This window comes from Neobacillus sp. 114 (assembly GCF_030127045.1).
In the GTDB taxonomy this organism is placed as follows: Bacteria; Bacillota; Bacilli; order Bacillales; family Cytobacillaceae; genus Neobacillus; species Neobacillus rhizophilus.
Genome location: NZ_CP126144.1, coordinates 4484801 through 4599109 on the forward strand (window position 1 = coordinate 4484801; position 114309 = coordinate 4599109).

Sequence of the window (114309 nt, forward strand, 5' to 3'; positions counted from 1 at the left end):
GCAGCAGTAAGAATTTTCGATTGGATTAATTTATGAACGTTTGGTTCGCCTTCAGCAGGGCTTGACCGGCGCCTGCGGCCAATAAATTCAACCCTGATTCCAGCAGGTATTAGTTCATTAATCCGTGGTTCTACGAACGTCCAGGCACCCATATTTTTAGGCTCTTCCTGAACCCAAAGCACTTCATTTATATTCGGATATTTTGCAAAAATATTTTTCAAGTCTTTTGTCGGAAACGGATAGATTTCCTCCAGCCTAATCACCTGAAGCCAGTCAAATCCGCTTGGATCCTTGGTTTGCTCGGCGATGTCAATGGCTATTTTTCCCGAACACATAACAATCCGCTCGACCTTTTGATGATCTCTGGAGTGTGTAAAGTGCTCGATGACCGGTCTAAATTCCCCTTCACTTAATTCATAGCCGGACGACGATACAACCGGATTCCTTAATAAGCTTTTTGGAGACATGACCACAAGGGGCCTTACTTCCTCCTTACCGAGCATAGCAGCCTGACGGCGTAAAAGATGGAAATACTGTGCTGCTGTGGTAAGATTGACAACTGCCCAGTTTTTTTCGGAAGCAGACTGTAAATATCGCTCCAGCCTCGCACTAGAATGCTCCGGTCCTTGTCCTTCATATCCATGTGGAAGAAGGAGAACCAATCCAGATTTCTGTCCCCATTTTGCCCTCCCTGCCGCGATAAACTGATCAAACATAACCTGGGCCGCATTTGCAAAATCCCCATATTGGGCCTCCCAGATCACTAAAGTCTCCGGTGAAAAGACGTTATAGCCGTACTCAAAGCCAACCACCGCTGCTTCAGTTAAGGGACTGTTATATACGGCGAAGGAAGCTTTTGCCATTGATAATTGATGAAGAGGAAGAAACATCTTACCTGATTGATAATCGTGCAGGACTAGATTTCTTTGAGCAAAAGTTCCGCGTTCAGTGTCTTGTCCTGATATGCGGATAGGGACCCCATCTGCCAAAATAGAGGCAAAAGCAAGTGACTCTGCTAAAGCCCAATCGACTTTCCCTGTTTCATCAAATGCTTCTATTCTTCTTTTTAATATCTTTTCAAGTTTATTAAACACTTTAAATTCCTGCGGCCACTGCAGCAGCTCTTCGTTCATTTTTTTCAAAGTTTCAAGCGGCACTTTTGTTTCATATGTTGCTCTCTGTATATTGAATAATGGCGGTTCCGGTATCGTTATTTCTTCATCATGCTTAATTCTAGACACCTTATCATTTGCTTTAACAAGCCGTTCTTGAACATCCTTTTGAATTTTTGCGATAACCTCATCCGTTACAAGCCCTTCATTGCCAAGTTTCTTCCCGTAAAGTTCCTTCACAGTAGGATGCTTTTGAACAATGGTATACATTTGCGGGCTGGTTGTCATCGGCTCATCCATCTCGTTATGACCAAAACGACGATAACCAATTAAATCAATCAAGAAATCCTTTTTAAACACCGATCTGTATTCGGCAGCTAAAACAGCGGCGGCGATGCAGGCATCCGGGTCATCGGCGTTAACATGGATGATTGGAATTTCAAATCCCTTTGCCAAATCACTTGCATACCTAGTTGAACGTGAATCATGGGATTCAGTTGTGAATCCAATCATATTGTTGGAGATAATATGAATCGTTCCGCCGGTACGATAACCTCTTAAACTGCTTAAGTTTAAGGTTTCAGCCACAATCCCTTCACCAGGAAAAGCAGCATCGCCATGAATAAGAATGGCCAAGGCAGTCTTATAATCTTCAGTTGGATATCCCGATGCGCTTCTATCATCCTGTGCTGCTCTCGTGAACCCTTCTACCACTGCACCAACATATTCCAAGTGACTAGGATTATTAGCCAATGTAATTTTTGCCCTTACTGCATTTTCACCTGCAAGCTGCCGATTTAACCCGAGGTGGTATTTAACGTCACCGGTCCAGCCGAAGTTAATCCCAACGGACCCTTCAGAAGGAACAAGCTCCTTATTTGGCGCATGCTGAAATTCGGCGAAAATCATCTCATATGGTTTGCCTAGAACATGGGCAAGTACATTTAATCTGCCGCGGTGAGCCATTCCAATATTGATAAATTCCGCTCCATCCCGAACGGTCTCGGCAATTATTTCATCAATTATGGGAACCATAACGTCCAGCCCTTCAATGGAAAATCGCTTCTGCCCTACAAATGTTTTATGAAGGAATTTTTCAAATTCTTCTACTTCTGTAAGCCTTTTTAATATTTCTATTCGTTTCTCTTTTGGAAGCGGGGACTGGAGCCTTCCATTTTCAATCCTTTCAATTAGCCAGTTTCTTTCCGCGACATCATGGACATGATCAAATTCATATGCAATCGATTTTGTATACACTTCTTTTAGTTTCATATATGCATGAAATGCAGTTTGGCCCGATACCGGTCCATTTTCAGAAATAATCTGCCCGGGAAGACTCCTTAAATCATCTTCTGTCAGGCCATAGCTATTGAGGTCGAGATGAGAAATATCAGGTGTATAATTTCCCAATGGATAAATATTGGCAGCTAAATGGCCAAATGTTCGAATATTTTCAGCAAGTTTTATGGAAGCAAATATTTTTTCGGTTTGTAACGGTTCACCCTCTTGAATATTAGGCTTAATAGATACGAAGGAGGAAAATTCCTCATCATTCATTTCTTCAAAAAACATTCTCATTTCCGGTTCAATTGCAGTTGGGTCCTCTTTATACCTTTCAAATTGGTCAATGACATAACCTAAATTTGGACCAAGGAATTCATCCAAAATAGCCTTTCTATTTTCATTTGGCCCCTTCATCCATCAATCCCCCTTAAAACATATGTAAATTTCACTTTCACAATATACAGCATGAACCAAAATCACTATATCTTTATGTAATGTTTACATTTTAGTGTGTGTCATTCACGAACAAAAAATTTCGTAATTAAAGAAAAAAGCACACGTTCGAAAACGTGTGCTAAGTTAAGGCAAAATACTTATGAATTAACTGAAATAACAGGAAAAAAAGAAAGCTCTTCCAGCTTTATGGCAATTTTTTCAGCAGCATCCGAAGGATCTTCTGCAAAAATATCATAAAAATCCCCTATATAGTCCTGTCTGGCATGAGTGTAGCGGGGATCATAATAATGCTCGAGCAAAATGGTAATCATATCGTGATAATTCCGGTCTTTTAAGAATTTGCAAAGCATGTTTTTAATTTCCTGATCTTTAACACGCCTGATGACTTTTTCAATTCCTAAAGAGATTTTTTCATGAAACCAGGACTCTTGCTTGTATGGTAAAACATATTCAGATACCAAGTGCTTTACCCGCTGCTCAAGAGGGGAATGGATATAAATGTTTAGTCCTTTAAATTTAATATCCATCAATTCTTCAGGCTGTACGGCCTTACCAATTCGCTTACTTTCGGCTTCAACCAGGAAATAATCCGCGCCCTGAATTTCCCGAAGCCCAGCAAATAATAGGGAATCGAATGTTTTTTGATTATTGCCTTCTCCAAGACCAATTGTTCCAAATATAGAACCCCGATGGGCAGCCATTTCTTCCAAATCCAAAATAGGATAACCTTGTTTTTTCAATTGCTTTAAAACCTCTGTTTTACCAACCCCGGTCATTCCGTGAATGACAACAGCCTGATTCGGAACCATTGCTGGAATTTTCTCAAGGATATAATGACGATGGGCTTTATAACCGCCAATTAATCTCCATGCATATATTCCGGCAAATTCCAAAAAGGTTGCGACGGCTTTACTGCGCATACCGCCGCGCCAACAGTAAACAACAAGTTCTCCTTTTTCGGAATAGGATTTAATTTCACTCAACATCCTGGGGAGCTTTGGCGAAACCAATTCCATTGCTCGCCATTTTGCGGCTGCCTGGCCCTCGTGCTTATAGATCGTTCCTATTTCCTGCCGCTCCTCATTCGAAAACAAAGGCACATTAATGGCTCCTGCAATAGCGCCATCGTTAAATTCAATTGGTGAACGTACGTCAATAATGATTGGATTAGATAAATTCAATAAATCTTCTACTGTAATTTCCTTCATGTTTACATTAAACTCCTAGCTACTGTTTTGCTATATTTTGATGAAAAACAAACAAAACTTCCTCAATCCGGGAAGTTTTTTGAAGTCAAGTTCATTAAAGTAATTATATACAAATTATATAGGAGTTAAGCAAGCCTATCAAGAAATTAAGATTTCCATCCAACATTTTACATTATACTAATTTACCAAACGGTACTCCAACCAACATCTCCAATGCCTTTAGAAACCTTCCCCAATTAGCCGGGAAGCTCTCCATTCCGCCAAATTCGTAGGTTTTTTCCTGTGTTTTCAGGGTTACTGTCCAAAAGTTACCGTCAAGTACAATTCCATTTTCCTTTAGATAGGTTGGTTCCCATTCCCAAATTCTCATTGAGTAAATTTTTCTTTTAAATTGCTCTAGGCTCCCTGGCTTAAACACGGGAAGGGGTGAAAACGGATGCTGCTCTGGTTGATTTCTCCATTCGGTATAAACAAACCTTTCTTTAAGAAAGTTTATGCTGACATGATGAGAAATCCCTTCAAAACATTCCAAAGAAACGCTTAAAGAATATAATTGTTTGGTTGTTTCAGACACTCTCATACTTTTCTCATCCTCAAGAATATTAATTTCTTATACCCATTTGAGCAAATTATAATCAATATAAAAAAAAACGGATGTAACAATTGACACATTTTTACTTAAATGAAAACTCGCCGATTGGCGAGTCCGGTAGGACGAAGACAGAGGCGTAGTTGAAATTATGCCTTTCCTATTAGCGAAAAAAAAGGAGGCATCATCACTAGACGCCTCCTTCAATTTATGCGAATGTTTGTTTATAAATTGTCATGAATTCTTCCATTTCTTCTAGCTGGTTATTGGCAAAGTACTCGACAATTTTACTGCCAACTACTACTCCATCGCAATACTTCGTTATTTCCTTTATCTGCTCTTGACTTGAGATGCCAAAGCCCGCTAATACAGGAATTGGACTAACTTCCTTAACAGCTTGTAAAAATGAATGCAGTTCATTACCAAATTCGTTTCTTGTTCCTGTAATCCCTTTGACAGTAACGGTATATAAGAATCCCTTACCTTTATTAGAAATCTCTCTGATTCGTTCGATTGGTGTAGTCAGTGTTACGAGTCGAATCAATTCCACTTCCGCTTGTTCTAGCAGCGGGGCAATGATTGCCTCTTCATCCACAGGCAGGTCCGGAATAATGCAGCCTGCGACACCTGCCGTTTGAACATCACGGACAAATGTCTCAATTCCGTATGAATAAACAGGATTTAAATAGGTCATGAGAATAATAGGAATAGTGACCGATTCACGTGCTTTTGTGATTTCCTTGATTATCCCTTTTAATGATGTTCCATTTTGTAATGCTCTTATACCAGCGCGCTGAATAGTAGGACCATCAGCAACCGGGTCAGAGAAAGGAACACCCACTTCAATCGCCGTTGCCCCGAATTTTTCTAACAGTGCCAGCCTTTCAGGCAGGTTCTCCAAGCCGCCATCTCCGGCCATTATATAAGGCACAAAAGCTTTTTTGTTTTCCTTATTCAATTGTTGAAAAGCTTGTTCAATTCGATTCATTTTCCGCTGCCCCCTTTAAGTCTTGATTTGACTGCATCCACATCTTTATCTCCACGCCCTGATAAGCAGACTACAATATTTTGGCCGGCTCCAAGCTGACCAGCCAATTTTACAGCGAACGCAACCGCATGGGAGCTTTCAAGTGCCGGTATAATTCCTTCAAGCTTCGATAATAGCTGAAAGGCATCAAGGGCTTCTTTATCAGTTATCGAGTGATAGCTAGCCCGCCCGCTGTCCTTTAGATAGCTGTGCTCCGGCCCCACGCCCGGATAATCGAGCCCGGCAGAAATGGAATGTGCTTCTTGAATTTGGCCATCTTCGTTTTGCAAAACGTACATTAAGGCTCCATGCAAGACTCCCGGTCTCCCTTTTGTCAGCGACGCAGCATGAAATGGTGTATCAACGCCATGACCGGCGGCTTCCACACCAAAGAGTTTTACCTCTTCATCATCGATAAAAGGATAGAACATTCCCATCGCATTACTTCCGCCCCCAATACAGGCTACGACCGCATGAGGAAGGCTCCCGTTCCTAGCTAAGAATTGTTGTTTTGTTTCCATGCCGATGACACTTTGAAAATCCCTGACAATGACCGGAAATGGGTGTGGACCGGACACGGACCCCAATAAATAGTGGGTATCATCGACATTGGCGACCCAATACCTGAGGGCCTCATTTACGGCATCCTTTAAGGTCGCGCTGCCTGATGTTACACTGACAACCTTCGCCCCTAAAAGCTCCATCCGATACACGTTCAAGGCCTGCCGCCTGATGTCTTCCTCCCCCATAAAAATGATGCAATCAAGGTTTAACAGTGCACAAACGGTAGCTGTGGCAACTCCATGCTGGCCGGCGCCAGTTTCCGCTACAATTTTTCTTTTTCCCATACGGACAGCTAGCAGCGCCTGACCGATCGCGTTATTGATTTTATGGGCACCAGTATGGTTTAAATCTTCTCTTTTTAAATAAATATTGGCCCCCCCGGCATGCTTTGTCAGGTTTTCCGCAAAATAAAGCGGGGTTTCCCTGCCAACATATTCCTTTAGTAATCTATCAATCTCAGCTTGAAATTCCGGGTCATTTTTTGCCTCGTTGTAGGCTTCATTCAGTTCTGTTACAGCCTTCATTAGTGTTTCAGGAACAAATTTCCCGCCATATATGCCAAAATGTCCTTTTTCATTCGGTAATGTATAAGTACTCATCTAATATCCTCCTAGCGTTCGCTTTTTGCTTTTTCTAAAAATGCTTTTATTTTCGTCAGATCTTTTACCCCATCGGTTTCTACCCCGGAACTCACATCGACCATATATGGTTGAATGGTGTTTATGGCTGCTTCTACATTTTCTTGGTGCAGCCCTCCGGCCAGGATGACCTTTTTCCCCTCAAGGAGTCCGGCATTCACCTCACTCCATGTGAATGCTGTCCCGTTTCCCCCGTGGTATTTCCCTTTGGGGCCATCAAGAAGAATATACTCCGCAGGAAAATCCCTAAGTTCCGCTAATTTCTCATTTCCTTCAAAACTGGCAGCCTTGATCACCGGGAGCGAAAGGGACTCACTAAAGTTTTCCGATTCCTCTCCGTGCAGTTGAATATGAGTCAGGCCCGCAATTGCTGCAATCCGTTCAATTTCAGCTTGTGATTCATTGACAAAAACACCTACCTTAAATACTTCCTTAGGTAAAACGGAAATGATTTCTTGTGCCTTCTCAGCGGTTATTCTCCGCTTGCTTTTTGCAAACACGAAACCAAGTGCATCAGCACCATACTCCACTGCCGCAAGTCCAGTGTTCACATCCATAATCCCGCAGATTTTTACTTTCATGGCCGTGCACCTTCTATTAGCGGCAATTGGAAATCCGAAAAGGTTTTCTTTAGGTTTGCACTTTTCATAAAGGCTTCCCCGACAAGGATGCCATTTGCTCCAGCATTTCTAACCCGGTTAACATCTTCCTGGCTATGAAGCCCACTTTCACTTATTAAGAAAGCACCTGATTGTTTCACCGCCGCTGCTAATTTTTCAGTAACTTCAAGTGAAACTTGAAAGGTTTTTAAGTCACGGTTATTCACGCCAATCAGCTTTGCCCCGGTCTTTAGGGCCGTTTCCAATTCCGCCTGATTGTGAACCTCCACCAAAACCTCTAGACCTAAGTTTGTGGCATATTGATATAATTCGGTTAATTTTTTTTCTTCAAGCGCAGCGACAATCAATAGGATGATGTCAGCCCCATGTGCGCAGGCGTTATTGATTTGCAGCGGATCGATAATAAAGTCTTTGCAAAGGATCGGCAGCTGCACTGTTTCCCTTACCGCTATTAAATCTTCAAAAGACCCTTTAAAGAAAGTTTGGTCAGTTAAAACGGAGATGGCGCTGGCACCGGATTGTTCGTAAATGGAAGCCTGTACAGCCGGTTCCACACCATTATTAATCATTCCTTTCGAAGGTGAAGCCCGCTTGAATTCCGCAATAATAGATATTTGCTGTGACTTTTGAAGCTTATCAAGCAACGATCTTTTTTCACGATCTATTGCCGGATAAAAAACACTCTGATTCTGCAAGAGAGCCAGTTCCTGTTTCTTTTGTTCAATAATTCGGTCTAATATCGTTGTCACTTATATCGCCTCTCTTTGCATTGCTCGTGATTTTTCAATTAATACTTCTAATTTGTGATAGGCTGCTCCGGAATCAATGACTTCTGCGGCTAGTTTTATACCCTCTTTAATGGTGTCTGCCTTTCCGGCTGTTAAAATACCAAGGCCAGCATTTAGGAGTACGGTATCTCGATAAGGCCCCTTTGTACCTCTTAGCACATTCCGTAAGATTTCTCCGTTTTCCGTCGAATCGCCGCCTTTAATGAAGCTATTATCATAGGTTGGCAGACCAACATCTTCAGGATAAAAGGATTGGCTTGTGATGACCCCATCTTCTAAAATAGTTAAATGGTTTTCTCCCTGCAGGGATGCCTCATCCATAAAGCCGGCTCCATTTAGGACAATCGCCCGCTTGCGTCCAAGCAGATTTAACACCTCCGCAAAAACTGGCAAAAGATCACGGCGATACACGCCTAGAAGTTGATAGTCCAATTCGATCGGATTTGTCAAAGGCCCGATAAAGTTAAAAATAGTCGGGATTTTCAACTGTCTCCTAACGGTCGTCACTTTTTTCAACTTTGGATGCACATGTGGTGCAAATAAAAAGGCAATCCCGATTTCGCTTAGGATCTCTTCCGTACTTTCGGCTGGTAAATTAAGATTAACGCCTAAGTATTCCAGAACGTCAGCACTTCCTGTCTTACTGGAAACACTTCGATTTCCATGTTTAGCAACTGGTATTCCAGCCGCAGCGAGGACAAAAGCAGAAGTAGTACTTACATTAAAGCTTGAAGAACCGTCACCGCCAGTTCCGCAATTATCCAAAGCATTCGGAAACTTCTTTCTAAATGACAATGTCTTTCCTTTTAACGCTTTTACAATGCCAACAATTTCATCAACTGTTTCACCTTTGGATTTAAGTCCCATTAAAAAAGCGGCAATTTCTGATTCCGATACCTCTTCACCTAATATAAAATCAACTGCTTCCTTCATCTCGTTTTCAGAGAATGACCGTTTTTCAGCTAACTGTAGTAAATATTCCTTCATTTGTATCCATCCTTCCTATTTCAAGTAAGAAATTTTTAAGCATTTGTTTTCCTAATGGAGTCCCAATAGATTCTGGATGAAACTGGAGCCCGTAAACCGGGTAATCCTGGTGTTTAATAGCCATAACCTCGTTATCATCCATGGAATGAGCAATACACTCAAGTTCTGGCGGCATCGTAACTTTTTCAATTTTTAATGAATGGTAACGCATCACTTCCAATGGTGAGGATAAATAATTGAAAATGCCGCTGCCATTATGATTGATGAACGAAGTTTTGCCATGTTTAATTTGTTTTGCTCTGTTAATTTCACTTCCGAAGGCTGCTCCAATTGCCTGATGCCCAAGACAAATTCCTAAAATAGGAATTTTATTATAGAAGTTGTTAATTATTTCGATACAAACACCTGCATCCTCCGGTTTACCAGGACCTGGTGAGAGGATTATTGCTTTTGGATTCAAAGCCTTGATTTCCTCTAGACTAATCTGGTTATTTCGATAAACTGCAGCTTCTTCCCCTAATTCTCCCAAATACTGATAAAGGTTGAAGGTAAATGAGTCAAAGTTATCAATGAGTAATATCATCCCAGGGTTCCCTCCAAAAATGCTTTTAATTTATTTAAGGTTTCCTCATATTCCGATTCAGGATCGGAATCATGGACAATGCCGGCACCAGCTTGAATAAATGCCTTTCCGTCTTTTAATATCATCGTCCGAATCGCAAGGGCAAAGTCCATGTTTCCATTCACTGAAAAGTAACCAATCGCTCCCGAATAGAGACCTCGTTTTGATTTTTCAAGTGTGTTAATGATTTCCATCGCCCTAACCTTTGGTGCTCCTGATACTGTTCCGGCCGGGAGGCAGGCAGCAAGTGCGTCAAGCGCGTTTTTATCTGACAGGAGGGTTCCGCTGATTTCTGAAACGATGTGCATAACATGGCGGAACTTTTCAATGGCCATGTACCGGTCAACCTGAACGGAACCAAATTCGCAAACCTTTCCCAAATCATTTCTGCCAAGATCGACGAGCATCTTATGTTCAGCCAATTCTTTTTCATCAGTCAATAATTCCTTTTGTATGGCTTCATCTTCAACAGTAGTTTGTCCTCGTCTTTTTGTTCCGGCTATCGGATTGGCTATGACTGATTTACCTCTCGTCTTAATTAAGCTCTCAGGCGATGAACCAATCACGGTATAGTCTTCAAAGTCGATATAGAACATATATGGCGTCGGGTTATTAGCCCTGTGTTTACGATAAAGCGATAATGGAGAGCCTTCAAAGACTGCTTTCATCCTTCTCGATAGGACAACCTGGAAAATATCTCCTTCTAAAATATGCTCTTTAGCAATTTCAACATTCTTGATAAAGGCTTCCTTAGAAATTTCCGATTCAAATCCTGACAAGCTAAAACTATTCTCTTCATCATAAACATTTGGTGTTTTTAATTCCTGAAGCCTTTTGTCGATTCTCATTTCAATACTTGCACTGTCTGAATCATCCTGAAGAGGAATACCGACGATAAAAACCCTCTCCTCAAGATGATCAAAGACGATCACTTCCTCATACACCATTAGGTGGACATCCGGCATATTCAAACTGTTCGGGTATTCCTTACCAATCACTTCATACTGTCGGATAATATCGTAGCCGACATAGCCAATTGCCCCGCCGATAAACGGAAATGGCAGCTCATCAAGTTTTACCGCAGGCAGAAGATTATCTATAACGTCTAATGGATTTCCGCTTATTTGCTGCGTTTGCCCATTTCTTTTAATCACGCGGTTTTCCTTTCCTATGGAAACAAGCTCAATGGCTGGGTCTGCGCCAATAAAGGAATAGCGGCCGGAATCATTGTATTTATGGGAACTTTCCAGTAAGAATTTCTTCTTTCCGCTGATTTTTTGCAAAATGGAAATGGGTGTTAGAGTATCACCGCTTATTTCTTTCATAAAAATAGCCATTTTAATGTTCATCGTTTTGACTCCCTTCAGAAAATAAAAAAGTCCCCTATATCCATAACATGGTTATGAATATAGAGGACGAATCTCTCGGATCGTGGTGCCACCTCATTTTGAAGCAATTAGTTTGCTTCCTCGTTTCAGATACAGAGCGAATAACTCGATATCCTATCCTTTTAACGGTGGAACTCCGTACATCCCTACTCTAGTTCAAGATGTCTCTCGCAAGTCCATTCGGCAAATCCTTTCTTATCGGGCTCACACCATTCCCCGACTCTCTGGAAAGAAATAAATATGCGTACTCCTCTTGCTCATCGATTTCATTATTTTTTTGACAATAAAAAAGGGCCTCTCGTCCATAAAAAGGACGGGAGACCCGTGGTGCCACCTTCATTAGCTAACTAATTAGCTCACTTTACCGATATCAAAGATAAATACTTTAATATCTGTCTCATGTAACGATGAGATTTCGCCAAAGCCTACTGGTCCCCTTATGGAAGGTTCGGTTTGGAGGCTCAGAAGTCCATTCACTTAAACGTCATCACTGATTTTCACCAACCATCAGCTCTCTTTTGAATCCGTAAAAGCTACTACTCTTCATCACTGCCGCAAGTTCATTTTGTTGTTTTTTATGTTATTACAATAACCAGTATATTGTCAAGGGATTAATTTTAGAATTATCGAATTTTTCATAAAAACTTTTAATTTCCCTTACCATTAAAAGGATTACTTCCTTAAGTTTTTTTAAATCAAAATAGTGAATATTAACAGTACAAAGAAAAAAGGCGGGATAGAGGATAAATGGAACACATTGAACAATTGTGGAATAATCCACGGACCGCTAAAAAGAAGCAATCAAAGGCTGGCCAAAATCGCTCAAGTGAGATATCTAGCAAGAAGTGGGCAATTCTATCTATATCTTCCATTCCATTAGTCATGACTTTAGGAAATTCCATGTTAATTCCGGTATTACCGGCATTGGAGAAAGAATTATCCATTTCTTCCTTTCAGTCGAGTTTAATTATAACTGTTTATTCGATCGTTGCCATTATCTTAATACCAGTTGCCGGCTATTTATCTGATCATATCGGCAGGAAAAAAGTAATTATCCCGAGTTTAATTATCGCCGCGCTCGGGGGGTTGCTTTCGGGATGGGCTTCCTGGAAATTGGACGCTTACTGGCTGGTTTTAGTCGGCCGTGCACTTCAAGGGGTTGGTGCAGCTGGGGCATTTCCGATTGTCCTGCCGCTAGTCGGTGATATGTTTAAAAATGAGGATGATGTGAGCACCTGCTTAGGAATCATCGAAACCTCCAATACGTTTGGCAAGGTTCTAAGTCCCATTTTCGGAGCAATTTTAGCTGGGTTTATCTGGTTTTTGCCGTTTTTCTCGATCCCTGTGTTCTGTCTTATTTCAGTACTTATGATGGTATTTCTTGTTAAATCACCGCAAAAAAAGCAAAAAACAATCCCATTTAGGGATTTCTTTATGAATGTTAAAAATACTTTTGCTGAAAGCGGTCGTTGGCTATATGCCATCTTTTTTATTGGCGGCATTCTTATGCTTGTTCTGTTTGGCATCTTATTTTACCTATCAGAAGTGTTTGAAAAAGAATATGGCATTAAAGATCTTAAGAAAGGGTTCTTTTTGGCATTACCTCTTGGAGCACTTTGCTTATCCTCCTTTATCGGCGGAAAGGTGATTAAAAAAAATAAAGTGTTAATGAAGTGGTTAACATTTGGCGGAATTCTTGCTGCAGGGCTTTCTATTGCAGCCTTATGGATTTCCATTAAGCTTTGGTTTATGATTTGCATGTTTCTGATTGCGGGGATTGGCATTGGTCTAGGCCTCCCCTCTCTTGATGCGCTTATTACCGAGGGGGTCGAAAAGAAAGAGCGGGGTACCATTACCTCTCTTTACAGTTCCATGAGGTTTATTGGCGTTGCAGCCGGACCTCCGATTATCGCTTTATTGATGAAGTTTCCGAACCACTGGATTTTTATTTTAATGAGCAGTTTAAGCATCTTGGCAGCAATTGTGGCTCTTTTCGCAATTAAGCCACCTCCTGAAAAAAAATGAAAACTCGCCGATTGGCGAGTCCGATAGGACAGTTCATGAGGCGTAGTTGAATTTATGCTTACCTATTAGCAAATTAAAAGCCGGCAAGATGCCGGCTTTTCCTTATTTAACAGGTTTTTTCAAGAATCCAATCAATAATGCTGAGACCACAGCTCCGATAAGAATGGCCAAAGCATACATAAGGGCACTGTTTTCAACTAGCGGCACTACGAAGATTCCGCCGTGTGGTGCTCTTAAACCGATATGAAAAGCCATCGAAAGGGCTCCAGCAACAGCAGAACCGGCCATAACGGATGGGATCACCCGGAATGGGTCTGCTGCCGCAAATGGAATCGCACCTTCTGTAATAAATGATAATCCCATTACATAGCAAGCCTTACCCGCATCTCGTTCCTCAGTCGTAAACTTATTCTTAAATAGTGTAGTGGCAATCGCAATTCCTAATGGCGGCACCATGCCTGCCGCCATTACCGCAGCCATTGGTTCGTAAACGCCACTCGCCAGCAAGCCTGTACCGAATACATAGGCCGCTTTATTAATAGGGCCGCCCATATCAAACGACATCATTAAACCTAATACAATCCCTAAAAGAACAGCGTTTCCAGTCCCAAGACCTGTCAGCCAATGCGTAATCTCTGTATTTAACCACGCTACCGGTTTGTTAACAACATAATGCATAATAAATCCAGTAATGGCGATCCCTAAAAGTGGATAAATTAAGATTGCTTTGATTCCTTCCAGCGACTTTGGAAGTCCGGCAAACACTTTCTTTAGAAGTAGAACAATATAACCAGCCAAGAATCCGGCAATTAACCCGCCTAGGAAGCCCGCGCCGCCGTTTGCCGCCATCATACCGCCAACCATACCGGCTGCAAAACCAGGGCGGTCTGCAATGCTGAGGGCAATAAATCCAGCTAGAACAGGTACAATCAGTTTAAATGCGTTGTCGCCGCCAATGGTCATTAATGCAGCAGCAATCGGATTATAGGATGGATCGTCCGGCTTAAAGGAGTTATAGCCAAACATAAAGCAGATTGCAATTAGGATTCCACCCCCAACAACAAATGGAAGCATGTTTGACACACCGTTCATTAAGTGCTTGTAAAAGTCCATTTTTGAATCTTTTTGCGCTGATTTTTGAGTACCTTCAGTGCCGCTGCCATTGTAGACTGGAGCGTCCTTTTTTAAAGCTCGTTCGATTAATTGCTCCGGACGCCGGATGCCATCAGCAACCGCCGTCTGTATGACATGTTTTCCTTTAAACCGTTCCATTTCGACATTGATATCGGCAGCTATAATAATTGCTGTTGCATTTTCAATTTCCTCTTTGGTCAACACATTTTTGGCGCCGCCAGAACCGTTGGTTTCAACCTTGATATTGACACCCAATTCAGCAGCTTTGGCCTTTAAGGAATCTGCCGCCATATAAGTATGGGCGATACCGGTTGGGCATCCAGTCACTGCTACAATTGAATTCTTTTTCGTTTCAGGTACTGTTGCCTCCGCTTTCTCCTCTTTATCAAAACGGTTGATGATATCTATTATTTCATCCGCAGATGCGGCCTTTAATAACTCATATCGGACTTCAGCTTTCATTAACAATCCGGACAGACGTGCCAGGGCTTCCAGATGAGTGTTATTAGCCCCTTCTGGTGCAGCAATCATGAAGAATAAATGGGCAGGCTTTCCGTCCAACGATTCATAGTCAACACCGGCAACGGATTTACCAAAGGCAATAGCTGCTTCTTTAACTGCCGCCGTTTTTGCGTGTGGAATCGCAATTCCGTCGCCGATTCCTGTTGTACTTTGGCCTTCTCTTTTTAAAATGGCGGATTTGAAATCATTGTGGTTTGTTATTTTTCCCGCCTTCAGCAATACATCGACAAGCTGATCAATCGCTTCATCTTTCTGTTTACCGTCAATATTTAAGAGGATCGTATCTTTTGTAAGCAATTCAGTAATTTTCATTTTGGTTGTCTCCTCTACCTGATTTCCTTTATCTGAACTTGTGGAAGAAGCTCAGCTACTTGATCCTTAGTACAAAGTCCTAACGAGAAAGCGGTGGCGCTTCCTGAGGCAACGCTATATCGGAATGCTTCAATTAAATCTCCTGTTCTTTCGTAAGCAGCCAAAAACCCTGCCACCATGGAATCCCCGGCCCCGACCGAGTTTTTAACCTTACCTTTTGGAACATTGGCGAGCAGCGTACTATCCTTATTAATAAAAACTGCTCCTTGGTCGGCCAATGAAACAATGACATTTTCAGCTCCCATCGAGACAAGCTTTTTCCCAAACTGGATGACTTCCTCAGGGCTTGATATTAAAGTATCAAACAGTTCTCCTAGCTCGTGATGGTTTGGTTTAATTAAAAACGGCTTATATTTTAGGACTTTTTTCAATAAGTCCCCTTCCGCATCAACAACAAATTGTGCTCCGGTTTCTTTACAGATTTTAACCAGCTCTTCATATGTTGTTTTTGGAAGTGAGCCTGGTATGCTTCCTGCCAAAACCAATAAATCGTCAGCGTTTAATTGGCGAATTTTATCCTTCAGCAAGCTGAAAGCAGCCTCTGATATATCCGGTCCTTTTGCATTAATTTCTGATTCCTGGCCTGTTTTAAGCTTAATATTGATTCTAGAGTCCTCTACGACCTTCACAAAATCTGTTTCTATATTTTCTGTTTCAAGAAATTGCTCAATATATGCTCCGGTAAAGCCGCCGATAAACCCGAGCGCCTTACTGTTCGTTTCCATTTGCTTTAAAACTCTTGAAACATTAATTCCCTTTCCTCCGGGAAATTTTGCTTCATTCTCAGTCCGATGTAATGCTCCCAACTGAAAGCTGTCAAGTTTCACAATATAGTCAACCGAAGGGTTTAACGTTAATGTGTAAATCATGCTGTCACGACCTTTATTGTGGTTCTATTTAAATATTGATGTCCAATTTCATCTTCTAAATCATTTGTAATAATCGAGGCTTCATGAATATCGGCAATTTTGGCAAATGATATTTCCGAAAACTTAGTACTGTCTGCCAGTACAAAAGCCTCCCTTGATAAGAAAAGCGCTTTTTGCTTTACCATTGCTTCTTCTTGGTCTGGGGTAGTAAAACCGAATTGTGGATGAATGCCATTTACACCCATAAAGCATTTGTCAAAACGGTAAAATTCAAGGCTTTCTAAGGCCCCCCGGCCAATTAAGGCATTTGTTTTTTGTTTTGCCAACCCGCCAATTAAGAAAGTAGAAATACCTTTATTTAATAAGCCCGGCAAATGCATAAAACCATTAGTTACCACGACAATATCGTTTGGCAGGCTATCAATCATTTCAAAAATGGTTGACCCTGCATCTAAATAAATACAATCCCCTTCTTCCACTAAACCAGCCGCATATTTTGCAATCAGCTGTTTTTCATGAAGGTTTTTGAAGGATTTCTCTATCATGCTCGGCTCCTGGAGTTTACCCTGCAGCCTTGATGCACCACCATGGATTCTTTTTAAAAACTTTTGCTCCTCAAGCTGGGATAAATCCCTACGGATCGTTGATTCGGAGGAACACGTCAGCTCCATGATTTCCTGGATTTTAACAATACCCTTTTCCTTTAATAATTGTAGAATAAGCCGATGACGTTCAGGAGTTAACAAGTCATCACCACCTATTTTTTATTGTTATGTTTAATAATACTGAAACCGATTGCAAAAATCAATCATTTTCTATCAAAAACATTCATGTTTTGACTGATTGTTAGTAGGAGAATAAAAAACTCTTCCAAAATCATTCATATTTTAGATTTCATTAAATTTTTTTCTACCACTTTTATTAGTATTATGCTATAATTATTTTGTCTTTAATTATGCGGGTGTGGTTTAATGGTAGAATTTCAGCTTCCCAAGCTGACGGCGGGGGTTCGATTCCCCTCACCCGCTCCAAATGATTTGGAGGAGTACCCAAGTGGTTATAAGGGGGCGCACTCGAAATGCGTTAGGACGGGCAACCGTTGCGTGAGTTCGAATCTCACCTTCTCCGCCATACATAGGACTTAAAAAACGCCAGAGGTTTCTGGCGTTTTCTTATTGATTCAAAATATGTCATAATAATAAAGTCAATAATTTATGCAAAGGATGATATAGTTGAATATTACGGATCATACAGTAGAAAAATTGGAAGATCCATTTGGTTTATTATCGGGGGACCGTTACGAAATTTTTCTTGACCTTGATATAGATGAAGAGGATGAACTCTTTTCTGATAAAGGGGTTGGACTCCGGGTCCTTTTTGTAGTGGACGAGAGCGGAACAAAAATCTCCAATTATCATTTTTTTGAAAAAGGGAGCGAGAAAGTATTTGATTTTGCTCTTGAAGAGGATGAAGAGCAATTAGTTTTTGACTACTGCCAGAGTATAATTAGAGAAGAATAAAGCAGGGGACTCCCCTGCTTTTCCTTGTTGTTATGCTTCTTTTTTGACTTTTGTCGCTGCCTTCTTTCTTGGAGGAGCTGCAGCAGCCTTATTCGGCTTGGTACGATCAATTGAGGCCTGAAGGGCCGCCATTAAATCGGTCACATTCGTCGCAACTTCCTTCGTTGCGGCGGTTACTGTGTCTTTTCCTTGGCGTTTTGATTCGATTAATTCCAGCAAGGCAGTTCGATATTCATCCGTGTATTTTTCCGGCTCAAATTCGGATGTTAATTGGTCAATTAGCAAAATAGCTGTATCCAATTCCTTTTTCGTTACCTTATCTTCTGAAGGCACATTCGGAACATCCGCAGCCTTACGAACTTCATCGGGAAAATGAATGGTTTCCATGACTAATGTGTTCTCGTAGACGCGAATAACCGCAAGCTGTTCCTTCGATCTTATCACAATTTTAGCTATCCCTACCTTCTGGGATTCCTCTAATGCCTTTCGCAAAAGAGAATAGGCCTTACCTCCTCCCTCATTTGGAGACATATAATAACTTCTCTCAAAGTAAATTGGGTCAATTTCTTCAATTTTGACAAAGTCAATAATTTCAACAGCCTTTTCTTCATTTTCTTTCCGCAGTTTTTCTAGATCTTCCTCATCAAGAACAACAAATTTTCCTTTCGTATATTCATACGCCCTTACAATCTCTTCTGGTTTAACCTCTTCTTCACAAACAGTACATACTTTTTCATATTTAATCGGGGCGTGACATTTCTTATGCAGTGTACGCAGCTTGATATCCTTATCTTCAGTTGCCGTATGAAGCTTGATAGGAATGTTAACAAGCCCGAAGCTGATACTGCCTTTCCACATTGTATGCATAACGTGTCTCCAATCTTTTTGTTATTATTTTTTGATTTCTCTGAGCTAACATTCCTAAAAACAAATGGAAATGGATGAAAGGTTTATTTTTCAGCCAATATAATAATGAAAACTCGCCGATTGGCGAGTCCGCCAGGACGAAGACAGAGGCGTAGTTGAATTGATGCGTTAAGAAAGTATAAAGCTTTCGATAAAAAGTTTATACTTTCTAATTAGCTGAAAAAAGAAAGGGCATTTTCCATGAAACCAATGCTCCCCACGCTGACTTTTGCTCAGCCTGTTCAGAAAGACTGGCTCTTCGAAGTAAAATATGATGGATTTCGAGCCATTCTTGATTGGGATTCAAACGGGATCGAATTGACAAGCCGCAATGGGAAATCCTTATTACCACAATTTCCGGAAATAGAGGATTTTTTATTACAGCATGAAAATGAATTTAAACCATTTCTGCCGCTACGACTCGATGGTGAACTTGTTTCCCTTGAAAATCCCTATAAAGCCAATTTTTCAGCTATTCAAATTCGCGGCCGTTTAAAGGCAGCGAAAAAAATAGAAGAGCAAGCAAAAAATTCCCCCTGCCGCTTGATGATTTTCGATTTATTAGTCCAAAATGGGAAGCCGATGTATAGCCTTGAATTTTTAAAAAGAAAAGAAGAACTGAGCAAATTATTTAAAAAAACAGGGCTGGAATTGAATGCTGACCCATATAATAAGCAGCTGCTGCAGCCTGTTATGGCCTATGAGGATTTTAATGAGATATGGGAAAAAGTGGTACTATACGACGGTGAAGGGATCGTAGCTAAACAGGCCTCAAGTATTTGGGAGGAAGGAAAGCGGTCTTTACAATGGCTAAAGTATAAAAATTGGAAATATGTCAGCTGCTTTGTCACCTCCTATGATAAAACAAATGGCTATTTTTATTTGGGGGTCTATAAGGATGACTCCATTTACGGGGTAGGACAAGTTTTGTTTGGCTTTAAACCGGATGAAAAACAGGCCCTTGGGCAAATCCTAAAACAAAATATGGTCAAAGAGGATACCCAATTTATTTATGTAGAGCCTGCCATCTGCCTGGAAGTGAAATATTTGGAGCTTTATGAAAACCAGCTTCGCGAGCCCCATTTTGACCATTTCAGATTTGATTTGGCACCTGAGGACTGCACCTATGACAAATTTATTTTTCAGCAAAAAAATCTGCCTGAAGACCTTGAAATCACTCATCCTGATAAGCCGCTGTGGGACAAGTTCAATATCAGGAAAGCTGATTATATTTTGTATTTAAGGGAAATTTCCCCGTATATGCTGCCATTTTTAAAAAATCGCTTACTTACCGTCATTCGCTTTCCGCACGGGATGTTTGGGGAAGCATTTTATCAAAAGAATTGTCCGGATTATGCTCCGGATTTTGTCCATACCCATACAGCTGATGACATTGATTATATTCTCTGCAATAACTTAAAAACCTTGATATGGCTTGGAAACCAGCTTGCCATTGAGTTTCATGTGCCATTTCAAACTACCGTCAGCAAGGGGCCAAGTGAAATTGTGTTTGACTTAGATCCTCCATCACAGGATGAATTTCATTTGGCAATAAAGGCCGCTTTATTAATAAAAGAGGTTCTTGATCAGTTAAACTTGATCGGGTTTATCAAAACCTCTGGTAATAAGGGGCTGCAAATTTATCTTCCATTGCCCGAAGATGAATTCAGCTATGATGACACAAGATTGTTTACGAGCTTTATCGCCGATTATTTGATTTCAAAAGACCCCGATTCCTTTACGATCGAAAGAATGAAAAAGAAACGAGGAAACAGGTTATATGTGGATTATGTCCAGCATGGGGAAGGGAAAACGATAGTTGCTCCGTATTCGATGCGTGGGAACGAGCATGGCGGGGTTGCTACACCGCTTTTTTGGGAGGAAGTAGACGAAAAGCTTGACCCTAGGATGTTTACATTGGACTATGCTTTAGAAAGGATTAGGCAGTTTGGAGACCCCTTTAAAAGTTATTTCCAAACAAAATCCATTCAGCCCTACGCACCTGTACTGGAAGTGTTAAAACAAAATTCACAAAAAAAAGGATAAGGTGTAATCCTTATCCTTTAATCGCTGTATTTAAAAACCCCTGCACCTCTGCTTGCAGCTTTTCGTATGTGTGCTGCTCTGTTAGTTCCTCTTGGTGCGAAACCGTGAAGGTTCCACCGCTTAGATCAACATTTACTGCTGCATTATAAAGATATGTGGCATTGCCGATTAGGTCAATCTGGTACTTGTCTTCCTGCCGATGGACAATGCACTGAACTTTTCCACCATTGTTATAAACTTGAATACTTGTTTCAAATTCATTTAAACCCTGCAGGCAGGTAACTAAGGAAGAAGCGGACATCGCAGTTCCGCAAGCATTCGTAAAGCCAACCCCACGCTCAAATGTCCGAACATAAATGTTGCCTGATCCAAGCTGCTTTACAAAACTCACATTCACTCCGTCAGGGAATAATACATTTGGTCCGTTGACTTTTTCACTTAATTCTTTTTGAAGGTTCCCTTCAAGCTGTCCACCTGTAACAATAGCCACTAAATGAGGATTAGGTACAGCAAGGGCAGTAAACCTTAAATCATCTGAAAGCTCCTCAATTTTTTCATTCAAAAGTGTTGGCTGATCTAAATTGAGCGGCAAAGCACTTAATTCAAATAATACAGGTGAAATTTCTACCTGATAGGTGGGGACACCGTCATAAATTTCCGGTTTCCGGCTTACTTTGAGATTCGCCTTCATGGTTTCGATTACGGCCTCATCCAGCCCTTTTAGCTCGCAGACATAGCGGGCAACCAAGCGAAGCCCGTTTCCGCACATCGAAGCCTCGGAGCCGTCCGCATTAAACACCCGCATTCTGCCATCGGCATGGTCACTATTCATCACATATAGGATTCCATCTGCTCCAAGTTCGCCTTGCCGATAGCACAACAGCTTGGCAAGTGCCGACCTGTCATTTTCTGAAAAAGAATAGCCGTTTGTTATTTCATCAATGATTAGAAAATCATTACCGGAACCATGTCCTTTAGTTAATATTATATTCACAAAAAACCCCCCGTCTTGCTGTTTGGTAAATTTATTATATATCATACCAAACAATAAGAAGGAGGGGAACCAAGTTGATTTTTATCTTTCAATAAAGTATTCATTTATTAAAAATGACATTCTTAACAGCTTGTCCTCCTTAGTTAAGCTTTCAGCGAACGTGAGAACCGGGGTATTGGGATTGGGAAACAGCCTGCTCCATTCCAAGGGCATCCAGCCCTTTCTAAGCCTCACCTCCAATCTGTCCCCTTTGTTTAGGACCAACTCATCCATATACAAAGCGGAGCCCTCAACAGCCCCAATATATTTACCATCAACATCCAGCAATTCCTTTTTAGAATTGTTCCAGGAAATCTTCCTTTTCTCCATACACCCCAAGTAATTCCAGTTCCTATCAAACACTTCGATTTTAAGAAATTTGCTGTCTTTAACCTTAAAAAAACCAACTGCCTCTTCATGTGAGTTGTAGAGAGTAAAGGTTTTGATGCGGTTAAAAAAGGATAAACCTCCCCCAGACTTTTTCTCGATGGAGGCCGCTAAATTTCCGTTTGGAAGAAAAAGCTGCAATCTTGGGGAAAAGGTTTGGACATGCAGTAGTAACAGATGACGGGCCTCAAACAAAGAGTGGGCAGGATTTTCTTTTTTAACCAAGAGCAAATTCCGGTGAATCGACTGTGATTGCTTCATTCTAAAAAGATAGAGTTGAAACGCAAAAAAACTATAGAGAATAAACGGAATGGATAAAAGCATTATTTCATTTGTTTTAGAAAAGGAAAAATTCCCTGTAATAATCAGCGTGGCCGGCAATATGGCAGCAATGCTGCCGTTTAAACTAAGATTGGCGGATGCCCGGTAATGTTGGTCTATTCTCATTAAGAAAACTCCTTATCATTTCCTCTCTATATTAATTTATTTTCGCTTCCGCTAAAAAATGATAGAAGTTTTTCTATCAATCAAAAAATAGAAAAAGAAGAGTCAATTGTGACCTCTTCTCAGGCTGTCGAGGAACTTTAAATAGTCTCTTTTATTTCACTTCAATCCACTTTATTATTCACAGTGTTAAGTTGTTTGAAACTATTAACAAAAAGGCTTTGCAACAGGTCTGTTGATTTGCGCTACAGGTGTATTCAATAAAGAACTTAAACTCACAATAAATAATAAGCTCTGTTATTATTCATTGTTGATTTTCGTGTAGGTATGATAATTCATAGGCGGAGAAATTCCGGCTATTATATATAGTGAAAGCATATGAAGCAGATATAAGCGGATAAATTCCGATTAACTGCTCTAAATAAGACAAAATTTATAGATTTGGATAATATAAACGGAAAATCTTCCTTTATTTTCAAGGAAATAGGGGTATTTCCCAATTTAAACGGAATTTTTCCGTTTATTTTCAAACACAGTGAAATCAACATTCAGTTTTAACAGAGCAAATAATAAAAATAAGTGGGAAATTTAATAGTTATGCCAAAAAGAATTGAATTTTCCCTCCAATAGCCGGTTATGCTTGAAGAATTTACCGGCCACGGAGGTTATAACTTCTATATGCGATTGAACCCTTCAAGGAATTGCTAGTTTGGATGGATATAGCCTTTATATGCGACCGAATGCTTCATGAGTTTGCTGGTTCGTGAGGATATAGCCTCTATATGCGACTGTACGCTTCAAGGGTTTGCTGGTTTGGGAGGATATAGCCTCTATATGCGACCGAATGCTTCATGAGTTTGCTGGTTTGGGAGGATATAGCCTCTATATGCGACCGAATGCTTCATGAGTTTGCTGGCTCGGGAGGATATAACCTCTATATGCGACCGAACGCTTCAAGAGGCTGCTAGTTCGGGAGGATATAGCCTCTCTAAACGACCGAACGCTTAAAGGGATGCCAGTTTGGGAGGACATAATCTCCATAGCGATCGAATGATTGTATTGCAATTCATTAAGTTGATTTGCCTCCCTGTTGATTGGAGCGGAGGGCACTCGACTCCTGCGGGATATAGAGGTCACTGGAGACCCCGCAGGTGCCATAGCGCCGAGGAGGCTTCAGGACCTCCCCGCGGAAAGCGAGTGCCCGGAGCGGAAATCAACAGGCCCGTTAGCAGAGACAATCATTTAATAAAAAAATTGTCGAGAAAAGTAACCTTTCTCGACAATCTGCGAAGAGTCAAAATTGAACTCTCCTTTTACTCGTTTATATATTTAGTGATGGAATCTTTTAATGCTTTTGCATCCTCATATCCTTGATTATAAAGTACCTCTAGTTTACGCGGATTACGTTCAATTCTTCCTACTTGAAGCGGAACTGTAGGGCGGATGACAAAGAGGCTCCCATTTTTCTCTTCTTCATCCAAGTAATTGAGCGTATCATTATATAGTTGATAGCGATTCCGAAGTGCTGTTAACAAACCACTATATTCAGGGTACCTTCTGCCAGCCAGAAAATGAAATTTAGATGGCTTTTTTTGATACCCGGCATTACGGGTTAAGATGACAATATTTTTTTCATAGCCATCCTGTTTTGCCTTTTTGATCGGAATGGGGTCGCTGATTCCGCCATCGAGCAGAATTTTTTCCTTAAAACGGATTTCAGGTGCAATAAACGGCAATGAACTGGAGGCCCTTAATACAGTCAGAAGATCTTTCCCATAATCCTTTTTACTATAATAGACGGGTTCACCAGTCATGCAATCAGTCGTCCCGATGACAAATTCTGAAGGATTTTGATAAAACCTGTCAAAGTCGTAAGGAATATGTTTGTTGGGAAGTTCATCAAAAATAAAATCCATTCCAAAAATTTGCCGATTCTTAAAATAGTTTTTCCACGAAATATATCGCGGGTCAGAAGCATATTCAATCGTGACGGTTTTATTTCTGCCTCTTTGTTTCGATAAATAGGAGGCTGCATTGCATGCCCCAGCAGATACGCCAATAACATAGGGGAAGAACATTTCCTGCTCTAAAAAGTATTCGAGGACACCCGCAGTATAAACACCGCGCATCCCTCCGCCTTCCAAAACCAAACCGACTCGATGATTCATGCAGATCCGTCCCTTCTTTGCCAATTAAACAATAGAAATTATAGATTATCTCTGCCCATTTGCAAAATGAAAAGACCTTTTTTAGCTCATAAAAAAAGACTGTCAAAGACAGTCTATCATCCCTCACTTATTTTATTAACCTGAAAATCCATGGGAAACGGTATTCCTTTCCTTCGTACGCTTTCACCGCGGCAATAATATTAAATACTGCGGCCGCGATACCGACCACCCAAATTAGGAACAGCCCGACGAGCAGAACAATTAGGATACTACTAATGACAAAGTAAACAATATAAGAAATTGTGAAATTAAAATATTCCTTCCCATGATAATCAATAAATGCTGATTCTTCCTTCTTTAACAGCCAAATAATCAGCGGTCCAATTACAGGCACAAAGAAATTCAACACATACATGACAGCAGCCATTGTTCTTTCCTCATTACTAACCAAACGCGCTCCCCCCTAATAAATACTCCTATATACTATTACGCAAAGCATATTTAAATGTGTCATTAGTACCAAAAAACACCGGAAAAATAATGAAAAAGCCTTTAATAACCACTTCTCCCTTGTTAAAATGGATAAAATACTATAAACACATTCAGAAAGGTTTTATTTATGAAAAAATTACTTTTAAAAAACGCGGCCATTTACCCGGTTACATCTGCACCGATCCGCTGCGGTGATGTATTAATTGAAAATGGAAAAATAATAAAAGTAGACGAAAACATCACCTATGACGAAGACATCCAAATAATTGATTGCGAAGGGCACTGCCTCTTTCCTGGATTTATTGACGTTCACACCCATTTGGGTTTGTATGACGAAGGTACAGGCTGGGCCGGCAACGATGCCAACGAAACACATGAGCCAATGACGCCGCACATTAGGGCCATTGATGGGGTTCATCCACTAGATCCTGCTTTTACAGATGCGGTAAAAAGTGGCATCACCACAGTCCATATTATGCCGGGAAGTGCCAATGTGATTGGCGGAACCACCGCCATCATCAAAACTACCGGAAAGAATATCAAAAAAATGATTGTCGAAGAGACGGCAGGGCTAAAGATTGCCCTAGGGGAAAACCCGAAGCGAATTCACAGTCATGGAAACAGTAATTCCATAACAAGAATGGGAATCATGGGGATGCTTAGAGAAGCTTTCTATCAAGCCATTAACACGGATAATCCTGATGATTTTCGGATTAACCCCCTCGTTATGGCACTGAAAAGAGAAATACCTGTGAGAATCCATGCACATCGTGCAGATGATATAATTACTGCATTACGGCTCGCTGAAGAGTTTAATCTTGATTTGCGAATTGAACACTGTACGGAAGGGCATCTAATAGCGAATGAGCTTTCCGGTCTTGGCTTACAGGTATCGGTTGGCCCGACTTTAACGCGGAGATCGAAAATCGAACTAAAAAACAAAACATGGAAAACTTATCAGGAGCTTACCAAGCATGGTATTGATGTATCGATTACAACTGACCATCCATATGTACCCATTCAATATTTAAATATTTGCGCAAGTCTTGCCATCAGGGAAGGCTTACCGGAACAGAAGGCGCTTGAAGGTATCACAATCCTGCCGGCCAAAAATCTGAAAATCGATCACAGAGTAGGAAGTATTGAAGCAGGAAAAGAGGCGGATGTGGTCCTATGGAGCCAACACCCTTTTCATTATTTGGCGAAACCATTATGGACAATGATTGGCGGTGAATTCATCTATCAGGATTCGTAGAAATTTGTTGAAAAATGGTAAAAAATTTCACCAAAAATCCTACAAATAACTATTTATTTTTTGAAATTTTTCTTGTATGATTTTCTAGGTGAAACTGATTTCATTAGCGTAATTCCATTGGGGGTTTACAATCAAAATCTGCTTTACACAAACAATTGAAAATTGGGAAGGCAAATGGTGCGCCACCAGTTATGACTGGTTCTAGTGGGTTCGATTCCCACCCCGAAATTTTTTTTAAACTTAAAAAAATTTCGAGGGTGGACCGCTTCTTTTGACATGGGATCGGAATGCCCTAAATGGAGGGATAATCATGTTAAAAAAACGCGATGTACATGACAGCCACGAATTATACGATCTAATTACGCATCCAGATGTCTTCCCTTTTGTGCGCCAAAAAGCCGCTTCCTATGAGGAATTTTTATTTATGACAAAACAAACCATTGAAGCCGAAGAGCGCGGGGAGATCATATCCCGGACGATCCTTGATGAATGGGGAACACCAATTGGGACCATCAGCTTATTTGATGTTGAGGGCAACGCCGGATTTCTGGGAACATGGCTCGGAAAACCATATCATGGTAAAGGCTACAATAGTTTAGCTAAAGACGCATTTTTTCAAGAGTTATTTTATGAATTAGGCATCGAAACAGTTTTTATGAGAATCCGTAAAGTTAATATTCGCTCCATAAAAGCTGCGGAAAAACTCCCCTATGTTATGAAAGCAAATGAAGCTAGAAAATCGTTGTATGAACAATTAAATGCAAATGGTGACATTTTTGATCTATATGAAATTCCTAAAGATCTTTATACCTTAAATTTACTGCGAAACGGCTCAAATTTAGGAGAATCTCAGCGTCTGGAAGCATAAAGCTGATTGTGCAAGAAAAGGCAGTCGTGGTTATTAAAACCCCGATTGCCTTTTTTTAGTAATATGACAAATTATTCCGTTACGTTTTGTTCCATTGATTCATTTATATCACTAAGACCCATATGGAGCAAAAATTCTTCTAGTTCCTCGTTTGTCAGCGTTTCAAAGCGGCCATCATGAAAAAACACTTGGGTTTGATTAGGATTAATTCGATTGAGGTTAAAACTCATACTCTTTGCTCCTTTCATCGATGATTACTTACTATTATTAACAAAAGGAGCTGCTATCATACTTGACTATCAAATAGTTCAAAAAATTATAAATCATTTTCCAGTGTCTAAATCAACTTTTAAAAACTTTTCCTAAAACATCACTACCCCCGGTAACGGGAATAATGCTACCCGTAATAAAATCAGACTTTTCCTCTACGATAAAACCGATCACACGAGCAATATCTTCGCCAGTTCCCTGTCTTTCGAATGCTGCTGCACTGATTTTCGCTTCTGTGGCTTCCATAATATTCTTTTCTTTCCATTTATTTGTGATATCCCCTGGACAGACCATATTTGCTGTAATGCCGTATTCTCTTTCCTCTAACGCAATGGTCCGGGTTAAGGAGGCTAGGCCAGTTTTTGCAGATGCAAAGGCTGACCGGTAAATCCAGCCAGGAGCAGTTTCTGCCCTGTCAAAGCCCAATGTAATAATTCTTCCCCATTTTTGTTTTCGCATTAAAGGGATAATCTCTTTAGATAAATAAAAAAAAGAACTTAAATTTCCGTGAAGGATATAATTCCATTCGTCAAAGGTATATTCCGCAAGTCTTTTTCTCTCATGTACATATGGACCTGCATTATGTATAAACACGTCGATGGACCCAAATGCTGATACGGCTTCCTTTACAATGCGGTGACAATCCCCTTCATTGGCGACATCACCTTGAACGGCAAGGCTTTTTGTTCCGAATTGACTGTCTAATTGCTTTGCTAAAGAATTTGCTTCTGCATCACTATTACGATAGTTGATTACAAGCTGATACCCTTTTTCTGCAAGGTGGAAGGCTGTTGCCTTTCCTATTCCAGATACCCCTCCTGTAATCAAAGCTGTTCGTTTTTCCACAAACAATTACCTCTCTAAATATATTTTCACCCTATACTATATGTTAAAAAGAATCCTCTATTTATGCAAATATTTACTTTGGACTGGACAAAATCCTTGGATGGTAATCCCAAGATTTAATAACCTATGGGCATTCATCTGCATACTATACCGTAACAATGTGTAAAGGATGTGACAGCATGCAGACTGTTATCAACATTTTCAGCTTTAAAATCAACAGTGTTTCAAACAATGGGTCTGTCAACATCGGTGACGCACTTCATAATGCTCATACGGCCAATACTAAATCCCAGGGACAAAATGCTTCCTATGGAGATTTCGCACCGCCGACTGCTGCTATGGAGAATGTCTTTATTGATCCGGACATCAATGATATGGGAGATATCGCGAATCCATCTAACGTCTTTTCAAATCCCATATAAAGGACTGAAAAATTATCATGCCTTTTCAAATTAATATATTTAACATTAAAACAAATGCCATGAATAATAATGCCAACATTGATTTTGGCCCGATTGTCCAAAACAGCCATACCTCCAACCAAAAATTAATCGGTACGAATATGGCTTTTGGTGATTTATCCCCTTCATCCTCCGGTCATGTCAATGTTTATACCGATATTGATATTACCGATCAGGACCAAATTGCAAACCCTTCAGCCCCGATTTTGAATCAAATATAAATTTTAGCAATCGAAAGGATGTAATGTTATGTTCCCATGGAATATGTTCCCTTTTAACAAAGACGTGAGGGAATCTCTTCAAAAAATGAAACCAGATGAGATTGACAAATACGTTCAGGATATCATTGGCAAGGTTTTACCCGGAAATATGAAAGGAATGATGAACCCGCAGGAAATGTTCAGTGGCTTTGGGCCGCAATCCTCCACTTCTCAGCCTGGAACCGGGGCATTAAACTCCTCAGCCTTTGAGACACACGATTACGTATTTGTAAGGATCCCCATTAAAGATGAAGAATGGATCAAAAAACTTCGCCTGTATCATACGTCAAATCAGCTTATTCTCGAACACATCCCCGAGCCCGGAGATAAACACACCATCACCCTCCCAGCCATTGTCAAAAAGAAAGGTGCAGCAGCAAACTATAAAGATGGCACCCTTGAAGTAAAAATCCCGAAAAATATTGATATGCAGTTTTCACAGATTGATGTAACGGAAATTTTGTAATACTAATTTCTTGCATGTTTTTTTTATCAAATTAATAAGATGAAATAACTGGCCATTTTCAAGGGGTGATATGATGGAGATTGATAAATTAAAAAAATGGATGGATGCAGCGCATAGCTTCCAATCTGAGGATTTTTGGAACAATATTTTCGATTCCAAGCAAACTTCTGCAGCCCCTTTCAATCCACAAACCATCAGCGATTTTTTTCCAAAATGTGATTTATTTGAGGAGGATAATATGCTGATCCTTGAGGCCGAGGTCCCCGGATTGGAACGGGATCATCTCAATATATCCATCCAGCAGCAGGTGCTTACCATCAAAGGGGAATTTAAATCACTGCAGACTAATCGCAAGTATCATATTAAAGAACGGGCTAATCGGAAATTTAAGAAGGAATTAATACTTCCGTATCCAACGGTCTGCCAACAAATAAAGACAGATATTAAAAACGGGATTTTAATGATTTTTATGCCCATTAATCTAGAAGAAGTTGAAGACATTCCTATTACCTTTAATTCTACCGATCCTGAATAAAGTACAATGATGCAAATTTTCCCTGGAAAATTCACCAAGATGCAAGGGCATAAAAAAATTTCCGAGTTAGAGAAAAGAATTGCTGCTCTTAAGGCAGCCATACAGGAATTTAAACAAGAAACAGAGTCAAAGAAACAGAATGTAAAAAACGATAATTTAAATTGGCATAATCTAAATAAACCTTTGATTGAAAAATTGACAGTGGGGAAGCAGGATAGCATCATTAATTTTGGTCAGTTAGATATTAATGAACTCTCAGGACATTTAACAGTTGGAACATCGTATGAAGGAGATTTTTCCGAAGAAATAAAGGCTAAGATAAAAGAAAAGCTTGAAAAGAAAGGCATAAAAGATGCTGAGGTTTAAAAAAGACAGCCAAGGGCTGTCTTTTTTAATGTCCATTAGTAGAATTGTCGTGACCTTTCATATCCATATTTGAGTGGCTGGCATTTGGGTCTTCTGGTTCACTTGGTGTTCCGACAACGAAATCCTTTTTGGGCATGCTGTGCATGTCTCTTGCAGTCACATGGGAAATTACATAGTAGGTACCTTCTGTTGGAAAGGATTTTTCTAATCGGTAAATTCCATTTTCCGCATGTTTAACATTGATTTTTTCATGTTTTTCGTCTTTTGACCGCCAAATCTCAAACGTCACTTCATCTGCGTCCTCAACTGCTTCTTTTCCTTGAGTTACCTTTGCCTCAAATATAACCGGCTTATTTGGTTCTGCTTTTTCCGGTTTAATAGTGAGGGCTACCTCTATTATTTGCGGAGGCTTATTGGCTGCGTTATGATTTTCCTGTTTACCGCAAGAGGCTGCCAAAATTAAAAAAAGAATAGACAGCACACACCAAAGATATTTTTTCAATTATATCCCTCCAGTCTCTTCACTTGAATTGTACATACTTACCAATATTATTGCAAAAAATAGATTTTAACAAGTCAATGAAAGGAGAAACCTATGACAACACCATACAGATGTCCAAATTGTAAAACCAATCGAAGCCGTTTTAATATTATTCAACAAGTATCTCATTCCGTAAAAATGGATCCTCAGTCGGGCTCCGTCGTTCGAGAATACGCCAGTAATGAGTTAGAACCGTTTCATCTTCCATACAACGGACCTGATTATCGAGTTCAATGCGGAGCCTGCGGATTAATTGAAGATGAACGAACATTTATCAAACATGGCGAACAGCCAATCTAGTATTTCACTAAAAAACACCTTATGGAGGAATCTCCTCTCATTAAGGTGTTTTTTGTTTATAAGTTATTTTCTTTAATAAATTGCTTTGAATCAACCTTCCAAGCATCTGCAGGAGAAAATCGCACCAAATGGATAGCTCCTTTATAGATTTGTCGGCCGCGATTTTTTATCACCCAATCAATTTCAACGGGAACTTCCAAGCTAATCTCTTCTGATAAATCCTCTGGCGGCAATAATTCCATGCGTGAAATTCTAACATTTTCAATATTCTTTAGAATTGGCTTCAAACGGATATTTTGCACCGAAGCCTCTGAAATAATGCTTGCATCCTGTTGTTTAAAGCCGGTTATGTAAGCATTGATTACCTCGTAAGGATTGGCTTCTCCTAGATAATCGTCCAATTTTCCGGCTGATTTGAGAATCATCAGCTTATGGGATAAATCCATGGAATTTGTCCGATGCGTTGTGCTCCCATAAAAATGAATGCAAAAATGACCCGGAAAATTATTTTTTAAAGCACCGGCTCCATGGGGCATCCCATGCATGGAAGCTGCAATCCAATTGTCTTTTTGATCCATGACGATTATCGCCCTGCGTTTCCAACTCCATTTTCCGCCATAAATTTTTTTCATGATTTTCGTATCTTTTACTGTTAATGGCTGGACATCAGCATGATTACTGCCAGCACGCCGCTGCACCTTAAACCGTTTCCCCGTTTCCAGATCGATGACGGTAAATTTAGAATACCTCGGCAATATTTCATCGACCTGTTTCCAATCAAGCATTTCGATTTTATAACTGATATCACTATCGGCCTGAACCCTTTGCCCAACGAGGAGGATGCCGATCAATAGCCAAATGATGGATATCTTCTTCATTAAATCCTCCTTAATACAAAAAATATACTATTTAAAGAGTTACCTGAAGAAGTCATATTCATTCATTAAATTTAATAGGCCTGCCCCCGCTGCTTAACTTAAGCAGAGTGGTGGCAGGCCATTATTTATTGCATTTTTTCTTTTAGGACTTCGACTGCTTTCTGAACCTGGGTATCGTCAGATTTGATTTTTTCCCTTAATAGTTCCATCAGCTTCATGGTAGAGTCGCCTTTTAAGATTCCATCAGCCGGCAGGTTATTGGCGGTTTGGAATGCGGTAACGGCCTCTTTTGTCTTCTCATCAAAGAATCCGTCTTCACGGCCTGGGTCAAAACCAATGGCTTTTAACATTTTTTGAGCGGTTTGCACTTCAGCTGAAGATGTAGATAATGACAGCTCTTTGTCAGGATTAATGATTGACAAGGATGCATAATCCGGTAATGCCACTTCCACATCAGGCTTAATCCCTTTTTTATGAATCCAATTTCCGTTAGGTGTCAGCCACTTGGCAATCGTAAATTTCAGGTTGGACCCGTCTGTGAAATTGGAAGCAGTCTGCACAGTTCCTTTCCCAAACGATTTTTCGCCAACCAAAGTAACACCAGCCGATTCTTTAACGGCTGCAGCAAGGATTTCAGATGCACTGGCGCTGCCTTTGTCAATCAGGACAACTAAAGGAAGATTTGGATTGCCCGCATTTTGCGAGGCAATTTCTTTAATTTTCCCATTGCGATCTTCTTCCTTTACAATCACTTTTCCTTTCGGGACAAACATACTCGATATACTTACAGCTTGGTCCAAAAGACCGCCTGGGTTCTGTCTAAGGTCTAATACAAGACCTTTCATCCCTTTCTTTTGCAAATCATTTAAAGTACTTGTCAATTCTTTTGCGGTATTAGTTGAAAAGCTTGTAATTTGCACTTTCGCGATTTTGTCATCAACCATTTCCCCATAGACAGTTTCAATCGGGATTTGATCGCGAATAATCGGTACAGAAATCGGGGTATCTTGTCCTGCTCTCTTAATGGACAATTCGACCTTCGATCCCTTCTTCCCCCTAATAATGGTTACAGCCTGAGTAGATGTCATGCCCTGAATGGTTTTTCCATCAACAGATAGAATAATGTCATTCGGCTGTAAACCGGCTTTTTCCGCTGGGGACCCTTTAATCGGCGAGACAATCATAATATGACCGTCTTTTTCTTGAATCTCGGCGCCAATACCTTCAAATGATGAAGAAATGCTGTTATTAAAATTCTTGGCCTCATCTTTGCTCATATAATCAGAATAAGGGTCGTCCAAGGATTCCACCATTCCGTTAATGGCTCCATTAATCAACTTTTGATCATTTACTTTTTTGTAATAATCCTTATTCAAGGTGTCAAATGCTTCATACAGTTTTGCAAATTCTTTTCGGTCGTTGTTAACTGTCACTACTTTTTCATCACCAAATGAAAGGGCAACTGTAGTGATTCCTGCTGATAAAAAAACAATCAAAAAAAGCAGCATAATAAAGTGAAATCTTTTTAAACGAATATATCCCGGCTTATTGTTATCCGTCATTTGCTCCTGCTCAACTTTTTCCTGATCCATTTTCTCTTCTTCCAAAGCCTTCACCACTTTCATTAACCATCAAAATAAGAAGCGGACTTGCTTTCTTAACTAGCAAAGTCAAGACTCGCTATTATTTTAAAGCACTTTATAAAATCTAAAAAATTTACCCTTAGTGTTTAGAATAACATCTTTTTAATAAATTTAACAAAGAAAAGTTAATGAAAAAATTATTAAATATTAATTAAAAATAGTAACCCCCTTCACGTCGGGAAGGGGGTTATGTCGATTATTCCTTAATAGATGCTTCCAATGCGACTTCAATCATATCATTAAAGGTCAATTGTCTTTCTTCGGCCGTTGTCTCTTCACCGGTTAAAATATGGTCACTGACAGTTAAAATAGACAGTGCTCGCCGGCCAAACTTAGCTGCAAGAGTATAAAGGGCTGTTGTTTCCATTTCAATAGCAAGAATTTGATATTTCGCCCACTTTTCAAGCTCGGCATTATCGTTATAAAAGGAATCCGCAGTAAAAACATTGCCAACTTTTAAGTTAAGCCCCTTCTGCACCCCTGCATCATAGGCATTTTTCAATAAATCAAAATTTGCCGCAGGCGCATAGTCAACATGCCCAAAAGTCAACCGATTGATGTTAGAATCAGTTGAGCTGGTCATGGCCAAGATGACATCACGAACCTTTACATCCTTTTGGATGGCACCGCATGTACCGACCCGAATTAAGTTTTTCACATTATAACTTTGGATTAATTCATTCACATATATAGAAATGGACGGAACTCCCATTCCTGTTCCTTGAACAGATATTTTTTTCCCTTTATATGTACCAGTAAATCCGAACATATTCCGAACTTCGTTATAACACACTGCTTCCTCTAAAAACGTCTCAGCAATGTATTTGGCACGAAGCGGATCTCCCGGAAGAAGTACTGTTTCAGCAATTTCATGCTCTTTTGCGCCGATATGTACACTCATCAATGGAACCCTCCTTATTATGTATGTGCAATAACATGTTGCACCATAGTCACTATAACATACAGCTTTTTTTAATAAAAACCAAAATGAGAAAAAACATGATTTTTTATTTTTTGTGGGGAATTATATTTGTAGGTCCAAAATTATATTTTGAAAATTATCTATTGGAGGTTTGAAAATGGGAAAAAAACATCGAAACCGAATTCGCGGGCAGAAAAAAAATAATCACGTGCCGCCGGAAGCCATCATTGCTGAACATGAGGCACATGCAAAAGAGGATAGTGCTACTGGAGGCAGAAAGCACTAATGCATTAAAAGAGGCTGACAAAACGGGTCAGCCTTCCTTATCTGTTAAAAGAACAATTCTATTTATCGGGTACCAGCCGCCAGGCTGAAGTTGAAAGTAATATTGACCGCCGCGTCCCTCATCAATTAAAACAATATCCCATGTGGATAGAAATCTTCCTTTATACTTGGGAGGGATTCGATCTGTAACATTAAATTGGCTAAAGGTTTCCTGAAGACACTGTTCTCTGCTGCCCGCTTGAATGGTTGTCCGGTAAACCTGTTTATGCCCTTTCCTTTCGCGATGTTTTGGAGTTTGAAAGAGCGTCACATCATATTGAATACAGGTCCTTCTTGTCAGCATTTTGATCATAATACCCCTCCAATTATTTGAATAATTTGTCTATTTTAATAATTAAAGACGGGTATTGTCGATTCCTTCAAAGAAACAACACTAATTTTGTCGAAAGAAGTTTTTTATAAAAAAACAATGGTACCTTGTACTATAGTCGGATTTTCTAGAATTTTTTTCGGCAATTTTTGAATTTTGTCCAAACCTAAATTACCAAATTTTTATAGATTATCCCTGCCAACGGGCCTGTTGATTTCCGCTCCGGGCACTCGCTTTCCGCGGGGAGGTCCTGGAGCCTCCTCGGCGCTTAGGCGCCTGCGGGGTCTCCAGTGACCTCTATATCCCGCAGGAGTCGAGTGCCCTCCGCTCCAATCAACAGGGAGGCAAATCAACCTGCGTTTTAGCCACACGCTTTTTCGAACCTGGCAAGTGTGTAGCTTTTATGCGAGACATTTTCTATTCGATTCCTTTGAATTTGTCCTTCATCGGCCTCATGAGGGACATTTCTCTCGAATATTCCTTTAATTTTGTCCTTCATCAACTCTGATTAGAAGATACTTGTTTCATCTTGTAATGTTGAAGTTTTAATTAAATACACCTGTTGTTTGGCGCGGAAGGCACGAAGACTCCTGCGGGAGTACGGGGCAGGGGAGACCCCGCAGGAGCGAAGCGACAAGGAGGCTCCCCGTCTCGCCCGCGGAAAGCGTAGTGCCTGGAGCGCCAATCAACAGTCTTGTTGAAAGGCCTTTTATTTACGCGGTGAATCATTATAAAAGGCGGATAAAATAAAAGGCTATCGATGTTTCACGACAGCCTGACAATGGTACCATTGTTTAACACTTATTAATTATTAAGAATATCTGCCAATCACATTTTGGATTTGCTGACTTAGAGATGGGAGATCAGAATTGGTAACGGTCATTCTTACGTTTGTTTCATCCGTTCCGAGTGCTTCTGAGAATAATCCGGAAAGTCCTCTTGCCTTGCGGTCGACCTGGAACATTAGGTCAAGTCCGCCATTTCCCGCAGGGAAGAACACAACTTCAAGCTCATCTAAGCGTCCACGGAATGGTCCGGATACCGGAACAAACTCAAATTCTTGAACAAAAGGCAGGCGCCCGCGCAATCTTCTCGGCGCTTCCTCGCAATCGGCCTCACGAATTCTAAATCCAAGACTGTCGACAGCATCAAAGACCGCAGACATTAACGGGTTGGGGACAACCTTGAGATAGTCTTTGTCCCCCGGATCCACAGCCCCTTTAATATCTAATCCAGTGGAAACCCATACTTTAGACCTTCCAATAGATAGCGGAGTATCAAATGGCAACTGAAACGTAAACGGGATTTCCTTTTTCTCATTCACAATAATTGTAAACGGTGTGGTGATCCGGAAACGGTCGATGGTGGCAGTAACCGTATACTTACGGTCATCAGACTCTTTTAAGTAGGTAGTATTTAAAGCAAGGTAAATTTCATCAATCTGTTGATCCGCTTTACCCCCTTTTATTTCTACAACACCTTTCACTGTTTCTCCCGGCATGTAAGTGTCCTTTTCAAGCTTCGTGTCCACTGTCGCCGCGCCAATTCCAACACTGACAAACATTTTGTTAAAGAATGACATTGTTCATTCCTCCTAAATCAGTCATAAGATTTTGTATATCTTTTTTTACTTGTACGCAATTGTCATAAGGTGTCTCAAGCATGAGCAATTTTCGTAAAATGTGTTTAGCATTATCTGTTATGTCTAACTCCTCTTCCCAGCTCTTTTCCTTCCCATTTTCGGGAAATGAGAAGTTTGAATATATCAAAAACAGCAGAAAGTGACCCAGACCATAAAAATCAGCCTGGAAATTCAGCTCTTTCCGGGGGTTCGATTCCTTGGATTTTTTACCTCCGACTTCATCCAAAGATCTGGCCAAACCCAGATCAATTAACTTAATCGCTGCCCCGTCAAAAATTACATTTGGAATCCGGATATCCCTATGAACAATATTCCGCTCATGAAGATAGCCGATCATCTCAAGCAGCTCATAGGCAATGGAAAAAGCTTCTCTTTCAGATAACTTCCATCCCTCAGAGAAAATAAGCTGCTCGTAATTCTTACCCTTGAGATATTCCATTGTAAAATACGGTATATGTTTATATGTACCCCCCTCAAAGTAATGTGGGAAACCCGGATGGTGAATGGAGTTCAGCAATTCCTTTTCAAATTCAAACCCTCTCAGGCCAATTTTGGTGATTCTTTTATGAAGCCTTAATGCTTTTAAAACTTTATAATCTTGGGAGGAAAGATCAAGTACTAAATAGCTATGGCCGTAACTTCCCATCCCAAGATGCTCCATCACCTTATAGCGGCCAGAAATTATTTCTTCACTGGAAAACGGCTTTTCAATAAAACTTGATAAACCTAAAATTAACCTTTTATACATTTCGGCCATTTTTTTCACAGTTAACTGCTAAAGAAACTAGAGAGGAAGCTGCCGCTTTTATGTTTCTTTTTATAATGATAATGCCCCATCTGGCTGTGCTTATAATGGTTCTTTTTTTTCCAATAATCACTTGAAGACCCATACTTTTGATGATGCAGCTGGTTTTTAAAAATTGATTTAAGGATTTTTTTGAACATCCATATCCCCCCATTCTTTCGTATTCATATATACGAGAGGGACAAAAAAAGGTTTCGCGATTTTTTAAATTAATAGGACGTTTTACCCTTATAAAACAAAAAGCGAGCAGGGACTGCTCGTCTTTCGTTTTCATCTATATAATAGTCATTTTTTTAGGAAAGCGGTTATAACTTAATCATCCTGTACTTCTTCATCAATAATGCTTTTTTCAATTAGATATTCAAACGTAATATCTGCGATTTCCTCTAATTCCTCTTCGCTAGGAACGTATCCTCTTTTGACAAGTTCGTGAAAGAAAAATTCAGCAATTTCTTCTGTATCAATAAATACTTCAATTTCTCTCAAGTCATCGCCCCCTTTTTACAGAATGTATGACCGTTAAAGCTTTTTCATGCTAGTTACTTTGGGATGTCTAATTGGTTCGAGGTGGAATTTTATTGAAGATTAAAATTTTTCAGTTCTGAAATTGCTGGACAAGCATAGGATGTATAACAAGATAACCACGAGGTGATTGTATGACGAATTTACTTTGGAAGTTTGAGGCATGGATAGAAGATGTAAATCGTGAGGATGGCATCACCCTCCAATATTTCGAAAAAATCTTAGATTACTTGTTTTCTCTTATTAAATGGGCTGGTATTCCATTTATTCTTTATCTATTGTTTGAAATATTCACCTGACAGCTAGACATGGCTTTTGCCATCGTTATTAACAAGACTTTCCAACTTCTTCAGGATAACCCGCATAACTTGATAATATTCTTGATCTTGAAATAATTCATAAAGAATTCGGTAGTCATTAAATATGTCTAACAGATTATCAATTAATTCTTTTTTCTCCTTTTTGCGAGAAATTTCTTCAAATTCTGCTTTTCTAACCATGTTCTGTATATTTGGACTTTTTGTTGTTTTATCTTGTTTGTTCACTAAGTATAAAAGACCAAGCTTTTGAATAAATGTATCTGCACTTTCAGCATCAGCGACAAGTGTCAGTTCTTCTTCCCCGACTTCCAGCCATTCCCCGTCACTTACCCTTGACAATTCGTAAATGACATCTTCCCAGGCGTCTTCTTTATAGCGCCAAATTTCTGTCCGAAAGCCAATCACTTTAAAAAGATCGGCACCATAGCCGCTAACTTGAACCAAATCGCCGATAAAAAACTTGTATTCTATATCAATTTGTTCCTGTTCTAAGACCTTGCCATCATATTCCGAGAGCAATTCCAATGCTGATTCATTAAATAAACCGTGGCTTTTATTGACTTCATACACATAAGCTCCGTCCAGCCATTTCACATCCGTCACTCTGCCTACAGTCCCGTAAATTGTAATCACAACCGTATCACCTATTTTATACTTTGGTTTTTTCCTTTTTGTCATTTCCTCTCCTCCCCTTTAAAAAATAGCCGTGAATTTTGATTACAATAGTATATGCGAACATCTTTTTAAAAGCGCTAGACATTTTTAAAATGAAAAAATCGCCTCATCATGAAGGCGATTTATCAGTCTTTATGCTCTGACAAAGTATATAGCTGCCAGGCCTCATCAAAGGTTGACATAGAATCCAAATAATGGCCGTTAAGTTCAAGATAGGCCGTTAGTTCATAATAATCCAGTGAATATTTAGGAAAGTCATGGTCCAAATAGGCGTGATTGGCAAACCGGCTGACTACGTCTTTTGGGGCCGGATGCCGGTATTTCATTAAAAAGTGGTAAAATGATTTATTCATTGATAAAACGCCTTTCTAAAAAGACTTCTTTTTATCAATAAATAATAATCCAACCACTCCCATGTGTCCAGTACTTATGAAAAATCAAAATAGTTTCTTTTTAATAAGCGTGGGATGCTCATAAGCTCCTTAAAAGTAATGATCTTCCCAACCTTCTTGCTGTCAATTAAAAATAATTGATCTTCTATTTCTTTAATGGTCGCCTCGCTTTGATATACCATGGAACAATCAGGACAGTCGAAAGCAGGTGTCTCCGTGATTTCGATTGCCCTCGAGCCATCAGGCAATTCCCAATAAACTGTACCGGAAACACTTTTTACGTTTTCACTGCTGCACCACTCACAAACCAAGACCATCAACTCCTTTCCCTACTCTGTTGGCGAGTCTGTATTTACTTCGGTATTTTGCTCCGTTTCATTTTCCTTTTGGATTAACGCTTGATACTTTTTCTCCTTTAATTCATCCCGCTTGCTACGCTTATCCTTTAGTGTGGAGTGGGCAGGATCTTCGGTGTATCCCTTACGGCGATTTAATCTCGACAAACCTTCCGGAACAAGATTAAAATGCTGGTCATTCATAATTCCAGCGATGCCATTGAGCGATTTTTTCTCATCTATATCTGGATAAACCTCTTTAAAATAGGCATCTGCTCTGCCAGGCAGATAATTTTCCGGCTCCGGATAAGAGGTAATCACTCCTTCAAAATTGCGGAGGACAACTTTCTCCGGGCTTTGGGAAATTAGATAATTTGGCTGCAGAGCAATTTTTCCGCCGCCGCCGGGAGCATCTACCACAAAGGTAGGTACGGCATACCCAGAAGTATGGCCGCGAAGTCCCTCAATGATTTCAAGCCCCTTGGAAATTGGGGCACGGAAATGGCCAATACCTTCTGACAAATCACATTGGTAAATATAATATGGCCGTACCCGAATTTTCACAAGGTCATGCATTAATTTTTTCATAATCGGAACACTGTCGTTGATTCCGGAAAGGATAACGGACTGATTGCCAACAGGAACACCGGCATTTGCTAGCATTTCACAAGCATGTTTCGAATCTTCCGTTATTTCAATTGAAGTATTGAAATGTGTATTTAGCCAAACAGGGTGGTATTTTTTTAAAATGTTGCAAAGGTTTTCTGTAATTCTTTGTGGAAAAACAACAGGTGCTCTTGTCCCGATGCGAATAATTTCGACATGGTCGATTTCGCGCAAATTCTTCAAAATATATTCCAAAATATTATCATTAATCAACAGCCCGTCTCCGCCGGAAATGAGAACATCCCTTACCTGCGGGGTCTGCCGTATATAGGAAATGGCCGCATCAAGCTGCTTTTTCGGGACACCCATGCCAATCTGCCCGGAGAACCGCCGTCTTGTACAATAGCGGCAATACATCGAGCACTGATTCGTGACAAGAAATAAAACCCTATCGGGATAACGATGTGTTAATCCGGAAACCGGTGAATCCTCGTCTTCATATAAGGGATCTTCTAGATCGTATTTTGTCTTATAAATTTCCTTTCCGACTGGGACAGATTGCATTCTGATTGGACAGCGCGGATCATCAGGATTCATCAGGGATGCGTAATAAGGTGTAATGTTTAAGGGGATGGTTTTAGTTGAGATTCTTACACCCTCTTCTTCATCGGGGGTAAGGTTAATTACCTTTTTTAAATCGTCAAGGGTACGAATTGTATTGGTTAACTGCCAGAGCCAATCGTTCCACTGTTCTTCCGTTACATCTTTCCAAAGCTCTATGTCTTTCCAATGCCGGTCAGGCTTATATAAAAATTGTTTCATTCATTATTCCTCCTACTCCTTGCTTACTTTAATATTATGCAAGTATCGTGCCAAAGCGAAAAACTAAGGTGCCCGTTTGTGTTCTGCCGGTCGGAAGGAAGAATTGAATACTTATTTCATTTTTAGAAAATGAAAAGGTGCCGAAAAATCGGCACCAATTAACCTTACCTCAATTTTTTTAATTTATATTGTAAAGTCTGTCTTGGGATTTCCAAAAGCTCTGCAGCCTGTTTTACATTGCCGCCGGATTGCTCCATCGCTTCGATGATCAGTTTTCTTTCAAGGTCATCAATATGTTGACGCAGTGACATATTTACACATTCCCTGACAGTCCTTCTTATATGGGATGAATACTGCTTTAACATGATTGGCAGATCTTCAGTGGTTAATAAACTGCCATTACAGACATTCATCATATATTCCAATGTATGTTTTAATTCACGGACATTACCAGGCCATTGATAATCCATGAAGAAGAATTCCAGTTTTTCTTCCATTCCTTGGATATTTTTTTTGAGTTTATTATTAAATTCTTGTATAAAGAATTTGCATAAATAGACGATATCTTCCTTTCTTTCCCGAAGCGGCAACAAAGAAAAGGTAAATACATTTAAGCGAAAATAAAGGTCAGAGCGCAGTTTTTCTTCTTGAAGAGCTTTATTTGGATGAACGTTTACCGCAGCGATGACACGGACATCCACGGTACTAGTTTCAGAACTGCCCACCCTTCTGACCATCCCCTCCTCCAAAACTCTAAGAAGCTTCGCCTGCAATTCAATTGGCATAGCGTGAAGTTCATCAAGAAACAGGGTGCCCCCATCAGCAAGCTCAAATAACCCTTTTCTGTCAACGGCTCCCGTGTAGCTTCCTTTGGCCGTTCCAAACAGCATGCTTTCAAGCAGAGTTTCCGGGATGGCAGCGCAATTTTGGGCAATAAAGGGTCCGTTTGACCGTCTTGATTCATGATGAATTCCTTGTATAAATAATTCTTTACCGGTACCAGATTCGCCGTATACAAGGATAGGAGAATCCGATTTTGCCAGTTTCCTGGCTTCCTCCTTCATTCTATTAAAGCTTGGGTTTACCGTTTTTAAATCATTTAATGTATAGCGGACCTGTGGAGGGATCTTTTTTCCTTTGCTTTTGTTCAGTCCTTTTTGCAAGTCTAGCAGCCTTTCTGCAAGCAGTTTCATCCGCGAATAATCTTTTGCAATTTCAACTGCACCGATAATTTCATCATTCAGCAGAATTGGCAAGGTAGTATTCATGGTGTCAATTCTGGCGCCATGTAGATTAACGTATTCTTGGGTCTGGTTATAGATTGGCTTAGTTGTCTTGATGACCTTTAACAAGGTGCTTGAATCTACTGTTAGGGAAGGGAAAGCCTCTAGCAGGTGCTTCCCCAGAACCTCTGTCACCTCCATTCCATCATGCCTTGCCGCTACTTCATTATAAAAAATGGTTTTCCCTTCGATATTAACCACATGGATTCCTTCATCAATGCTTTTTAAAATGGCACTTAGGACTTCCTGTGTTAAAGCAGTTAATTGGCCCATTATTTCACCTGCCCCTCCGCCAGTATACCTGGTGCCGAAAAACGGGCACCATCTGCCAAAAAGCTAGCAGCCTGCCAAATTCTTTACCCACATATTCATATCCTCCAGCTTGTCATAAATATAGACATTATTCATGAGCCTTCCGCGGTAAGAATAGCCGAGCTGATATAGGGCTGCATTCATCCCAAATGACAATGACCTGGCGATTGAATAGCTGCAAAAAATCCCTTTTTTAATTAATTCTCCCTCAAGCTCATTCAGGAGAAGCTTCATCAGTCCATATTTCCGGTGCTCCGGAAGCGTCGCACAATCTGTTAATTCCGCATTTTTATAAAAATCGTTTATTTCCGCAGAAGCTGCACTGACGATGTCCCCCTGATGTAAAAAGACATAATAGATTGTCCCACTCTGCATTGTCTTTTTTATATATTCCGGGTCATTTAATGGAGTTGGATAAATTTGAAACACCTGCCTGTAAAGAGCAGATAGCTTGGTTGCCTGGCTTTCATCAGCTTTTTTAATCTCGTAATCTTTTGGCGGGGTTAAATTTTGCTGGACATGATCCAATTGATAAATACTGTGAATGATTGCGTCTTCGGTCATCCAATGGTCGTTTTTCTTCCGATCAGAAATATAATATTTTGTATAAAAATATGCATCCGAACCCCGGAAATAATGGTCTACGATCGCTTCAGGCTGAAGACCAAATTCAAAAAGGGAAATCGTATCTTCCATTCGCGCTTTGATGATTAACTTTTCCACTTGATGCTGTTTGACGAGTTCCTCTGCTCTTACCAGAATTTGCTTTATATTCCCGCGATAGTCGTCGACTCGGATTCGTTTATTAAATGGGTCAATACAGACTTCCATATAGAAGGTGGAATGATTTTCAAAAATTGTCGTTAGTAAATGATTCATCATCATCACCCCTTTTTTTAAAAATTTCTATGTTTTTCAGAAAAATGTCTGGCTTTTCCAAGCCAGACATTTCGCCTGCAGTATTTTGATTTTAGAATACAACACTATTCCTGTACTCCGCACCATTTCAAGATTGTTAGAGCAATAATCTCGCTTGCGGCAAACATTTCATCGAGAATGATATATTCATTGGCATCATGGGCAATTTCCGTAGTCCCCGGGCCGAACACAACAACTGGTGTATTCCCCACGGCTGAAAGAATTCCTCCATCGGTTCCCCATGGGCTTGCTTCCACCACTGGTTCCTCCCCATTGACCTCTCTGAAACTCGCAGAAAGCTCCTTCATTAATGGATGGCTGCTTTCCATATTACCGGGCAGCCATCTGCCGCCAAACCATTCGATGGTTAAAGGATGATTCTTAAACCAAGAATCCTGCTCATTAAGCTCGTTAAGACAAGCTTCCATTTCAGACTGAGCAGATTGCATTGTTTCATTCGGGGCAACCCCCATCCTGCCTTCAATCACAGCAGTGTCAGGCACCGATGATGGCCATTCGCCGCTAGTGATTTTTCCAATATTAATAGGAATTGGGATTGGTATTTTTTGATAAAGCGGGTCTGAAATTTTAGCATTCCGGTCTTTTTCTAATTGCTGCAATCTTTGAATGGCTATTACCGATTTCTCGATTGCACTAACGCCTTCGTAGCGAGTTCCTCCGTGTGCTGCCTTGCCTTTTACGGTAATTCTAAACCACATAGAGCCCTGCTGCTTCGGGAAAATTTTCATATTCGTCGGTTCTGGAATTATCGCTCCGTCGGCACAGTATCCTCTTAGTACAGCTGCAAGCGTTCCCGCGCCGCCGCTTTCCTCTTCTATAACACTCTGAAAAATGACGTCCCCTTTAAGCTTTATTTCAGAGGCAATAATGGACTCAAGCGCCATTAAAAGGGCGGCGGTTCCCCCTTTCATATCGGTGGCCCCCCTGCCGTACAGTTTTCCGCATTCGATATGCCCGCTAAAGGGATCCCGTTCCCAGCTTGACTCATTGCCAACCGGAACCACATCAATATGACCATTGAGGATGAGAGATTTTCCTCCGCCAGTGCCCTTTAACACAGCAACTAGGTTGGGGTTTCCCTCAAAGTTTTGTCGATCACAGCAGTAGGCTGGATGATTTTTTAATTCCTCACTGCCAATTTCCCAAATATCAAGTGTTAATCCAAGCTGGCGGCATTTTTCAATGAGAATCGCCTGAGCACTGCTTTCGTTGCCTCTTGTGGAGTTTTCCCTGACAAGGATTTGCAGGAGCCTTGCCCCTCTTGCACGGTTCTCCTTCAACCAAGTGTTGATTTGAGCTTCATGATTTTGCATCTGCACCACTCCCTTTATTAACTATGCTGCATTTAATAGGGGATTTCTTTCAAATTTTCACTAATAGCAAATTCACATTGGGTTTTATTGACTACATCTTCAAGATTACCTTGGGCAAATATTTCTGTTAATAGCAGTCCTTCTTCTGTCACTTGAAAAACTGCTAATTCCGTAATAATCAAATCCACACATTCCCTGGAAGTAAGGGGCATCGTACACTCCTTGACGATTTTTGAGCGGCCATGTTTATCACAGTGGTTCATCAGGACAATAACTTTCTTTGCCTTTTGGGCAAGCTCCATTGCCCCGCCCATCCCCGGGACCTTCTTTCCAGGTACAATCCAGTTCGCTAAATCTCCCTTCTGGCTTACCTGAAGGGAGCCTAAAATCGTGATATCTATTTTGCCGCTGCGGATCATGCCAAACGAAACCGCACTATCACAATAGGAACCGCCGATGTTTAACGTGACAGGAAATCCCCCTGCATTGCAAAGGTTTTTGTCCTCCTCACCTTTTATCGGACTTTGACCCATTCCAGTAATGCCATTTTCCGCATGAAAAATAACGTTTACCCCTTTCTTGAGGTGATTAGGAACGAGGGAAGGGATGCCGATACCAAGATTCACTACCATCCCATTTTGAATTTCTTCGGCGGCACGTTTCGCTAGTTTATTACGTATATCTACTCCCATGCCCATTTCCAGTTCACCCCTTTAGTTGGAATGATGTAATCCACGAATACTCCGGGTGTAATAATTTCTTCCGCATCAAGAGTGCCGAGGGGAACAATTTCTTCTACTTCGGCAATCGTGATTGTACCTGCCATGGCCACAAGCGGATTGGTATTGCGGGCACTCTTGTCATAAATTAAATTTCCATATTCATCAGCCTTTTTCGCAAATACGATGGAAACCTCCGCTGTTAATGCTTCCTCAACTAAATATTCTTTACCGTTCAGCACGACCCTCTGTTTATCTCCCGCTACCAGCTCAATGTCCTTGCCGATATCGGATAAAATTCCAGGGAGTCCCACACCACCCGCACGAATTCTCTCAGCTAGAATGCCTTGTGGGGAAAACTCCACCTCGAGCTTTCCCTCATGCATGAACTGACCGGCAAATGGATTTGACCCTATATGAGAGGCAATCACTTTTTTCGCCCTTTCCTGGCTGACCAATTTTCCGATTCCAATATGGGGAAAACCAGTGTCATTTCCGATTAGTGTCAAATTGCGAATTCCTTTTTCGAGAATCCCATCGATTAAACCCGGCGGAGTCCCTACACCGCCAAAGCCGCCAAACATTAACGTCATTCCGTCATGAAAAAACTCCATGGCCTTCTCCAAGGTTGCGATTTTCCCAAATGGGTTTTCCATCCTTTTACACCACCCAGTCATTCCGATAAATTGATTTCCTTTGAAAAGACTGAAAATGCTTCCTTTAATAAGTAAATTAATTCATTCATTTCTACTTCGGTAATAGTTAATGGAGGTGAGATTATAATCGAGTCACCATTTACCCCATCTATTCCCGCACCTGCTGGATATACGATAAGCCCTTTTTCCTTGGCAAGCTCCACCATTCTTTGCGTAACTTGCGCATTTCTAGGAAACGGTCTTCTTGATGTTTGGTCCTTGACAAATTCAATTCCGAGTAGAAGGCCTATCCCTCTGACATCCCCTATAAACCAAAATTGGCTCTTTAGTTTTTCAAGTTCCTTTCGTAAAAACTCACCCTTACCTTCAACTGTTTTCATAATCTGATTTTTTTCCAAATATTCAAGGACTGCTAAAGCGGCAGCACAGCTTTGTGGATTGGCACTTAATGTATGACCACTCATGACCACTTTGGAGCCGGCCAGAATTGGCTCGATGACTTTATCGGTGGCAATAGCAGCGGCAATCGGTGCATATCCCGCTCCAAGTCCCTTTCCTAAGGCGACAATATCTGGAATGACACCCCATAGCTCAGATGCGAGCATCGCTCCAGTCCGGCCAGCTCCTGTCATTACTTCGTCTGCAATTAACAGAATGTCATGGTCATCACAAATTTTCTTTATCGTTTTTAAATAATCCTTTGGCGGGGAAATGGCTCCGCCTGCAGCACCAATGACTGGCTCTACGATAAAGGCGGCAACATTATCTGCCCCGATTCTGTTGATAGCAGTTTCTAGCTCACGGGCGCAAAGATATTGGCAGGCAGGTGCTTCAAGATGGTATGGACAGCGGTAACAATAAGGGGGATGGATGACTGGAAACTCCTCTAAAAGTGGAACAAATCTTGCCCTTCTTCCTGGATGACCTGACATCGAAAGCGCTCCCAAAGTAATCCCATGGTAACTGACCCATCTGGATAAAATCTTGTGTTTCGTGGTTATTCCTTTTTCCTGCCAATATTGAATTGCCATTTTCATGGCAGTTTCTGTGGCTTCGGAACCGCTGTTAACGAAAAAGCTCCAATTTAAATCTCCCGGCAGCAGCTTAGCGATCTTTTCAGCCAGTTTTTCAGCTGCTTCACTGGTAAACTGCGAGCGGTACACGAACGAGACCTTTTGGGCCTGCTCTTCCATCGCCTTAATAATCTCTTTTTCTCCATGACCGATATTGGCTGTGACAGCCCCAGAAGCGGCATCTAAGTACTTCTTTCCGTTCTTGTCATATAAATAGACGCCTTTTCCATAATCGATGACGGGGTATGACCCATCAAGCATGGGCTTAATTAAATACGACTGTTCCACCCTATAAACCACTTCCCTCTGCATAATGCAAAATTAAGAAGCTAATAGATTCATTTCCTTATTGAAATTGTATGATTCACCATTTTGTTTCTTTCCGGCCTTTTACAATTTGCAAAGCTTATTATAGAATAACAGGGAGATTATATAAGGAATGAATTTAAATGGACTCTATAAAGAAGCTACAGTCGAAGACGAGGGAACTTTCGACATTTCAATTAATTTTTATCTTTTATTTATCTGCACTAATTATTTCGACGCTTTTATTAAAATTACCTTTCGCGCACCTTCCAAATGTAAAAATTAGCTTTATCGATGCCATGTTTACGGCCGTTAGCGCCGTCAGCGTAACCGGGTTAAGCGTTATTTCCTTAAAGGATACGTTCAATAATTTCGGGATTGTTCTCCTTTGCATCATTCTCCAACTAGGAGGGCTCGGAATCATGTCTCTAAGTACATTTCTTTGGGTGATGCTGGGAAAAAAAGTGGGGTTAAAGGAAAGGCAATTGATTATGATTGACAACAATCAATCAAACCTTTCTGGCTTGGTCCATCTGGCAAAGCGGATTTTTATCTTTATCATTTCCATCGAATTTATCGGCGGAATTGTTTTGGGAATTCATTTACTCAAATACTATGATGAGGTATTATCTGCTTTTAAACATGGATTTTTTATCTCAATCAGCGCAACGACCAATGCTGGCTTTGATATTACGGGAGCTTCTCTTATTCCTTATTATCAAGACTATTTTGTCCAATTCATGGTCGCGCTTTTAATTGTACTTGGAGCAATTGGATTTCCTGTAATAGTAGAGATGCTTGATTTCTTTTTATCCTTAAAGAGTAAAAAAAGATTCCACTTTACCCTATTTACGAAATTGACAACTGTAACCTTTATCATCCTTACTTTGCTCGGAGGAATCTTTATTTTTCTTTTGGACATTCATCATTTTTTTGCTGATAAAAATTGGCACCAAATCCTTTTTTATTCCTTTTTCCACTCCGTTACTACCAAAAGTGCAGGGCTTGCAACCTTAGATTTCAGTGAATTAACTCAGAGTAATCAGCTATTTATGTCCCTGTTAATGTTTATCGGCGGTTCGCCGAGCAGTGCCAGTGGAGGAGTCAGGACAACTACCTTTGCCATTGTTGTTTTAACGATTATCTTTTATGCTCAAGGAAAAGGGTCTGTAAAAATATTTAAAAGGGAATTAAATCACGACGATGTCATTAAATCGTTTATTGTGATGACAACAGCAGCTTGCTTGTGTTTACTTTCGATTATCCTCCTATCCATTACTGAGAAAAGCACCTTGATACCGATTATTGTTGAGGTCACTTCTGCCTTCGGGACAAACGGTTTATCGCTGGGATTAACTTCAAATTTGACAACCTTCGGTAAAATACTGATCATGATATTAATGTTTATCGGAAGGATTGGAATTGTTACCTGCTTGTTGATGTTAAGAGGCAAGGGAAGGAAAGAAACGTTCCATTATCCGAAGGAAAAGGTTATCATCGGGTAAATGAAAACTCGCCTATTGGCGAGTCTAATAGGACGGTTCATGAGGCGTAGTTGAATTTATACTTTCCCATTTAGAAAGAAAGCGGCTGACACCAATTCAGGGGTCAGCCGCACTTTTTTAGTAGGCCCAGCTTGCACCAATAATAATCAAGAGAATAAACAACACGACAATTAGCGCAAAGCCGCCATATCCAAATCCGAATCCTCCGCCATAGCCACCATAGCCGAATCCTCCGCCATAGCCGCCGCAGCAGCCGTCAAAACCACCATATCCGCCATACATTCGCATTCACTCCTCTAAAATTGTATCTTTTCAAGATTACTTTATGTAATAGGTGCTTGACCTGTATGTGCATTCGCCTATATTATGAAAGACGATATTAGTTTGGCAGGTGAAATGAAATGAAAGCAATTTTAAAGAGTTTTATTAACGGGATTTTGACGATTGTTCCGATTATTTTGGTAATTTATGTAATATACAAAACGTTCTTATTTTTGGATGGGCTGCTTGGTGACCGGTTACGACCGTACTTAAAGGAAGATTATATACCAGGCATCGGCTTGCTGTCGACCATTATCCTGATTACCCTGTTGGGCTGGCTATCGACAAAGTACATTTCAGGAAAAATCATCCGGCTAATTGATCGGCTGCTGGAAAAAATCCCTGTAGTAAAAACGATTTATTCAGTCATAAAGGACACTATACAATCCTTTTTGGGGGATAAGAAATCTTTTTCCAAGGTGGCTTTGGTTGTCATTCCTGGAACCGGGATGAAAAGCATGGGGTTCATTACATCCGAGCAGTTAGAGGATTTTTATAGTCCATTAAAGGGCCATGTGGCTGTATATATTCCACAGACCTTTCAGGTGGCGGGCTTTACCTTTCTCATTCCGAAGGAGCAGATTGAAATTATTGATGTGAAACCGGAGGATGCCATGAAATTTATCCTGTCAGGTGGGATGACGTCTAGTTCAAAGCATAAGGAAAAAAGCTCAATTTAAAAAGCCGCTCAAAATTCTAAGGGGTTCCGTTTCCTATCACAAAACTCGAAATTGCAATTGAAAATGTAACCCAATTTGTACTGCTTCTTGTATCTGTTTTTGCAATTAAAAATAAAAAGGCTCTGTTCACTGAGCCTTTTTGGTTGTAAAAGATGCTGATTCCCTTATCTGGGTTAGTAAGGGTCCGCTCTTCTCAGTTAGGGGGAGGGTTAAGCCCCAATTTGAAAAATAGAGGGAGAAATTCCTCTTAATTTGTAAATAAGCTTAAAAATAGCCTAAATAAGAGGAAAAATTCCCCCTATTGACTCAAGTAACATAAAAATTGGGGATTTTTCTGTGCTTAAGCGGAAAACCTCCCCTTATTTCCCCCTAAACGAGCTCCATTCTGCATATAACGGGAAAATCTCCGCTTATTTTAAATATCACTGGTTATTCAATTAAGGATAGGATTTCTTATGTTTCTAAGCGCTTTTTGTAAGATAAAATGTATATCAAATTGAGGGCAAAATTGTCGGGGTACAACAGCCATTGTACTCCGACAAATTAGGGTGCATTTCCCTATACAAATTTTTATGTGATTTCCACCCAAATGGCTTTATACCAATAAAAAATGAGTGTCAATTTCAATGCAAATTGGCACTCATTTTGGCTTACATTTTTAATGTTTGCGATAGGTAACGGAACCTGTTATCAAAATTCGCGGCTTTTTTTAATCGAAAAGCTTTTTAAACTTTCCATACCCCTCTTCTTCCAGCTTCTCCTTTGGAACAAACCTTAATGAGGCGGAGTTGATGCAGTATCTTAGTCCGGTTGGTTCCGGGCCGTCGGGAAAGACATGGCCGAGGTGTGAATCTGCTGATTTACTCCGTACCTCTGTGCGAATCATAAAGTGACTGAAATCTTCCTTTTCAACGATTTCCTCTTCTTCAATCGGCTTCGTGAAGCTCGGCCAGCCGCAGCCTGCATCGAATTTATCACGCGAACTAAACAACGGCTTTCCGGAGACAATATCGACATAAATTCCTTCACTCGTTTCATTCCAGTATTCATTTCTGAACGGCGGTTCAGTGCCGTTATTTTGTGTGACTTCAAATTGCATCGGCGTCAGTTTCTTCTTTAATTCTTCCTTGTTTTGATTTGTCATTTTTTATCTCCCCAGTGCTGTTGAATAAATCCGGCCCGGCCTGATCCGATATGATACCGTTCATAATGTGCAGGATTTTTCTTGTAGTAATGCTGATGATATTCTTCGGCACGATAGAAAGCCTTTGCCGGCAATATTGGTGTGACAATCGGTTTATTGAACTGGCCGCTTTTTTCCAAGGCATGCTTTGACTCCTCAGCAAGTCTTTTTTGTACTTCATCATGGTAAAAAATAGCGGTTTGATAGGATTGACCGCGGTCATAAAACTGGCCTCCGGTGTCCGTTGGGTCTATTTGCTGCCAAAATAATTCAAGCAATTTTTCATATGGAAAAGTTTCCGGGTCAAAGGTAATTTGTACCGCTTCATAATGTCCAGTTGTATCAGAGCAAACCTGCTGATAGGTTGGATTTTCTACCGTACCGCCAGTATAACCCGAAATGACACTCTTAATGCCAGGAAGCTCATCAAACGGTTTCACCATACACCAAAAACAACCACCGGCAAATGTCGCCAATTGTTCTTTACTGTCCATGCTCTCAACCCCGTTCTTCTTAGATTCTTTGCTAGTTATGAGTATACAAAATGTTGCTTCAAAAAGGAAATTTGCTGATTAAAAAAAACGGGCCAGTTCAACTGGCCCGGCAAAATAACACACTATTCTCTTTTGCTCACGTACAAGTCTAATCAACTGGCACTAAGATCGTAAAGGCAATTTTGTCCTTTTTTAAATCAAATTGGTCCACTTTAATTTTCAAATCACTTTTCAGCCTTAATTGCTGCATATGGACATTAATCAATTTGTCATTCGGTCTGATTTCGACACCTTCTGGAAGCTTATAATTATCTCCAATAAACTTTAGAACATAGGAAATGGGCAGAGGAAGACTCCCAACAGACATGGATTTCTGCTTTAGAACTAAATCCCCGTTCTTTTGCGCTTCAGGTTCAAATGTCAATTTCATTTTAACCTGTTCACTAAAAACCGGAATACTTCCATACAACTCCACCTCGTCTCCCAATAAAACACGATAAGCAATTGGGGATTCGGAAGACTCCTCATTTAAATAATGATTAATTAGCTTATTCAAATCGTATTTGTTGGAGTTCACATGAAAGGAAACGTGGTCACCTTTTATTTCCTTCATTTGAGTGCTTTTTTGATCCGCATCCGAGCCCGTACCCAGCACAAGCGATAGCAGGACAATCGCGAATAAAAGGTTGATTCCCGCCAAGACTAGGAATCCAACTTTCCATTTGTTTTTCATATAATCTAATTCTCCTCTGTACTAACCATATACGGCTTCCTGTCCAAATCCGGCAAGACCCGTTCTTCCATTGTTTCATTGAGCCGCTGGGCAATCAATTCATAGCCCTTATCATTTGGATGAAAATTATCAGTGAATAGGAGGTTTTCACTGCTGTTTAAAAATATATCTTCAATCGAAACGAAGTAAGCATTGGGATATTGTGATATAACCGTTTGACCTGCTTGGTTCCACTCGGAAACAATCTGATCAAATTCCTCAATATCTGAAAACCACTTAGAAAAAGGATTATAAAGACCCACCAACACAATAGATGCATTTGGATTTTCCTTGACTATTGTTTCTATTATCTGAATCAAATGTTTACGATAGTTCTCCTTTTCATCCATAAAAATGGAATATTCAAGATTTGAGAGATTGTCCCTGACCACCTTCATGATATCGTTGCCGCCAATAGTCAGAATAACCAAATCGGCCTTCTTTAAGACAGGCTTGATTTCAGGTGCCTTCAGCCTTTTCAGCAATTGAGTGGTCCGATTTCCCTTCACCCCGAAGTTATAGAAATCTACATCCTTAATGCCTTTTTCATTTTCCAGCAATGTTTCTAAATAAGGCAAATAGCCGCCCTTACCTGTACTGTCGCCAACACCTTGTGTTAAGGAATCGCCTGCGGAGAGAACTGTTAAGGTGCGCGGAATAAAATCAGCAGGTACAGGCTCATAGACCAGTACAGCCGTTTGCTTTGCATGATGTAATTCCCATTCCCCAGTTCCGCTGCAAGAGCCCAGGAACAATACCGAGAGAATTAGAAGGGGGAAAAATTTATACATACCTATTCACCTGCCTTCTAAACTAATTTTATTATAACATGACCAAACTCATTCAAAACAAATCTATAATACCATCCTATTCCCAGAAAAAAATAGACCTGTATAACGGTCTATTGCAGAATTTTTATATCCTGAATCATTTCATCAAACGGAACATCTTTATATAAATTATATGATTTTTTTATTTTTCCATCTGGACCTACCAAATAGACATAGGTTTGATGGATGACCTGATTTTCATTCTGAGGTTTTTTCACAAGCGTCTTGAATGTTTTCATTGCATAACCTTCAATAAACTGCTGAGAGTATCCGGTTAAAAAGGTCCAATTTGAAAAATCTGCCCCAAATTGGTTCGCATATCGAGTCAGTACTTCAGGAGTGTCCACAGTGGGATCAACACTGAAAGAGACAAATTCAACATTCTTCAACCCTTCATCCTTAACCATTTTTTGAAGTTTTGTCATATTCGCAGTCATCGGTGGGCAAACATCTGCACAGCTTGTAAAAATAAAATCAGCAATCCAAATCTTTCCCTTTAAATCCTTTAGTCCAACTGCTTTATTATCCTGGTTCACCGCAGAAAAGTCGGCTACCTCCCAGTTTAGCGCATCCTTAATTTCCTTTTGTCCGCAAGCTGCAAGCAGCATACTAGAAATGACTAATAATATCATGACCAGTCGAAATTTCATTTAAACACACTACCTTCCTCTATTCCATCCGTGAATAGTTTAACAAAGTTTTAAAAAAGAGGAAAGGAAAAGCGTAGTTTAATCTATTACTCCCGTTTTTACAATAGTATTTTTCACACGAACTTCAAATTTGGCATTTTTATAAATACTTCTCCATTCCTTTGGGGTAATTTTTTTCCCGCGAATATGAGCGATATATTCATTGCCAATCCCGACCGGGTCCACCCCCTTCTTTTGAAAAAAAATGAGCAAATCATGTATTTCCTTTTCCATTTTCTTTTCGATCTGCCTCTCAATGAATTTAACATTTTTGGCACTGCCCAATTCAAGAGGCTCTGTTGTTTCCAAAAGCCTTGATGCAAATTTAATTTCGACCCTAAATCGAACGTTTTTCTTATCCACTAATTTTATTTTGGTATGGCTGCGGATATTGTCGATTTCCAGAAATAATTTATTATAAACAGTTCGAAAACTCCGTCCCTCATTTCCCTTTAAGATGCTCTTGAAGTCTTCTCGATTAAATCCAAATTCTTCAGTACCAGATTTATATTTTTCTGCCAAAATTTTTAAGAAAAACAGCTTATTTGTAGGCAATATTCCTACAAGCCTGTCATCCTTAAACAGGGCTGTGCCTGCAACCGAAACATCGCCATTCTCTAATTTAAGAAGTGGTAATACCGGATCTTTTCCATTATCATGGTAACTATGATTAAAATCCTGCAGTGTAGGTGAGAGCATCTGCTCACTTTCTACATTTTGCCTAATTAGATTATATAAATAAGTTCCAAGATTCAGTTTCACATTCTTCTTGCCCACATTGATGATTGACGAAGCATCATGCTCCGAAATCATCAAATATACCATATTGCCGATATTAGGGTCACGATTAAGCGTATCAACAAGCTGAATAATCCCTTTCTTTGCAAGGGCCTTGCTGTAGACGACACATCGCAGCTGCCCTGAAACAAGCCTTTGGTCGGAACGAAGATTTTGTTTCTGTCGTAAAGATTTACTCGTATGGGCTTCTACTGAAATAACTTTAGTCACATTCTTCGCCAGTGCATCAAATTTATGAACAACCACTGTCCCCTTAATCGTATTCTTCCCATCCAAATCATAGCCAACAGCCGTAATCAGTCCTAATTTCTCTAATTGCCTCGCCTCCACGCATCCAGATAAACAAAGCGTGCTAGCAATCATCAATATAGCGGTTTTCCATTTAGGACCCTTTGGCATGATTGTTCTTCCCCCTAAAATACTTGTTTTTGGCAGAAACAATGAAATATAAAAGAATCGGGTAACAAACCGCAGCATAAAAACCGAACTTTCCGATTATATCTGAAATCAGATTCATTTGATATCTTGCTTTGACAAAAAATGAAGATACAAAGATTAAGCTGACAAGAATCCAAAGCCCCCATTTTTGCTTTCCAGCAAATATACGTGAGAAACCTTTCGAGGCTGCCCACAAATAAATACACAAATTAGGCACGATAATAAGCATCCAAAAAGAAACAGCGATAATTTCGAACCTTTCCAAATTGGGAAGGCGGACTATTTTGAACAACGATATAACAGGCCAAATGGTTTGTTCCAAACTTCCACCAGCATAATAAATTATCGAGACAAACGTAACAAGTGTAAAAATAAAGGCTGTATATGCATTGCCTATTTGGGAGAAAATTTGAGTTTTTTGTTTTTCTTTTATATATGGGTAAACAAATAGGACTAATTCCATCCCCATCATTGATAAGGAGGAATTGTGAGCTCCTTTAAGAATTTGTTCAATATCGGCATCTAATATCGGAAATATATGATTAATTTCCGAATGTTTTAAAGGAACAAATAGGACGAAAACCATCCAAAGCGTCCCCATCACTGACAAGAAGGCGGTTCCTACAACAACCCTTATTCCTCCATAAACAGCGTAGGCAGAAAGCAGAATCAACACTAACCCAAGCTGCCAGGTTGGAAGGTTTGGAAAGATCCACACCTGCACGATTTCTATGTAATTAATATAGATTACAAAAAAGGCGGCAGCTAAATAACCCATATACATCAGACTGAGAAAATTTCCTATCCATTTTCCAAATACATCGGCATGTATGCCATATAAATCTGCGCTGTCATATTGACCAAGCATTTTTACCATGAACCACAAGGACACGCCTCCCAGCACCCCTGCTAAAAAAACAGAAATCCAGCCGTCATGGCCAGCATCTAAATATACAATTCTTGGCAAGCCTACAAGTCCTACACCAATTTGGGTGGAGTGAACAATAAATATGAGCAGAAATGCATGAAGCTGCAATCCATCTCTGGGTTTAACATTCACCTCCATTTACATCGCCCTCTATTCATCTATATCTTTTTTTAGCTTAGCTTTTTTTTCTGAAAAACGCTCTTTGTCTACTGGTTTATTGGTCTGAGGACGTTTGGCAAGATATTGATAAGGCACAAGGAAAAAACTATAACCCAGATCTCGCCATTGTAAAGGATAAACCGGCGAAAGATATGGTTTACCCAGTGTTTCCAGTCTTAGCAGATGAATGATAAAAAAACAAAATGCAACCATAATCCCAATTCCGCCCCAAATACCAGCAATAATGATAATTGGAAAACGAATCATTCTGATTGCCGTACCCATTAAATAACTTGGGGTTGTAAAGGACCCGAGCGCACTTAATGCAATCATAATAATTAAGATGTTACTGGTAAAACCGGCCTGAACGGCTGCCTGTCCGATGACAATACCACCTACGATACCGATGGTCTGGCCTACTTTTGTTGGCAGCCTGGCACCGGCCTCGCGAAGCAGCTCTATGACAAACTCTAGCAGCAATGTTTCAAAGACCGGTGGAAAGGGTACCTTTGACCTTGACTCACCCAAGGTAACCAGCATGGGCGACGGTATAACTTCATAATGATAGGTCAGAACCGCAACATAGGCGGGCGTCAATAGGACGGATAAAAAAAGCGCCGTCAATCGCAGGACCCGTAAGAACAGCCCCATATTCCACCGCATATAAACATCTTCGGTAGACTCAAAATAGGAGAAAAAGGTTGTGGGACCATAAAGGCAATCTGGACTCCGGTCCATTAGAACAGCCACTTTGCCCCTGTATAGTGCAATGGATATCCGGTCCGGGAGCTCGGTCGTCATCAACTGGGGAAACACGCTCCAGCTGTTGTTTTCAATCAAATGTCCAAGAACGGTGTTCCCGGGGACATAATCTATTTCAAGCTCACTTATCCTTTGTTTAAAGGTGGTGACAAGTTCCTCATCGGCAATTCCCTGTATGTAGACGAGTTTCGCTTTTGTTTTCACCCTTTTCCCCACTACAAGGTCCTGCATACAAAGGTTTGGGTCCTTTAAATTGTTTCTTAAGATATTCATATTGCTGACGAGGGATTCCGTAAACGAAATCTTCGGGCCATAAACGTTTGATTCCGTTTCTGGCTTCTCCACTCCACGTTCAACCGTCTTGCTGAGATTCGTTAATAGACCATACGGGTCCCCTTCCACATATATATAGACATTACCTTCAATCAGCCCGCTGATAATTTCACTCAGTTGATTGGTTACTGTTAAGACCGATAATGGCAGAACCTGCGTGAATCCTTGGACGGACCATTCAATCTTCTCATTATTTTGAATCGGAGCCAGAATAAATTCATCCAAGCTACTCTTGTCAATCAAGCTTTCTAAAAAACAAAAGACGATTCTATTCCCGTTTTTCTTGAGATGACGAAAGGTAATATCTGAATAAAGCAGTTCGTTTTTTAATTGCTCTTTCAATTCATCGATATATAAGCTATGGGCTTTAAATACTTCCTGTGACTTACTCTCTTTTTTCCATTTGAACATATTTCAGCACCTATTGTTGTCAGTTTAGCTTATTTTTTCCAAATAATTATTTTTTACCCAAATTCTAAAGCAGTCTGAATGATAAAAAATTTTTTGAGAAGAACAAAATAATGTGGTATTATGAATGAGTGTTCATTCATCGATGAAAATTATGAATTTTCAAATAGAGAGAAAAGGAGAGTGAACTCATTGAATCGAATTGGCCCTATTATCATCATGGAAGGTCCAAATAGCAGCAAAGTCCCTTTCTCTCGGAGCTTGTATATCGACTGCGAGGAAAAGGTGCTAATTGACAGTGGAGCAGAGGCAAAAGCCCTTCTTGAACTGGACCACGAAAAGGGAATTGATCTCATCATTAATACCCATTACCATCCTGACCATACCCTACATAATCACCTGTTCCGAGATGCGACCAAACTTATCAATAAGATAGAATTTGAAACATCTAGGTCAGTGGAAGGAATTGCCCATGCCAATGGAGTCTATCAAGAGTGGGGTTATAAAGGTGTGGAAGCATGGAAAAAAACTCTTCCAAAGGAATGGGTTCAAAATCTTGGAGGAATTTCAGGAACATATGAATACGAGTCAGAATATGTATTTGATGATGTAAAAGTAGTGTTTTTGCATACTCCTGGACATACAAGCGGCCTTGCCTGCCCATACTTTCCGGAGCTCGGGGTCGTGTTTGCTGGCGATTATGATATGACTACCTTTGGTCCATGGTATAACGGGACTGATGGTAATATCGAAGATTTCATCCATTCAGGCAAACGGCTTCTGTCTCTCGATGCCGATACTTACATTACAGGCCATCAAAAAGGGACTTTTACGAAAGCGGAATTTACAGAAGCTATGGATAAATTTCTCGACATTATCTATCGGCGGGATGAAACCATTGAAGGATATGTCAAGCAAGGATTAAGCTTTGAAGAATTGACGGAAATCGGGATATTTTATCCAAAAACCACACTTACAACTCCTATTTTCAAGACATGGGAACGAAGTGGGATCCGGAAGCATCTACGGAGGTTGGGGTATACTGTTGCGGAAACTGCAGCGGAAATAGTAAAAGTGAAATAGGATGGTCATGGCGGCCATTCTTTTTTCTATTTTTTATTAGATATATGTAGAATACTATATCTTCAGGTTTAATTGTTTTGGGTTGTAAATTTACTAAAGTTATAATGAAGGTTAAAAAACAAAAGACCCTGATTCTATATTCCCAAAATCAAGGTCTTTTAGATTGTTTTTTCCTGCTTTCGGCGGTGCTTAATAAATTGAAGAGTTCCTCCAGTTAAGACTAGTAATATTCCAGCAACTAAAAAATTAAACATATTTGTACTTGTTTCAGGAAGCTTCGGGCCATTTACGGGTAAAACACCACCTAAGGTACCTTCAACATAAAACTTAAACTCAAATTCACAGCTTAATTTTTGGTAATCATTTCCAAGTTCGTATGGAAAGTAAATACTTATTGTGAGTGCTTCTTCAGAATTACTTTTTAAATTTCTAGATCCTAGTTTTTCATAGTCTTTTAATTTACCACTGTATAGTTTACCTGAACTATCAGAAATTGTTAGAATTAATTGATTATATATTTTTTCTGATCCTGTTATAAAATGATTAGTAAAAAGATAACTAAAATCTTTTGTCCCATCATTTCGGATTGTTAACACTTTTGTAAATGTATCTCCAGGTTTACTATTACTTATATCAAAAAAGACTTTATGCGGGCTGGTAGATATATCAATTTCCTTTATATTTTCTTCAGCAAACACATTGTTGATGGGAAATGAAATAATTAATACAAACAAAATTACAAACTGCCAGTATAACCTTTTCATTAGTATAGTTGATCCTCGATTCACTATTAGTTTTTTAACAAAAAGGTGGGCATAAACCCACCTTCTTGTTACATTGTATATAGTATTTCAACCTTAATGGTTTTCAACATCAGGATTTACAAGATTACCATTATTTGGTCCATTCTGATCTTGGTGTTGACCATTTGTTTGTCTAGCATCGAAGTGGAAGTCAACTTTTGCTGTCAAGCCTTGTAATGCATTTTGTGGGGCACCTGTTTCAGGGAACACAATTTGAATACGGAATCTATTATCAGCTGTTGGAGCTAAACCAAGTGGAGTTAAATTTAGCTTTCCATCTGGTGTAATATATTGTGGTTTAATTTTCCCTGCCCAATCACCATTCAAAGCTTCTCTTAATGTAACGTCTTGAGAGTTAATTAGTAGATATCCAGCATCAGGTGCACCTGGATCAACAACTGGTGGTGTCGCATCTACAAAATAATTTACTTTTAATGTGTCTAATAATGCACTATCAGGTCCTGCATTAGTAACAGTCATGAAAGTATTTCCAATATCCAAGCTACCATCATTCTTTAAAACAAACTGTCTTTCCCAACTTTGACCTGGTTTAACATCTTTCAAATCAAAATTAAGAGGGAAATTCCATGCCTTCGTTACATTTAATACTAATGTACCTGATTGAAAACCATTGTGAATTGTTGATGTGTCATTAAAGTAAGCAAATGTTCCTCCACCAATTAGTGATAAACCTAGTGCTGCTGTTGCTGCTCCCAACCCTAACTTCTTTTTCAAACTCATCTTTCTTCCTCCTCTTTTTCCACCCTCTGTATGGGGTATGTAAAATTGATTTATTGGACCCTTATTTTTAATAAGGAGTGCAACCATTAAGCAGGTTTTTCAACGTCTTTTCCTTTATCAAGTTCTTTTAAAGCTCTAAAAATAGTGATTCCAGAATATGCAAGTAATAGTAATCCAGGTAAGATTAATAGCAGCGCAGTTCCATTTTTTGATTTAGCAAAATCTATTAAGTATCCAGCATATGGAATTGTGAATCCGGTATATTTTGCAACAACATTTTGGGATACGACTGCATTGGCGTCTTTATCCTCGTTGTTATCACCTTTTGTTACATACATAACTTGATTTTCCTTTTTGATAACGTCGACAATTCTATGTGTGATTAACATTCCTTCTGATTCTTTGAAGGTAATGATGTCACCTTTTTTCAAATTTGTAGCATTTTCAACTGGCTTTACGGCGATTATAGACCCCGTTTTAAAAGTTGGCTCCATGGAACCAGAAAGGACTGTTTTCAGTTGGTAACCTAAGAAATTAGGTTCCCCGCCTGAGGCTTTTGATGAAACTACTACAAAAATCATGAAGATAAATAGAAGGAATAAAATTCCTGTTATCAAATTACTAGTAATCTTCCAAATCTTGCTTGCCACTTTGATCACCCCATTTGCTTTTTTAATTGATTACAACCTTATCTAGTGATACCGTTATCGTAATCCCCATTGATCCATGACCATTCTTATCTACTGTAACGATTTTAAATGAATTAGGCTCAGTTGTTATATTTTCTAATTCAATCCTTAGTAACTTCATTTAATGTTGGACTATCTTCTTTCTGTGTAGGGGTCGATTCCTCTGAATTCTCTGATTGCCCCTCATTTCCCGTAGGGGTTGTGCTTTCTGGATGATGCACAGACTTTTCCTCGCTAACATTTGGCTCGGTTTTGGTACAGCTTACGACATTAATTAAATTTTCACTCCAAATATAGGAATAGCCATTTTCATCAGGGCTATTTTTCCCAGGATGACCAAGAGGTCTTCTTACCGCAAATCGATATATTCCGTTTTCTTTTACAGTTGCTGAAATTTGTCCTACTTCTCCACTCTTTAGTTTAGGGACTACCCCAGTGGCAACATGACCGCTTGTTGGCTTTTCACCACCCGTTACCTTATATAAATAAAATCTCCATGTGGATATCGTATTCGCGCTATTCCCTGTGTTTTTAATAGTAGTAAAAACATTACATTCCCCTGCCCAAGCCTTGGTCCCATCGAAACTTAATGAACTTTTATCCCATTCATCGTTATCAGGTGGAACTGTATCATCCCATTTTCCAGCCTGGAAAGAATTATTTATTACTTTCACATCATTAAAGTAAGCTCCAGTATCATTTGTCATATACGAACCGGTTAAAATCAAGATGTACCAGATAGCTACAATCTTAGTTGCGGTTAGTAGTCCTTTGCCCCTCTTTTTAAATTTCCTAATTCTTAAAGATCGAATAATTCTCCCTCCCTCGTTCGTTCTATATAATGAATTTTGCTTCTTTTGTAGTATTTTCAGAACGAAGTTGGTGACTTTATTTCTCATTTTCATCAACTTCCCTTTTTAATTTGTTCTCATTAACGAATTTCTAAATTTAGTATACCCCAAAATAACGAACGTGAAAATTGCTAAAAAAAGCTGTTTTTTCTTAATAACGAACACTTTCAGCTAATTTTCTCGCGCTTTCTCCCGTTTTCGTACTTTTTTACTATTTTCTAAAAAACATTATGTTCTTTATAATGAATATATCAGGAATTGTTTACGCAATTAATTAGGAGTTGAGGATGATGATTGGGGAAAAAATTAAACAGTTACGGGAGGAGAAAGGGTATTCGCTAACTGAGCTGGCTAGACTTGCTGATGTATCAAAATCATATTTAAGCTTGTTGGAACGCGGTATGCAAACTAATCCCTCTCTCCAGTTAATACAAAAGATAGCGCTTCCACTAGAAACAAGCATAGAATATTTATTAGGTTATCAACATGAGTTAGAATACATAGAATTTAAATTAGATAAAGAATGGAAATCATTGATTCAGCAAGCAATTGAGAATGGCCTTGAAAAGCAGGATTTCAAGGAGTATTTAAATTTCTTGAAGTTTCAAGAATGGATGAGAGAACAAAATAAGTAAAAAAATGCCTGTACTCCTTATCTCAGGAGTACAGGCATTTTTTCTTGATTAATTCACTTCCACCAATTCTTCTTGCTGTTCTTTCTTTAGCTTTTTGCGATATACAAATTTTGATAAATTAATGCTGACTTCATACAGAAGTAACAGCGGCAATGTCACGACGAAATCAGACATAAAATCCGGTGGTGTGATGACAACCGCAATAATGATTAATACAAAATAAGCATATTTGCGGACCTTTGCCAGCACAAAAGGATTAATAATACCAAGCGAGGTTAAAAACATGACCACGACCGGCAGTTCAAAAAGCACTCCGAACGGCAAAGTCATATTCAAAATAAAGCTGAAATAACGATCAGCAGTAAAATTGGTAACAAACATTTCCTGACCGATATTGACTAAAAACTGAAGAACCATAGGAAAGATAGCAAAGTATCCAAAAGCAAGACCGGCAACAAATAAAATAAACAAAGCCGGAACATATGACAACGTAATTTTTCTTTCAATCGGTTTCAACGCAGGCTTGACAAACAGCCATATTTGCAGCGCCAAAACCGGAATGGTCCCTGCAATCGCTACTACTCCGGCGAGCATAAAATAAATCCACATAATATCACTTGGTCCGAGTACCAGGAGCTTTGTGCTGCCAACAAACCATTTATAAATATCTTCCACGTAAATAAAGCCGATAATAAAAAAGACCACAAAAGCTAGTGCTGAAATGATAATCCGTTTTCGTAATTCTTCTAAATGATCGACTAACTGTAGTTCTTTATCTTCCATGTGTTTCCCCTGCCAATTTTCAATGGTAGTTCTTAATTAACCAGTTTTCTCTCGTTAAAATAGTTTTAAAACTGAGAAGAAAAAGGTGCAAGACACAAAATCTTACACCTTATTTGCTCAATTTTTCCTTTTCTTCCTTAATGTCTTCCATTACATCTTCAGTAAGCTCTCGTGTGGATTTCTTAAATTCTTTTAATGTTTGCCCAAATGCACGACCAATTTCAGGTAGCTTTTTCGGTCCAAAAATAATGAGTGCAAGAACTAAAATTAGAATTAAGCCAGGTACTCCAATATTTGAAAACATATTTAACAGCCCCTTTGATTTAAAGTAACTTCTTAAGATGATTATAGTATTGTTTAATCATTTTGAGATAATTATTTACAATAATTCATAGTAAATTCACAATATCCAATAAAAATTACATTTCTGTGATTCTTAGCATTATATTTTCTAGGCATATCAACTCTATAAAAAATTTAACAATAACCACAGTTGAAGTCAATGTTCTTTTTTTAGATTTAATTTTTAAAATATTTTGACAATTTATTGTTTTTTGCATATAATTGGAACATTAGAATAAATATTTTAGAAAATTTATCTTCTCAAAAAGGATGTGAGTGGGATGGAATTTTCTCTTTTCAGTTTTGACGGAGCCCTTCCTGTCGAGGTAACTATTGACGATGACAATGGAAGGTATACCATTCGGAAAAGTGATCGGAGCGGTGAATATTTTAACAGTCCAAAAGAATTAATTGCTTGGATTAAGGCACATTTCCATGAGGAAGAATTCTGCCATCCACACGAATTCCGGGGAATGTTAGCAAAACTTTCAGAGTATGAATTAAACGGATATTAAAAGCATCAGCCGCAGCTGATGCTTTTTTGTTTTTTAAACCACTCTTCGGTCATAAATTCTAAATTCATAATCGTAGGGATTTTTTTCGTCCTTTATACCTTTTTCGGAGGAAACAAGTACCCAGTCATTGTGGTTAAATTCCGGAAAAAACGTGTCCCCGGCAAATTCTTCGTTAATAAAGGTAATGTAGAGACGATTGGCAAAAGGAAACGTCTCTTTAAAAATTTCTGCCCCGCCGATGACAAAAATTTCGTCGTTTTGCTCCCTGCTGTAGCCTACGAATTCATCAACGGAGGTAAAGACGGTACATTCCTCAGATCGATATTCCTTTTGCCTGGTTATAATGATGTTCTCCCTTCCTGGAAGGACGCGGCCGATTGATTCATGTGTCTTACGCCCCATTGCAATCGGATGCCCCATAGTTACCCGTTTGAAGAATTTTAAATCCTCCGGCAGGTGCCAGGGCAGCTGATTATTTTTGCCGATGACCCGGTTTTTGTCCATTGCGACGATAAAGGAAATCATACGCTGACAACTCCTTTGATATGCGGATGCGGGTCATAGTTCTCTAACGTAAAGTCCTCATATTGAAAGGAAAAAATATCCTTAACCTCAGGATTGATTATTAATTGCGGCAATGGTCTCGGGTCTCTTTCCAACTGCAGTTTTACTTGCTCCAGATGGTTTTGGTAGATATGAACATCCCCAAAGGTATGGACAAACTCACCTGGCTTTAAGCCGCAAACCTGGGCAATCATCAGTGTCAGCATGGCATAGGAAGCAATATTAAATGGCACTCCTAGGAACACGTCTGCTGAGCGCTGGTAAAGCTGGCAGGACAATTTTCCATCGGCCACATAAAATTGAAACATGCAATGGCACGGCGGCAAAGCCATTTTGTTAATTTCTGCCACGTTCCAGGCATTGACAAGCAATCTTCGGGAATTAGGATTTGTTTTGATTTGCTCGATTAACTCGCTAATTTGGTCAACCGTTTGGCCGTCAGCACCTGTCCAGGAACGCCACTGATGCCCGTAAACTGGACCAAGCTCGCCGTCCTCATCGGCCCATTCATTCCAGATTCTCACTCCGTTATCCTGAAGGTATTTAACATTTGTATCACCGTTTAAAAACCATAAAAGCTCATAAATAATCGATTTTAGATGAAGCTTTTTGGTTGTCATAAGAGGAAAGCCTTCCTCTAAATTAAATCTCATTTGATATCCGAATGTGCTGATGGTTCCGGTGCCTGTGCGGTCGCCTTTAACTGTTCCATGCTCAAGCACATGCTTGCATAGTTCTAGATATTGTTTCAAATTGGACACTCCCCTAATCGCTGTTCATATTTTTTCATTTTACCATAAAATGAGCAGGCGGTTAAAAAAGGTTTTTGAAGAAATAGTATGTTTCCGGAGCTTTTAATTTTAACTTTTCTTTAGATTCAGAATTTAAAAAATACATTGAAAATGCTTCAGCAAAATATTCCTCAGGGTATTCAAAGTAGCTTTTGCCCGGGAACAATTTCTCGTGCTCGTTTTCCATTAGTGTTTTAAATTCCTTTGTTTGGCTTACATTATTTAGAACGATATGGTCAATGGAGTGTGCCATTTCGTGTAATTCCAGGTTGATGGAGCCATGTCCTATGCCTTTATCGCTGGCACCTATTTTGACTAAAACGACCTTCCCGCCGCCGCTGCCAGGTACATCATCCCAAGTGGTATTCGCCGGATAGCCCCGTGGGATTTTCCCTTTCAACTGTCTTGCAGTTGGATTATCGGTAAGCTTTCCGGTAAAAAGTTTTAAGGTAATATCATTTTGATATATTTTATTTAATAAGGGTTTAGGTAATAAGCTCACCCGGTTTATTATTTTAGCAGCCTCTTTTTCGTCAAAAGGCTGCGGCGGTAAAATAATAATTTGGTTAACATTATTAGGAGATATTTTAATAGATTCATAGAGCTGAGAGTTTTTTGGGAAATCACTGATCCGCATGCCATTAATCGATGCTTTTGATGTCGTTACAGAAACTAGGGACAAGGTGACAATCAAAATAAACATAACCCATTTACGCATGTTCATCCCTCATCTAGCAAGTATTTTAATAAGATTATAGCATGGAAATAGGTTTAAAAATTTGTACATTTCAAGAAGGAAAAAAATAGCCGCCAGGACATTCCCTGGCGGCTTCCTTTCATACTATACCTGCAGCCCGAAATTACGGCAAAGTGAAGCGAGTCCGCCTGCAAAGCCGCTGCCTACGGCATTGAATTTCCAATCGCCATTATGGCGATACAGCTCGCAGATGACGACTGCGGTTTCAACGGAAAAGTCTTCACCAAGATCGAATCTTAGGATTTCACGGCCTGTATCTTCATCGACAACACGGGCAAAGGCGTTGGTTACTTGACCAAAATTTTGATTTCGCACTTCAGCATCATGAATCGTTACAGTAATCGCAATGCGATGGACGTGGGCAGGTACCTTGCTGAAATCAATCTTAATTTGCTCATCATCGCCATCGCCTTCACCGGTTCGGTTGTCGCCTGTGTGCTCAACCGCCCCAGACGGATCGGTTAAATTATTATAAAAGACAAAATCCATATCATTTGTGACCCGGCTATTTGCATCCGTTAAGAATGCCGATGCATCCAAGTCAAAATCGTGGCCGCCAGAGTAGCGGTTCGTGTCCCAGCCGAGGCCGATAATAGCCTTCGTTAAACCAGGATTCGTTTTCGTTAAATCGATTCTTTGACCTTTTGCCAAATTAATTCCCATATTATCACCTCATCAACCAAATAAAAATAAATTAGCTATAGGAACGAACAACTTCACTTAAAGAAGCAGCGTTGGTGGCGTTGCCGATGGCGGCAAATTTCCATTCGTTGCCATGACGGTAGATTTCACCTGTTACGAGGCAAGTTCTGCCGCTGTAGTCATCAGTCAAATTATAATGAATTAATTCTTGATGATTGCCAGGGTTCACCACTCTAATAAAGGCATTGCGAATCATCCCAAAGTGCTGCTTCCGCTTCACACAATCATAAATATTTACTACGAAAACAAGCTTCTCGATATTGGACGGCACTCTGCTTAAATCAATCATGATTTGCTCGTCATCGCCGTCCCCATCGCCGGTCAAATTGTCGCCGGAGTGTTGGACGGACCCGTCTGCACTCTTTAAATTTCCAAAATAAATAACATCTTTGTTATTTTGCAGGCGATCATTTGCACCTAGCATGATAACGGAAGCGTCACAATCAACATTCGGTGCACCCCCGCCCCCAAACAAAGAACCGAAGAAGCCGCCTCCTCCGCCGCTGCTTTGAACTGGATCCCAGCCCAAGCCTACCAAAATTCTAGTCAAACCTGGGTTGCCTTTTGTTAAGTCAACTCTTTGTCCTTTTTGTAAATTAATTGCCATGTCTATCACCTCATCAAAATTTTAGTATTGCTGTTTTATTTTCTTAAAATTATCCTGCAGCTGCTCCAATCGTCTTGTGCCTTCCTGGCGCAGGCGTTTATTTTCCTCTTCAATAGCCTTTGTTTCCTGCAGGCCTTTGAGAATGATATTCCAAGATTCTTCAATCGTTTCGATTTTAATGCTTGGCCCGCCTGCAAGTCTTGCAATATCGGCACTTTGCTGGGAAATATTCTGGGCGTTTCTAAGCAGCATCTCATTGGTGCGCCTGTCAAGCTCGCTCATCGAATCAGCCACAAGTTTTTGGCGTTTCGCGGCAACAGCCTGAATTAAGCCATTTTTAAAAATCGGAATGGTGGTTACAAAAGCAGAATTGATTTTTCCAATTAATTTCGTATTCCCGCGCTGCAACATACGGATTTGCGGCGCCGTTTGCAGGGCAACCATTTTCGCCATTTCCAAATCGTAAATCCGCTGCTCCAATAATTCGATGGCATTTCTCATTGAATCCAGCTGCATGGAAGCGAGCTGATCACCGGAAGCAGCACGGGCCTCGAGCTGTGGCAGCTGATTATTTTTCAAATCCTCAACCTTTAATTCACCGGCAACCACATATTTCTCAAGCGTCAAATAATATTGGTAGTTTTGCTCGTACATGGATTCAAGCATGTTGGTGGAATCGACCATTTCCGAACGGTACTTGGATATTTCCACATACACCTTGTCAATTTCCGAGCCCATCGTCTGATATTTGCCAAACAGCTTTTCGACCATTTTTTCGCCCTTTTTAAAAAGCTTAGAGAATAAGCCGCCGGAGGACTTTTGAAAATCCTTCGGATCGAATTTATCCATAATGCGTCCAAGCTGCTTTAACAGTTCGCCGGAATCCTCAACTTTAGTTGTCCGCATGTTGCTTAAGATTTGGTCAGAAAACCTGGAAATTTGCACGGCGGGTTCTTTTCCAAATTCAAGTACCTGAATTTGGTCACGCTCATCAATCGAACGGGCAAGGTTTTGGATTTCCGGTTCCTTGCGGAGGGCAAGCTTAATGTCTGAGACCTTTTTTTCCGTCAGCATTTCCTCAGCAGGCTGAGGGGTTACATCACTGGATGGATTTGGTGTTAAATTCATGCTTTAATCTCCCCTTAAATTTTTTAAAATACCATGAAAAAGGCCTTTTTTAAATAAAGACGGTTCTTTATATTCCAAGTCAAATTCCATATCATCAAGCCAGTGGATATCGAAATTAATTGAATCAAGGTAATTTTCAATGTCATTATGTCCAGTTGGATTGTAAAGGATGATATCAATTCCAAATTGATTCAAGAGCAGCAGCAAAACCGCATCGGACCGCGACAGCATCCCTGTTGTTTCATTATTAAAAATGATTAATTTTGGGACCTCCTGCGAGTAATCAAATTTCTCGATTAACTGAATAATGTTCTTGGGCATAAACATCGCCTGGGTGAAGAGAAATACTTTCACTTCCTCTATGCCTTCCATTGCCAAAGGCTTTAGATCGGGCTTTTCGCACAATTTTCTAACCGCTGCCGCAATTCCTTTTTGCAGCCCTGCCGGCAAAAAGGAATAAGGCCAGTAGTGAGCCTGCATCATCTTTTCCGGAACGACCAGACCATCATTGCCGAGCGCGTTTCGATAATGGAACCGAAAATCACTGGAGCTAGGGATGGTCATTGGGAGCCTGCGGATAAGCAGCGTATTTTCCAATTGACTTAACGAATGAAGGCGGTCCCAATATTCTTTTCTGTTTTTGCTGACACCTTGTATTTTGGCAAAGAGTGACGGAATCTGAACTTTTCCATCCCTTACTTCAAAATCAGGGCGAATCATCGCCGCTTCTTTACTGAGAATAAATAGCTCATCATAAGTAGTTCGAAGCGTGATTGAAGAAGGAGTATAGTCCCTTAGCTGCCAAGGCTTGTAAAGACCTGACCCTTCCTGATTAAGAATGTTTTCAATTTCTTTGGAGGCCCGGTAAGCAACGGTTGCTTTACGGGTCCGCTTTTCAGTAGGAAAGGGCTCGGCCGGAAGGTTTTGCTCAAATTGATGAGTAAAAACGGACTCCTTAAGCAGCCCTTCTAAAGCATTCTTGCCTTCCGGATGGAAAAAGATAATGTCACAGCCAAGCTGGATTAAATAAAATAGAAAATACTGATGACTCTTTTTGTAATCGCCATACCATAAAAACCTCGGCATTTCCCTTTGGGGGTCTGCTGCTTTGAGTGCCGGCTGAAGATGATTGATGGTCCATTTTACGATATCAACGAGAACACGCCTCAGGTCCGGATTTTTGATTCCTTCCCTTTCAATGGAGTCAAATAATTCAAGGGTGGAAATCATTGCTTCCCGCAATTTCCGATGAATGACCGGGTCTTTTGATTTTAATAACAGCTGTTCCCCCTCCAAAAAAGCGGTGAAACGGTTAATCGACAGCTTTTGTTCCTGATTAATGTTAATCACCTTTTGGATGGATTGGAAGTGGGCATTGTTAATGGATTTATCGAGAGAATCGTCACTTAATAAGTGTAGATTTAAATCTGGCGTATGGACGTATTCGAAAAGCTGATTATAATATTCATCTGTGTCAAATGGTATTCCAAGGAAAATCCCGACAACTTGGCCGATTTGAATGGTCCCATTCCCGATTGAAAAATTGGGCCGCTCGGGCAGAATCTTTTGGAGCATGCCGAACCAATTTTCATATGAAAGGGCTAAAGGCCGGGGATTTAAATGATTTAAAGGTGGATGCATCGTAGTCCCTTCCTTTGAAGCAAAAGCTTTTATTCTTCGTTAGCAAATTATGTAAGATTCCCTCATCATTATCATCATAACACAGTTAGCAAAATGGTTCATTTGTTTATACGAATGAAGTCAATAAATGTTTCGTAATTGGAACAAATCTTGCGTTTTCACCTTTATCCTTGTCCCTACATATATTTGAATACTCACACTAAAGTAGGTGACTTCATGAGATCTTTATTTAAACGGCCGCATATAAACATGCTGCAGGAGGAACTGGAAACTGTAATGGAGGTCATGGCCTCAGACCTTTTTATATATCTTGATTTATTTGTATTCAGTTTAATTTTTACGCTCCTCCTAGGACCAGTGTTCCAATCCCTTGTCATCTCCATTTTGTTCTTGGCTGGATCCTACGGATTATTTTCCAGTGTTTATTTCATAATCAGCAGGCTTTCGGATGGGGATAAGAACTAACCTTTAAGTAGTTTTAAAAATATCTGCAAAATTTCCTCACCGGCTTGAACCCCTGTTTGATTTGTAAAGGTAAGACCCTTGGTATCGGACATTTTCCCCAGTTCACCATGCCCTGGAACAAGGCGGTGCTGGCAGATATCAAGGAAATCCAAATCAAGGATGGAGTCGCCTGCTCCTGCAATCGCTTTCTTCTGTTCTCGGTGGCAAATAAATTCCAGGGCCGCACCTTTTCTAATCGCACTTGGTAAACAATAAAGCTTTCTCCCCTGCAGGGAAATTCTCCATCCAAGCTGGGCGGCCAATGCCCTTAACTTTGCTATTTCATCGATGGTTGGGAAACAATCTAGAATATAGTAGAAAAATAGGTTTCCCACCTGCTTTAACCGCCCGTTTAGCTCAATCCCTTCTCTTCTTATAATAGAACGTAATTCCTCTGGCGCGGTAGACTCTTCATCTACCGCCTTAGAAATATGGTCGGACCATTCTGGAAGTGGCTTACCCTTATACATGATAACAGCACCATTTGTCGTAATTACATAAGGAAGGTGAATGTTTTCATCAAAGATAATAAAACGCTTAAATTGTTCTGTTGTCCTAGTTGTCACGGGTACAAAAAGGCTTGAACGCGAAAGTTCAGTAAGTGCCTGATACGAAGGTTCCGTCATGTAGGCCATCCACATCCCGTCCCTTCGTTCAACCGGCATTAAGTCTGTTATGTTTGGACCGCCTAGTTCTTCAACCGCCCTTGTGGAGTAGATAATCGTCCGGTCTAGGTCAGATGCAAATATCATGGCTTGTTCCCCTTAACAGATTTTATAATGCCGCAGCAAAGATAATGAATATCCGGATACTCGATAACCTCGACTCCCTTTTCTTTAGCGAGCATCAGGATATGCTTAACAAATGGACTTGTTTTGTCGCGCATTATTATTCTCCAAGGAACTCTTCTTAACAGCACCCTGGTGGTCTCTCCTACGCCGGGTTTAATATGATGGGTATTTTCAATCCCAAATTCAGCTTGAATTTTTTGGACAGCCTGCATCCCGAGAAATTCAGCCGTAATATTCTCATTTAACCGTTGTACTGCAATACCGCTTGCTTGCTCCAAAATTCCGGCAAACTCACCGGCAATAATGTCAATAAAGGTGTTGGACACGTCAGCATCCATCAACTCTTTGTAAAATTTGGCACCATGAAAATCATTTTTTCCGATATAGGTATTATTTAACACCGTCCGACTTACCAGCCCCGATACGGTTGAATTTAAACAAGCACTGGGAATAAGAAAATCTTCTCTCGTCCCAAAAACGCTCGTGCAATGGCCGGGATCAGCAAGGACCGCAAGCGTATCATCAAGCTGGATTCCATATTTTTCTTCATATTGACGGCATGCCTTTGTCAACTCCAACGAAATAGCTCCCTTTCCTGTCCAGCCGTCGACAAATTGAATCCTTCCTTCGGGATGTTCACCCAAAATATAGGCAATTGCATTTTCATCAATGCCCCGGTCGCGAATGATAGAAATACTGTAATGTGGCAGTGACACATTATAGCGTTTTTGGATATATCTTTTTATTAATATGCCGACAGGCGTTCCCGCCCTGGCCAAAGAAACCAGCACTGTATTTTTTCCTTTTAATGAAAAAATTTGCTCAGCGGCAACACCAATGCATAAGGCAACCTTTTGTTTATATTCGTGTAACGTATGCCAAAACAGCTCTACATAGTCTATGTTCGGCTGGTACTCAATCGGCAGAGATTCACTGTAATGGCCCCCTGTTTGAATCTTCAACTCCCTGTTTTCTGTTGAGTCCTCAAGCTTAATTTCACTTAAATCCTTTAACAGAAATAAACAATCTTCCGGACTGTAAGTGCCCATCTCGGCAGGTTTATTTTTTGCTTGAAACATGACCATCACCTCCAGCCTCAGAGAAAAAAACTAGCTTTACCGATGGAATTTGCGTCTTTTGCAATTCCTTTAGAAATGGAAGAAGACTCTCAGAGTCTATTTCTCTTTCAAAAAAAACAAATACTTCATCGTAATAGCCAGGGGGGATATTATAGACAAAATGAGGAATATCATGATCCTCCGGGTTAGGAAAAGTCAATCCGAATGTGGCTCCGTAACCATCCTGATTTTCAATATGTACGGGGCTTCTAGTTGTTGACTGATAGGAAATACCGCTCCCCATGAAAGCGGAAATTCGCATCGGCACATACATGAATTCCCCTGTTCCAAGGCAAAGTGTTTTCTCTCCGGTTCTGAATTCCTTTAAAATTTCCGCTGCTTCTTCTGCTTTTTGTTGGAGCAAGCGATTTTCTACCGCCACTAAGCCAAAACGGCCTGTTTCCTTCAAATAGAGGGCATTACTTGTAAGATAAGGAGTTTTGCAAAAATGAGAAGATAGTGTTATTTTTTCAACAGACATCTCTTCATACTTTGAATCCATCCCATCATCGGTCCCTTGTGTAATCTCCTTGAATTGCGTTACCGACACCTCTCCAGTTAACAGACTTATCACCTGAATGATAATACCAAGTTCCTTTTCTAGGCGGGCAAAATCCCGGCTGTTTTCGGATGAGCGCCAATCCAGGATGGATACCACGGTATACTGTTTCCTTGGAAAGCGGGCATGTATGGAGCGAATAATATTAAGTGCCGTTTTCCCTGTTGTTATTTCATCATCGACCAAGATAATTTCCCGATCATTTTCCATCATATCAAGAGGAACATAGCATCGATGCGAGGTGGCATGGGAATGCTCTTCTTCAAAAGTAATGTCCGGATTCAGACCATCGATTTCCTCCCTGGTGGTATGAAAGAAATCCGCTTCCTTAAAGCAATCAAAGAAAGCGTGCCCAAGGGCGGTCGCTGTTTCGGCAAAACCAATTATTACAGGATTGATAGCTTCAGAGATAAATGGAGCGGGAATATAATCCTCATTCTGAAGAAAAGCTCTTAGCATTTGATCCTTTTCCACACAGTCTAATCCTTTCACGACCTCCATGAACCGGGTGCCTAACAAGGCTGCTGTTAATAGACTTCTTTTTGGTTTAACAGGAATATGCTTGCCAAGCACCTTACTGACAAACAAAAACGACCGCTTCTTATTTATTCGTGCTGCCATTGTAAAGAGCTCTTCGGGCGGCAGCTCATAGGGATTTTCCGTAATGTTAATAGTAACCTCAATCGCATTAAGAATGGGAAATGTATACCTCTTTTTTGATAAGGTCAATGTTTGTGAATTCTTCATGTAACACCCCGTAAAGCCGTGATTTTAACATTATTTTTTCTGCCCAGTAGTGATGGGGCTTTATTTCATTCATTTTATTGGCAAAATCGCTTTTCATGACACCTATTTCCCCTGTAGCCGCTTTGATTATATTTGATGCATCAACATATTCCTCATATGGGACAACATTTAGGGATTGGACAATTTTTATGTGTGACGGATGAATCACCGTTTTTCCGGATATTCCGTTGGCAATGTCCATTAGGGTTTCTCTCATCAGTCCATCGAGATTTTCTTCGATTAACCGCCTTCGCCAATGAAGCCCCTCATCACCATAACGCTCACGGAATGGAGTTTGCCTTAGCTGCGGTTTTAGCATTCTGTTTTTAGCAGAAAAATACTCCCAAACTGGACCGGAAACAACATATGAACCGTCAATGCGCCCGAAAATATTAATGATATCTGATATGCAATCTCTTAAAATCGCAATATCGTAAACCGTTGTATCCGGACTGCGGCGAATCCCGTACAGCCCGCAGAAGTCAGTTGCACCGATACGGATATTTAAAACTATTTCCTTGTATCGATCAACTATTCGTTTAATTCTTACCAACTCTTCTATTCTTGTTTCCTTATGTATAACCCTGCCCGTTTCGAGAATCGGCATCGCATAAAAAGGATGTTCATTGGTATGGATTTTCAAGACAGCATGTAACAGCTCTGCCCCATTTTCCGAAGAAAATTTCGGAAGAACAACACCAGTTAATAGATGTACAGCATCTTCCAGCCGCTCTTTAACCGTTTGCAGCTGTTTTAGATTTCGAACTCGCACAAACATCAATGGCAGCTCCTCGATGCTTATAAACCCTTCCTTCAGTGCCCGGAATAATTTTTGCAGTTCATCAACCAGCAGACTCTCTGCCCCAAAAACCCTGCTATCACCGACAGCATCTTCGAGATCAATAACCACAGATGTTAAACCGGAAAGCTTTTTTGACAGGATTTCCTGATGAAAATTCGTACGGTCCGCCGGCATGTATAAGGTTGCTCCCAGACCATAGGACAATAGCTCACGACCCGAATATTTATTAAATTCCTCAGGCCTTTTGTAGAAATACCGCATCAATTCATCTTCGTAAAAATATGTAAAAAAACGCATTTTTTTACTCCTCTTTATCGTAAAAAATAAGGGAGACAACTCACGTCAGCTCCCTTTCTTTCATGCGAAATTTATTATTAATGATTTTCTGTGCTATTTTCCTTCTTTTTGTTCATAAAATGAACCACAAATGTAGCGGCAAACGTTATTAGCAAGATGATAAAGAAGGTGACATGCCCTACATCAATATGGAAGACTGATAGAAGCATTTTTATAGATATTAGAAGGATTAGAATATAAGCGGTAGTTTCAAGCTCAGGAATCCGGTCAATTAATGATAAGAATACTCCGGCAACGCCTCGCATCATTAACACCCCTAGTATTCCGCCCAATAAAAGAACCCATACTTCACCGCTGACACCAAAAGCGGCAAGAACACTGTCAACAGAGAAGGCAATGTCCATTAACTCAACTGCAACAACGGTTCCCCAGAAGGTTCCGAAAAGACGAATGAGCAGGCCGCTTTGGTTCATGCCATGTGCCTCTTCATCCTCTGCTTCAGCAGCTCTTCTCTTATCCATGAAGTATTTTATCGACAGCCAGGCAAGATACCCTGCACCTAACACTTTTACCCACCAGAATTTGATTAAGTACACGCCAATTCCAATCGCAATAAAGCGGAACGCATAAGCACCCAGCAATCCATAGAAAAGGGCCTTTTTGCGCTTTTCAGGCGGAAGATGCTTTACCATTACAGCTAAAACGAGGGCATTATCTGCTGAAAGCAGACCTTCAAGAATCACTAATGTACCAATAAGTCCCCATGCTACCGGGTCTGTTAAAACTTCTCCCCACATTTCCCAATTAAAGAATTGGGCATACGTGTCTATAATTCCTTGCAATACTGCCATTAAAAAAATTCCCCCTGGATGTTCGCTATTTTTTGTTAAAAAGACCCAGCGAGCGCCGGGTCTCTGTTTTCTCTAATGAATTAACCAACCTGCAGGCCAAAATCAGTTGCCAGTGCTGCTAACCCGCCTTGGTAGCCGCTGCCGATAGCACTGAATTTCCACTCGCCGTTATGACGATACAATTCTCCAACAACAATCGCTGTTTCGATAGAGAAATCTTCGCCCAAATCATAGCGGATTAATTCTTGGCCGTTTTCTTCGTTGAAAATCCGTGCATATGAATTTGAAACCTGTCCAAAGTTCTGGTTACGGCTTCCTGCATCATGGATTGTAATCGTAAAGGCAATCCGTTGGATGTTGGCTGGAATAGCCGATAAATTAATGTTTACTTGTTCATCATCGCCATCACCTGCACCGGTCCGGTTATCCCCAGTATGTACGACTGCACCACCCGCACCTTGCGGATTATTGTAAAAAACAAAATCTGATTCGGTTGTGACTTTTCCGTTTTCGCCTAATAGAAACACAGAAGAATCCAAATCAAAGTCATTACCGCCATCATATTTATTGGTGTCCCATCCAAGTCCAACAACAACTTTTGATAAACCGGGATTTGTTTTTGTTAAATCAACTTTTTGACCTTTTGATAAACTGATTGCCATTTTTCTTTCCTCCTAATTGGGTGATAGTTTATTTACGAGTGTTCCTTTAAAAAGGTTTCAATTTTACAATAAAAATTTTTCACATATTAATTCATCCATTTTGGGGGTGTGTTTTTAGCCCAATAGATAGCTCCAAGGTTATGATGGGTTTGGAAATTATCCTTGAAAGTATGATAGTGAAAATTGAACCAGTACCCGGACTGCGGCGGCAAATCCCTTCTTACATGGAATCGTAAAATATCTTTCCCTGTTTGGCTGTTTTTTATATGAAAAATCTTTTCGGAGTATCCTGCACCAGGTTCCTCAGTTATTACAAGATTCTTTAGGTCTTCCTCTGGAAATTGCAGAGCTGTTTGTTCAATCGCCGCTTCCATGTTCGGCAAAATTAGGTCGCGGAATTCATTTTCGATGACCGGCTTAATTTTTTGCCCGAATTTTTGATAGGATTGGGTTTCTGCCTGCAGTATCATTTCTCGTATAAAGCGCTCTCTATTAAACTTTGTTTCTTCGAAATATCCTTGAGAATACCCATCCTCTCCCGCTGGTATTTCGAAAACATCCTGATCTTTTGGCGACTCGGCATTGACAGCGTTCATTAACTGCGCAGGTGTGACGAGCCCGAAAGTTAAAATCGATATGAAAACAAAAAGTGATTTACGAATCCATTTATTCATCCTCGGTTCACCTTTATCCTGTAAAAAATATGTAATCTCTATAAATAAGTATACTGCTTTTTTCCAGAAATAGAAAAGCAGAATTATTTTTCAATAAAACCATAATGAAATTTTGCGGTTTGTCTTTTAATTACCTGAAATCCGTATTTTTCAAATCTCGAGCTTTTGTAATGGTCCTTTAAGACAACGCGATGTTTTGCCACTCGTACCGCCTCATTAATTGTTTCCATTCCCAGCTCTTCATAAATGGCAAATTGCCCTAAAGCCTTAATTCCCTCAGACTCTTTAATGCTTTCTTCAAACATTGGGTCAAAATAGACACAATCGACGGAGGCTTCTGCCTGCAGCTTTAAATAGTCATAGGCAATGGAATTGATGACTGTTATTCTTTTCATTGCTTGGTTCATTTCAAGGATGCCGGAATCCCACGATTGGAGACCCGCCTTCACAACGTAGGCCAAAAATTTCTGCCCTTCTAGTCCTGTGACTTTTCCCTCACTTCCGACGAGAAGGCTTGCGACTATTGCATCTCCGGCCAGTCCAAGAGTGCAATCTAAAACGTTCATCCCTTTTTCCAGTTTGGCAGCATCGGCAAAAGGGTCATGCTCTCCTCTTAGGAGACGTTTGATTCGGAACATCGCTGAGTTTGGGTGAAAGAAAAAAGGCTCAGCAAATTCTGCCTTATGTAATTCCAGACGGTCTTTGCCTACTACGAGACAATCGCTGTTTGCTTCCTTTTGTAATTGGCTAATGGATTTTTTCCTGCGGGGGATATAGCGTGCATCCAAGAGCTTTGAAATCTGGATGGCTTCTTCTTTCTTTTGCTGATTCGCTCTGCCTGAAGTGGTAATAAACATGGTATTCCATCCTATTGTGTATTTAGTAGTAAAAGAGGACGGCTTTCGCACGTCCTCTTAAAGTTTTTTTAGCAATGAGCTTCTAATGCTTCTAATATATTTTGCATTACAGTTTCCATCGGCATTCCTTCGATATCATGGCGCGGGATAAAATGGACTACTTTATTATCCTTTAATAACGCCATTGATGGTGATGACGGTTCAATCCCTTCGAAATACTCGCGCATTTTCGCTGTTGCTTCTTTATCTTGGCCAGCAAAAACGGTGACGAGATGATCCGGTTTTTTCTCGCTGTTTAAAACCGCCTGGGTAACCGCCGGGCGGGCTAAACCGGCTGCGCATCCGCAAACGGAGTTCACAACAACAAGTTTCGTGCCTGATAGGTTTTCCATAAATTTTTCAACGTCCTCTGCCGTTGTCAGTTCCGCAAAACCAGCGTTTGTTAACTCCTGACGCATTGGCATGACCATTTGTCTCATATATTCTTCATAAGCATTTGACATAGTTTACAACCTCCATAAATTTTAGTATGAACCCATTTACTCTTCTGTTTTCCTTGCTTCCGTCATTTGCTTCCAAACGGAGCCTTTTGCTTCTACCCCACCCTCGATTCGCTCAATTGCCATCTTGATTTGCATGCTTACCTCGAATTCAGGGTCATTCTCAGCAGCCTTTAGAGCTGAAAGCGCCTTTTCATCCCCAACCTCGTAAAGGAACATCGCTGCACGCCAGCGGATCAATTTGCTCGGGTCTTTCAAGGCTTCAAGCATTTCGTCCTGCGCTTTGGGGAAGCCGAGGTCCGATAAGCAATCGCCTGCTGTTCTTCGGACGGTTACGGTTTTATCCTTTAAAGCGCGGTATAACAGCGGCAATACCGCTTGGTCCTTAATCATTCCAAGATAAACAGTGGCAAGTCTGCGGATGGACGGCTTTTCATCAGAGAGTGCCTTTTCAAGCATTGGCAAATCCTCTAAATCCGGATCATCCATTTGCTCAAGCAGCTGGTAGCGGACCTGCCAATCAGGGTTACTCATGTCGTCAGCAGTCACTTTACTGCGCTTCGGCTTTGTTTTTTGCTCCGATTGAGTTTCTGCAGCTTGCGCTTTTTGGACGAGTTCTTCAAGGCGCAGCACGGGATAAGCCGCTATTAGTTCGTCGACAACCTCGGGCCCAACCTGGTCCATTTCACCATACCTAACTCCTTGATTATCCCATTTCCTCAGCAATATATAATTATCCTCCGGAAGCTGGGCATTTTCCCGCGCTTTTAAAAAGTAGTCCGGCATTCCGAACCTTTTTTCAGAAATGCCATCTGTCAGCTTAACCTGAAGCGGAATCCCTTTGAACATTTGCACTTCCACTTTGATTTCACCAAAATGGTCGTTAATTGCTTTTGCAGTGTTTGCGATTTGGTCAGTATCTTCACCGAATGCCTGGCGGACCTTTGGTAGAAGTTCCTTCCAGTCATATTTAGCGTTGCGTTCAACAGCAAGGAAATCGGCCACATGATATACGCCCTTAATGCCCTCTATTTGCAGGACGGCTTGAATAACAGGTGGTGCATCCAGCGCTGTTTCCTTTTTATAATTATGGCTCTTGCCCATTGGAAGCTCATGGTCAAGAAGGATTTTCATCGTATTTGGACTTGGCGTCGGTTCAATTGACTTAATTTTCAACATACTCACCTTATTCATATGTTTTCTTTAACAAGTTTAACATAATGGAAGGAGTATATTCATGTAAGATGCCTAATAAATGGTTGGTTCTAATTTTCCATTTTCAAGGTAATTGTAGATATTCATTAAAAATTTGTATATTCCTTCTTAATTTTTGTAGATATATTTTTAAAATTGTAGATATCCCTCAAAAAATTGTAGATATCCAATTAATTTTTGTAGATATATTTCCGAGCAGCAAAAAAAGAGCACGCCCCGCGGCGCACCCTCACTCATTTTCAGCTAACTCGGCCAAATATGACCATCTTTCGATTAAATACTCCAATTTTTCGTTTAGCTCAGTTTCCTTTTTCATTAAATCCTGCAATTTTGAAAAATCGCTGCCCGCTCCCGCCATTTCGGTCGCAACTTCTTCAAGCCTCGCTTCAGTTTTGGAAATAATTTCATCAATTTCTTCCCACTCTTTTTTCTCTTTAAAGGTCATTCTCTTCTTTTTTTCCTTTTCAGGGGCTTTTGAAGCTGGAGTGGAAGTGGATGCCGGTTTCATAACTTCCTTAGCAACCGTTTCCTTTTCCAAATACTCCGTATAATTCCCGAAAAAGAAATCAATCTGCCCTTCGCCTTGTAAAACTAAAAGCTGTTCGGAAACTTTATCAAGAAAATAACGGTCGTGGGAAACAGTAATCACCACACCTGGAAACTCCTCAAGGTAGTCTTCCAAAACCGTCAATGTCTGAGTATCAAGATCGTTGGTCGGCTCATCAAGCAGCAAAACATTCGGTGCTGTCATCAGGATTTTCAATAAATACAAACGGCGTTTCTCACCGCCCGATAGCTTGCGAATTGGCGTCCCATGCGTATATGGAGGAAATAAAAAGCGCTCGAGCATTTGTGCCGCAGAAATCGTCTTCCCGTCTGATGTCTCAACGATTTGCGCTGTTTCCTTGATATATTCAATCATCCGCTTATTTTCGTCCATATCCTCGCTTTCCTGGGTATAGTAGGCGATTTTCACAGTAGCACCCATATTGAACTCTCCCTCATCAAGAGGGATGCGCTTAGCAAGGATATTTAATAATGTCGATTTACCAGTTCCGTTCCTACCGATTATGCCAATTCTATCCCCCGGTTTGACAAGCAAATCAAAGTGGTTAAGGATTGCCTTTGCACCATACCGCTTGGATGCATCTTTTAGTTCAAATACCTGCTTACCTAAGCGGCTGCCATTCAAAGAAATATCAAGCTTTTCACCTGACGACTTTCCGCTTGAGAGCTTTTCGTCAAGCTCTTCAAAACGCTGAATCCGCGCCTTTTGTTTCGTCGTCCTCGCTTTTGCCCCGCGCCGGATCCATTCCAGTTCTCTTCTGAACAGGTTCTTTCTTTTTTCAAATGTGGCCGCCTCATTTTCCTCGCGGATCGCTTTTGCCTCCAGAAAAGCGGCATAATTGCCTTTATAGCTGTATAAATTGCCGCCATCAAGCTCAAACATCCTATTGGTAACCCGATCCAAAAAGTAGCGGTCATGGGTGACGAGGAGGATGGAGCCCCTATATCGGCTCAAGTAATCCTCAAGCCACTTAACGCTATCAAAATCAAGGTGGTTTGTCGGTTCATCCAAAATAAGCAAATCGGGTTCAGCGATTAATACCTGTGCTAACGCAACCCGTTTCTTCTGGCCCCCGGACAAACTGCCAACTCTTTGGGTAAAATCTTCAATGCCCAATTTTGTTAAGACCGACTTGGCATTTGTGCTTGCATCCCAGGCGTCCAAAGCATCCATCTGCTTCTGCAGACGGAAAAGTTCATCCTGAAGTTTCACATCATCTGGTGCAGCATTTAGCTCCATAAGTATATTTTCATATTCCCGCATCAGCTTAAGGATTGGCGCATCCCCGTGAAAAACTTGTTCTAGTATTGTCCGGTCCATCTCAAAATCAGGCTGCTGCGATAGGTAAGCAATGGAATAATCTTTACCGGAAATGATTTTTCCTTCATCAGGCACATCCAAACCTGCCACGATTTTTAACAATGAAGATTTTCCGGTTCCATTTACCCCAATCAGCCCGACACGTTCTTTTTCGCCGATGGTAAACGAAATATTAGAAAATAATTGCTTTTCTCCGTATGTTTTTGAAACATTTTCGACTGTCAGCATTTTCATGATTGTTGACCATTCCATTCACGGTAAAATTGTTCTAAAAACGATTGCATCATTAGCTGCCTTGGCTCCGCCATTTGTATTGCCGTCGCGGTATTCAATAAATCTTTTAATTTTAATAATTTTTCATAGAAATGATGGATGCTCGTTGATTTTCCTTTTCGATATTCTTCCTGGCTCATTGTTTCCCTCACCATGATAGTGGGGTCATAGATGGACTGCCCTTTTTTGCCGCCGTAAGCAAATGCTCTTGCAATGCCTATCGCGCCGATGGCATCCAGCCGATCTGCATCCTGAACAATTTCTGCTTCCACCGATGAAAGCTTGCTGCCATGACCGCCTTTATAAGAAATAGAAAAAATAATCTCCCTAATGTGATTTTTTTCAGCTTCTTTTAAGGGGATCGTCTCCATAAAGCTCTCAAGTTTCTGTCTCCCTGCTTCTGCGCTGTAATTCAGCTTTTCATCAGGAATATCATGAAGCAGGGCAGCCATTTCTATGATAAATGGGTCGCCCTGCTGTTCTGCTTTGCTAATATGTATGGCATTCCGTCTGACACGGTCCACATGGAACCAGTCATGACCGGTTGAATCCTCACCTAATTGATTGCGGACAAATTCTTCCGTCTGCTCTATAATTTTGTCTATCAAATTTAGCACCTGCCTTTATCCTTGCTATTTTAACACGAATATCAGCCAAACAAGAAAAAATAACCCCGAAAAAGCGAGGTTATCTTTTTTATTTTAATCCATTAAACCAGCTGATGCCGAGTGTATTTTCCCCTGCATGGACACCGATGACGGCCCCTAATGGTGCATCAAGCACATTCAGTTCCGGATACCGTGTTTGAATTTCCTGCCGCCAATCAATTGTATGGTCTTTATGCAGACCATACAATAAATACACTTCTTTAAAGCGATGCTTTTCATAAGCCTGTTTAAAATATTCGAGAATTTTATCCTTGGCCTTTTTTTCGCTGCGGACTTTTTCCTTCACATATAAAGCTCCGTTATCGAATGAAATCACAGGCTTTACATTTAACATGCTCCCTAAAAAGAATTGCACGCCCGACATTCTGCCGCCGCGATGAAGCTGCTCGAGACTTCCAACCAATACGTATGTCTCGTTTGTATCTCTAATCTCTTCCATTTGTTTGATGACGTGTTCCAGATTATGACCTTCCGCCAATAATTCCATTCCTTTTTTCATCAATGCCGACATTGGCAGAGTAAGAATGTTTGAATCAAAAATTGTTACTGAGATATCCACCAGCTTTGCGGCCTGCTCACTGGAAGAAACTGTACCGCTCAGCTTCCCGGAAAGATGGACAGCGACAATTTGATCATAATCTTTAGAAAGCCTTTCGAACACTTCCTGAAAAGCCCCCACTGAAGGCTGGGATGTCTTTGGAGGGCTTTTAAGGTGCTTTAACCTCTCAAACAATTCATGTGAAGTCAAGTCAATCCCATCTGCAAATACCTCTCCGTCAAGAATAACGGACAATGGAACACTATATATATCAGGATGTTTTTTTAATTCTTCATCTAAATAAGCAGTGCTATCAGTCACCCATGCCGTTTTAACCACGGTCATCTCCCCTTGCTGGAATTTTAGTACCTACTACTAATAGTAACTGTAATTCCGAATATTGTAAATATTTATAACGCCTAAAACAAACAAACCGGCAAAATGCCGGCTTGTCATTAGCTAAGTAGTGCTTCGATATCTTTGGCAATTTCACTTGGCTTTACAGTCGGTGCAAACCGTTTTACAACGTTTCCCTTTTGGTCAACAAGAAATTTCGTGAAGTTCCACTTGACTGTATTAAATCCCAAGATTCCCGGTGTCTGCTTTCTAATATAGACGAACAGCGGGTTAGCGTATACGCCATTTACATCGACCTTTGCAAACATCGGAAAGGTGACGCCGTAATTTAATTCGCAAAAGGATTTAATATCCGCTTCCGTCCCAGGCTCCTGACTCATAAACTGATTGCAAGGAAAACCCAGAACCGAAAAACCTTTTTCTTTATACGCTTCATAAAGTCCTTGAAGCTCCCGATACTGAGGTGTAAAACCGCAGTTGCTGGCAGTGTTGACAATGAGCAGAACCTTCCCATCAAATTGCTTCAGTGATATTTCCTCTCCATCTATGGCTTTTGCCTTAAACTGATAAATCGACATCCAAGTCTCCCCCTTTAGCTGCCACTTCCGTATTCCTCAAGTTGTTGCAATGTAGCAATCATAAATTCCATCATCTCAGCAAAGTCCTCCATTTGCTCCTCTTTGACAATTCTCTCAAAGTCAATGGAAATGATAAGGCTGATATTTTTTGACTTTTCTAAAGGGTTATATTCAACAGACTGGGAGATTTTCCTTGTTTCCCCCCAAATATTTTGGAAAATTTTATATAATCCATAAAAATCCCTTTGGTTTTCAGGGAGTTCAAGTGAAAATTGCAGCTTCACATAGCACCCGGCATTCTGCTCTGAAAGTGACTCTTGGAGGAGTTCCGCTGCTAAGTTGTTTAGCTTTGCTTCTAATTCCATTTTCGCATGAATCGGAAGCCTGCTTTCCCTTAAAACAAAGCTGATCGTAAACAATCGGGACATTTTCGCCAGATTAAGCCAATCATTGCGATCGGTTACAAGGATTTCCCCGCTCATATCCAAATCATAAAGGGCGCCTTCGATAACGACCTTCATGTTATCAAAGGCTGTTGGATCAAACATACTACGCTTCGACTCCTTTAGAATAGGCCTACCGCATTCCCATTTTCATCTACATCCATATTCAAGGCCGACGGTTTTTTCGGCAGGCCTGGCATCGTCATAACCTCACCTGTTAAAGCAACGATAAATCCTGCACCTATTGATGGTTTGAATTCCCTTACCGTAACGGTAAAATCTGATGGTCTACCAAGCTTTGACGGATCGTCCGATAGGGAATACTGCGTTTTCGCCATACAAACAGCTAAGTAGGACCAGCCATTTTTTTCAAAATCCTGCATTTGTTTTTTTGCTTTTGGCGAAAACTCGACATCTTTGCCGCCGTAAACCTTTTGGACAATGGTTCTTATCTTCGTATCAATCGGGTCTGCCATGTCATATAAAGGGTGGAAATTGTTCTTTTCCTTACTGATAACAGATAAAAGGGTCTCAGCCAGTTCGATTCCGCCTTCGCCTCCCTTTTCCCAAACCTCTGTCAAAGCGGCGGAGACGTTTTCCCGTTTGCACCATTCCAATAGTGTCTGAATTTCAAGGTCAGTATCTGTGATAAATTTATTTACGGCGACAACAACTGGCAGCCCAAAGCCTTTAATCGTTTCTATATGTTTTTGCAAATTGGCAAAGCCAAGTGTTAGCGCCGGGATATTTTCCTCTGCTAAATCCTGCTTCGCCACACCGCCATGCATTTTTAAAGCCCGAATGGTAGCGACAATGACAACAGCCTCAGGTTTAATCCCGGCTATTCTCGATTTGATATGTAAAAACTTTTCCGCTCCCAAATCGGCCCCAAAACCCGCTTCCGTGACCACGTAATCTGCTAATTTTGATGCAGTCAGTGTCGCAATCACACTGTTACAGCCATGTGCGATATTCGCAAAAGGACCGCCATGGACCAGGGCCGGCGTATGTTCAATCGTTTGGACAAGGTTTGGTTTTACCGCATCTTTTAATAATAAAGTCAATGCCCCTGAAACCCCTAAATCACCCACCGTTACCGGTTCCTTATTGTAATTGTAGGCGACTACAATTCTCGCTAACCGTGATTTCAAGTCTTTTATATCTGTTGCTAAACATAATACTGCCATGATTTCAGACGCAACAGTGATGTCAAAGCCATCCTCCCTTGGCATCCCCTGAAGCGGTCCGCCAAGTCCTACAACAACCTTCCGGAGGGCACGGTCATTTAAATCTACCGCCCGTTTCCAAACAATTCTGCGCGGATCGATATTGAGCTCATTCCCTTGCTGAAGGTGGTTATCAATAAACGCAGCAAGGGCGTTGTTTGCCGTCGTTATTGCATGAAGGTCGCCGGTAAAATGCAAGTTTATATCCTCCATTGGGAGAACTTGTGCATAGCCTCCTCCGGCAGCCCCTCCCTTTATGCCCATCGTCGGACCCAAGGACGGTTCCCGTATCGCAATCATTGCTTTTTTGCCAATGCGGTTAAAAGCATCTCCCAATCCAACAGTGACCGTCGATTTCCCTTCTCCGGCAGGGGTTGGACTAATCGCAGTTACGAGAATAATTTTCCCGCTTTCTTTTGTTTTTAATTTGGCCAGTGCATCGGTGGAAAGCTTTGCTTTATATTTGCCAAACAGTTCAAGATCATCTTCTTCAAGCCCAAGCCTATTTGCAACATCTACAATCGGCAGCATTTTTGAGCCTTGAGCAATTTCAATGTCCGATTTTACACGAATCTCCATTGCCAATTCAATCCCCCGCATTCTTTATATTTAATGAGTAACTACCTTTAAATTGTATCAAAAAGAAGTTTTCATTCCGACAGATAATTATGAACAAATTATTATCTTTTCTGAATTTAGAATAATGTTTATAATAGAATTATCAAATTTTAAAAATATTCATTGATTTCTTTTACTAACCATTGTATTAATGAATATAACTTTTTTAATTATAAAGGGGATGGTCACTTGCCTATTAACATTCCGAAACTTCTTCCAGCCCGGGAAGTTTTAGACCAGGAAAACATTTTTATCATGGACGATGAGCGGGCGACGAGCCAAGATATCCGGCCATTAAAAATTTTAATCTTAAATTTAATGCCAGAAAAAGAAAAAGCGGAAACGCAGCTGTTAAGGCTATTGGGAAACTCTCCGCTGCAGGTTAATGTGAAATTTTTAAAAACATCCTCGTATGAATCCACCCATACGAGCAAGCAGCATTTAGAGATGTTTTACACAACCTTCTCTGAAGTCAAGAATCAAAAGTTTGATGGGATGATTATTACCGGTGCGCCTGTCGAGTTATTAGAATTCGAACAGGTTAAATATTGGTCGGAATTAACCGAAATCATGGATTGGACCAAAACTAATATTACCTCGACACTACATATTTGCTGGGGAGCACAAGCCGCACTTTTCCATCATTATGGAATTGGAAAATTCGAGCTTACACGGAAATGCTCCGGCATTTATTCCCATCGAATTTTTGAACAAAATGATATTTTATTACGGGGCTTTGATGATCAATTCTATGCGCCGCACTCACGCTATACGGATGTTTCAATTGAAGCCATCAAAAGCAACCCTCAGTTAAAATTATTAGCTGCTTCCGAGGATGCCGGCGCATTACTAATCGCCTCAACAGACCGAAAGCATGTCATGATAACTGGTCATTTAGAATATGAATCTGATACATTAGCACAGGAATATGACAGAGACTTATCTAGGGGCCTCGAAATTCACATGCCGGAAAACTATTTTCCAAATAACGACCCGACCCAGCCGCCAATCAATCGCTGGCGCTCTCATGGCCATTTGTTCTTTTCCAACTGGCTCAATTATTATGTGTATCAGGAAACCCCATATTTTTGGGGATAAAGCATCGGGATTTCCCGATGTTTTTTTTTTGATTGTTATGACCAAAATAGAGGTGGAAAAGGAGGGATATAGAATAGAATCCATTGTCGGACTTCACCGCAATCATTTTGGGGAAATTATTAGTTTTATTACCTCTGAGGGGCGTGTAATATCATATCGGAAAGCATTACTCGAAGCAGAGAGCGGATTACTAGCAGGCATACAAATGCAGGAGGATGGAAACGGAAATGCCTATTTAAGCCCTGCTGAGGAAGAAAGCTTTGACCATTATCCGAACCTATTTTAAATGAAAACTCGTCGATTGGCGAGTCCGATAGGACGGTTCATGAGACGTAGTTGAATTTATATTTCCTATTAGCTAAAAGAGGCAGTCAGTTGACCGCCTCTTCTTTCATTATTCATTCTCATTTATTTTCTGAATTTCTCTTAAGGCGTCTATCCGTTTTTCGTCTTCTTCAAAAAACTGGACCAAATCACCGATCCGGTCAATGGAATCCCAGCTCAAATGATGCTCAATTCCCTCTACATCCTTGTAGATGTTCTCTTCTTTTACGCCTATGATTTTAAGGAACTGCTCTAGCAAATCATGTCGGAAAACAAGCCGCTTGCCTATTTTATTCCCTTTTACTGTTAAGCTGAAGCCTCTATATTTTTCATATACCAAATAGTCATCTTTATCGAGTTTTTGAACCATCTTTGTAACTGAGGAGGGATGGACGGACAATGCTTCGGCAATATCGGATACCCTGGCATATCCTTTTTCTTCTATCAAATTATAAATTTGTTCAATATAATCTTCCATACTGGGTGTTGGCATCCGATACCCTCCATTAAACAGAATCAACTTAAAGTTTACTATAGAAAAATAAGGGTGACAAGGTTGATTATCACATTAACGTTCAGCGAACTTTAGATGGTTGCGTTTCAAATAAAAACTTCACCCTATTTTCCTGCTCATCTAAATACAGCCTGGCATTAAAGGTTTTCTCGTTACTGCTAAAGCCTTCAATGACCTCGGTTTTTCCTTCTGTCAAAAGCAGCTTAATATTTTTCTGCGTTATATTTTTCCCTAGAATTTTTTTTGAAATCGTAAAGTTACATTTATTTTTTTGATAGTTTGAACAGCCATAAAAACTTCCCTTGTCGACAATCGAACCATCACATTTCTTACAGGTTCCAAGCTTTGTAGGGGCTTTTTTGGACGCTCGCTTACCTGGAGTGAAATTTTCGGTTAGTTCCTCAGAAAACGTCCAATTGGCCGCTTGACCGACTCCAGTTGTAATTAAATGGTGAACCATCTTTTTTGTGTGCTCCATAAATTGTTTTGGGGAGGCTGCTCCCTCAGAAATTTCCTTTAGCTTTTGCTCCCATTTTGCTGTCATTTCCGGCGAAGCAAGAATTTCCTTGCCAATCGCCTCAATAAGGATTTTAGCCTTGGCAGTTGCATAAACCATATTTTTTCTAACTTCGATATAAGCCCGATCTTTTAGCATGGTGATAATGCCTGCTCTCGTTGCTTCTGTTCCAAGCCCTTCCGTCTTGGTCAGGATTTTCTCCAGTTCTTTATCTTCAATATGCTTTCCGGCTGACTTCATTAGCGTTATTAGCTGACCTTCGGTATATCGCTTTGGAGGCTGTGTCTGGCTTTCTTTCACGTCCACCTTGACTGTTTTGCCCTGCTCTCCTTTTGCCAGAAGCGGCAGTGACGGCTCGTCATCCTGATCCTTATGATTGATGACCTTCCTAAAGCCCTCTTCAATTTGCACTTTTCCCTTCGAGACAAACTTTGCCCGTCCATCTACCATAGTAATCACGGTCGTATATTCAAAAACGGCCTTGTGATAATGGGCGGCAATTAAACTCCTAACCACCAAATCATATAGTTTTTGTTCATCGGCGCTAAGCTTTTCAATATTCGGTATTTGTTCTGTCGGGATGATTGCATAGTGGTCGGTCACTTTTTTCTCGTTTACATATCTTTTATTCTCCGCTATTGAATCAACAGGCAATGGGAAAAAACCTTGATAGTCTTTTAGATGGCTTATTTTATTTAGAATATCGGGGAAATTGGCTGCTTCCTCTTTCGTCACATAACGAGAATCAGAACGAGGGTAAGATACGTATCCTTTTTGGTAAAGCTGCTGCAGAACATCCAAAGTCTTTTTCGGTGAAAATTTATAACGTTTATTGGCATCAGCTTGCAATGCGGATAAGTTATAGAGAAGCGGCGGTAAAAATTCTTTCCGCTCACATTGAACATCGTCGACTTCCGCGTTCTTCCCACGGCAAAATGCTGCTACCTTTTCTGCCATCTCCTTGGTGTTAACACGAGTTTCACCATCGTTTTGCCATTTGCCCATGTACTTTTTATCATTAATTAAAAATTGTGCCATGACTTCCCAAAACGGTTCAGATTTAAAATTTTCAATCTCTAACTCCCGCTTTACAATCAATGCTAGCGTAGGAGTTTGTACTCTGCCGACTGAAAAAACATCTGAAAAGCCCTGTTTCTGAAGGAGGAGGCTGTACAGCCTTGAAGCATTCATTCCCACTACCCAGTCTGCACAGGCCCGGGTATAGGCTTCAAAATAAAGATTTCGGGTGTCTGTTTCTTCCAGCAGCTTTTTAAAGCCTTCCCGAATAGAATTAGGGGTTAGCGAAGAAATCCACAGCCTTTTCATTGGCTTACGACAATTTGTCAGTCTTAAAATATTGCGGATAATTAGTTCCCCTTCCCTTCCTGCGTCACCGGCATGGATAATTTCGGTCACTTGCGGGTCGGATACTAATTTTTTTATCACAGCAAATTGCTTCGCTTTATCCTTCGTTACTTCATAATTAAATTGCTCTGGCATAATCGGCAGATTCGTTAAGGACCACTTCTTCCATTCCGGTTGATATTTCTCCGGCTGAACCAGTTGACAAATATGCCCAATGGCCCATGTAACATAGCCTCCATCAGGAAAAAGCTCGTTTGGAAAAATTTCAATAAAACCATTTTGTCTTTTATGTTTAAAGATGGATGCCAGGGTAGAGCCTTGATCAGGTTTTTCGGCAATGATTAGTTTCATCATAATTACTCCCTTTTTAATAACATCTCCTCTCTCATTTTACCTTTTAAAATTATTTTCGTATAGCGGCTATGGAAGCAATCAAATAATTCCCTTATAAAACGCAATTTCAATTTTTCTGAAGCATAAAGGAGGCGGAATTTTGGATTAATTTACAATATATTTCGCTCCCACTACAAAAACCTTAGGAACTATTGCGGAATGCTTTTATGGTCCCGGGAGCTCGTTTCCTCGCGGTTTCTGCTCATTACAAAATTAGATATTAAAAGGCTAAAATTTAATGTCTCCAGTATTCTCCTGCCCTCACCTCAATTGGACAAGTGAATATTATAAATGTAAATTACCGGAAATTGTAAATTTTTATAAAAAAGGAGGAATATCTATTACATGGTTGACTCTTTGAATTCAACAGGGTCGGTTAAGCTCCCATATTTGGATGGATCGGAGTCGACGATATTAAACCGACCTTCAGCACTTGATTTTGCGAGAGATTTATTAGATTACGATGTCATTTCATTTGATGTTTTTGACACTTTGTTATTGAGACCGTTTGCAGAGCCTCATTATTTATTTATGGTAGTGGGAGACAAGCTTAACAGTGTGAATTTTATGTCTATACGGATGAAAGCGGAAAAGGAAGCGCGTGATCGTGCGGAGGTTAAGAAGGGAAACAGGGAAGTATCAATATACGATATATATGAATTTATTGAGCAAAAAACAGGTATAGAGCGACAGTATGGAGTTCAGGCAGAATGGCAAACAGAATTAGAGTTTTGTATCGCCAATCCCTATATGAAAGATGTTTATGAAATACTTAAATCACAAAACAAGAAAATAATTGCAATTTCAGATAGCTATTTAACAAAGGCGATGATTGTACAGATATTGGAAAAGGCGGGATTTAGCGGATTTTTTGATGTTTTTGTTTCCTGTGAAAACAATGGCAGTAAACAAGATCATCAATTATTCAATATAGCACTGCAAAAATTAGGCAAGGATATCCGGATGGTACATGTCGGGGAAAATATCGAGTCAGATATAAAAAGTGCTCAGGAACTAGGATTAGCAGCAAGATATTACCATAATGTTCATGAAACAGGAAATCAATATCGTGCAGACGGTATGTCTGAGTTGATTGGTTCCACCTACGGCGGGATTGTGAATATGCATTTGCATAATGGAAGTAAGCAGTACACACCATATTATGAATATGGTTTTATTTACGGTGGTTTGTATATATTGGGCTACTGTAAATGGATTCGTGATTATGCAAAACAGAATAATATTGATAAAATTTTGTTCCTTTCAAGAGATGGGGATATTTATCATAAAGTATTTAATTTTCTAAATTCAAATATAGATAATGAATATGTTTACTGGTCTCGAATTGCCAATATGAAATATACGATTGAAAAAAATCGCTATGACTTTTTGAATCGAATGGTAAAACATAAGGCAAGTGGTATTTTAAAAATTACAATAAAATGCCTATTAGAATCTTTGGATTTAGGGGAAATGGCAGGTTTGTTATCTTATTATCAACTAAAAGAAGATGACCTGATTCATAAAGACAATGTTAAAATCATTCAATCATTTTTTGTGGAAAATTGGCAGTTTGTTGTGAAAAAATTATCTGAAGACGATGAAATAGTGAAAGAGTATTTTCAAAACCTCATTCAGGGATGTAAAAAGGTTGCAGTAGTGGATGTTGGCTGGATTGGGTCCGGTGGTGCAGGAATAAAATATTTAATTGAAGATAAATGGAAATTGAATTGTGAAGTCCACAGCTTAGTAGCAGGTTGTCGACACTCTAACTACACGGGTAATCTAAGTCAAATAATGAAAAAAGAAATAGAAGTTTACATTTTTTCTAGAATGTATAACAGAAATTTATACGATATCCACTCAAGCACTAAACATCTTAACATCTATTTTGAGTTATTTACTCAGGCTTGCTATCCTTCATTTTCGGGCTTTAAGAAAACCGAAGATGGGTATAAATTAACATTTGACGTACCGGAAGTAGAAAACTATAAAATTATAAAGCAAATTCATAATGGGATATTTGATTTTGTTAAATTGTATATAAAAACATTCGCAAATTATGAGTATCTATTTAATATTTCTGGTTACGATGCGTATATGCCATTTAGAATGATAATAAAAGATCTTCGTTTTATAAGGAAATACTTTGGTGAATTGAGTTTTTCTAGAGGTGTGATTGCAGATACTGAAAATCAAACCTTTGAAACACTAACTGAGCTAATGGATCAGGCAGGACAATAGAAGACAAATATAGGAGTTTATAGAGGTAGGTGCATGATTATATCAAGTTCAGAACTGGATAGTAGTTGCGATGAAAATCGGCTTGGATTTTTTGGCGCTGATCAAAAGATTCAAATCAACGAAAATTCCACACTCCTTTTAACATCAGATTTTTCAAATTTAAAGATTATGGCTTTTGAAGAACACAAAAAAATATTGCAACTAGTTGTTGATTATTTCGTACCGGAATCAAGTCTGGTAATAACACCGCATCCCGATGATCTTATGTACTATGATTATCTATTTCCTCAAGCAACTGTTATAAAAAAGAAAATTCCATCCGAGTTACTCCCCTTTGTTTTTAGCAGAAAACCAAAAACAATAATAACTTTAACACCCACTAAAATCTGGAACTTAACTGGATTTTTTGAAAATTGCTTACTGTTTTCCACCGATTATGTTAATAATTTTACGATTACACATCAATATTACTGTGCACTAAAAATAATTAACGAATTGTTCAAAAATTATGAACTTTTTGAAATGAATACAGATAAACTGCTGCTGGAAAATTTATTAAACATTTCCGGAAATCAATTAGGCAGCATCGTTAAGAGCTGCAAGAATTTAAGTCAAATTCCTGCTAAAAGTGTTGTTCTAATTGATGATTTTAATAATGAAATATTGCCCAATGCTAAAGAAATCGTAAATTTTTTTAAATCAACAGATAAGGAATCTATCATAATTTTTCTAAATTCGAATAAGGAATATCTGTTCTATGATTACCCTGACAAAGAAATTTTAGAGTATTTAATCCCGGTTGAAATACTGCGATTCAGCACTGTTGATGAAACTGACCTCGAGGCAAAAACAATTTTTGTTTGTACAAAAAGGAAGGATCAAAGGAAAATGATAAAGGACCAATCATTTGAAAAAACACTAAAAAGTTCAAAAGAAATCATAAAAGTAAAGGCAATGTCAGAGGAACAGTTAAGAATAAAAATTTTAGAAGGCATTTTAGAGGCGACTGAAAAAAGGCTGGAGCATTATATCAAGTTGGAATCGGAACTTAGAAAAAAGTTGAATATAAGAATGACAGAATGAAAGGAAAAGCCTGATTACCAGTATTCTTCGTCTCATCATTATAAAAGGGGGCTGTCTAAAGCCCCTGGCTATATTTTCTTAAATGGTTTTATTGAAGATTCCTCGGTGTACCAATTCTCTTCAGGAATAATATTCGATACAGTTAAAATAAGTGAAGGAATTCGTTCAACGTCAAAAACAATGGCGCCTATTATCTTCGTAAACATAATAAAGGCAGTGCCATGTGAAAATTTGCCCAACTCTTCCCCAATATGCAGGAGAGACATCATGATCACCTGTTTTTCAGCGTCTTCTATCGCAACCGTCGGAGAGAACCGTAATATCCATTCCTCGCCCTCAATTGAAAATCGAAACACTCACATCCCCACCCCAGCATGGAAAAGTTATTAGTTTAACATATTGAGGAAAGGATGTTTTTATGTCCATTAGCCAAAAAATTTGGCAGGTTTTCTTTCGTTAAAAAACGTTTAGATTTTTGAGGAAAAACCTTCCGCCCTTTCTTGACTGTCCATATTTGTTATTGTATATTTAAAGCATCATGAAATCGAATACATTTGCTTATGGCATGTTTTTGTTCCATGATAATATTTATTCTTTGGCACCATGTATGAGGGTGTCCTGAAAGGCTTAGGAGGAAGAAGTACATGCAAAATGGTAAAGTAAAATGGTTCAACAACGAAAAGGGCTTCGGATTTATCGAAGTTGAAGGCGGCGACGATGTATTCGTACACTTCAGCGCTATCCAAGGCGACGGCTATAAATCTTTAGAAGAAGGCCAAGAAGTTTCTTTCGAAATCGTTGAAGGAAACCGCGGACCTCAAGCTGCTAACGTTGTTAAATTATAATCAATCATAAATGTTGAAAGGCTGACAGTATTGTCAGCCTTTTTTACGTCAGCTTTTTTCCATATTCCTGAATTTTTTGCCCGACGGTACATTGTGAAATACAAAACCGGTGGGCAGTTCTCCGGCCCCCTTCCCTTTTTAATTGCCGATGTACAAAACAACCTTCACAGTATTCATTCAGCAAATGTTCCACTTGAGTAAAAAGCGCTTTTCTGGCTGATTCTTTCACAAAGATAAGACACCCCGCTCCATTAAAGAATAATCGTTTTCGCAAAGATATTTTTCCCTTCCAACGCCTGGGTTGCAAGCTTATCAGCTTCTTTATTGTCATTTCGTGGGATAGCTGTGTATTTTGGATAAATGCCAAGTTGTTTAATTTTTTCCTCAATCCGGTCCAGCCAACGGTTCAAGTTTTCTTCATAACAAGGCCATTCACCCTCCAGCTGTTTTAAAACGACCTGGGAGTCACCTTTAAATTCGCATGATTGATGCTGCACACCGAGATCTTCCAAAATATTGAGGGCAAAATAAAAAGCGGCATATTCTGCCTCGTTGTTTGTATCCATTTCATCAAAAAGTTCATTGGCGCGAATACGGTATTTCTTTTTTCCCTGCTGAAAAAAGATAACTGCGCCAAGACCAGCCTGATTGGTTTCCTTGTGAAATCCGCCATCAAAATAAACGGTTATTTCTTGAGGTTCCTCTTCTATTTCTGTCAACAGCTTTTTCATTTCCTTTAGAATCCAAGATGTCCCTTTTTCATCATAAAAATACAGGTCGATCGCTTTCCCCGATCGCTCGAGCTCTTCCCCAAGCTGGACAGCTGTTTCAGCGGAAGCCCATTCGGAATTACATTTCACTTTTTCATTACTTTTTAATTTATGCACCCATTCAAGCTTATATTTCACTGATATTCAACCTTTCTAATTGATTATTATGGTGAATAATGTATCCATCTATATAAATTCATTTATATCATACCCAGAAGCGTCATAGAAAATATTTTCCTGCAACGTATAGGTAATATATGATAAACTTTCAGTTAGGTTATGATGGGGGAATTTTGAAAACGGAGGCACTAGCACCATGAAAAAACCACTGTTCGCAGATTTAAGCCTAATTTTAGTGACAATGATTTGGGGAATGACATTTGTTTTAGTGCAAAATGCGATAGATTTTTTGGAACCATTTGCGTTTAATGGAATACGCTTCTTTATTGCCGCAGTTTTGCTCATTTTCGCTTTAATCCTATTTGAAAGAAAGCAGCTTAAACAAATAAATATAAAATTAATTATTTCCGGAGTTTTTATTGGATTTTGGCTCTATTTGGGTTATGTTACGCAAACAATCGGCCTTTTGTATACAACATCTTCGAAAGCCGGTTTTATCACAGGACTTAGTGTTGTTCTGGTCCCTTTATTTTCGATGTTTTTAATGAAACAAATTCCAGGTAAAAACGCGATTTTTGGTGTTCTTACAGCGACTGTTGGTTTGTTTCTGCTGACCATGACGGATATATCGGCATTAAATATTGGGGATGGATTTGTTTTTGTTTGTGCCATCAGCTTTGCGATGCATATTATTTTAACAGGAAAATTCTCAAGCAGATATCCGACTTTACTTTTGACCGTTATCCAAATCTCAACTGTTGCTATTCTTTCCACTATTTCTTCTTTCATTTTTGAAGATTGGCGGAAGTCATTTCGGGCTGACATTTTATTATCACAAGATGTTTTAATCGCTTTAGTAATTACCAGTATTTTTGCAACAGCAATTGCTTTCTTTATTCAAACAAACTTTCAAAAGTATACGTCTGCAACAAGGGTTGCCCTTATATTTGCCTTGGAGCCGGTTTTTGCAGCCATAACGGGCTATTTTTGGGCTCAGGAACGTTTATCCTCCAGCGCTTTTATTGGTTGCATCCTTATTTTTATGGGAATGATTTTCGCTGAACTGCCGGCCAAGAAAATCTTCATATTGAGAAAAAACAAGAGTATCGGAAGCTAAATGAAAACTCGCCGATTGGCGAGTCCGATAGGACGGTTCATGAGGCGTAGTTGAATTTATACTTTCCTATTAGCGAAAAAAGGGGCTGACTTTAATGGTCAGCCTCCTTTTTTAGATTGCCAACAATTCGTGATTTTTCACAAAACTGATGGCGTCTTTTCTGTTGTTTATTTGATTTTGGATAAAGGTTTCCAGTAAGGAAACATAAAAGCTGCCATCAAAGCTTTTCTGTGCTTTTAAGGTCAGTTCAATTGCTGTATTAATTATCTCATCGGAAGCATTTGTATAGTGTTTCCCGAAGTAAATAAAGCCGACTGCATCCTCTTGAAATTGGAAGCCTTTTCCCTTCAAGTAATGCAAATATTCCTCAACCGTCCGCACTGATGATCCAACCCTCTCCCATAAATCTAGAAATATCCCCTTTAAAATCTTAGCTTAAATTTCGACATTTTTCTATCTTTTTCTGTGTATTTATGACCAATTATCCCGACCAATACTCCTAAAAGCGCGCCGCCCAGCACTTCCTCGGGCTGATGGCCCAGGACTTCCTTCAGCTTTGTTGGCGGCTTTTCTTTAAACTCTACACTTTCTTTTTCATTGATTTTGTCAATTAATTCATTCATGGAATTTACTCTTAACGTCAGTTCACCCGTTTGCCTTCGGACTCCTTGGGCATCATACATAACGATTAAGCCGTAGATAAGGGACAAAGCAAAATCAATAGTCGGCAATCCCCTTTTTAATCCGATATAGGTGGTTAAAGTAGCGACTCCTGCAGAATGGGAGCTTGGCATTCCACCTGTTCCAAAAAAGACATCCGGCCGCCATTCCTTCTTTTTGAAATAATGAATCGGAATTTTCATCCCCTGGGCGAGTCCAATGCTTAAAAGTGCTAAATAAACAGCCTTGTTCATTTGATCACCTCTACCTTTATTGTGAAGAAAGATGAGTTTAATTATTCCGGATGGAGATACTAAAAAAGTGGAGGTGACTTGTATGACCAAAAAGGTAAGCAATAACCGCGGCGCTAAAGCACCTGGGGTAAATCCACAAGGATATGGCCAGGATGCCGAGTTTGCTGAAGAGCCAAAAAGCAAACTGGAAAATAGAGCAAAGAAATCAAATACAAAAATATAAAATGGCAAAAAGTGGAAAAAGACTGTCCATCGGCAGCCTTTTTCCATCATAATTGGTAAAGAAAAAAAGGTTGTCTCAACATGAGACAACCAGAATCATTAGGAAATATGCGCTTCCTCCTGAGGGAAAAGCCTGCCAAGGCCGCGAAGCTCCAATTCCATTAATTTATTTTCCGCCTTTTCTTTCTCGATTTTAAGGCTGGCACTTTCCAGACTGCAATTTACCGGAACATCACATTTGATTTCCGCCAGTTTTCTGGACAGGTGAAGCATGTCCAAATCCTGCTCAATTTTTATTTTTTGCGATTTTGACAGTTTGTCCAAATTGGAGATAATTCCTTCAACATGTTCAAACTCTTGTAATAGTTTCAGAGCTGTTTTTTCACCGATTCCTTTGACACCAGGGTAATTGTCGCTAGTATCACCCATTAATGCCTTTAGGTCGATCATTTGTCTAGGTGTAATACCTTTCTCTTCCTTAAAGGTCTGGGGTGTATGGACCAAGTAATTTCCATAACCTTTTTTCATTAAAATGACCGAAATTCTGTCATCAAGCAACTGAAGAATGTCCTGATCGCCGGTCAAGATGGATACATGGGCTTCTTCCTTCGCATGATTAGCAATAGTACCGATACAATCATCCGCCTCAAACCCTGCCAAACCAATATTGGGGATATCGAATGACTCGACCACTTCTTTAACAAGGTCAAACTGCGGAATTAATTCAACCGGTGCTTCGCCGCGATTTCCTTTATAGTCAGGAAAAAGTTCTGTTCGGAAGGTTTTGCTGCCCATATCCCAGCACACGGCAAGATGGGTTGGCTTAAAGGCCGAAACGGCTGTGAACATATGCTTCACAAAACCATGAATCCCATTTGTCGGGATCCCTTTTGAATTTATCATAAATTGCCCTGATACGGCCGTTGCGTAAAAAGCGCGGAACAACAGGGCCATTCCATCGACAAGCATAAGCGAAGGCTTTTGATTCGTCATAAAATTGAACCTCCTATGGATGTTTTTTTACAACACGTTTTCCATTATAACATAGGTATGGTTCAAATTTTAATCGACTTTATTTTCCTGATAGGAAATCCAGTCGCTGAAACTGCCGGCATAGAGCTTGACCTTATGAAATCCTGCTTCCTTTAAGGCCAGGAAGTTGGGGGTTGCTGTTATTCCGGAACCGCAATAAACAATAATTTCCTGTTCAGGATTCACGTCAGAAAACCGCTGCTTCTGTTCCTCGACGGATTTGTATTCGCCTCCTGCAAATCCTTCCGTATATGGCTTATTGATGGCCCCCGGAATATGCCCTGCCTTCTTATCAATCGGCTCGACAATACCTAAATAGCGTTTTTCTTCACGGGAATCAATCAGAACTATGTTTTCCTTTTTTCCTGCTGCAGCCTCTTTCACTTCGTCGACGGATGCCAATAATTCTGGTTTTAATTGGTGCTGAAATTGAGCTTTAGTGAATGTTGGAATACTTGCTGAGATTGGCAGTCCAGCCTCTGCCCACTGCCTAAATCCGCCATTTAGAACATATGCTTTTTCGTGTCCAAGGTACTTCAAGAGCCACCAAAAACGTCCGGCGAATGCGCCTTCTCCCTGATCATAGGCCACGACTGTTGTCGTCTCATCAATCCCTGCCTCCTCAAGCTTGCTTACTAATTCCTGCAAGTCAGGCAATGGGTGGCGTCCGCCATGAATTTGAACAGGGCTTGATAAATCCTTTTCCAGATCGAAAAAAACAGCACCCGGCAAATGTCCTTCTAAATATTCCTGTTTTCCCTTCTGTGGGTCAGCCAAGGAAAATCGGCAATCCACAATTCTGACTGTGTCGATGTCTAAATTTTGTTCCAACCATTCCTTCGCAACAATATTTTTCATTGGGATTCTCCCCCGCTTCTCCTAATTTTCAAGCCGCTTTAGTATATCTGTTAAAATTTCGGTTGAAACTCCGCCTTCTAATGCTGCCAATAAACTTAAATAAAAATCATCGGTCTGATCCTTCATTTGCGCTAAAAGAAGCTTGAATTCATTGTTTAGATTCCTTGCATAATGGTCTTTTAAGCGACTGCCTTGAATTTGCAAATAGTCATCCGCTGGCCCACTTAATACCTGATTAAGTTCATCGCTCATCCATTTCTTTTCATTTTTCTCAAAGAAGGACCTTGGATTTTTAAAATAAGATTTTGCTTTTGCAAAAGCTTGCTGTTCCATGGTTTCAAACGCTATTGGAAAGTCTATTTCTTCTGCTGTTCCTTTTTCATATGGTGAAAAGGACAGGTCTTGATTGACGTCAAGAAGTATCCGAATTTGTGCCGCCTGATAATCCCGAAGCAGTTTTTCCATAAACCGCTCGATTCGAACCGTTGTAGCTCTCATTTCCTGAGCAAAATCAAAACCTAAGCTTTCCAAAAATTCATCAAGTGCCATTTGCAGCGCCTTCTTTAAGTTGCGGCCATCGTCCCTTAAGGTTGAAGGATTGAAGGCCTCTTTAAAGAAATCGCTAAACCGTAAGAAAACCCGTTGCTTAATATAATAAATTAATTCCTCAGCCTCTTGGAACAGGCGGTTTTCCATTGATTCGACCGTTTGTTTTGCAAACAGCTCTTGAATCATATTCTTCTGTCCTTCAATATCACGGCGTTTTTGTTCTTTAACGGTCTTGTCCTCCAGCGAGCTCTTGATAAGCCGCTCTACTAATTCATGGACACGGTTCAATTCATTCTGTGCCGCTGAAATCGCCATTTCCGTTAAATCATTTGAAATAAAGTGATAAAAACTATTTTCAAACTGGCTCATCCCTGACCTGGAAACCGCTACTGAGTCTATTTTTTCCTTTAAGGCTTCAAGGCTTGATAAAGGATATAGATGCGGATTCCGGATTCCATACTTCACCAGCTGCTCTGAAACATAGTCAACAACTGCTTCCTTTTCCTCTTCATCTTCGGCGAGGTCAATCGCATTTATAATAAAGAACATTTTGTCCATTTGGAACGATTCCTTTACCCGTCCCAATTGGATTAAAAATTCCCGGTCAGCTTTTGAAAAAGCATGGTTATAATAAGTGACAAATAAAATGGCATCTGAATTTTTGATATAGTCAAAGGCTACTCCTGTATGGCGGGCATTGATGGAGTCCGCCCCCGGCGTATCAACGAGCGTAATCCCTTTTCGCGTCAGTTCGCAGTCATAATAGAGTTCGATCCATTCAACGTAACAGGATTTTTCTTCTATGGCGACAAAATCGTGAAATTCGTCTAAACTTGTAACCTTAACCGTTCCGAGCAGTTCAACAAAAGAGGCATAACCTTTAAGGAACGCCTGTAAGAAGGCATAATGAGTCTTCTCAACGATCCCTTCCTGACTTTGCTCGTAGATGATTCCTTCAATGATTTTAGCGGCATCCTTGAAATCGGCCGCATGTAATTCAAAGACCTTAAGCGAGCGGTTGACGTCATCTAGCATTACGTCTCGTTCTTTAAACTTTACAAGGACAGTCCCATGCGTATATTCAGCCGTGACTGGTTTTATTTTATTAATTGCTGCTGTAGTGGGGTTTGGTGAAACCGGCAAAACTTTTTCCCCCATCAGCGCGTTGGCAAAGGACGATTTCCCTGCACTAAACGCACCGAATAAGGCTACGGTAAAGCCTTGTGTTTCAAGCCGGCCAGCTTTTTCCGCCAATTCACCTGCCAGCTTTTGAAAGCCCGGCAGACCGTTAATTAGCTTGGAAGCGTTGAGAAGCTTGTCAATCGTGCGTTGCAGACGGTCCTCCGCCTCGTAGTTTCCTTCACCCTTAGAGCCTTTATTTGTTGTTTCTGCAAGACTGATCTGTACAGGTACTTGCTTGCTTTCCTTCTTCGTGCCAGGCTTATGGGAATCCGGTTCTACTTCAGATTTAATTAGTTCAAATTCCTCTTCCTGCAGGTCGAAAAATTGGTAATGGCCATCTTCAAGTCCTTGCGGATTGTTCAATAGGTTCATAAGGTTGTTTTCTTTTGCAACAATAGCCTCTTCGTATTTATCAAGCTCTGTTAAGGCATTTACATAGCGTTCCTGTTTACTGAATTCCTTGGCAAATTGTTCGTTTAATTTTGACTCCTGATCTTTTAGTGCATTTAGATATTTTTCTTTGAACTCGGCAAGTCGGTTTCGGGCAATCCGTTTTATTTCATTCGCCACATCTTCTGTGTAGTGAAGCAGGTATTCGCCGGATAGGCGGGCACCAGGCTTTATCGTGTTGATCAGGACATCTTTAGGAACGGTAAGGGCATAGCCCTGAGCAATACCCAGCAGGTCGCCCTGGTCCAGTTCTGTTTCCTTTAATGTACGAAGCAGGAATTCACGTAAATGCCATTCAAGCTGGGATTTTGTTTTTTCAAGAATATCCTGATAAAAACTCTCCAGTCGCGCATTTTTTTCATCTTGCGTTTTTTGCTTTGAAAAAAGAAAGCCTACTTTAAAATCCGGTTGGCATGCTTCTAAATACTTCTCTGCCATTTCCCTTGTCTGGAAAGGCATTAGATAAGCATTCTTTAATATTTGCGCTATTTCTTCATCAAATGACTTTTCCTTAACATCCGTCCCTCCGGCAAGCCTATTCAAGCTGTCTTTAATCTGGTGGAAGGAATTCAACAGACCCTCTTTTTCCTCCTCCGTTAATTCATTTAATAGCTCATGGTATGGAAGAAGCTTTTCTTCCTCCTGCTTTGCAGCCTGGCTGATATGGTCCTGGGTTATTTTTTTCAACGAATGAAAAACGGACGGTACAAGCAATTGATCCTTTGCTGCCAATTTATCCGCAATAAATTTCTGTAATGCCTGAAATTCATTGCGAGGGTTCTTTTCATCCTTTAGTGAAGTATAAAAAATCCGTGCTGGTCTAACTCCCCATGAGGCGAAGGCATCAACAACACTTTTTTGAAAATCGGCAAAACTTAACTCTTCATCCTTGTGCTTATCAATTTGGTTAATAACTAAATAAACCTCTTTACCTGCTTCCGCCAATTCCTTTGTGAAGAGGAAATTCAACTCTGCCTGGACATGGTTATAGTCCATCACATAAAAGATCAAATCAGCTAGATGGATGGCAGACTCAGTGGCAATGCGGTGGGCATCATCTGCTGAATCAATTCCTGGTGTGTCCATTATTACGGTATTGGCAGGCAGGTTTGAGTCGCTATGGCTGATCTCGATCTCCTCGATTTTATCGCCATCCTTAGCATACCTTTTGACCATTTCATAATCATATGGGGCTAAATAAAGCCTTGGTTTCTCGTTTTTAAAAAAGACCTTGGCATAATCCTCTCCGGACTTTACCTTTACAAGGTTTGCGCTTGTCGGAATTGGGCTTGAGGGAAGCAGTTTTTCCCCTACGACCCGGTTGATCATGGTTGATTTGCCTGCGGAAAAATGGCCGCAAAACGCTATCGCGAATTCGCGGTTTTCTAATTTTCGAGCAAGCTGCTTAATTTTTTGCGCATTTTGAACATCGTTTTGCTCCATTAAATATTCATATATGGCGATTATTTTTTGTTTTAATGTTTGTATCGTTTCATTTTGATCGGCTATTTTGACCATTTAAACTAATTCCCCTTAAACAACATGATAATATGTTTATTTTATACGATAATTCGAACTTTTCCTATCTTGACATACTTAAAAAGTAAAAAAGCCAAGGAATATTCCCTGGCTTCATTTAATGCTAAATATATTTATTGGGTGACATTTTTTAAGACGTGCTTCATGACAAATGCGTAGATTATAATGGTTCCGCCGACGAAAGCATAGGTCATATGTAACACCTTCCCTTAATCAGACTCTTAGTTGAGAATGACTTTCATTGTTAATCAAATTCTAGCACAGGTGATAATCATTTTCAATACTTTGCAGATTATTGTCACAGTTATTTAACAAACTTTGGCAAGAAACGGCGGCAGTCATGAAAAACTCCGTCATATTCGCTGTAGCATCCAAGCGCCCTTTCTTCCTCGGGAATCCGGACGGCAAGCACCATGATATTCAGTACTGTAAACAAACAGGCAGTATAATACGCCTGAAACAGCAAAGGAATGACAAGGATTTCAACACAAACAACGAAATAATTCGGGTGCTTCATAAAACGGTACGGACCTTTACGTATAACGTCTGCATTTGGAAGCACGAGTATTTTCGTGTTCCAATACCTGCCCAGTGAGGCAAGTGCCCATATCCTCAAGGCCTGGGAGAAGATAAAAGCAATAAAAATAATCAGCCATTGAGATGATAACCCGTGATTAAAAATGAACTTTTCCATACTAAAGCTAAGCAAAAATAATACATGCATAAGGACAATCCAGCGGTAGTGGACAATGCCAAATTCAAGTGCTCCCTTACTCTTCATCCATTTTTCATTTCTTTTTGCGAAGAAAACCTCTGTTGCACGCTGAAAAATGATGAAACCCATAAAGCTAATAAATGGCAGCAAGTCCTTCATTCAAACCACCTCAATAGAAGCATTTCCGAACTGAAACCCGGTCCAAGAGCGGCACAAAGCCCATTTGATCCACGTGGAATATCCATTTCCATATATTGTTTCAACACATAAAGAATAGTAGCAGAAGACATATTTCCAAAGTTTTTTAACACTTCGAGCGAAACGTCTGTCATCGACGCAGGTATGCCAAGCGATTCAACATAGGCATCCAACACCTTTTTACCGCCTGGATGGGCAATGAAATAGTCTATTTTATCTATTTGAAGCCGATGCACATGTAAAAATTCTTCTGCCACTGGCTTTAGCCAATTATGTACGATTGTTGGTATATCACGAGAAAACCGGACAAACAATCCTTCATTTTTTATATCCCAGCCCATCACATCCAAAGAATCGGGGAGCAATGCGGATTGAACCGCTAAAATGGACGGGTATGTGTTTTTCAAACGAAAATCCCCGATATCGCAGGAATCACCGCATATTAACGCACAGGCAACCCCGTCTGCAAAAAGAGATGTCCCGATTAAATTGCTCTTCGATAGGTCATTTTGCTGAAAGGTTATACTGCAAAGTTCAACAGAAAGAACAAGGACTTTAGCTTTTGGAAAGGCCATGCAATATTCAAAGGCACGGGCAAGACCTGCAGCACCGCCTGCACAGCCCAATCCCCAGATTGGGATTCGTTTCGTGTGGAGATGAAAAGGCAACAGGTTCATTATTCGTGCTTCAATACTTGGAGTTGCAATCCCTGTGGTGGAAATATAAAAAATGGCATCAATGTCTTCGTAAGGAATTTTTTTCTTAAGAAATTGATTGTTGTCTAGACATTTTACAACTGCCTCCCTCCCGAGGGTAACGGCCGATTCGATGTAGACATTGTTCTTTTCCTCAAAGGAATGATTCTCCTGAAACCAGCCTACGGGATTTACAAAATGTCTTTTCTCAATAAGTCCATTTTCAAAAGCCTTTAATAACCGCCCAATTTCTTTAAATGAACCAGAAAACAATTCCCTGGCGAACTCTGTCGCCTGAGTCTGTTTAATTTCATATGGAGGAATAACTTCTGCAACGGAAAGAATTGTAGGCATACATCATTCTCCTTATCCAAAGGTAAGGGTATTTTTTGCCAAATTGGAGAAAATTATTCCAGACACAAAAAAAACTTCCCCATTCGGAGAAGTAAACGTTTTGAAGGTTGTTGTTGTTGTGCATGTTTATTATATCTTGTAATAGTTATTCCTTCATTATATAAACTTTTCCAATTCTCTAACTTAACCTGACTCTTATTTTTCCGGTTGCTTTTGAACCTCAATTTTTATTTTATTTCCCGCCAACGTCCCGCAAACCTTACATTTTTCAATCTTATTATACAAAAGACAGCAATGGTCACAATAATATTTCTCCAAACCAACCACTTCCAAAGAAAAAGATTTTTATTATTATCATATTTTTCCTACAGAGAATTGTGACAAAAAATGAACTGCCGATTATCATTCCGTAATCAAATTATCAATTATCTAAATCACATGCTTGGTGTGATGTTTCACACTTTAGTCACAATTACAGGTGGGTAATTGTGACTTTAATCACTGTTATACCAACTTATTAACATTACCATAGTAGATAACTAAGGAATGAACAATTTGTGAATTCTTGAATTTGATATTTTCCTTTCACAATTGTTTTGTATTATGAAAGAGAAATCATTTATTTACTTTTCATTTTCTGAAGGGAGTGTAGGGGGATGGCAAAGGCGGAACTAAAGACAAAGCACCAAACAGAGATTGAAGACAGTTCTTCTTTAAAGGGGACACTGGCGTCTGTATTCATTCTGGGGCTATTTATCATTGTTTCATGGGTTTCAGTTTACTATCTGTTCGTAGACCGTTTTTAGGAAATAAAGGGGGGAATTACATATGCATATGCATAAATTTGAAAAAATCTGGCTGACGTTTGGAATTGGCTGTCTCGTTGTCTTTTTAACAGTAGTCGGTGTCAGTGCCTTTTACCTTGGCAACAAACCAGCAAGCTGTTTAACTACAATAAATCCGGAAAAAGTTGATACCACAAAACCTTTCGATAAGCCGGGACTTCATAAGGTTGAAGGCAAAGAGTGGGATTATGAACTCGTATTTGTCGCATCTGCTTTCTCTTATAACCCAGCAAAGGTTGAGGTTCCGCTTGGAGCAAAGGTGAAAGTAATCGCTACCACCAAGGACGTTGTCCATGGTTTTGAAATGGCCGGTACCAATATCAATATGATGCTTGAACCGGGCTATGTCAGCGAGTATACAACAACCTTTGACAAGGCCGGCGAATTTCTAGTTGTTTGTAACGAATATTGTGGTACAGGGCACCATTTAATGTTCTCGAAGATTGAGGTGGTTAAATAATGGTTAACACAGCAGCTAAAGTAAAGGTTGACCCACGTGACGCGAAGCTATCCATGGCGCATTTCTTTGTGGCTTTCGGAGCACTCGCTCTCGGTGGTCTGATGGGATTACTACAAACCCTTGTCCGTTCCGGAAAATTTGAACTGCCTTGGGGAATTGGCTACTATCAAATTTTAACAGCGCATGGTGTTTTAATGGGGCTAGTTTTAACAACATTCTTTATCATGGGATTTCAATATGCGGCTGTATCCAGAACTGCGGGAACACATTCTCCGGCAGCCCGACGCACCGGCTGGATTGGTTTCTGGTTAATGACTGCCGGTACCCTTATGTCCGGAACGATGATTCTATTAAATGAAGCATCTGTACTTTATACATTCTATGCACCACTTAAAGCACACTGGATCTTTTATTTAGGATTAACCTTTGTGGTTGTCGGCAGCTGGGTTGATGGCGCCGCACAAATTATGACCTATGCAAAATGGCGGAAAAATAACCCTGGCAAGCCAAGCCCGTTGTTAAGCTTTATGGCTGTTATCAATACGGTGATGTGGATTGTGGCTACATTAGGGGTTGCTGCAACTGTTCTATTCCAATTGCTACCTTGGTCTTTAGGTTTAGTAGATACTGTTGATGTTCTAATCAGCCGTACGTTATTCTGGTATTTCGGTCACCCGCTAGTGTATTTCTGGCTATTGCCTGCATATATGTGCTGGTATGCAATTATCCCAAAAATTATCGGCGGAAAAATTTTCTCAGATTCTTTGGCTCGTTTATCTTTTATCTTATTCTTGCTTTTCTCAATTCCGGTTGGTTTCCACCACCAGTTGACAGAACCGGGTATTGATCCGGCTTGGAAATTTATTCAGGTTATCTTAACATTCATGGTTATTATCCCGTCCTTAATGACAGCCTTCTCTCTGTTCGCAACGTTTGAGAGATATGGCCGTTCTAAAGGAGCTACTGGTTTATTTGGCTGGTTTAAAGTGCTTCCTTGGAATGATGCCCGTTTCACAGTTCCATTCATCGGTATGGCTTCATTTATTCCTGCCGGTGCCGGAGGTATCATCAATGCTTCCAACCAAATGGACCAGGTTGTCCATAATACCATCTGGGTAACAGGACACTTCCATTTGACAGCAGCAACTTCCGTCGTACTGACATTCTTCGGAATTTCATATTGGCTCGTGCCGCACTTAACAGGCCGCAAGCTGACTAAAGCGATGAACAAATTAGGTATTATCCAAGCATGGGTATGGTTTATCGGGATGGCATTCATGTCCGGTGCAATGCACTTCCAAGGACTGCTTGGCGGACCAAGACGTTCTGCATTCTCCACGTATGGTGACTCCAAGCAGGCGCTTGAGTGGATTCCTTACCAAATTGCCCAGGCAGTTGGCGGAACGATTTTATTCCTTGGCATAATATTAGTATTAGTTATTTTCATTAATCTTGCCTTCTTTGCACCAAAAGGTGAAGAAGAATTCCCTGTCGGCGAAGCAGAAAATCTGCAGGAAAAAGCACCAATGGTATTTGAAAACTGGAAATTATGGCTTGGCATAACTGCTGCCTTAATCCTGTTCGCTTACACAATACCATTCATTGATATCATTCAAAATGCACCACCTGGATCCAAAGGATTTAAGACGTGGTAATGACAAAAGGCTTCAATCCAAACGATTGAAGCCCTCAGGCTGTCGAGAAACTATCGACAGCCTTTTATTTTTGCTTATTTTCTTTTATAATTCACCACGTTAATTTTTTTATAATATTACTAATATAAATGATTCTCAACAAGTCTGTTGATTGCCGCTCCAGGCACTTCGCTTTCCGCGGGCGTGCCGGGGAGCCTCCTCATCGCTTCGCTCCTGCGGGGTCTCCCCTGCCCCGTACTCCCGCAGGAGTCTTCGTGCCTTCCGCGCCAATCAACAGGTGTATTCAATTTAGTCCTTCAACTCCAATAATATAAGTGTTGAATTTAATGTTTAAGCCAAAAGAGTATAGCCAAAGTGAATATGAATTTGTTTCTATTAAAAAATTGGTTCCAGATGATCATGGGCTTCGCTATTGCCAGTTGCGGGGATTGATTAATGTAAGAGAACAGGCTCTTCTTACTCCAGACTGCCAAAATATGAAAAGATTGAAACACACTTATCAAGAATGGAAAATGTGTGTTTCAATACTTAGGTTGATTTGCCTCCCTGTTGATTGGAGCGGAGGGCACTCGACTCCTGCGGGATAGAGAGGTCACTGGAGACCCCGCAGGCGCTTTCAGCGCCGAGGAGGCTCCAGGAGCTCCCCGCGGAAAGCGAGTGCCCGGAGCGGAAATCAACAGGCCAGTTTGCAGGGATAAACAATAAAAGTTTGGTAATTTAGGTTTGGACAAAATAAAAAATTGTCGAGAAAAAGACCCTTTCTCGACAATCTGAGGCTTTCAATCTAAACGATTGAAGCCCTTTGTTTTCTTGCGGGTATATTGATGATGGTTACTGATAACAAAATAATAATCACACCAATTGCTTGGAACATACCAAAGCTTTCCTTATAAAGAAAAACGCTCAATATGGTGGCGACCATCGGTTCAACTGTTGCGATAATTGCCGCAATACTCGCGTCTGTTTTCTCTAGCCCCTTTGTATATAACAAATAGGCAATGACAGTTGGAAACAGGCCTAAGCCAATTCCATAAAACAGGACCTCATTGCTAAGCAACAGGCTCCCCTTTTTCCATAGCGCCGTAAATGGAATTAAGCCCATAGACGCCACTAAAAAAGTATAAAAGGTAACCGTAAATGAAGAATATTTTTCTAACGCAAATTTCCCGAAAATGCTGTATAAAGCATAACCAAAGCCGGCGCCGAGGCCAGTTACAATACCAATTAAAGTGATGGATGATGCCGCACCCGAATTCATACCGGCTATAAAGATACACCCAACAAGAGTACCCACCACTGACATGATCTTCAGCCCAGTTAATTTCTCTTTTAAAAACGTAAACGATAATACTGTGACAAATGCAGGTGCAGTATATAAAAGAATTACCGCAATCGAAAGATTCATTTCATTGACAGAAGTGAAATAGCACCAATTAAATAGCACAATACTAAAGATTCCCGTCCCAGTAAATAGCTTAATATCACTAAGGTTAACCCTAAGGTTGGGCCTGTATTTACAAATTCCTATTACTCCAAGCAAAATGGCAGCCGTGACGACCCTGATGGTGACGATTTCCATCGAAGTAAACCCTAGGCTGGCGAGCTTCCGTACAAAGATGGCGATGATTCCCCATAAAGAGGCACTGATTGCAATGAAGAATATCGACGATAGTCTGCTCAATTTAACTGATAAACCTTTCCATATTTCTCATAGAGATAATCAATCAAATACTTGGCATCTAAACCTTCACCTGTTACCTCCTGCAGGATTTCAAGCGGTTTTTTTAGTTTGCCGTGCTGATGGATGTGATTCGTTAGCCATTCTTTGATCGGAAGCAGATTCCCTTCTTCAAGAAGCTGGTCGTAATTCGGAAGGTCCTCAAGCATTTTATGCTTAAATTGGGCTGCATACATATAGCCTAAAGCATACGAAGGAAAGTAGCCAAAGCTTCCACCTGCCCAATGAACGTCCTGAAGAACACCCTCGCCATCGTGTCCAGGGCGGATTCCTAGGTACTTCAGATACATGTCATTCCAAACTTTCGGAAGGTCTGAAACCTCTATTTCATCATTAAACAATCCCTTTTCAATTTCGTAACGGATAATTATATGAAGCGGATAGGTAAGTTCGTCTGCTTCAATCCTTATAAAAGAAGGCTTTGACTCATTGATGGCCCGATAAAAACCCTTAATATTCACTTGATCGAATTGACCATTTGCGTATTTTTTCAGCAGATCAAAATTCTTTTTCCAAAAAGGCAGGCTCCGGCCAAGAATATTTTCATAGAAAAGCGATTGCGATTCATGAATCCCCATAGAGGTTCCTGTGCATAATGGTGTACCAATTAACTCTTTGGAAATATTCTGTTCGTATAAGGCATGCCCGCCTTCATGGATGGTGCCAAAAACAGCGGTCCGAAAATCCTGTTCATCATACTTTGTAGTAACGCGGACATCGCCAGGATTTAAACCAGTCGCAAAAGGGTGGACGGTTTCATCAAGCCTGCCAGCATTAAAGTCGTATCCCATTTGCGCTAAGATTTCCAAGCTGAATTCCCGCTGCTTTTCCTTAGGGAATCGATGGAACAAAAAATCAGTTTTAGGTTTGTGGCTGGATTCCGAAATCTGTTTTACTAACGGAACAATTTTGTCCTTCAGTTCTCCAAAAACTTGATCTAAAACCTCAACGGTCAAGCCCGGTTCGTACATATCTAATAAAACGTTATATTTATTCCCTTCATAACCCCAGTAGCCGATAAATCGCTTTGTCATTGCGACCAGCTTCTCTAAGTATGGCTTGAACATATTAAAGTCAGCTTTTTCTTTAGCCTCTTCCCAAACACTCTCGGCATTTGATTGGAGAATGACAAATTCTCTGTATTCCTCTGCAGGAATTTTTTTGTTTAACTCATAGTTCTTTTTGCATTCTTCAAGAATTTTTTTTGTTCTATCGGACAATTCAGCTTTTGAAAGTCCTGCTATGTAGGCTGCCATTTCCTCTGATGTCGACATTTTAAATACCTCGGAGGACAGCACGCCGATCACTTCTGACCTCTGCCCCACTCCCTGTTTAGGAGCGCCTGTCCGTAAGTCCCAGTAAATTAAACCAAGGGCTTCGTGATATGCGGTCATTTTCTTGACATACTCTAAGAATTCCTTTTCAAATTGCACTGTATTCATTGTCTTTCCCCCTTTCTCGCTATAAATTTTAACATATTTCTGACAAATCATGCGGATAAAAAAAACAACAGAAACGAATTTCTGTTGTAAAATAGGTTTATAGGAAAAAAGAGGTTTTAACTGAAAAAATAAATAGAAACAAATTTTAGATTGGGCGAAGACACAAAGTCAAGTAAGAACGGAGCCTCAAAAAATTACCTCTTGTTAACGGCGACCTTCCAAACTTCAGGGCTTTCTTCAAGGTATTCCCAAGAAAATTGCTCTGGTCTTTCCATCATAAATTGGTAAAGCAGCGGTCTTGGATCATGGTCGTTGACAATCTGCATGGTTTCACCTGATGCCAATTCATCAAATGCCCTAAAGATGGTTGGATGCTTTTCTCTTGGTGGATAATCTGGTACATTGATAACTTTTGCGTAGGTTTGCATCATTATCACTCCTTTAATTGGGTTAACTTCTCTTTTATTATAGAAAAACTTAGGTTAGGACTTAGTGAGTACCATCACAGCCGAAATATGATTTTGTTCATAAGGGAGGCAAGTCTAAATGAAAGAATTAGTTGGTTTATGTAAATGCTGTGGGAAAGAGATTTATTGTTTGGATGGATTCTTTAATGGAGTGATTACCGAGGATAAACAGTCATATTGCTTCGACTGCTACGAAGAAGTGAAAGAAGAGAAAAATCCGCAAAGCTAAAGCCTTGCGGATTTTTTCTATTAATCTTCATCGATTCCTTTCCGTTTTTCAAGCCGAGTTGTATTAAGTCCTAAAAAAAATGGCACAATAGTGACTTTTATCACTCATATCACTTTTTGTATACTTTTTCACAAATTTGTCACATTGAGAATTATTTTCATTAAAATCCAACGAGCTATGACGCTCATCACATATCTTATGGGATTACACTGCTACAATGTTATTAAACAAACGATAAAAGAGGTGTTGATTGTATGGAACAAAGAATAATTGAACTAGATGTCCGTGAGGATATAAAGAATAAACTCGAACCATTTCAAAAGATTATGGAGGCAGTAAAGGAATTAAATAATGATGGAGATGTGTTCATTCTTCATGCACCGTTTAAGCCGATGCCACTATTTACTGTCTTAAAAGCAAAGGGCTTTACCCATGAAGAAGAAGAATTAGAGAAAAAGCATTGGAAAGTAGTTTTTACAAAGAAAAGCTAAAAGTGATTTGGAGTGTGATCTGCAATGATCTTAGATAATCGCTGCCTCGAACCACCGCAGCCGATGATGCGAACCTTAGCCGCTTTAGAAGGTTTAGGCGAAGGGGAAGTTTTAACGATAATTAATGATAGAAGACCGATGTTTCTATATGAACAGCTTGAAGAATTAGGATATCAACAAAGAACAGAACAACAACCAGACGGAAGTTTTAAAATAGAAATCTTCCGCTAGGAAGGTGAGTCGAATGCTTCCTCAGAATTTAGGAACTGAAACAAATATTAAGCTCCCTTTTTCATTTATTCTTTTTAGTTTAATTGCCCTTGTTGCCTCACAGATTCTGCTGTTAGCAAATGGGCATATGATGACGGATGGAACTTTTCGCATACCTGCCATTTGGTCGGCAGCCCATCTTCTAATCCTAGGCTGGGCCTTAATGGTGGCGATGGGTGCAATGTACCAGCTTGTTCCGGTTGCGTTTTTGACGAAAATTTGGAATGAGAAATTTGGATTTGTCCAATTTTTCATCACCGCGGCAGGGATTACCTCTTTTTCGGCGATGC

126 protein-coding genes, 2 tRNA genes and 2 other annotated features (2 of these 130 only partly in view) are annotated in these 114309 nt (G+C 40.1%); of the genes, 36 read left to right on the forward strand and 92 right to left on the reverse strand.

Annotated features, from left to right (window positions below; translation table 11 throughout):
- The 10 genes from QNN06_RS21780 to trpE all read right to left on the reverse strand — a co-directional run.
- Positions 1 to 2810, reverse strand: the 5' portion of a protein-coding gene (locus QNN06_RS21780; RefSeq protein WP_213120529.1) for a 2-oxoglutarate dehydrogenase E1 component. The gene continues 40 nt to the left of window position 1, outside the view; 2810 of the gene's 2850 nt are visible here — the first part of the coding sequence; its start codon is at positions 2808 to 2810; the stop codon falls past the left edge of the window.
- Between the two features lie 179 nt (positions 2811 to 2989).
- Positions 2990 to 4060: a tRNA 2-selenouridine(34) synthase MnmH gene (gene mnmH, locus QNN06_RS21785; RefSeq protein ID WP_213120528.1), complete on the reverse strand. Its 1071-nt coding sequence runs from the start codon at positions 4058 to 4060 to the stop codon at positions 2990 to 2992.
- A gap of 172 nt (positions 4061 to 4232) precedes the next feature.
- Positions 4233 to 4640 carry a hypothetical protein gene (locus QNN06_RS21790; protein ID WP_213120527.1) on the reverse strand — a complete coding sequence of 136 codons (408 nt, stop codon included), beginning with the start codon at positions 4638 to 4640 and terminating at the stop codon, positions 4233 to 4235.
- 217 nt (positions 4641 to 4857) lie between these two features.
- Positions 4858 to 5637: a tryptophan synthase subunit alpha gene (gene trpA / locus QNN06_RS21795; RefSeq protein ID WP_213120526.1), complete on the reverse strand. Its 780-nt coding sequence runs from the start codon at positions 5635 to 5637 to the stop codon at positions 4858 to 4860.
- On the reverse strand, positions 5634 to 6839 hold the full coding sequence (trpB, locus tag QNN06_RS21800) for a tryptophan synthase subunit beta (RefSeq protein WP_213120525.1): 1206 nt from the start codon (positions 6837 to 6839) through the stop codon (positions 5634 to 5636). Before trpB ends, trpA begins: the two co-directional genes overlap by 4 nt.
- A gap of 11 nt (positions 6840 to 6850) precedes the next feature.
- Positions 6851 to 7459, reverse strand: coding sequence for a phosphoribosylanthranilate isomerase (locus tag QNN06_RS21805; protein ID WP_213120524.1), 609 nt, complete (start codon positions 7457 to 7459; stop codon positions 6851 to 6853).
- A complete protein-coding gene (gene trpC, locus QNN06_RS21810; protein ID WP_213120523.1) occupies positions 7456 to 8247 on the reverse strand; it encodes an indole-3-glycerol phosphate synthase TrpC in 792 nt (263 codons plus the stop codon). The genes QNN06_RS21805 and trpC overlap by 4 nt, the downstream gene beginning before the upstream one ends.
- Positions 8248 to 9273 (reverse strand): anthranilate phosphoribosyltransferase, encoded by a 1026-nt coding sequence (gene trpD / locus QNN06_RS21815; protein ID WP_213120522.1) that lies wholly within the window; start codon positions 9271 to 9273, stop codon positions 8248 to 8250.
- Positions 9245 to 9856: an anthranilate synthase component II gene (locus QNN06_RS21820; protein ID WP_213120521.1), complete on the reverse strand. Its 612-nt coding sequence runs from the start codon at positions 9854 to 9856 to the stop codon at positions 9245 to 9247. Before QNN06_RS21820 ends, trpD begins: the two co-directional genes overlap by 29 nt.
- On the reverse strand, positions 9853 to 11244 hold the full coding sequence (trpE, locus tag QNN06_RS21825; RefSeq protein ID WP_213120520.1) for an anthranilate synthase component I: 1392 nt from the start codon (positions 11242 to 11244) through the stop codon (positions 9853 to 9855). The genes QNN06_RS21820 and trpE overlap by 4 nt, the downstream gene beginning before the upstream one ends.
- Before the next feature lie 59 nt (positions 11245 to 11303).
- Positions 11304 to 11553: a binding site (T-box leader), on the reverse strand.
- Between the two features lie 36 nt (positions 11554 to 11589).
- Positions 11590 to 11842: a binding site (T-box leader), on the reverse strand.
- A 188-nt stretch (positions 11843 to 12030) separates the two neighbouring features.
- On the opposite strand from trpE, the gene bcbE reads away from it, so the two are divergent.
- Positions 12031 to 13308 (forward strand): bacillibactin exporter BcbE, encoded by a 1278-nt coding sequence (gene bcbE, locus QNN06_RS21830; protein WP_213120519.1) that lies wholly within the window; start codon positions 12031 to 12033, stop codon positions 13306 to 13308.
- Positions 13309 to 13410: 102 nt separating this feature from the next.
- On the opposite strand, the gene QNN06_RS21835 is transcribed toward bcbE, so the two are convergent.
- From QNN06_RS21835 to QNN06_RS21845, 3 genes are read right to left on the reverse strand one after another with little or no spacing between them, the layout of a single operon-like run.
- A complete protein-coding gene (locus QNN06_RS21835; RefSeq protein ID WP_213120518.1) occupies positions 13411 to 15276 on the reverse strand; it encodes a PTS fructose transporter subunit IIABC in 1866 nt (621 codons plus the stop codon).
- Between the two features lie 14 nt (positions 15277 to 15290).
- Entirely contained in the window at positions 15291 to 16205 is a 915-nt protein-coding gene (pfkB, locus tag QNN06_RS21840; RefSeq protein ID WP_213120517.1) for a 1-phosphofructokinase, read from the reverse strand.
- Positions 16202 to 16951, reverse strand: coding sequence for a DeoR/GlpR family DNA-binding transcription regulator (locus QNN06_RS21845; RefSeq protein ID WP_284035945.1), 750 nt, complete (start codon positions 16949 to 16951; stop codon positions 16202 to 16204). The genes pfkB and QNN06_RS21845 overlap by 4 nt, the downstream gene beginning before the upstream one ends.
- A 211-nt stretch (positions 16952 to 17162) precedes the next feature.
- Between QNN06_RS21845 and QNN06_RS21850 the strand changes: the two genes are divergently transcribed.
- The 3 genes from QNN06_RS21850 (at position 17163) to QNN06_RS21860 (ending at position 17725) form a co-directional block, all read left to right on the forward strand.
- Positions 17163 to 17236: transfer RNA gene (locus tag QNN06_RS21850), tRNA-Gly, on the forward strand.
- Between the two features lie 8 nt (positions 17237 to 17244).
- Positions 17245 to 17336: transfer RNA gene (locus tag QNN06_RS21855), tRNA-Ser, on the forward strand.
- Between the two features lie 101 nt (positions 17337 to 17437).
- On the forward strand, positions 17438 to 17725 hold the full coding sequence (locus tag QNN06_RS21860) for a DUF6509 family protein (RefSeq protein WP_213120515.1): 288 nt from the start codon (positions 17438 to 17440) through the stop codon (positions 17723 to 17725).
- A gap of 30 nt (positions 17726 to 17755) precedes the next feature.
- On the opposite strand, the gene ku is transcribed toward QNN06_RS21860, so the two are convergent.
- Complete coding sequence (gene ku / locus QNN06_RS21865; protein ID WP_213120514.1) at positions 17756 to 18592, reverse strand: non-homologous end joining protein Ku; 837 nt, start codon at positions 18590 to 18592, stop codon at positions 17756 to 17758.
- 240 nt (positions 18593 to 18832) lie between these two features.
- Here ku and QNN06_RS21870 point away from each other — a divergent pair, with 240 nt between their 5' ends.
- Positions 18833 to 20677 carry a DNA ligase D gene (locus QNN06_RS21870; protein ID WP_213120513.1) on the forward strand — a complete coding sequence of 615 codons (1845 nt, stop codon included), beginning with the start codon at positions 18833 to 18835 and terminating at the stop codon, positions 20675 to 20677.
- Between the two features lie 10 nt (positions 20678 to 20687).
- Here the strand turns inward: QNN06_RS21870 and dapF are convergent, their stop codons facing one another.
- From dapF to QNN06_RS21890, 4 genes are all read right to left on the reverse strand, one after another.
- A complete protein-coding gene (gene dapF, locus QNN06_RS21875) occupies positions 20688 to 21671 on the reverse strand; it encodes a diaminopimelate epimerase (protein WP_213120512.1) in 984 nt (327 codons plus the stop codon).
- Positions 21672 to 21752: 81 nt separating this feature from the next.
- Positions 21753 to 22544 (reverse strand): hypothetical protein, encoded by a 792-nt coding sequence (locus QNN06_RS21880; RefSeq protein ID WP_213120511.1) that lies wholly within the window; start codon positions 22542 to 22544, stop codon positions 21753 to 21755.
- 1310 nt (positions 22545 to 23854) lie between these two features.
- Complete coding sequence (locus QNN06_RS21885; protein ID WP_213120510.1) at positions 23855 to 24709, reverse strand: patatin-like phospholipase family protein; 855 nt, start codon at positions 24707 to 24709, stop codon at positions 23855 to 23857.
- A gap of 127 nt (positions 24710 to 24836) precedes the next feature.
- A complete protein-coding gene (locus QNN06_RS21890) occupies positions 24837 to 25160 on the reverse strand; it encodes a DUF4870 domain-containing protein (protein ID WP_249366902.1) in 324 nt (107 codons plus the stop codon).
- Between the two features lie 168 nt (positions 25161 to 25328).
- Here QNN06_RS21890 and QNN06_RS21895 point away from each other — a divergent pair, with 168 nt between their 5' ends.
- Both QNN06_RS21895 and QNN06_RS21900 read left to right on the forward strand, forming a co-directional pair.
- The gene (locus tag QNN06_RS21895; protein WP_213120509.1) at positions 25329 to 26456 is read left to right on the forward strand and encodes an amidohydrolase; all 1128 of its coding nucleotides are present in this window, start codon (positions 25329 to 25331) and stop codon (positions 26454 to 26456) included.
- 310 nt (positions 26457 to 26766) lie between these two features.
- Positions 26767 to 27324 carry a GNAT family N-acetyltransferase gene (locus tag QNN06_RS21900; RefSeq protein ID WP_213120508.1) on the forward strand — a complete coding sequence of 186 codons (558 nt, stop codon included), beginning with the start codon at positions 26767 to 26769 and terminating at the stop codon, positions 27322 to 27324.
- 71 nt (positions 27325 to 27395) lie between these two features.
- On the opposite strand, the gene QNN06_RS21905 is transcribed toward QNN06_RS21900, so the two are convergent.
- Complete coding sequence (locus QNN06_RS21905; RefSeq protein ID WP_213120507.1) at positions 27396 to 27554, reverse strand: hypothetical protein; 159 nt, start codon at positions 27552 to 27554, stop codon at positions 27396 to 27398.
- A 112-nt stretch (positions 27555 to 27666) separates the two neighbouring features.
- On the reverse strand, positions 27667 to 28440 hold the full coding sequence (locus tag QNN06_RS21910; protein WP_284035946.1) for an SDR family oxidoreductase: 774 nt from the start codon (positions 28438 to 28440) through the stop codon (positions 27667 to 27669).
- Between the two features lie 179 nt (positions 28441 to 28619).
- Here QNN06_RS21910 and QNN06_RS21915 point away from each other — a divergent pair, with 179 nt between their 5' ends.
- The 5 genes from QNN06_RS21915 (at position 28620) to QNN06_RS21935 (ending at position 30528) form a co-directional block, all read left to right on the forward strand.
- Positions 28620 to 28862 (forward strand): spore germination protein, encoded by a 243-nt coding sequence (locus tag QNN06_RS21915; RefSeq protein ID WP_213120505.1) that lies wholly within the window; start codon positions 28620 to 28622, stop codon positions 28860 to 28862.
- A gap of 17 nt (positions 28863 to 28879) precedes the next feature.
- On the forward strand, positions 28880 to 29122 hold the full coding sequence (locus tag QNN06_RS21920) for a spore germination protein (RefSeq protein ID WP_213120504.1): 243 nt from the start codon (positions 28880 to 28882) through the stop codon (positions 29120 to 29122).
- Positions 29123 to 29150: 28 nt separating this feature from the next.
- A complete protein-coding gene (locus QNN06_RS21925) occupies positions 29151 to 29627 on the forward strand; it encodes an Hsp20/alpha crystallin family protein (RefSeq protein ID WP_213120503.1) in 477 nt (158 codons plus the stop codon).
- 73 nt (positions 29628 to 29700) lie between these two features.
- Positions 29701 to 30162 (forward strand): Hsp20/alpha crystallin family protein, encoded by a 462-nt coding sequence (locus QNN06_RS21930; RefSeq protein WP_213120502.1) that lies wholly within the window; start codon positions 29701 to 29703, stop codon positions 30160 to 30162.
- A gap of 6 nt (positions 30163 to 30168) precedes the next feature.
- Entirely contained in the window at positions 30169 to 30528 is a 360-nt protein-coding gene (locus QNN06_RS21935) for a hypothetical protein (protein WP_213120501.1), read from the forward strand.
- A gap of 25 nt (positions 30529 to 30553) precedes the next feature.
- Here QNN06_RS21935 and QNN06_RS21940 read toward each other — a convergent pair whose 3' ends face one another.
- On the reverse strand, positions 30554 to 31030 hold the full coding sequence (locus tag QNN06_RS21940) for a FixH family protein (protein WP_213120500.1): 477 nt from the start codon (positions 31028 to 31030) through the stop codon (positions 30554 to 30556).
- A gap of 93 nt (positions 31031 to 31123) precedes the next feature.
- Between QNN06_RS21940 and QNN06_RS21945 the strand changes: the two genes are divergently transcribed.
- The gene (locus QNN06_RS21945; RefSeq protein WP_213120499.1) at positions 31124 to 31369 is read left to right on the forward strand and encodes a DNA alkylation repair protein; all 246 of its coding nucleotides are present in this window, start codon (positions 31124 to 31126) and stop codon (positions 31367 to 31369) included.
- Positions 31370 to 31425: 56 nt separating this feature from the next.
- Here QNN06_RS21945 and QNN06_RS21950 read toward each other — a convergent pair whose 3' ends face one another.
- The 3 genes from QNN06_RS21950 to deoD all read right to left on the reverse strand — a co-directional run bounded on the left by QNN06_RS21950 (position 31426) and on the right by deoD (position 34791).
- Positions 31426 to 32247, reverse strand: a complete 822-nt coding sequence (locus QNN06_RS21950) for a hypothetical protein (RefSeq protein ID WP_213120498.1) — start codon at positions 32245 to 32247, stop codon at positions 31426 to 31428.
- Positions 32248 to 32372: 125 nt separating this feature from the next.
- Positions 32373 to 33839, reverse strand: coding sequence for a lmo1851 family serine protease (locus QNN06_RS21955; protein ID WP_213120672.1), 1467 nt, complete (start codon positions 33837 to 33839; stop codon positions 32373 to 32375).
- A gap of 247 nt (positions 33840 to 34086) precedes the next feature.
- Positions 34087 to 34791, reverse strand: a complete 705-nt coding sequence (gene deoD, locus QNN06_RS21960) for a purine-nucleoside phosphorylase (RefSeq protein WP_217033437.1) — start codon at positions 34789 to 34791, stop codon at positions 34087 to 34089.
- A 178-nt stretch (positions 34792 to 34969) separates the two neighbouring features.
- On the opposite strand from deoD, the gene QNN06_RS21965 reads away from it, so the two are divergent.
- On the forward strand, positions 34970 to 35098 hold the full coding sequence (locus tag QNN06_RS21965; protein ID WP_213120496.1) for a hypothetical protein: 129 nt from the start codon (positions 34970 to 34972) through the stop codon (positions 35096 to 35098).
- Positions 35099 to 35125: 27 nt separating this feature from the next.
- On the opposite strand, the gene QNN06_RS21970 is transcribed toward QNN06_RS21965, so the two are convergent.
- From QNN06_RS21970 to QNN06_RS21990, 5 genes are all read right to left on the reverse strand, one after another.
- Positions 35126 to 35449, reverse strand: a complete 324-nt coding sequence (locus tag QNN06_RS21970) for a YodL domain-containing protein (RefSeq protein WP_213120495.1) — start codon at positions 35447 to 35449, stop codon at positions 35126 to 35128.
- Between the two features lie 829 nt (positions 35450 to 36278).
- Positions 36279 to 37049: a sporulation protein gene (locus tag QNN06_RS21975; protein WP_213120494.1), complete on the reverse strand. Its 771-nt coding sequence runs from the start codon at positions 37047 to 37049 to the stop codon at positions 36279 to 36281.
- A complete protein-coding gene (locus QNN06_RS21980) occupies positions 37036 to 37866 on the reverse strand; it encodes a serine/threonine protein kinase (protein WP_249366969.1) in 831 nt (276 codons plus the stop codon). The genes QNN06_RS21975 and QNN06_RS21980 overlap by 14 nt, the downstream gene beginning before the upstream one ends.
- An 11-nt stretch (positions 37867 to 37877) precedes the next feature.
- On the reverse strand, positions 37878 to 38054 hold the full coding sequence (locus QNN06_RS21985; RefSeq protein WP_213120492.1) for a hypothetical protein: 177 nt from the start codon (positions 38052 to 38054) through the stop codon (positions 37878 to 37880).
- A 172-nt stretch (positions 38055 to 38226) separates the two neighbouring features.
- The gene (locus QNN06_RS21990) at positions 38227 to 38400 is read right to left on the reverse strand and encodes a YozD family protein (RefSeq protein WP_213120491.1); all 174 of its coding nucleotides are present in this window, start codon (positions 38398 to 38400) and stop codon (positions 38227 to 38229) included.
- Between the two features lie 170 nt (positions 38401 to 38570).
- Between QNN06_RS21990 and QNN06_RS21995 the strand changes: the two genes are divergently transcribed.
- Positions 38571 to 38735, forward strand: a complete 165-nt coding sequence (locus tag QNN06_RS21995; RefSeq protein ID WP_213120490.1) for a hypothetical protein — start codon at positions 38571 to 38573, stop codon at positions 38733 to 38735.
- 3 nt (positions 38736 to 38738) lie between these two features.
- Here QNN06_RS21995 and QNN06_RS22000 read toward each other — a convergent pair whose 3' ends face one another.
- The 10 genes from QNN06_RS22000 to QNN06_RS22045 form a co-directional block, all read right to left on the reverse strand.
- Positions 38739 to 39434: a hypothetical protein gene (locus tag QNN06_RS22000; protein WP_213120489.1), complete on the reverse strand. Its 696-nt coding sequence runs from the start codon at positions 39432 to 39434 to the stop codon at positions 38739 to 38741.
- Positions 39435 to 39556: 122 nt separating this feature from the next.
- Positions 39557 to 39784 carry a YozE family protein gene (locus QNN06_RS22005; protein ID WP_213120488.1) on the reverse strand — a complete coding sequence of 76 codons (228 nt, stop codon included), beginning with the start codon at positions 39782 to 39784 and terminating at the stop codon, positions 39557 to 39559.
- A gap of 74 nt (positions 39785 to 39858) precedes the next feature.
- On the reverse strand, positions 39859 to 40140 hold the full coding sequence (locus QNN06_RS22010) for a YokU family protein (protein WP_213120487.1): 282 nt from the start codon (positions 40138 to 40140) through the stop codon (positions 39859 to 39861).
- Positions 40141 to 40152: 12 nt separating this feature from the next.
- On the reverse strand, positions 40153 to 41586 hold the full coding sequence (gene kamA / locus QNN06_RS22015) for a lysine 2,3-aminomutase (protein ID WP_213120486.1): 1434 nt from the start codon (positions 41584 to 41586) through the stop codon (positions 40153 to 40155).
- A 164-nt stretch (positions 41587 to 41750) separates the two neighbouring features.
- Entirely contained in the window at positions 41751 to 43142 is a 1392-nt protein-coding gene (locus QNN06_RS22020; protein ID WP_213120485.1) for a sigma-54 interaction domain-containing protein, read from the reverse strand.
- Between the two features lie 63 nt (positions 43143 to 43205).
- Positions 43206 to 44060, reverse strand: coding sequence for a putative beta-lysine N-acetyltransferase (gene ablB, locus QNN06_RS22025; protein ID WP_213120484.1), 855 nt, complete (start codon positions 44058 to 44060; stop codon positions 43206 to 43208).
- 104 nt (positions 44061 to 44164) lie between these two features.
- Positions 44165 to 45433 carry a peptidase gene (locus QNN06_RS22030; protein ID WP_213120483.1) on the reverse strand — a complete coding sequence of 423 codons (1269 nt, stop codon included), beginning with the start codon at positions 45431 to 45433 and terminating at the stop codon, positions 44165 to 44167.
- Between the two features lie 32 nt (positions 45434 to 45465).
- Positions 45466 to 46131 carry a 3-oxoacid CoA-transferase subunit B gene (locus QNN06_RS22035; RefSeq protein ID WP_213120482.1) on the reverse strand — a complete coding sequence of 222 codons (666 nt, stop codon included), beginning with the start codon at positions 46129 to 46131 and terminating at the stop codon, positions 45466 to 45468.
- Positions 46116 to 46808, reverse strand: a complete 693-nt coding sequence (locus tag QNN06_RS22040; RefSeq protein WP_213120481.1) for a CoA transferase subunit A — start codon at positions 46806 to 46808, stop codon at positions 46116 to 46118. The genes QNN06_RS22035 and QNN06_RS22040 overlap by 16 nt, the downstream gene beginning before the upstream one ends.
- A 17-nt stretch (positions 46809 to 46825) precedes the next feature.
- Complete coding sequence (locus tag QNN06_RS22045) at positions 46826 to 48169, reverse strand: aspartate aminotransferase family protein (protein WP_213120480.1); 1344 nt, start codon at positions 48167 to 48169, stop codon at positions 46826 to 46828.
- A 161-nt stretch (positions 48170 to 48330) separates the two neighbouring features.
- On the opposite strand from QNN06_RS22045, the gene QNN06_RS22050 reads away from it, so the two are divergent.
- Entirely contained in the window at positions 48331 to 49692 is a 1362-nt protein-coding gene (locus QNN06_RS22050; protein WP_213120479.1) for a TrkH family potassium uptake protein, read from the forward strand.
- 117 nt (positions 49693 to 49809) lie between these two features.
- Here QNN06_RS22050 and QNN06_RS22055 read toward each other — a convergent pair whose 3' ends face one another.
- On the reverse strand, positions 49810 to 49974 hold the full coding sequence (locus QNN06_RS22055; protein ID WP_213120478.1) for a YjcZ family sporulation protein: 165 nt from the start codon (positions 49972 to 49974) through the stop codon (positions 49810 to 49812).
- A 119-nt stretch (positions 49975 to 50093) separates the two neighbouring features.
- On the opposite strand from QNN06_RS22055, the gene QNN06_RS22060 reads away from it, so the two are divergent.
- Positions 50094 to 50693 (forward strand): DUF502 domain-containing protein, encoded by a 600-nt coding sequence (locus QNN06_RS22060; RefSeq protein ID WP_284035947.1) that lies wholly within the window; start codon positions 50094 to 50096, stop codon positions 50691 to 50693.
- Between the two features lie 709 nt (positions 50694 to 51402).
- Here the strand turns inward: QNN06_RS22060 and msrB are convergent.
- From msrB to QNN06_RS22100, 8 genes are all read right to left on the reverse strand, one after another.
- The gene (msrB, locus tag QNN06_RS22065) at positions 51403 to 51837 is read right to left on the reverse strand and encodes a peptide-methionine (R)-S-oxide reductase MsrB (RefSeq protein ID WP_213120476.1); all 435 of its coding nucleotides are present in this window, start codon (positions 51835 to 51837) and stop codon (positions 51403 to 51405) included.
- A complete protein-coding gene (gene msrA / locus QNN06_RS22070) occupies positions 51834 to 52370 on the reverse strand; it encodes a peptide-methionine (S)-S-oxide reductase MsrA (RefSeq protein ID WP_213120475.1) in 537 nt (178 codons plus the stop codon). Before msrA ends, msrB begins: the two co-directional genes overlap by 4 nt.
- Positions 52371 to 52518: 148 nt before the next feature.
- A complete protein-coding gene (locus QNN06_RS22075) occupies positions 52519 to 53103 on the reverse strand; it encodes a YpmS family protein (protein ID WP_217033448.1) in 585 nt (194 codons plus the stop codon).
- A 5-nt stretch (positions 53104 to 53108) separates the two neighbouring features.
- Complete coding sequence (locus tag QNN06_RS22080; RefSeq protein WP_284035948.1) at positions 53109 to 53933, reverse strand: SGNH/GDSL hydrolase family protein; 825 nt, start codon at positions 53931 to 53933, stop codon at positions 53109 to 53111.
- A gap of 110 nt (positions 53934 to 54043) precedes the next feature.
- Positions 54044 to 54622, reverse strand: a complete 579-nt coding sequence (locus QNN06_RS22085; protein WP_213120473.1) for an SCO family protein — start codon at positions 54620 to 54622, stop codon at positions 54044 to 54046.
- Positions 54623 to 54700: 78 nt separating this feature from the next.
- Positions 54701 to 55858 (reverse strand): Ger(x)C family spore germination protein, encoded by a 1158-nt coding sequence (locus QNN06_RS22090; protein WP_213120472.1) that lies wholly within the window; start codon positions 55856 to 55858, stop codon positions 54701 to 54703.
- Positions 55842 to 56963 (reverse strand): GerAB/ArcD/ProY family transporter, encoded by a 1122-nt coding sequence (locus QNN06_RS22095; protein ID WP_284035949.1) that lies wholly within the window; start codon positions 56961 to 56963, stop codon positions 55842 to 55844. The genes QNN06_RS22090 and QNN06_RS22095 overlap by 17 nt, the downstream gene beginning before the upstream one ends.
- Before the next feature lie 12 nt (positions 56964 to 56975).
- The gene (locus QNN06_RS22100; protein ID WP_213120470.1) at positions 56976 to 58490 is read right to left on the reverse strand and encodes a spore germination protein; all 1515 of its coding nucleotides are present in this window, start codon (positions 58488 to 58490) and stop codon (positions 56976 to 56978) included.
- 180 nt (positions 58491 to 58670) lie between these two features.
- Between QNN06_RS22100 and QNN06_RS22105 the strand changes: the two genes are divergently transcribed.
- A complete protein-coding gene (locus QNN06_RS22105; protein ID WP_284035950.1) occupies positions 58671 to 59570 on the forward strand; it encodes an MBL fold metallo-hydrolase in 900 nt (299 codons plus the stop codon).
- A 158-nt stretch (positions 59571 to 59728) separates the two neighbouring features.
- Here QNN06_RS22105 and QNN06_RS22110 read toward each other — a convergent pair whose 3' ends face one another.
- From QNN06_RS22110 to tapA, 4 genes are all read right to left on the reverse strand, one after another.
- Positions 59729 to 60304: a TasA family protein gene (locus QNN06_RS22110; RefSeq protein ID WP_284035951.1), complete on the reverse strand. Its 576-nt coding sequence runs from the start codon at positions 60302 to 60304 to the stop codon at positions 59729 to 59731.
- 123 nt (positions 60305 to 60427) lie between these two features.
- Positions 60428 to 61114 carry a TasA family protein gene (locus QNN06_RS22115; protein ID WP_284035952.1) on the reverse strand — a complete coding sequence of 229 codons (687 nt, stop codon included), beginning with the start codon at positions 61112 to 61114 and terminating at the stop codon, positions 60428 to 60430.
- Positions 61115 to 61200: 86 nt separating this feature from the next.
- On the reverse strand, positions 61201 to 61764 hold the full coding sequence (sipW, locus tag QNN06_RS22120) for a signal peptidase I SipW (RefSeq protein WP_284035953.1): 564 nt from the start codon (positions 61762 to 61764) through the stop codon (positions 61201 to 61203).
- A gap of 140 nt (positions 61765 to 61904) precedes the next feature.
- Positions 61905 to 62702 carry an amyloid fiber anchoring/assembly protein TapA gene (gene tapA, locus QNN06_RS22125; RefSeq protein ID WP_284035954.1) on the reverse strand — a complete coding sequence of 266 codons (798 nt, stop codon included), beginning with the start codon at positions 62700 to 62702 and terminating at the stop codon, positions 61905 to 61907.
- Positions 62703 to 62941: 239 nt separating this feature from the next.
- Between tapA and QNN06_RS22130 the strand changes: the two genes are divergently transcribed.
- Positions 62942 to 63289, forward strand: a complete 348-nt coding sequence (locus QNN06_RS22130; RefSeq protein ID WP_284035955.1) for a helix-turn-helix domain-containing protein — start codon at positions 62942 to 62944, stop codon at positions 63287 to 63289.
- Positions 63290 to 63337: 48 nt separating this feature from the next.
- Here the strand turns inward: QNN06_RS22130 and tatC are convergent, their stop codons facing one another.
- Both tatC and tatA read right to left on the reverse strand, forming a co-directional pair.
- A complete protein-coding gene (gene tatC, locus QNN06_RS22135) occupies positions 63338 to 64072 on the reverse strand; it encodes a twin-arginine translocase subunit TatC (protein ID WP_213120463.1) in 735 nt (244 codons plus the stop codon).
- A gap of 109 nt (positions 64073 to 64181) precedes the next feature.
- The gene (gene tatA / locus QNN06_RS22140) at positions 64182 to 64376 is read right to left on the reverse strand and encodes a twin-arginine translocase TatA/TatE family subunit (protein WP_213120462.1); all 195 of its coding nucleotides are present in this window, start codon (positions 64374 to 64376) and stop codon (positions 64182 to 64184) included.
- A 319-nt stretch (positions 64377 to 64695) separates the two neighbouring features.
- On the opposite strand from tatA, the gene QNN06_RS22145 reads away from it, so the two are divergent.
- Complete coding sequence (locus tag QNN06_RS22145) at positions 64696 to 64929, forward strand: hypothetical protein (RefSeq protein WP_213145111.1); 234 nt, start codon at positions 64696 to 64698, stop codon at positions 64927 to 64929.
- Between the two features lie 33 nt (positions 64930 to 64962).
- Here the strand turns inward: QNN06_RS22145 and QNN06_RS22150 are convergent, their stop codons facing one another.
- The 7 genes from QNN06_RS22150 to QNN06_RS22180 form a co-directional block, all read right to left on the reverse strand.
- Positions 64963 to 65454, reverse strand: coding sequence for a dihydrofolate reductase (locus tag QNN06_RS22150; RefSeq protein ID WP_213120460.1), 492 nt, complete (start codon positions 65452 to 65454; stop codon positions 64963 to 64965).
- Positions 65451 to 66245, reverse strand: a complete 795-nt coding sequence (locus QNN06_RS22155; protein WP_284035956.1) for a thymidylate synthase — start codon at positions 66243 to 66245, stop codon at positions 65451 to 65453. Before QNN06_RS22155 ends, QNN06_RS22150 begins: the two co-directional genes overlap by 4 nt.
- Before the next feature lie 61 nt (positions 66246 to 66306).
- A complete protein-coding gene (locus QNN06_RS22160) occupies positions 66307 to 67002 on the reverse strand; it encodes an anthrax toxin lethal factor-related metalloendopeptidase (RefSeq protein ID WP_284035957.1) in 696 nt (231 codons plus the stop codon).
- A gap of 123 nt (positions 67003 to 67125) precedes the next feature.
- The gene (locus tag QNN06_RS22165) at positions 67126 to 67704 is read right to left on the reverse strand and encodes a TerD family protein (RefSeq protein WP_284035958.1); all 579 of its coding nucleotides are present in this window, start codon (positions 67702 to 67704) and stop codon (positions 67126 to 67128) included.
- A 31-nt stretch (positions 67705 to 67735) separates the two neighbouring features.
- Positions 67736 to 68350 (reverse strand): TerD family protein, encoded by a 615-nt coding sequence (locus tag QNN06_RS22170; protein ID WP_284035959.1) that lies wholly within the window; start codon positions 68348 to 68350, stop codon positions 67736 to 67738.
- 21 nt (positions 68351 to 68371) lie between these two features.
- Positions 68372 to 69478 carry a toxic anion resistance protein gene (locus tag QNN06_RS22175; protein WP_284035960.1) on the reverse strand — a complete coding sequence of 369 codons (1107 nt, stop codon included), beginning with the start codon at positions 69476 to 69478 and terminating at the stop codon, positions 68372 to 68374.
- Positions 69479 to 69481: 3 nt separating this feature from the next.
- Positions 69482 to 71119 (reverse strand): YceG family protein, encoded by a 1638-nt coding sequence (locus tag QNN06_RS22180; protein WP_284035961.1) that lies wholly within the window; start codon positions 71117 to 71119, stop codon positions 69482 to 69484.
- 216 nt (positions 71120 to 71335) lie between these two features.
- Between QNN06_RS22180 and QNN06_RS22185 the strand changes: the two genes are divergently transcribed.
- Positions 71336 to 71584 (forward strand): hypothetical protein, encoded by a 249-nt coding sequence (locus tag QNN06_RS22185; RefSeq protein WP_213120453.1) that lies wholly within the window; start codon positions 71336 to 71338, stop codon positions 71582 to 71584.
- On the opposite strand, the gene QNN06_RS22190 is transcribed toward QNN06_RS22185, so the two are convergent.
- From QNN06_RS22190 to QNN06_RS22265, 16 genes are all read right to left on the reverse strand, one after another.
- Positions 71581 to 72375, reverse strand: a complete 795-nt coding sequence (locus tag QNN06_RS22190) for an HAD family hydrolase (RefSeq protein WP_284035962.1) — start codon at positions 72373 to 72375, stop codon at positions 71581 to 71583. The genes QNN06_RS22185 and QNN06_RS22190 overlap by 4 nt on opposite strands.
- Positions 72372 to 73493: a cysteine protease StiP family protein gene (locus QNN06_RS22195; protein ID WP_284035963.1), complete on the reverse strand. Its 1122-nt coding sequence runs from the start codon at positions 73491 to 73493 to the stop codon at positions 72372 to 72374. Before QNN06_RS22195 ends, QNN06_RS22190 begins: the two co-directional genes overlap by 4 nt.
- Complete coding sequence (locus tag QNN06_RS22200; protein ID WP_284035964.1) at positions 73474 to 74838, reverse strand: phosphoribosyltransferase family protein; 1365 nt, start codon at positions 74836 to 74838, stop codon at positions 73474 to 73476. Before QNN06_RS22200 ends, QNN06_RS22195 begins: the two co-directional genes overlap by 20 nt.
- Positions 74780 to 75976, reverse strand: a complete 1197-nt coding sequence (locus QNN06_RS22205; protein WP_284035965.1) for an HpcH/HpaI aldolase/citrate lyase family protein — start codon at positions 75974 to 75976, stop codon at positions 74780 to 74782. Before QNN06_RS22205 ends, QNN06_RS22200 begins: the two co-directional genes overlap by 59 nt.
- A gap of 77 nt (positions 75977 to 76053) precedes the next feature.
- Positions 76054 to 76827, reverse strand: coding sequence for a TerC family protein (locus tag QNN06_RS22210; protein ID WP_213120448.1), 774 nt, complete (start codon positions 76825 to 76827; stop codon positions 76054 to 76056).
- Between the two features lie 80 nt (positions 76828 to 76907).
- Complete coding sequence (locus tag QNN06_RS22215; protein WP_217033474.1) at positions 76908 to 77489, reverse strand: TerD family protein; 582 nt, start codon at positions 77487 to 77489, stop codon at positions 76908 to 76910.
- Positions 77490 to 77575: 86 nt separating this feature from the next.
- A complete protein-coding gene (locus QNN06_RS22220) occupies positions 77576 to 78163 on the reverse strand; it encodes a YpjP family protein (protein ID WP_217033476.1) in 588 nt (195 codons plus the stop codon).
- A gap of 83 nt (positions 78164 to 78246) precedes the next feature.
- On the reverse strand, positions 78247 to 79020 hold the full coding sequence (locus QNN06_RS22225) for a class I SAM-dependent methyltransferase (protein WP_217033477.1): 774 nt from the start codon (positions 79018 to 79020) through the stop codon (positions 78247 to 78249).
- 68 nt (positions 79021 to 79088) lie between these two features.
- The gene (locus QNN06_RS22230; RefSeq protein WP_284035966.1) at positions 79089 to 79523 is read right to left on the reverse strand and encodes a BrxA/BrxB family bacilliredoxin; all 435 of its coding nucleotides are present in this window, start codon (positions 79521 to 79523) and stop codon (positions 79089 to 79091) included.
- 36 nt (positions 79524 to 79559) lie between these two features.
- Entirely contained in the window at positions 79560 to 80696 is a 1137-nt protein-coding gene (locus QNN06_RS22235; RefSeq protein ID WP_284035967.1) for a conserved virulence factor C family protein, read from the reverse strand.
- Between the two features lie 268 nt (positions 80697 to 80964).
- Positions 80965 to 82857 (reverse strand): ABC-F family ATP-binding cassette domain-containing protein, encoded by a 1893-nt coding sequence (locus QNN06_RS22240; RefSeq protein ID WP_284035968.1) that lies wholly within the window; start codon positions 82855 to 82857, stop codon positions 80965 to 80967.
- Positions 82854 to 83504 carry an HD domain-containing protein gene (locus QNN06_RS22245; protein WP_213120441.1) on the reverse strand — a complete coding sequence of 217 codons (651 nt, stop codon included), beginning with the start codon at positions 83502 to 83504 and terminating at the stop codon, positions 82854 to 82856. The genes QNN06_RS22240 and QNN06_RS22245 overlap by 4 nt, the downstream gene beginning before the upstream one ends.
- An 88-nt stretch (positions 83505 to 83592) precedes the next feature.
- Positions 83593 to 84441, reverse strand: coding sequence for a DegV family protein (locus QNN06_RS22250; RefSeq protein WP_213120440.1), 849 nt, complete (start codon positions 84439 to 84441; stop codon positions 83593 to 83595).
- A 116-nt stretch (positions 84442 to 84557) separates the two neighbouring features.
- Positions 84558 to 85037: a glutathione peroxidase gene (locus tag QNN06_RS22255; RefSeq protein WP_213120439.1), complete on the reverse strand. Its 480-nt coding sequence runs from the start codon at positions 85035 to 85037 to the stop codon at positions 84558 to 84560.
- A gap of 14 nt (positions 85038 to 85051) precedes the next feature.
- Complete coding sequence (locus tag QNN06_RS22260; protein ID WP_213120438.1) at positions 85052 to 85585, reverse strand: hypothetical protein; 534 nt, start codon at positions 85583 to 85585, stop codon at positions 85052 to 85054.
- Positions 85586 to 85602: 17 nt separating this feature from the next.
- Positions 85603 to 87285, reverse strand: coding sequence for a formate--tetrahydrofolate ligase (locus QNN06_RS22265; RefSeq protein ID WP_217033486.1), 1683 nt, complete (start codon positions 87283 to 87285; stop codon positions 85603 to 85605).
- A 228-nt stretch (positions 87286 to 87513) separates the two neighbouring features.
- Between QNN06_RS22265 and metA the strand changes: the two genes are divergently transcribed.
- Together metA and QNN06_RS22275 are read left to right on the forward strand one after the other, a co-directional pair.
- Positions 87514 to 88422, forward strand: a complete 909-nt coding sequence (gene metA / locus QNN06_RS22270) for a homoserine O-acetyltransferase MetA (RefSeq protein WP_213120436.1) — start codon at positions 87514 to 87516, stop codon at positions 88420 to 88422.
- Between the two features lie 37 nt (positions 88423 to 88459).
- Entirely contained in the window at positions 88460 to 88708 is a 249-nt protein-coding gene (locus QNN06_RS22275; protein ID WP_213120670.1) for a hypothetical protein, read from the forward strand.
- A 108-nt stretch (positions 88709 to 88816) separates the two neighbouring features.
- On the opposite strand, the gene mntR is transcribed toward QNN06_RS22275, so the two are convergent.
- Both mntR and QNN06_RS22285 read right to left on the reverse strand, forming a co-directional pair.
- Positions 88817 to 89239: a transcriptional regulator MntR gene (mntR, locus tag QNN06_RS22280; protein ID WP_213120435.1), complete on the reverse strand. Its 423-nt coding sequence runs from the start codon at positions 89237 to 89239 to the stop codon at positions 88817 to 88819.
- 82 nt (positions 89240 to 89321) lie between these two features.
- Complete coding sequence (locus QNN06_RS22285) at positions 89322 to 91493, reverse strand: DNA topoisomerase III (RefSeq protein ID WP_213120434.1); 2172 nt, start codon at positions 91491 to 91493, stop codon at positions 89322 to 89324.
- Between the two features lie 387 nt (positions 91494 to 91880).
- On the opposite strand from QNN06_RS22285, the gene QNN06_RS22290 reads away from it, so the two are divergent.
- Together QNN06_RS22290 and QNN06_RS22295 are read left to right on the forward strand one after the other, a co-directional pair.
- Positions 91881 to 93779 (forward strand): HAD family hydrolase, encoded by a 1899-nt coding sequence (locus QNN06_RS22290; RefSeq protein WP_213120433.1) that lies wholly within the window; start codon positions 91881 to 91883, stop codon positions 93777 to 93779.
- 33 nt (positions 93780 to 93812) lie between these two features.
- Positions 93813 to 94862 (forward strand): hypothetical protein, encoded by a 1050-nt coding sequence (locus QNN06_RS22295; protein WP_213120432.1) that lies wholly within the window; start codon positions 93813 to 93815, stop codon positions 94860 to 94862.
- A gap of 68 nt (positions 94863 to 94930) precedes the next feature.
- Here the strand turns inward: QNN06_RS22295 and QNN06_RS22300 are convergent, their stop codons facing one another.
- Positions 94931 to 95218 (reverse strand): hypothetical protein, encoded by a 288-nt coding sequence (locus QNN06_RS22300; RefSeq protein ID WP_213120431.1) that lies wholly within the window; start codon positions 95216 to 95218, stop codon positions 94931 to 94933.
- 288 nt (positions 95219 to 95506) lie between these two features.
- Between QNN06_RS22300 and cspD the strand changes: the two genes are divergently transcribed.
- A complete protein-coding gene (gene cspD, locus QNN06_RS22305; RefSeq protein WP_023627628.1) occupies positions 95507 to 95707 on the forward strand; it encodes a cold-shock protein CspD in 201 nt (66 codons plus the stop codon).
- Positions 95708 to 95750: 43 nt separating this feature from the next.
- Here cspD and QNN06_RS31265 read toward each other — a convergent pair whose 3' ends face one another.
- Complete coding sequence (locus QNN06_RS31265) at positions 95751 to 96038, reverse strand: zinc-finger domain-containing protein (protein WP_213120430.1); 288 nt, start codon at positions 96036 to 96038, stop codon at positions 95751 to 95753.
- A complete protein-coding gene (locus tag QNN06_RS22315) occupies positions 95959 to 96615 on the reverse strand; it encodes a reverse transcriptase-like protein (RefSeq protein ID WP_213120429.1) in 657 nt (218 codons plus the stop codon). Before QNN06_RS22315 ends, QNN06_RS31265 begins: the two co-directional genes overlap by 80 nt.
- 178 nt (positions 96616 to 96793) lie before the next feature.
- Between QNN06_RS22315 and QNN06_RS22320 the strand changes: the two genes are divergently transcribed.
- On the forward strand, positions 96794 to 97714 hold the full coding sequence (locus QNN06_RS22320) for a DMT family transporter (RefSeq protein ID WP_213120428.1): 921 nt from the start codon (positions 96794 to 96796) through the stop codon (positions 97712 to 97714).
- Between the two features lie 111 nt (positions 97715 to 97825).
- On the opposite strand, the gene QNN06_RS22325 is transcribed toward QNN06_RS22320, so the two are convergent.
- Entirely contained in the window at positions 97826 to 98095 is a 270-nt protein-coding gene (locus QNN06_RS22325) for a DUF6123 family protein (RefSeq protein WP_213120427.1), read from the reverse strand.
- A 41-nt stretch (positions 98096 to 98136) separates the two neighbouring features.
- Complete coding sequence (locus tag QNN06_RS22330; protein WP_213120426.1) at positions 98137 to 98628, reverse strand: divergent PAP2 family protein; 492 nt, start codon at positions 98626 to 98628, stop codon at positions 98137 to 98139.
- A gap of 82 nt (positions 98629 to 98710) precedes the next feature.
- On the opposite strand from QNN06_RS22330, the gene sspL reads away from it, so the two are divergent.
- A complete protein-coding gene (gene sspL, locus QNN06_RS22335) occupies positions 98711 to 98851 on the forward strand; it encodes a small, acid-soluble spore protein L (protein ID WP_213120425.1) in 141 nt (46 codons plus the stop codon).
- Between the two features lie 98 nt (positions 98852 to 98949).
- Here sspL and QNN06_RS22340 read toward each other — a convergent pair whose 3' ends face one another.
- The 5 genes from QNN06_RS22340 to QNN06_RS22360 all read right to left on the reverse strand — a co-directional run bounded on the left by QNN06_RS22340 (position 98950) and on the right by QNN06_RS22360 (position 106422).
- Positions 98950 to 99843 (reverse strand): 5'-3' exonuclease, encoded by an 894-nt coding sequence (locus QNN06_RS22340; RefSeq protein WP_284035969.1) that lies wholly within the window; start codon positions 99841 to 99843, stop codon positions 98950 to 98952.
- A gap of 69 nt (positions 99844 to 99912) precedes the next feature.
- On the reverse strand, positions 99913 to 100740 hold the full coding sequence (locus tag QNN06_RS22345) for a sulfurtransferase (protein WP_213120421.1): 828 nt from the start codon (positions 100738 to 100740) through the stop codon (positions 99913 to 99915).
- A gap of 21 nt (positions 100741 to 100761) precedes the next feature.
- Complete coding sequence (locus QNN06_RS22350) at positions 100762 to 104439, reverse strand: dynamin family protein (RefSeq protein ID WP_284035970.1); 3678 nt, start codon at positions 104437 to 104439, stop codon at positions 100762 to 100764.
- A gap of 325 nt (positions 104440 to 104764) precedes the next feature.
- Positions 104765 to 105334 (reverse strand): isoprenylcysteine carboxyl methyltransferase family protein, encoded by a 570-nt coding sequence (locus QNN06_RS22355; RefSeq protein WP_213120419.1) that lies wholly within the window; start codon positions 105332 to 105334, stop codon positions 104765 to 104767.
- Positions 105331 to 106422 carry a type III polyketide synthase gene (locus tag QNN06_RS22360; protein ID WP_213120418.1) on the reverse strand — a complete coding sequence of 364 codons (1092 nt, stop codon included), beginning with the start codon at positions 106420 to 106422 and terminating at the stop codon, positions 105331 to 105333. The genes QNN06_RS22355 and QNN06_RS22360 overlap by 4 nt, the downstream gene beginning before the upstream one ends.
- A gap of 656 nt (positions 106423 to 107078) precedes the next feature.
- Here QNN06_RS22360 and QNN06_RS22365 point away from each other — a divergent pair.
- From QNN06_RS22365 to QNN06_RS22380, 4 genes are all read left to right on the forward strand, one after another.
- The gene (locus QNN06_RS22365) at positions 107079 to 107228 is read left to right on the forward strand and encodes a cytochrome c oxidase subunit 2A (RefSeq protein ID WP_213120417.1); all 150 of its coding nucleotides are present in this window, start codon (positions 107079 to 107081) and stop codon (positions 107226 to 107228) included.
- A 22-nt stretch (positions 107229 to 107250) separates the two neighbouring features.
- Positions 107251 to 107727: a cytochrome c oxidase subunit II gene (locus QNN06_RS22370; RefSeq protein WP_213120416.1), complete on the forward strand. Its 477-nt coding sequence runs from the start codon at positions 107251 to 107253 to the stop codon at positions 107725 to 107727.
- Complete coding sequence (locus QNN06_RS22375; RefSeq protein ID WP_213120415.1) at positions 107727 to 109382, forward strand: b(o/a)3-type cytochrome-c oxidase subunit 1; 1656 nt, start codon at positions 107727 to 107729, stop codon at positions 109380 to 109382. The genes QNN06_RS22370 and QNN06_RS22375 overlap by 1 nt, the downstream gene beginning before the upstream one ends.
- 326 nt (positions 109383 to 109708) lie before the next feature.
- Positions 109709 to 109969 (forward strand): hypothetical protein, encoded by a 261-nt coding sequence (locus QNN06_RS22380; protein ID WP_249366982.1) that lies wholly within the window; start codon positions 109709 to 109711, stop codon positions 109967 to 109969.
- 197 nt (positions 109970 to 110166) lie between these two features.
- Here QNN06_RS22380 and QNN06_RS22385 read toward each other — a convergent pair whose 3' ends face one another.
- From QNN06_RS22385 to QNN06_RS22395, 3 genes are all read right to left on the reverse strand, one after another.
- On the reverse strand, positions 110167 to 111063 hold the full coding sequence (locus QNN06_RS22385; protein WP_284035971.1) for a DMT family transporter: 897 nt from the start codon (positions 111061 to 111063) through the stop codon (positions 110167 to 110169).
- A complete protein-coding gene (locus QNN06_RS22390; protein ID WP_217033498.1) occupies positions 111060 to 112562 on the reverse strand; it encodes a carboxypeptidase M32 in 1503 nt (500 codons plus the stop codon). Before QNN06_RS22390 ends, QNN06_RS22385 begins: the two co-directional genes overlap by 4 nt.
- Before the next feature lie 194 nt (positions 112563 to 112756).
- Entirely contained in the window at positions 112757 to 112990 is a 234-nt protein-coding gene (locus tag QNN06_RS22395) for a DUF2249 domain-containing protein (protein WP_284037967.1), read from the reverse strand.
- A 118-nt stretch (positions 112991 to 113108) separates the two neighbouring features.
- Between QNN06_RS22395 and QNN06_RS22400 the strand changes: the two genes are divergently transcribed.
- From QNN06_RS22400 to QNN06_RS22415, 4 genes are all read left to right on the forward strand, one after another.
- Positions 113109 to 113258 (forward strand): hypothetical protein, encoded by a 150-nt coding sequence (locus tag QNN06_RS22400; RefSeq protein ID WP_213120412.1) that lies wholly within the window; start codon positions 113109 to 113111, stop codon positions 113256 to 113258.
- 254 nt (positions 113259 to 113512) lie between these two features.
- Positions 113513 to 113749, forward strand: coding sequence for a DUF2249 domain-containing protein (locus tag QNN06_RS22405; protein WP_213120411.1), 237 nt, complete (start codon positions 113513 to 113515; stop codon positions 113747 to 113749).
- Between the two features lie 24 nt (positions 113750 to 113773).
- Positions 113774 to 113980: a DUF2249 domain-containing protein gene (locus QNN06_RS22410; RefSeq protein ID WP_213120410.1), complete on the forward strand. Its 207-nt coding sequence runs from the start codon at positions 113774 to 113776 to the stop codon at positions 113978 to 113980.
- A 13-nt stretch (positions 113981 to 113993) separates the two neighbouring features.
- On the forward strand, positions 113994 to 114309 hold the 5' end (the start) of the coding sequence (locus QNN06_RS22415; protein WP_284035972.1) for a hypothetical protein. 929 nt of this gene lie beyond the right edge of the window; only the first 316 of its 1245 coding nucleotides appear in the window; its start codon is at positions 113994 to 113996; its stop codon lies off the right edge, out of view.

Excerpts from the sequence above, each read along its gene's own strand:
- mnmH (WP_213120528.1), bottom strand. The coding sequence starts at position 4,060 with ATGAAGGAAATTACAGTAGAAGATTTATTGAATTTATCTAATCCAATC.
- QNN06_RS21790 (WP_213120527.1), bottom strand. The coding sequence starts at position 4,640 with ATGAGAGTGTCTGAAACAACCAAACAATTATATTCTTTAAGCGTTTCT.
- trpA (WP_213120526.1), bottom strand. The coding sequence starts at position 5,637 with ATGAATCGAATTGAACAAGCTTTTCAACAATTGAATAAGGAAAACAAA.
- trpB (WP_213120525.1), bottom strand. The coding sequence starts at position 6,839 with ATGAGTACTTATACATTACCGAATGAAAAAGGACATTTTGGCATATAT.
- QNN06_RS21805 (WP_213120524.1), bottom strand. The coding sequence starts at position 7,459 with ATGAAAGTAAAAATCTGCGGGATTATGGATGTGAACACTGGACTTGCG.
- trpD (WP_213120522.1), bottom strand. The coding sequence starts at position 9,273 with ATGAAGGAATATTTACTACAGTTAGCTGAAAAACGGTCATTCTCTGAA.
- QNN06_RS21820 (WP_213120521.1), bottom strand. The coding sequence starts at position 9,856 with ATGATATTACTCATTGATAACTTTGACTCATTTACCTTCAACCTTTAT.
- trpE (WP_213120520.1), bottom strand. The coding sequence starts at position 11,244 with ATGAACATTAAAATGGCTATTTTTATGAAAGAAATAAGCGGTGATACT.
- bcbE (WP_213120519.1), top strand. The coding sequence starts at position 12,031 with ATGGAACACATTGAACAATTGTGGAATAATCCACGGACCGCTAAAAAG.
- QNN06_RS21835 (WP_213120518.1), bottom strand. The coding sequence starts at position 15,276 with ATGAAAATTACTGAATTGCTTACAAAAGATACGATCCTCTTAAATATT.
- pfkB (WP_213120517.1), bottom strand. The coding sequence starts at position 16,205 with ATGATTTACACATTAACGTTAAACCCTTCGGTTGACTATATTGTGAAA.
- ku (WP_213120514.1), bottom strand. The coding sequence starts at position 18,592 with ATGCATACAATGTGGAAAGGCAGTATCAGCTTCGGGCTTGTTAACATT.
- QNN06_RS21870 (WP_213120513.1), top strand. The coding sequence starts at position 18,833 with ATGAAACCAATGCTCCCCACGCTGACTTTTGCTCAGCCTGTTCAGAAA.
- QNN06_RS21880 (WP_213120511.1), bottom strand. The coding sequence starts at position 22,544 with ATGAGAATAGACCAACATTACCGGGCATCCGCCAATCTTAGTTTAAAC.
- QNN06_RS21885 (WP_213120510.1), bottom strand. The coding sequence starts at position 24,709 with ATGAATCATCGAGTCGGTTTGGTTTTGGAAGGCGGAGGGATGCGCGGT.
- QNN06_RS21895 (WP_213120509.1), top strand. The coding sequence starts at position 25,329 with ATGAAAAAATTACTTTTAAAAAACGCGGCCATTTACCCGGTTACATCT.
- QNN06_RS21900 (WP_213120508.1), top strand. The coding sequence starts at position 26,767 with ATGTTAAAAAAACGCGATGTACATGACAGCCACGAATTATACGATCTA.
- QNN06_RS21905 (WP_213120507.1), bottom strand. The coding sequence starts at position 27,554 with ATGAGTTTTAACCTCAATCGAATTAATCCTAATCAAACCCAAGTGTTT.
- QNN06_RS21915 (WP_213120505.1), top strand. The coding sequence starts at position 28,620 with ATGCAGACTGTTATCAACATTTTCAGCTTTAAAATCAACAGTGTTTCA.
- QNN06_RS21920 (WP_213120504.1), top strand. The coding sequence starts at position 28,880 with ATGCCTTTTCAAATTAATATATTTAACATTAAAACAAATGCCATGAAT.
- QNN06_RS21925 (WP_213120503.1), top strand. The coding sequence starts at position 29,151 with ATGTTCCCATGGAATATGTTCCCTTTTAACAAAGACGTGAGGGAATCT.
- QNN06_RS21930 (WP_213120502.1), top strand. The coding sequence starts at position 29,701 with ATGGAGATTGATAAATTAAAAAAATGGATGGATGCAGCGCATAGCTTC.
- QNN06_RS21935 (WP_213120501.1), top strand. The coding sequence starts at position 30,169 with ATGATGCAAATTTTCCCTGGAAAATTCACCAAGATGCAAGGGCATAAA.
- QNN06_RS21945 (WP_213120499.1), top strand. The coding sequence starts at position 31,124 with ATGACAACACCATACAGATGTCCAAATTGTAAAACCAATCGAAGCCGT.
- QNN06_RS21950 (WP_213120498.1), bottom strand. The coding sequence starts at position 32,247 with ATGAAGAAGATATCCATCATTTGGCTATTGATCGGCATCCTCCTCGTT.
- QNN06_RS21955 (WP_213120672.1), bottom strand. The coding sequence starts at position 33,839 with ATGGATCAGGAAAAAGTTGAGCAGGAGCAAATGACGGATAACAATAAG.
- deoD (WP_217033437.1), bottom strand. The coding sequence starts at position 34,791 with ATGAGTGTACATATCGGCGCAAAAGAGCATGAAATTGCTGAAACAGTA.
- QNN06_RS21965 (WP_213120496.1), top strand. The coding sequence starts at position 34,970 with ATGGGAAAAAAACATCGAAACCGAATTCGCGGGCAGAAAAAAAATAAT.
- QNN06_RS21970 (WP_213120495.1), bottom strand. The coding sequence starts at position 35,449 with ATGATCAAAATGCTGACAAGAAGGACCTGTATTCAATATGATGTGACG.
- QNN06_RS21975 (WP_213120494.1), bottom strand. The coding sequence starts at position 37,049 with ATGTCATTCTTTAACAAAATGTTTGTCAGTGTTGGAATTGGCGCGGCG.
- QNN06_RS21980 (WP_249366969.1), bottom strand. The coding sequence starts at position 37,866 with ATGGCCGAAATGTATAAAAGGTTAATTTTAGGTTTATCAAGTTTTATT.
- QNN06_RS21985 (WP_213120492.1), bottom strand. The coding sequence starts at position 38,054 with ATGTTCAAAAAAATCCTTAAATCAATTTTTAAAAACCAGCTGCATCAT.
- QNN06_RS21995 (WP_213120490.1), top strand. The coding sequence starts at position 38,571 with ATGACGAATTTACTTTGGAAGTTTGAGGCATGGATAGAAGATGTAAAT.
- QNN06_RS22000 (WP_213120489.1), bottom strand. The coding sequence starts at position 39,434 with ATGACAAAAAGGAAAAAACCAAAGTATAAAATAGGTGATACGGTTGTG.
- QNN06_RS22005 (WP_213120488.1), bottom strand. The coding sequence starts at position 39,784 with ATGAATAAATCATTTTACCACTTTTTAATGAAATACCGGCATCCGGCC.
- QNN06_RS22010 (WP_213120487.1), bottom strand. The coding sequence starts at position 40,140 with ATGGTCTTGGTTTGTGAGTGGTGCAGCAGTGAAAACGTAAAAAGTGTT.
- kamA (WP_213120486.1), bottom strand. The coding sequence starts at position 41,586 with ATGAAACAATTTTTATATAAGCCTGACCGGCATTGGAAAGACATAGAG.
- QNN06_RS22020 (WP_213120485.1), bottom strand. The coding sequence starts at position 43,142 with ATGGGCCAATTAACTGCTTTAACACAGGAAGTCCTAAGTGCCATTTTA.
- ablB (WP_213120484.1), bottom strand. The coding sequence starts at position 44,060 with ATGAATCATTTACTAACGACAATTTTTGAAAATCATTCCACCTTCTAT.
- QNN06_RS22030 (WP_213120483.1), bottom strand. The coding sequence starts at position 45,433 with ATGCAAAATCATGAAGCTCAAATCAACACTTGGTTGAAGGAGAACCGT.
- QNN06_RS22035 (WP_213120482.1), bottom strand. The coding sequence starts at position 46,131 with ATGGGCATGGGAGTAGATATACGTAATAAACTAGCGAAACGTGCCGCC.
- QNN06_RS22040 (WP_213120481.1), bottom strand. The coding sequence starts at position 46,808 with ATGGAAAACCCATTTGGGAAAATCGCAACCTTGGAGAAGGCCATGGAG.
- QNN06_RS22050 (WP_213120479.1), top strand. The coding sequence starts at position 48,331 with ATGGACTCTATAAAGAAGCTACAGTCGAAGACGAGGGAACTTTCGACA.
- QNN06_RS22055 (WP_213120478.1), bottom strand. The coding sequence starts at position 49,974 with ATGTATGGCGGATATGGTGGTTTTGACGGCTGCTGCGGCGGCTATGGC.
- QNN06_RS22060 (WP_284035947.1), top strand. The coding sequence starts at position 50,094 with ATGAAAGCAATTTTAAAGAGTTTTATTAACGGGATTTTGACGATTGTT.
- msrB (WP_213120476.1), bottom strand. The coding sequence starts at position 51,837 with ATGACAAATCAAAACAAGGAAGAATTAAAGAAGAAACTGACGCCGATG.
- msrA (WP_213120475.1), bottom strand. The coding sequence starts at position 52,370 with ATGGACAGTAAAGAACAATTGGCGACATTTGCCGGTGGTTGTTTTTGG.
- QNN06_RS22075 (WP_217033448.1), bottom strand. The coding sequence starts at position 53,103 with ATGAAAAACAAATGGAAAGTTGGATTCCTAGTCTTGGCGGGAATCAAC.
- QNN06_RS22080 (WP_284035948.1), bottom strand. The coding sequence starts at position 53,933 with ATGTATAAATTTTTCCCCCTTCTAATTCTCTCGGTATTGTTCCTGGGC.
- QNN06_RS22085 (WP_213120473.1), bottom strand. The coding sequence starts at position 54,622 with ATGAAATTTCGACTGGTCATGATATTATTAGTCATTTCTAGTATGCTG.
- QNN06_RS22090 (WP_213120472.1), bottom strand. The coding sequence starts at position 55,858 with ATGCCAAAGGGTCCTAAATGGAAAACCGCTATATTGATGATTGCTAGC.
- QNN06_RS22095 (WP_284035949.1), bottom strand. The coding sequence starts at position 56,963 with ATGGAGGTGAATGTTAAACCCAGAGATGGATTGCAGCTTCATGCATTT.
- QNN06_RS22100 (WP_213120470.1), bottom strand. The coding sequence starts at position 58,490 with ATGTTCAAATGGAAAAAAGAGAGTAAGTCACAGGAAGTATTTAAAGCC.
- QNN06_RS22115 (WP_284035952.1), bottom strand. The coding sequence starts at position 61,114 with ATGAGTTTGAAAAAGAAGTTAGGGTTGGGAGCAGCAACAGCAGCACTA.
- tapA (WP_284035954.1), bottom strand. The coding sequence starts at position 62,702 with ATGAGAAATAAAGTCACCAACTTCGTTCTGAAAATACTACAAAAGAAG.
- QNN06_RS22130 (WP_284035955.1), top strand. The coding sequence starts at position 62,942 with ATGATGATTGGGGAAAAAATTAAACAGTTACGGGAGGAGAAAGGGTAT.
- tatC (WP_213120463.1), bottom strand. The coding sequence starts at position 64,072 with ATGGAAGATAAAGAACTACAGTTAGTCGATCATTTAGAAGAATTACGA.
- tatA (WP_213120462.1), bottom strand. The coding sequence starts at position 64,376 with ATGTTTTCAAATATTGGAGTACCTGGCTTAATTCTAATTTTAGTTCTT.
- QNN06_RS22145 (WP_213145111.1), top strand. The coding sequence starts at position 64,696 with ATGGAATTTTCTCTTTTCAGTTTTGACGGAGCCCTTCCTGTCGAGGTA.
- QNN06_RS22150 (WP_213120460.1), bottom strand. The coding sequence starts at position 65,454 with ATGATTTCCTTTATCGTCGCAATGGACAAAAACCGGGTCATCGGCAAA.
- QNN06_RS22160 (WP_284035957.1), bottom strand. The coding sequence starts at position 67,002 with ATGCGTAAATGGGTTATGTTTATTTTGATTGTCACCTTGTCCCTAGTT.
- QNN06_RS22165 (WP_284035958.1), bottom strand. The coding sequence starts at position 67,704 with ATGGGAATTAATTTGGCAAAAGGTCAAAGAATCGATTTAACGAAAACG.
- QNN06_RS22170 (WP_284035959.1), bottom strand. The coding sequence starts at position 68,350 with ATGGCAATTAATTTACAAAAAGGACAAAGAGTTGACTTAACAAAAGGC.
- QNN06_RS22175 (WP_284035960.1), bottom strand. The coding sequence starts at position 69,478 with ATGAATTTAACACCAAATCCATCCAGTGATGTAACCCCTCAGCCTGCT.
- QNN06_RS22180 (WP_284035961.1), bottom strand. The coding sequence starts at position 71,119 with ATGCATCCACCTTTAAATCATTTAAATCCCCGGCCTTTAGCCCTTTCA.
- QNN06_RS22185 (WP_213120453.1), top strand. The coding sequence starts at position 71,336 with ATGAGATCTTTATTTAAACGGCCGCATATAAACATGCTGCAGGAGGAA.
- QNN06_RS22190 (WP_284035962.1), bottom strand. The coding sequence starts at position 72,375 with ATGATATTTGCATCTGACCTAGACCGGACGATTATCTACTCCACAAGG.
- QNN06_RS22195 (WP_284035963.1), bottom strand. The coding sequence starts at position 73,493 with ATGTTTCAAGCAAAAAATAAACCTGCCGAGATGGGCACTTACAGTCCG.
- QNN06_RS22200 (WP_284035964.1), bottom strand. The coding sequence starts at position 74,838 with ATGAAGAATTCACAAACATTGACCTTATCAAAAAAGAGGTATACATTT.
- QNN06_RS22205 (WP_284035965.1), bottom strand. The coding sequence starts at position 75,976 with ATGCGTTTTTTTACATATTTTTACGAAGATGAATTGATGCGGTATTTC.
- QNN06_RS22210 (WP_213120448.1), bottom strand. The coding sequence starts at position 76,827 with ATGGCAGTATTGCAAGGAATTATAGACACGTATGCCCAATTCTTTAAT.
- QNN06_RS22215 (WP_217033474.1), bottom strand. The coding sequence starts at position 77,489 with ATGGCAATCAGTTTATCAAAAGGTCAAAAAGTTGATTTAACAAAAACA.
- QNN06_RS22220 (WP_217033476.1), bottom strand. The coding sequence starts at position 78,163 with ATGAATAAATGGATTCGTAAATCACTTTTTGTTTTCATATCGATTTTA.
- QNN06_RS22225 (WP_217033477.1), bottom strand. The coding sequence starts at position 79,020 with ATGTTTATTACCACTTCAGGCAGAGCGAATCAGCAAAAGAAAGAAGAA.
- QNN06_RS22230 (WP_284035966.1), bottom strand. The coding sequence starts at position 79,523 with ATGTCAAATGCTTATGAAGAATATATGAGACAAATGGTCATGCCAATG.
- QNN06_RS22240 (WP_284035968.1), bottom strand. The coding sequence starts at position 82,857 with ATGAAAATGCTGACAGTCGAAAATGTTTCAAAAACATACGGAGAAAAG.
- QNN06_RS22255 (WP_213120439.1), bottom strand. The coding sequence starts at position 85,037 with ATGTCGATTTATCAGTTTAAGGCAAAAGCCATAGATGGAGAGGAAATA.
- QNN06_RS22260 (WP_213120438.1), bottom strand. The coding sequence starts at position 85,585 with ATGTTTGATCCAACAGCCTTTGATAACATGAAGGTCGTTATCGAAGGC.
- QNN06_RS22265 (WP_217033486.1), bottom strand. The coding sequence starts at position 87,285 with ATGGAGATTCGTGTAAAATCGGACATTGAAATTGCTCAAGGCTCAAAA.
- QNN06_RS22275 (WP_213120670.1), top strand. The coding sequence starts at position 88,460 with ATGACCAAAATAGAGGTGGAAAAGGAGGGATATAGAATAGAATCCATT.
- mntR (WP_213120435.1), bottom strand. The coding sequence starts at position 89,239 with ATGCCAACACCCAGTATGGAAGATTATATTGAACAAATTTATAATTTG.
- QNN06_RS22285 (WP_213120434.1), bottom strand. The coding sequence starts at position 91,493 with ATGAAACTAATCATTGCCGAAAAACCTGATCAAGGCTCTACCCTGGCA.
- QNN06_RS22290 (WP_213120433.1), top strand. The coding sequence starts at position 91,881 with ATGGTTGACTCTTTGAATTCAACAGGGTCGGTTAAGCTCCCATATTTG.
- QNN06_RS22295 (WP_213120432.1), top strand. The coding sequence starts at position 93,813 with ATGATTATATCAAGTTCAGAACTGGATAGTAGTTGCGATGAAAATCGG.
- cspD (WP_023627628.1), top strand. The coding sequence starts at position 95,507 with ATGCAAAATGGTAAAGTAAAATGGTTCAACAACGAAAAGGGCTTCGGA.
- QNN06_RS31265 (WP_213120430.1), bottom strand. The coding sequence starts at position 96,038 with ATGACAATAAAGAAGCTGATAAGCTTGCAACCCAGGCGTTGGAAGGGA.
- QNN06_RS22320 (WP_213120428.1), top strand. The coding sequence starts at position 96,794 with ATGAAAAAACCACTGTTCGCAGATTTAAGCCTAATTTTAGTGACAATG.
- QNN06_RS22330 (WP_213120426.1), bottom strand. The coding sequence starts at position 98,628 with ATGAACAAGGCTGTTTATTTAGCACTTTTAAGCATTGGACTCGCCCAG.
- sspL (WP_213120425.1), top strand. The coding sequence starts at position 98,711 with ATGACCAAAAAGGTAAGCAATAACCGCGGCGCTAAAGCACCTGGGGTA.
- QNN06_RS22340 (WP_284035969.1), bottom strand. The coding sequence starts at position 99,843 with ATGACGAATCAAAAGCCTTCGCTTATGCTTGTCGATGGAATGGCCCTG.
- QNN06_RS22345 (WP_213120421.1), bottom strand. The coding sequence starts at position 100,740 with ATGAAAAATATTGTTGCGAAGGAATGGTTGGAACAAAATTTAGACATC.
- QNN06_RS22350 (WP_284035970.1), bottom strand. The coding sequence starts at position 104,439 with ATGGTCAAAATAGCCGATCAAAATGAAACGATACAAACATTAAAACAA.
- QNN06_RS22355 (WP_213120419.1), bottom strand. The coding sequence starts at position 105,334 with ATGAAGGACTTGCTGCCATTTATTAGCTTTATGGGTTTCATCATTTTT.
- QNN06_RS22360 (WP_213120418.1), bottom strand. The coding sequence starts at position 106,422 with ATGCCTACAATTCTTTCCGTTGCAGAAGTTATTCCTCCATATGAAATT.
- QNN06_RS22365 (WP_213120417.1), top strand. The coding sequence starts at position 107,079 with ATGGCAAAGGCGGAACTAAAGACAAAGCACCAAACAGAGATTGAAGAC.
- QNN06_RS22370 (WP_213120416.1), top strand. The coding sequence starts at position 107,251 with ATGCATATGCATAAATTTGAAAAAATCTGGCTGACGTTTGGAATTGGC.
- QNN06_RS22375 (WP_213120415.1), top strand. The coding sequence starts at position 107,727 with ATGGTTAACACAGCAGCTAAAGTAAAGGTTGACCCACGTGACGCGAAG.
- QNN06_RS22380 (WP_249366982.1), top strand. The coding sequence starts at position 109,709 with ATGTTTAAGCCAAAAGAGTATAGCCAAAGTGAATATGAATTTGTTTCT.
- QNN06_RS22390 (WP_217033498.1), bottom strand. The coding sequence starts at position 112,562 with ATGAATACAGTGCAATTTGAAAAGGAATTCTTAGAGTATGTCAAGAAA.
- QNN06_RS22395 (WP_284037967.1), bottom strand. The coding sequence starts at position 112,990 with ATGCAAACCTACGCAAAAGTTATCAATGTACCAGATTATCCACCAAGA.
- QNN06_RS22400 (WP_213120412.1), top strand. The coding sequence starts at position 113,109 with ATGAAAGAATTAGTTGGTTTATGTAAATGCTGTGGGAAAGAGATTTAT.
- QNN06_RS22405 (WP_213120411.1), top strand. The coding sequence starts at position 113,513 with ATGGAACAAAGAATAATTGAACTAGATGTCCGTGAGGATATAAAGAAT.
- QNN06_RS22410 (WP_213120410.1), top strand. The coding sequence starts at position 113,774 with ATGATCTTAGATAATCGCTGCCTCGAACCACCGCAGCCGATGATGCGA.